Annotated in this window: 101 protein-coding genes, 1 tRNA gene and 1 pseudogene (2 of these 103 running past the window's edge); 42 read left to right on the forward strand and 61 right to left on the reverse strand. The window is 71.8% G+C overall.

Translation table 11 applies throughout. The annotated features are described in order from the left end of the window. The 3 genes from OG753_RS11175 to OG753_RS11185 all read left to right on the forward strand — a co-directional run. On the forward strand, positions 1-617 hold the 3' portion of the coding sequence (locus tag OG753_RS11175) for a siderophore-interacting protein (protein ID WP_405788300.1). Its footprint begins 223 nt before the window's first position; the window shows 617 of its 840 coding nt (coding positions 224-840); its start codon lies off the left edge, out of view; the stop codon is at positions 615-617. A 193-nt stretch (positions 618-810) separates the two neighbouring features. Continuing rightward, positions 811-2382: a serine hydrolase gene (locus OG753_RS11180; protein WP_405788302.1), complete on the forward strand. Its 1572-nt coding sequence runs from the start codon at positions 811-813 to the stop codon at positions 2380-2382. A gap of 19 nt (positions 2383-2401) precedes the next feature. After that, positions 2402-3373, forward strand: a complete 972-nt coding sequence (locus tag OG753_RS11185) for an RluA family pseudouridine synthase (RefSeq protein WP_327261663.1) — start codon at positions 2402-2404, stop codon at positions 3371-3373. On the opposite strand, the gene OG753_RS11190 is transcribed toward OG753_RS11185, so the two are convergent. The 13 genes from OG753_RS11190 to OG753_RS11250 all read right to left on the reverse strand — a co-directional run bounded on the left by OG753_RS11190 (position 3370) and on the right by OG753_RS11250 (position 16336). Next, positions 3370-4029: a helix-turn-helix domain-containing protein gene (locus OG753_RS11190; protein WP_327261664.1), complete on the reverse strand. Its 660-nt coding sequence runs from the start codon at positions 4027-4029 to the stop codon at positions 3370-3372. The genes OG753_RS11185 and OG753_RS11190 overlap by 4 nt on opposite strands. Before the next feature lie 91 nt (positions 4030-4120). After that, entirely contained in the window at positions 4121-6961 is a 2841-nt protein-coding gene (locus tag OG753_RS11195; protein WP_405788305.1) for a DEAD/DEAH box helicase, read from the reverse strand. Between the two features lie 46 nt (positions 6962-7007). After that, positions 7008-7907: a diacylglycerol kinase gene (locus OG753_RS11200; protein ID WP_327261666.1), complete on the reverse strand. Its 900-nt coding sequence runs from the start codon at positions 7905-7907 to the stop codon at positions 7008-7010. A 39-nt stretch (positions 7908-7946) separates the two neighbouring features. Then, complete coding sequence (tatC, locus tag OG753_RS11205; RefSeq protein ID WP_327261667.1) at positions 7947-8912, reverse strand: twin-arginine translocase subunit TatC; 966 nt, start codon at positions 8910-8912, stop codon at positions 7947-7949. 47 nt (positions 8913-8959) lie between these two features. Further along, positions 8960-9259 carry a Sec-independent protein translocase subunit TatA gene (tatA, locus tag OG753_RS11210; protein ID WP_327261668.1) on the reverse strand — a complete coding sequence of 100 codons (300 nt, stop codon included), beginning with the start codon at positions 9257-9259 and terminating at the stop codon, positions 8960-8962. A 169-nt stretch (positions 9260-9428) separates the two neighbouring features. Next, entirely contained in the window at positions 9429-9629 is a 201-nt protein-coding gene (locus tag OG753_RS11215) for a hypothetical protein (RefSeq protein ID WP_327261669.1), read from the reverse strand. A gap of 26 nt (positions 9630-9655) precedes the next feature. Continuing rightward, positions 9656-9883: a hypothetical protein gene (locus OG753_RS11220; protein ID WP_405788307.1), complete on the reverse strand. Its 228-nt coding sequence runs from the start codon at positions 9881-9883 to the stop codon at positions 9656-9658. A 15-nt stretch (positions 9884-9898) separates the two neighbouring features. Beyond that, positions 9899-10867, reverse strand: coding sequence for a WYL domain-containing protein (locus OG753_RS11225; RefSeq protein WP_327261671.1), 969 nt, complete (start codon positions 10865-10867; stop codon positions 9899-9901). Between the two features lie 91 nt (positions 10868-10958). Beyond that, the gene (locus OG753_RS11230) at positions 10959-11915 is read right to left on the reverse strand and encodes a WYL domain-containing protein (RefSeq protein ID WP_327261672.1); all 957 of its coding nucleotides are present in this window, start codon (positions 11913-11915) and stop codon (positions 10959-10961) included. A gap of 168 nt (positions 11916-12083) precedes the next feature. Then, on the reverse strand, positions 12084-12476 hold the full coding sequence (locus tag OG753_RS11235) for an FKBP-type peptidyl-prolyl cis-trans isomerase (protein ID WP_327261673.1): 393 nt from the start codon (positions 12474-12476) through the stop codon (positions 12084-12086). A gap of 28 nt (positions 12477-12504) precedes the next feature. Continuing rightward, positions 12505-13446 (reverse strand): FKBP-type peptidyl-prolyl cis-trans isomerase, encoded by a 942-nt coding sequence (locus OG753_RS11240; protein ID WP_327261674.1) that lies wholly within the window; start codon positions 13444-13446, stop codon positions 12505-12507. A 137-nt stretch (positions 13447-13583) separates the two neighbouring features. After that, complete coding sequence (gene pafA, locus OG753_RS11245) at positions 13584-14945, reverse strand: Pup--protein ligase (RefSeq protein WP_030016332.1); 1362 nt, start codon at positions 14943-14945, stop codon at positions 13584-13586. A gap of 128 nt (positions 14946-15073) precedes the next feature. Continuing rightward, the gene (locus OG753_RS11250) at positions 15074-16336 is read right to left on the reverse strand and encodes an MFS transporter (protein WP_405788309.1); all 1263 of its coding nucleotides are present in this window, start codon (positions 16334-16336) and stop codon (positions 15074-15076) included. 143 nt (positions 16337-16479) lie between these two features. Here OG753_RS11250 and OG753_RS11255 point away from each other — a divergent pair, with 143 nt between their 5' ends. Then, positions 16480-17478, forward strand: a complete 999-nt coding sequence (locus tag OG753_RS11255; protein WP_327261676.1) for a LacI family DNA-binding transcriptional regulator — start codon at positions 16480-16482, stop codon at positions 17476-17478. Positions 17479-17545: 67 nt separating this feature from the next. Here OG753_RS11255 and prcA read toward each other — a convergent pair whose 3' ends face one another. The 6 genes and pseudogenes from prcA to arc form a co-directional block, all read right to left on the reverse strand. Then, the gene (prcA, locus tag OG753_RS11260) at positions 17546-18310 is read right to left on the reverse strand and encodes a proteasome subunit alpha (RefSeq protein ID WP_030723373.1); all 765 of its coding nucleotides are present in this window, start codon (positions 18308-18310) and stop codon (positions 17546-17548) included. 73 nt (positions 18311-18383) lie between these two features. Beyond that, positions 18384-19223 carry a proteasome subunit beta gene (gene prcB, locus OG753_RS11265; RefSeq protein ID WP_327261677.1) on the reverse strand — a complete coding sequence of 280 codons (840 nt, stop codon included), beginning with the start codon at positions 19221-19223 and terminating at the stop codon, positions 18384-18386. Continuing rightward, positions 19175-19354, reverse strand: a pseudogene (locus OG753_RS11270) (endonuclease domain-containing protein); the annotation flags it as partial. The pseudogene OG753_RS11270 and the gene prcB, both read right to left, overlap by 49 nt. A gap of 145 nt (positions 19355-19499) precedes the next feature. After that, positions 19500-19712, reverse strand: a complete 213-nt coding sequence (locus OG753_RS11275; RefSeq protein ID WP_030016348.1) for a ubiquitin-like protein Pup — start codon at positions 19710-19712, stop codon at positions 19500-19502. A gap of 186 nt (positions 19713-19898) precedes the next feature. Beyond that, complete coding sequence (gene dop / locus OG753_RS11280) at positions 19899-21410, reverse strand: depupylase/deamidase Dop (RefSeq protein WP_327261678.1); 1512 nt, start codon at positions 21408-21410, stop codon at positions 19899-19901. A 275-nt stretch (positions 21411-21685) separates the two neighbouring features. Then, positions 21686-23452, reverse strand: coding sequence for a proteasome ATPase (arc, locus tag OG753_RS11285; protein WP_327261679.1), 1767 nt, complete (start codon positions 23450-23452; stop codon positions 21686-21688). A gap of 264 nt (positions 23453-23716) precedes the next feature. Between arc and OG753_RS11290 the strand changes: the two genes are divergently transcribed. Next, positions 23717-24037, forward strand: a complete 321-nt coding sequence (locus OG753_RS11290) for a ferredoxin (protein WP_030723362.1) — start codon at positions 23717-23719, stop codon at positions 24035-24037. A gap of 4 nt (positions 24038-24041) precedes the next feature. Here the strand turns inward: OG753_RS11290 and OG753_RS11295 are convergent, their stop codons facing one another. The 3 genes from OG753_RS11295 to OG753_RS11305 all read right to left on the reverse strand — a co-directional run bounded on the left by OG753_RS11295 (position 24042) and on the right by OG753_RS11305 (position 26884). Next, positions 24042-24656: a hypothetical protein gene (locus tag OG753_RS11295; protein ID WP_327261680.1), complete on the reverse strand. Its 615-nt coding sequence runs from the start codon at positions 24654-24656 to the stop codon at positions 24042-24044. Positions 24657-24835: 179 nt separating this feature from the next. Beyond that, positions 24836-25732 (reverse strand): tRNA (adenine-N1)-methyltransferase, encoded by an 897-nt coding sequence (locus OG753_RS11300; RefSeq protein WP_030016358.1) that lies wholly within the window; start codon positions 25730-25732, stop codon positions 24836-24838. Positions 25733-25750: 18 nt separating this feature from the next. Beyond that, positions 25751-26884 (reverse strand): site-2 protease family protein, encoded by a 1134-nt coding sequence (locus tag OG753_RS11305; RefSeq protein WP_405792605.1) that lies wholly within the window; start codon positions 26882-26884, stop codon positions 25751-25753. Positions 26885-27106: 222 nt separating this feature from the next. On the opposite strand from OG753_RS11305, the gene OG753_RS11310 reads away from it, so the two are divergent. Beyond that, complete coding sequence (locus OG753_RS11310; protein WP_383202022.1) at positions 27107-28027, forward strand: RecB family exonuclease; 921 nt, start codon at positions 27107-27109, stop codon at positions 28025-28027. 64 nt (positions 28028-28091) lie between these two features. Further along, positions 28092-28763 carry a response regulator transcription factor gene (locus OG753_RS11315; protein WP_327261683.1) on the forward strand — a complete coding sequence of 224 codons (672 nt, stop codon included), beginning with the start codon at positions 28092-28094 and terminating at the stop codon, positions 28761-28763. Positions 28764-28867: 104 nt separating this feature from the next. On the opposite strand, the gene OG753_RS11320 is transcribed toward OG753_RS11315, so the two are convergent. From OG753_RS11320 to metH, 4 genes are all read right to left on the reverse strand, one after another. Further along, positions 28868-30451 carry an ABC transporter substrate-binding protein gene (locus OG753_RS11320; RefSeq protein ID WP_327261684.1) on the reverse strand — a complete coding sequence of 528 codons (1584 nt, stop codon included), beginning with the start codon at positions 30449-30451 and terminating at the stop codon, positions 28868-28870. A 71-nt stretch (positions 30452-30522) separates the two neighbouring features. Continuing rightward, positions 30523-32127: an ABC transporter substrate-binding protein gene (locus tag OG753_RS11325; RefSeq protein ID WP_327261685.1), complete on the reverse strand. Its 1605-nt coding sequence runs from the start codon at positions 32125-32127 to the stop codon at positions 30523-30525. A gap of 531 nt (positions 32128-32658) precedes the next feature. Beyond that, on the reverse strand, positions 32659-33360 hold the full coding sequence (locus OG753_RS11330) for an HAD family phosphatase (protein WP_327261686.1): 702 nt from the start codon (positions 33358-33360) through the stop codon (positions 32659-32661). A gap of 113 nt (positions 33361-33473) precedes the next feature. Continuing rightward, a complete protein-coding gene (gene metH / locus OG753_RS11335; RefSeq protein WP_405788310.1) occupies positions 33474-36986 on the reverse strand; it encodes a methionine synthase in 3513 nt (1170 codons plus the stop codon). Positions 36987-37262: 276 nt separating this feature from the next. Between metH and OG753_RS11340 the strand changes: the two genes are divergently transcribed. The 5 genes from OG753_RS11340 to OG753_RS11360 all read left to right on the forward strand — a co-directional run bounded on the left by OG753_RS11340 (position 37263) and on the right by OG753_RS11360 (position 43506). Continuing rightward, positions 37263-38030, forward strand: coding sequence for an IclR family transcriptional regulator (locus tag OG753_RS11340; protein WP_327261688.1), 768 nt, complete (start codon positions 37263-37265; stop codon positions 38028-38030). A 313-nt stretch (positions 38031-38343) separates the two neighbouring features. Further along, a complete protein-coding gene (locus OG753_RS11345; protein WP_327261689.1) occupies positions 38344-39126 on the forward strand; it encodes an MIP/aquaporin family protein in 783 nt (260 codons plus the stop codon). An 81-nt stretch (positions 39127-39207) separates the two neighbouring features. Then, positions 39208-40734, forward strand: coding sequence for a glycerol kinase GlpK (gene glpK, locus OG753_RS11350; protein ID WP_383204530.1), 1527 nt, complete (start codon positions 39208-39210; stop codon positions 40732-40734). Between the two features lie 41 nt (positions 40735-40775). Next, positions 40776-42383, forward strand: coding sequence for a glycerol-3-phosphate dehydrogenase/oxidase (locus OG753_RS11355; protein ID WP_327261691.1), 1608 nt, complete (start codon positions 40776-40778; stop codon positions 42381-42383). Between the two features lie 127 nt (positions 42384-42510). After that, complete coding sequence (locus OG753_RS11360; protein ID WP_327261692.1) at positions 42511-43506, forward strand: PAC2 family protein; 996 nt, start codon at positions 42511-42513, stop codon at positions 43504-43506. A gap of 177 nt (positions 43507-43683) precedes the next feature. Here the strand turns inward: OG753_RS11360 and mshC are convergent, their stop codons facing one another. From mshC to OG753_RS11380, 4 genes are all read right to left on the reverse strand, one after another. Next, the gene (mshC, locus tag OG753_RS11365) at positions 43684-44913 is read right to left on the reverse strand and encodes a cysteine--1-D-myo-inosityl 2-amino-2-deoxy-alpha-D-glucopyranoside ligase (RefSeq protein WP_327261693.1); all 1230 of its coding nucleotides are present in this window, start codon (positions 44911-44913) and stop codon (positions 43684-43686) included. 110 nt (positions 44914-45023) lie between these two features. Further along, entirely contained in the window at positions 45024-45872 is an 849-nt protein-coding gene (locus OG753_RS11370) for an SCO1664 family protein (protein WP_327261694.1), read from the reverse strand. Beyond that, positions 45836-46426: a DUF3090 domain-containing protein gene (locus tag OG753_RS11375; RefSeq protein ID WP_327261695.1), complete on the reverse strand. Its 591-nt coding sequence runs from the start codon at positions 46424-46426 to the stop codon at positions 45836-45838. Before OG753_RS11375 ends, OG753_RS11370 begins: the two co-directional genes overlap by 37 nt. A gap of 77 nt (positions 46427-46503) precedes the next feature. After that, entirely contained in the window at positions 46504-47223 is a 720-nt protein-coding gene (locus OG753_RS11380) for a histidine phosphatase family protein (protein ID WP_327261696.1), read from the reverse strand. Positions 47224-47277: 54 nt separating this feature from the next. On the opposite strand from OG753_RS11380, the gene OG753_RS11385 reads away from it, so the two are divergent. Further along, complete coding sequence (locus tag OG753_RS11385) at positions 47278-48270, forward strand: magnesium and cobalt transport protein CorA (protein WP_405788313.1); 993 nt, start codon at positions 47278-47280, stop codon at positions 48268-48270. Here the strand turns inward: OG753_RS11385 and OG753_RS11390 are convergent. Next, a complete protein-coding gene (locus OG753_RS11390; protein ID WP_327261698.1) occupies positions 48248-49078 on the reverse strand; it encodes a ferritin-like domain-containing protein in 831 nt (276 codons plus the stop codon). The two genes, OG753_RS11385 and OG753_RS11390, sit on opposite strands and share 23 nt — an antisense overlap. A gap of 209 nt (positions 49079-49287) precedes the next feature. Continuing rightward, entirely contained in the window at positions 49288-50337 is a 1050-nt protein-coding gene (locus OG753_RS11395; RefSeq protein ID WP_327261699.1) for an LLM class F420-dependent oxidoreductase, read from the reverse strand. A gap of 101 nt (positions 50338-50438) precedes the next feature. On the opposite strand from OG753_RS11395, the gene OG753_RS11400 reads away from it, so the two are divergent. Both OG753_RS11400 and OG753_RS11405 read left to right on the forward strand, forming a co-directional pair. Further along, positions 50439-51422 (forward strand): aldo/keto reductase, encoded by a 984-nt coding sequence (locus OG753_RS11400; protein ID WP_405788314.1) that lies wholly within the window; start codon positions 50439-50441, stop codon positions 51420-51422. Beyond that, positions 51407-53584, forward strand: coding sequence for an ATP-dependent RecD-like DNA helicase (locus OG753_RS11405; protein WP_405792607.1), 2178 nt, complete (start codon positions 51407-51409; stop codon positions 53582-53584). Before OG753_RS11400 ends, OG753_RS11405 begins: the two co-directional genes overlap by 16 nt. Positions 53585-53648: 64 nt before the next feature. Here the strand turns inward: OG753_RS11405 and OG753_RS11410 are convergent, their stop codons facing one another. Continuing rightward, on the reverse strand, positions 53649-54305 hold the full coding sequence (locus tag OG753_RS11410) for a hypothetical protein (protein ID WP_405788315.1): 657 nt from the start codon (positions 54303-54305) through the stop codon (positions 53649-53651). Between the two features lie 47 nt (positions 54306-54352). Between OG753_RS11410 and OG753_RS11415 the strand changes: the two genes are divergently transcribed. Beyond that, the gene (locus OG753_RS11415) at positions 54353-54541 is read left to right on the forward strand and encodes a DUF5703 family protein (protein ID WP_327261703.1); all 189 of its coding nucleotides are present in this window, start codon (positions 54353-54355) and stop codon (positions 54539-54541) included. Positions 54542-54580: 39 nt separating this feature from the next. Here OG753_RS11415 and OG753_RS11420 read toward each other — a convergent pair whose 3' ends face one another. The 3 genes from OG753_RS11420 to OG753_RS11430 all read right to left on the reverse strand — a co-directional run bounded on the left by OG753_RS11420 (position 54581) and on the right by OG753_RS11430 (position 57261). Then, the gene (locus OG753_RS11420; RefSeq protein ID WP_405788316.1) at positions 54581-55369 is read right to left on the reverse strand and encodes a chaplin; all 789 of its coding nucleotides are present in this window, start codon (positions 55367-55369) and stop codon (positions 54581-54583) included. 202 nt (positions 55370-55571) lie between these two features. Next, positions 55572-55805 carry a chaplin ChpH gene (gene chpH / locus OG753_RS11425; RefSeq protein WP_033223906.1) on the reverse strand — a complete coding sequence of 78 codons (234 nt, stop codon included), beginning with the start codon at positions 55803-55805 and terminating at the stop codon, positions 55572-55574. A 130-nt stretch (positions 55806-55935) separates the two neighbouring features. Next, the gene (locus tag OG753_RS11430) at positions 55936-57261 is read right to left on the reverse strand and encodes a M20/M25/M40 family metallo-hydrolase (protein ID WP_030009121.1); all 1326 of its coding nucleotides are present in this window, start codon (positions 57259-57261) and stop codon (positions 55936-55938) included. Between the two features lie 165 nt (positions 57262-57426). Between OG753_RS11430 and OG753_RS11435 the strand changes: the two genes are divergently transcribed. Beyond that, positions 57427-57514, forward strand: a tRNA-Leu gene (locus tag OG753_RS11435). A 124-nt stretch (positions 57515-57638) separates the two neighbouring features. Here OG753_RS11435 and sigJ read toward each other — a convergent pair. Further along, on the reverse strand, positions 57639-58598 hold the full coding sequence (gene sigJ / locus OG753_RS11440; RefSeq protein ID WP_405788318.1) for an RNA polymerase sigma factor SigJ: 960 nt from the start codon (positions 58596-58598) through the stop codon (positions 57639-57641). Between the two features lie 300 nt (positions 58599-58898). Here sigJ and OG753_RS11445 point away from each other — a divergent pair, with 300 nt between their 5' ends. Beyond that, entirely contained in the window at positions 58899-60665 is a 1767-nt protein-coding gene (locus OG753_RS11445) for a SpoIIE family protein phosphatase (protein ID WP_327261706.1), read from the forward strand. 2 nt (positions 60666-60667) lie between these two features. On the opposite strand, the gene OG753_RS11450 is transcribed toward OG753_RS11445, so the two are convergent. The 4 genes from OG753_RS11450 to OG753_RS11465 form a co-directional block, all read right to left on the reverse strand. Further along, the gene (locus OG753_RS11450; protein WP_327261707.1) at positions 60668-62188 is read right to left on the reverse strand and encodes a hypothetical protein; all 1521 of its coding nucleotides are present in this window, start codon (positions 62186-62188) and stop codon (positions 60668-60670) included. Between the two features lie 139 nt (positions 62189-62327). Beyond that, positions 62328-63767, reverse strand: a complete 1440-nt coding sequence (locus OG753_RS11455) for an amino acid permease (protein ID WP_327266699.1) — start codon at positions 63765-63767, stop codon at positions 62328-62330. 220 nt (positions 63768-63987) lie between these two features. After that, the gene (locus tag OG753_RS11460) at positions 63988-65559 is read right to left on the reverse strand and encodes an APC family permease (RefSeq protein WP_327261708.1); all 1572 of its coding nucleotides are present in this window, start codon (positions 65557-65559) and stop codon (positions 63988-63990) included. Positions 65560-65686: 127 nt separating this feature from the next. Beyond that, positions 65687-66634, reverse strand: a complete 948-nt coding sequence (locus tag OG753_RS11465; protein ID WP_327261709.1) for a hypothetical protein — start codon at positions 66632-66634, stop codon at positions 65687-65689. A 275-nt stretch (positions 66635-66909) separates the two neighbouring features. On the opposite strand from OG753_RS11465, the gene OG753_RS11470 reads away from it, so the two are divergent. Further along, on the forward strand, positions 66910-67335 hold the full coding sequence (locus OG753_RS11470; protein WP_327261710.1) for an ASCH domain-containing protein: 426 nt from the start codon (positions 66910-66912) through the stop codon (positions 67333-67335). Positions 67336-67382: 47 nt separating this feature from the next. On the opposite strand, the gene OG753_RS11475 is transcribed toward OG753_RS11470, so the two are convergent. Continuing rightward, on the reverse strand, positions 67383-69038 hold the full coding sequence (locus OG753_RS11475; RefSeq protein WP_327261711.1) for an FAD-binding dehydrogenase: 1656 nt from the start codon (positions 69036-69038) through the stop codon (positions 67383-67385). Positions 69039-69114: 76 nt separating this feature from the next. Between OG753_RS11475 and OG753_RS11480 the strand changes: the two genes are divergently transcribed. From OG753_RS11480 to OG753_RS11520, 9 genes are all read left to right on the forward strand, one after another. After that, a complete protein-coding gene (locus tag OG753_RS11480; RefSeq protein WP_405788319.1) occupies positions 69115-69645 on the forward strand; it encodes an NUDIX domain-containing protein in 531 nt (176 codons plus the stop codon). Between the two features lie 9 nt (positions 69646-69654). Next, positions 69655-70053, forward strand: a complete 399-nt coding sequence (locus OG753_RS11485) for a DUF202 domain-containing protein (RefSeq protein ID WP_327261713.1) — start codon at positions 69655-69657, stop codon at positions 70051-70053. Then, positions 70050-70370: a DUF202 domain-containing protein gene (locus OG753_RS11490; RefSeq protein WP_327261714.1), complete on the forward strand. Its 321-nt coding sequence runs from the start codon at positions 70050-70052 to the stop codon at positions 70368-70370. The genes OG753_RS11485 and OG753_RS11490 overlap by 4 nt, the downstream gene beginning before the upstream one ends. Before the next feature lie 146 nt (positions 70371-70516). Then, a complete protein-coding gene (locus OG753_RS11495; RefSeq protein WP_327261715.1) occupies positions 70517-70813 on the forward strand; it encodes a hypothetical protein in 297 nt (98 codons plus the stop codon). 168 nt (positions 70814-70981) lie between these two features. After that, entirely contained in the window at positions 70982-71893 is a 912-nt protein-coding gene (locus OG753_RS11500) for an MBL fold metallo-hydrolase (protein WP_405788320.1), read from the forward strand. 133 nt (positions 71894-72026) lie between these two features. After that, entirely contained in the window at positions 72027-73067 is a 1041-nt protein-coding gene (locus OG753_RS11505; protein ID WP_327261717.1) for a phosphotransferase family protein, read from the forward strand. A 10-nt stretch (positions 73068-73077) separates the two neighbouring features. Further along, a complete protein-coding gene (locus tag OG753_RS11510; RefSeq protein ID WP_327261718.1) occupies positions 73078-74322 on the forward strand; it encodes an acyl-CoA dehydrogenase family protein in 1245 nt (414 codons plus the stop codon). Between the two features lie 189 nt (positions 74323-74511). Beyond that, entirely contained in the window at positions 74512-75711 is a 1200-nt protein-coding gene (locus tag OG753_RS11515; protein WP_327261719.1) for a S8 family serine peptidase, read from the forward strand. 113 nt (positions 75712-75824) lie between these two features. Further along, the gene (locus OG753_RS11520; RefSeq protein ID WP_327261720.1) at positions 75825-76355 is read left to right on the forward strand and encodes a hypothetical protein; all 531 of its coding nucleotides are present in this window, start codon (positions 75825-75827) and stop codon (positions 76353-76355) included. A gap of 43 nt (positions 76356-76398) precedes the next feature. Here OG753_RS11520 and OG753_RS11525 read toward each other — a convergent pair whose 3' ends face one another. The 3 genes from OG753_RS11525 to OG753_RS11535 form a co-directional block, all read right to left on the reverse strand. After that, positions 76399-77004 carry a TetR/AcrR family transcriptional regulator gene (locus tag OG753_RS11525; RefSeq protein ID WP_327261721.1) on the reverse strand — a complete coding sequence of 202 codons (606 nt, stop codon included), beginning with the start codon at positions 77002-77004 and terminating at the stop codon, positions 76399-76401. Between the two features lie 68 nt (positions 77005-77072). Continuing rightward, positions 77073-78893: an AMP-binding protein gene (locus OG753_RS11530; RefSeq protein WP_327261722.1), complete on the reverse strand. Its 1821-nt coding sequence runs from the start codon at positions 78891-78893 to the stop codon at positions 77073-77075. Further along, positions 78878-79642: an SDR family NAD(P)-dependent oxidoreductase gene (locus OG753_RS11535; RefSeq protein WP_327261723.1), complete on the reverse strand. Its 765-nt coding sequence runs from the start codon at positions 79640-79642 to the stop codon at positions 78878-78880. The genes OG753_RS11530 and OG753_RS11535 overlap by 16 nt, the downstream gene beginning before the upstream one ends. 94 nt (positions 79643-79736) lie before the next feature. On the opposite strand from OG753_RS11535, the gene OG753_RS11540 reads away from it, so the two are divergent. The 4 genes from OG753_RS11540 to OG753_RS11555 all read left to right on the forward strand — a co-directional run bounded on the left by OG753_RS11540 (position 79737) and on the right by OG753_RS11555 (position 83978). Next, positions 79737-81011, forward strand: a complete 1275-nt coding sequence (locus OG753_RS11540) for a DUF1343 domain-containing protein (RefSeq protein WP_327261724.1) — start codon at positions 79737-79739, stop codon at positions 81009-81011. A gap of 83 nt (positions 81012-81094) precedes the next feature. After that, complete coding sequence (locus OG753_RS11545) at positions 81095-82495, forward strand: serine-threonine protein kinase (RefSeq protein ID WP_327261725.1); 1401 nt, start codon at positions 81095-81097, stop codon at positions 82493-82495. 95 nt (positions 82496-82590) lie between these two features. Continuing rightward, positions 82591-83172: a hypothetical protein gene (locus tag OG753_RS11550; protein WP_327261726.1), complete on the forward strand. Its 582-nt coding sequence runs from the start codon at positions 82591-82593 to the stop codon at positions 83170-83172. A gap of 35 nt (positions 83173-83207) precedes the next feature. Next, on the forward strand, positions 83208-83978 hold the full coding sequence (locus OG753_RS11555) for a 3-keto-5-aminohexanoate cleavage protein (protein ID WP_405788321.1): 771 nt from the start codon (positions 83208-83210) through the stop codon (positions 83976-83978). Here the strand turns inward: OG753_RS11555 and soxR are convergent. Continuing rightward, positions 83959-84402, reverse strand: a complete 444-nt coding sequence (gene soxR, locus OG753_RS11560) for a redox-sensitive transcriptional activator SoxR (protein ID WP_327261728.1) — start codon at positions 84400-84402, stop codon at positions 83959-83961. The two genes, OG753_RS11555 and soxR, sit on opposite strands and share 20 nt — an antisense overlap. 180 nt (positions 84403-84582) lie before the next feature. Here soxR and OG753_RS11565 point away from each other — a divergent pair, with 180 nt between their 5' ends. Continuing rightward, positions 84583-85044 carry a MaoC family dehydratase gene (locus tag OG753_RS11565; RefSeq protein WP_327261729.1) on the forward strand — a complete coding sequence of 154 codons (462 nt, stop codon included), beginning with the start codon at positions 84583-84585 and terminating at the stop codon, positions 85042-85044. A 12-nt stretch (positions 85045-85056) separates the two neighbouring features. Here OG753_RS11565 and OG753_RS11570 read toward each other — a convergent pair whose 3' ends face one another. The 3 genes from OG753_RS11570 to OG753_RS11580 form a co-directional block, all read right to left on the reverse strand. Continuing rightward, a complete protein-coding gene (locus OG753_RS11570; RefSeq protein WP_327261730.1) occupies positions 85057-85692 on the reverse strand; it encodes a TetR/AcrR family transcriptional regulator in 636 nt (211 codons plus the stop codon). An 86-nt stretch (positions 85693-85778) separates the two neighbouring features. Then, positions 85779-86066, reverse strand: coding sequence for a YiaA/YiaB family inner membrane protein (locus tag OG753_RS11575; RefSeq protein ID WP_327261731.1), 288 nt, complete (start codon positions 86064-86066; stop codon positions 85779-85781). Between the two features lie 118 nt (positions 86067-86184). Then, entirely contained in the window at positions 86185-87336 is a 1152-nt protein-coding gene (locus tag OG753_RS11580; RefSeq protein WP_327261732.1) for an acyl-CoA dehydrogenase family protein, read from the reverse strand. 77 nt (positions 87337-87413) lie between these two features. Between OG753_RS11580 and OG753_RS11585 the strand changes: the two genes are divergently transcribed. Further along, complete coding sequence (locus OG753_RS11585; protein ID WP_405788324.1) at positions 87414-88058, forward strand: TetR/AcrR family transcriptional regulator; 645 nt, start codon at positions 87414-87416, stop codon at positions 88056-88058. A gap of 24 nt (positions 88059-88082) precedes the next feature. Here OG753_RS11585 and OG753_RS11590 read toward each other — a convergent pair whose 3' ends face one another. From OG753_RS11590 to OG753_RS11625, 8 genes are all read right to left on the reverse strand, one after another. Continuing rightward, on the reverse strand, positions 88083-89183 hold the full coding sequence (locus OG753_RS11590) for a Zn-dependent alcohol dehydrogenase (RefSeq protein WP_405792609.1): 1101 nt from the start codon (positions 89181-89183) through the stop codon (positions 88083-88085). 73 nt (positions 89184-89256) lie between these two features. Continuing rightward, positions 89257-90669: an aldehyde dehydrogenase family protein gene (locus OG753_RS11595; RefSeq protein ID WP_327261734.1), complete on the reverse strand. Its 1413-nt coding sequence runs from the start codon at positions 90667-90669 to the stop codon at positions 89257-89259. A 98-nt stretch (positions 90670-90767) separates the two neighbouring features. After that, positions 90768-92252 carry a CitMHS family transporter gene (locus OG753_RS11600; RefSeq protein WP_405788326.1) on the reverse strand — a complete coding sequence of 495 codons (1485 nt, stop codon included), beginning with the start codon at positions 92250-92252 and terminating at the stop codon, positions 90768-90770. Between the two features lie 73 nt (positions 92253-92325). Further along, entirely contained in the window at positions 92326-94524 is a 2199-nt protein-coding gene (locus OG753_RS11605; RefSeq protein ID WP_405788327.1) for a molybdopterin oxidoreductase family protein, read from the reverse strand. Positions 94525-94776: 252 nt separating this feature from the next. Further along, positions 94777-95397 carry a TetR family transcriptional regulator gene (locus OG753_RS11610; RefSeq protein WP_405792611.1) on the reverse strand — a complete coding sequence of 207 codons (621 nt, stop codon included), beginning with the start codon at positions 95395-95397 and terminating at the stop codon, positions 94777-94779. Positions 95398-95432: 35 nt separating this feature from the next. Beyond that, a complete protein-coding gene (locus OG753_RS11615) occupies positions 95433-96734 on the reverse strand; it encodes a hypothetical protein (RefSeq protein ID WP_405788328.1) in 1302 nt (433 codons plus the stop codon). Between the two features lie 550 nt (positions 96735-97284). After that, the gene (locus OG753_RS11620) at positions 97285-98331 is read right to left on the reverse strand and encodes a hypothetical protein (RefSeq protein WP_405788329.1); all 1047 of its coding nucleotides are present in this window, start codon (positions 98329-98331) and stop codon (positions 97285-97287) included. 38 nt (positions 98332-98369) lie between these two features. Then, the gene (locus OG753_RS11625; RefSeq protein ID WP_405788330.1) at positions 98370-100508 is read right to left on the reverse strand and encodes a right-handed parallel beta-helix repeat-containing protein; all 2139 of its coding nucleotides are present in this window, start codon (positions 100506-100508) and stop codon (positions 98370-98372) included. Between the two features lie 372 nt (positions 100509-100880). Between OG753_RS11625 and hmgA the strand changes: the two genes are divergently transcribed. Continuing rightward, the gene (hmgA, locus tag OG753_RS11630; protein WP_405788332.1) at positions 100881-102194 is read left to right on the forward strand and encodes a homogentisate 1,2-dioxygenase; all 1314 of its coding nucleotides are present in this window, start codon (positions 100881-100883) and stop codon (positions 102192-102194) included. A gap of 63 nt (positions 102195-102257) precedes the next feature. Further along, a complete protein-coding gene (locus OG753_RS11635) occupies positions 102258-103007 on the forward strand; it encodes a GntR family transcriptional regulator (RefSeq protein WP_405788334.1) in 750 nt (249 codons plus the stop codon). 134 nt (positions 103008-103141) lie between these two features. On the opposite strand, the gene OG753_RS11640 is transcribed toward OG753_RS11635, so the two are convergent. Next, positions 103142-103306 (reverse strand): hypothetical protein, encoded by a 165-nt coding sequence (locus tag OG753_RS11640; RefSeq protein ID WP_383193412.1) that lies wholly within the window; start codon positions 103304-103306, stop codon positions 103142-103144. A 145-nt stretch (positions 103307-103451) separates the two neighbouring features. Here OG753_RS11640 and OG753_RS11645 point away from each other — a divergent pair, with 145 nt between their 5' ends. Further along, complete coding sequence (locus OG753_RS11645; RefSeq protein ID WP_327266703.1) at positions 103452-104576, forward strand: type ISP restriction/modification enzyme; 1125 nt, start codon at positions 103452-103454, stop codon at positions 104574-104576. A gap of 39 nt (positions 104577-104615) precedes the next feature. On the opposite strand, the gene OG753_RS11650 is transcribed toward OG753_RS11645, so the two are convergent. Next, positions 104616-105368, reverse strand: coding sequence for a TetR/AcrR family transcriptional regulator (locus tag OG753_RS11650; protein WP_327261742.1), 753 nt, complete (start codon positions 105366-105368; stop codon positions 104616-104618). Positions 105369-105441: 73 nt separating this feature from the next. Between OG753_RS11650 and OG753_RS11655 the strand changes: the two genes are divergently transcribed. From OG753_RS11655 to OG753_RS11665, 3 genes are read left to right on the forward strand one after another with little or no spacing between them, the layout of a single operon-like run. Further along, positions 105442-106422: an ATP-binding cassette domain-containing protein gene (locus OG753_RS11655; RefSeq protein WP_405788336.1), complete on the forward strand. Its 981-nt coding sequence runs from the start codon at positions 105442-105444 to the stop codon at positions 106420-106422. 5 nt (positions 106423-106427) lie between these two features. Beyond that, positions 106428-107213 (forward strand): ABC transporter permease, encoded by a 786-nt coding sequence (locus tag OG753_RS11660; RefSeq protein WP_405792613.1) that lies wholly within the window; start codon positions 106428-106430, stop codon positions 107211-107213. 35 nt (positions 107214-107248) lie between these two features. Further along, positions 107249-108445 (forward strand): CaiB/BaiF CoA transferase family protein, encoded by a 1197-nt coding sequence (locus tag OG753_RS11665; protein ID WP_405788337.1) that lies wholly within the window; start codon positions 107249-107251, stop codon positions 108443-108445. Between the two features lie 48 nt (positions 108446-108493). On the opposite strand, the gene OG753_RS11670 is transcribed toward OG753_RS11665, so the two are convergent. Continuing rightward, complete coding sequence (locus tag OG753_RS11670) at positions 108494-108763, reverse strand: hypothetical protein (RefSeq protein WP_327261746.1); 270 nt, start codon at positions 108761-108763, stop codon at positions 108494-108496. A gap of 279 nt (positions 108764-109042) precedes the next feature. On the opposite strand from OG753_RS11670, the gene OG753_RS11675 reads away from it, so the two are divergent. Beyond that, entirely contained in the window at positions 109043-110854 is a 1812-nt protein-coding gene (locus OG753_RS11675; protein WP_405788338.1) for a protein kinase domain-containing protein, read from the forward strand. Here the strand turns inward: OG753_RS11675 and OG753_RS11680 are convergent. Then, positions 110824-111627: an SGNH/GDSL hydrolase family protein gene (locus OG753_RS11680; RefSeq protein WP_327266704.1), complete on the reverse strand. Its 804-nt coding sequence runs from the start codon at positions 111625-111627 to the stop codon at positions 110824-110826. The two genes, OG753_RS11675 and OG753_RS11680, sit on opposite strands and share 31 nt — an antisense overlap. Positions 111628-111833: 206 nt before the next feature. Here OG753_RS11680 and OG753_RS11685 point away from each other — a divergent pair, with 206 nt between their 5' ends. Beyond that, positions 111834-112445 carry the 5' portion of a DUF5925 domain-containing protein gene (locus tag OG753_RS11685; RefSeq protein WP_405788339.1) on the forward strand. 486 nt of this gene lie beyond the right edge of the window, so 612 of the gene's 1098 nt are visible here — the first part of the coding sequence; it begins with the start codon at positions 111834-111836; its stop codon lies off the right edge, out of view.

A 112445-nucleotide genomic window follows, 5' to 3' on the forward strand; every position in this document is an offset into this window, starting at 1 on the left:
AGTGGCCCCGCCAGCGCGCGTACACGGTACGGAGCTGGGACCCCACGCACCTGGAGCTGACCCTCGACTTCGTCGTCCACGGCGACGAGGGCCTCGCCGGCCCCTGGGCGGCGCGGGTCCAGCCCGGTGAGCTCGTACGCTTCCTCGGCCCGGGCGGCGCCTACGCCCCGGAGCCGACGGCCGGCTGGCACCTGCTGGTCGGCGACGAGTGCGCCCTGCCGGCGATCGCCGCCGCGATGGAGCGGATGCCGGCGGGCGCGCGGGTCCACGCCCTCGTGGAGATCGACGGCCCGGACGACGAGCTGAAGATCGCCACCCCGGACGGCATCGTCCCGATCTGGCTGCACCGCGGCGACCGCCCGGTCGGTGAGGCCCTGGTGGAGGCCGTCACCTCCCTGGAGTTCCCCTCCTCGGACGTCCACGCCTTCGTCCACGGCGAGGCCGGCTTCGTCAAGGAGCTCCGCCGCCACCTGCGCATGGAGCGCGGCGTCCCGCGCGAGCGCCTGTCGATCTCGGGCTACTGGCGCCTGGGCGAGACGGACGAGGGCTGGCGCGCGATCAAGCGCGACTGGAACGCCTCGGTCGAAGCCGAACAGGAACACCGCGCGGCAGCCTAAAGGTTTCGCCCCACCCCCGCCCACGCCTCGCCCAGCCCCTCCGGCACCCTTCCAACCCCGTCGGCACCCTCAGCCCCGCCGGCGTTTGAGGCGCACCCTCAGCCCCGCCGGCGTTTGAGGCGCGGGGGTCCGGGGGCGGCGCCCCCGGCAACGGCGCCGCGCGCTCCGCGCCCCCCGGCAGGACAATGGCCCCATGCGTACGCTCCCGATGCTCGGGGCAGCAGGGGCCGCGGTGCTGCTCACCGCGGCCGCGGCGATGCAGACGGCCGCGGCCACCGCCACCGCCACCGCCACCGCCGCACCCACCCCGCCCCCCGCCCCGAAGCCGCAGATCACGGACGCCGCCGTCGACAAGGCCGTCGCCCGCCTCGACCGCACCGTCGAGGACATGATGCGCCGCACCGGCGTCCCCGGCGTCTCCGTGGCCGTCGTCCACGACGACGAGGTCGTCCACATGAAGGGCTACGGGCTGCGCAGGACCGGCGAGAGCGCCGAGGTCGGCCCCGACACCGTCTTCCAGATCGCCTCGCTGTCCAAGCCCGTGTCCTCCACGGTCGTGGCCGGTACCCTCACCGACCCCCAGAAGTGGGACGACCGCACCGCCCTGCCCGGCTTCTCCCTGAAGGACCCCTGGGTCACCGACCACGTCACCACCGCCGACCTGTTCTCCCACCGCAGCGGCCTCCCCGACCACGCGGGCGACCTCCTCGAAGACCTCGGCTACGACCAGTCGTACATCCTCGACCACCTGCGCATGGAGCCCCTCGGCCCGTTCCGGGCGAGCTACGCCTACACCAACTTCGGCTTCACCGCGGCCGCCGAGGCCGTGGCCCGCGCCAAGGGCACCAGCTGGCAGAAGCTCGCCGCCGACACCCTCTTCAAGCCCGCCGGCATGACCCGTACGAGCACCGAGTTCTCCGCCTTCGCCGACTCCCCCGACCACGCCGCCACCCACGTGAAGAACCCGGACGGCACCTGGAGCCCCCGCTTCGTCCGCGACCCGGACGCCCAGGCCCCGGCCGGCGGCGTCAGCTCCACCGCCACCGACATGGCCCGCTGGCTGCGCCTGCAGCTGGCCGGCGGCACCCTCGACGGGAAGCGGATCGTCCCCGCCGACACCCTCGCCCGGACCCACGTGCCCGAGATCGTGACGCAGCCGACCAACGCCGTCGGCACCACCAGCTTCTACGGCCTCGGCTGGAACGTCAGCTACGACGGCGCCGGCCGCGTACGCCTGAGCCACTCCGGCGCCTTCGAGCTCGGCGCCAACACCAACGTCACCATGCTCCCCCTGGAGCAGCTCGGCATCGTCGTCCTGACCAATGGCGCCCCCGTCGGCCTCCCCGACGCCGTGGCCCTGGACTTCTTCGACTTCGCCGAGCACGGCAAGGTCACCACCGACTGGCTCGCGCTGGCCGCCTCCGCCTACGCCGCGGCGCTCGCACCCCAGGGCGCCTCGACGACCGACTACGCGAAGCCGCCCGCCGACGCGCGGCCGGCCCGGGACAGCGCCGCGTACACCGGGACCTACGACAACCCCTACTACGGCAAGGCCACCGTGACCGCCGACGACAACGGCGCGCTCACCCTCGCCCTCGGCCCGAAGCCCCTGCGCTTCCCGCTCACCCACTACGACGGCGACACCTTCAGCTTCGTGACCGCGGGCGAGAACGCGGTCGGCCGCACCGGGGTGATCTTCGCCGACGGCACCCTGCGCATCGAGTACCTCGACACCGAGCACCTGGGCACGTTCACCCGGCAGTAGCCGCATAGCCTGTCCCCCGATGAGACGCCGAGCCCAGCCACCCCCCTCGCCCCTCCCCCAGCGCGCCGGGATCGACCCGGTCCGGCTGCGGCTGCCGCCCGACCCCGAGGGTGCCTGGCCCGATCTCGGCGACTACCTCGCCGCGCGCTACGCCGGCACCCGCGGCGCCGGGTCGATGGCGCACCTGCTGGCCGCGGGCCGGGTGATAGGCCCCGACGGGCGGGTCCTGAACGCGCAGGACCCGTACGAGCCGGGCGCCTACCTGTGGTTCCACCGGGACATGGAGCCGGAGCCGCGGGTGCCCTTCCCGCTGTCCGTCGTCCATCGGGACGCGCACCTGCTGGTCGTGGACAAGCCGCACTTCCTGGCGACGACCCCTCGCGGCAGCCACATCACCGAGACCGCCCTGGCCCGGCTCCGCGCGGAGCTGGAGCTGCCGGAGCTCAGCCCGGCGCACCGGCTGGACCGGCTGACGGCGGGACTGGTGATGTTCAGCGTCCGGCCCGAGGACCGCGGCGCCTACCAGCTCCTCTTCCAGCGGCGCGAGGTGCACAAGGAGTACGAGGCGCTCGCGCCCCACGACCCGGAGACCGCCCTCACCCTGCCGCGCACGGTCCGCAGCCGGATCGAGAAGGCCCGCGGGGTCATCGCGGCGGTCGAGGTGCCCGGCGGCGAGCCCAATGCCGAGAGCCGGGTCGAACTGGTCGAGGAACGGGGAGGCCTGGGCCGCTACCGGCTGACCCCGCACACCGGCCGCACCCACCAGTTGCGGGTCCACATGAACGGCCTGGGCCTGCCCATCCTCGGCGACCCCGTGTATCCGCAGGTCACCGATCCGGCCCCGGACGACTACCGCCGGCCCCTGCAACTCCTGGCCCGGGTCCTGGCGTTCACCGACCCGGTCACCGGAGCCGCACACCGCTTCGAGAGCCGCCGCACCCTCCAGGCCTGGGACGACCGGCCGGGCTGGGAGGCCGGATCCGCCCGTTAGTCCCCGGCCGGGCCGACGCCCGCGATCCGCAGCGCCGCGTCGGCGGTGGCCTCCGCGAAGGCCGTCACCGGCCGCGCCGGATCCGTGCGGTGGATCAGCATGACGCCCTCGATGAGCCCGAAGACCAGGTCGCCCCGGAGCGTCAGCCCCGCCCCGTCCCCGGCCAGTTCGGCGCCGACGCGGGTTGCGGCGAGCAACACCCGGTAGGCGTGCTTGAGTTCCCCGCGCATCCGGCGGAACAGCGTGAAGCGCGAGCCTCCCACTTCGGGCAGCAGATAGAGCGCCCCCAGGTTGTACGGCCCCCCGCACAGCAGCAGTACGTCGGAGCGGCACAGCTCCCACAGCCGCCGCTCGGCGGGCCGCCCGCGGTCGGCGAGCAGCTGCCGGGCCAGCACCAGCGAGGGCGCCACCGTGGACTCCAGCAGTTCGGCGAGGAGTTCCTCCTTGCCGCCGAAGTAGTGGTACATCGTGGCCTGGCGCATCCCGGCCCGCTCGGCGACCGCCCGCGTGGTGGTCGCCGCATATCCCTGAAGCGTGAACAACTCGGCCGCCGCGCAAAGGAGTTCTTCGCGCGGCGGCCGGCCGCTCTCCGGTCTCAGCCGGTCGGCACGTGGCCGACCGACCCGTCTCGGACCTTCGTCCGTTCCCCCACTCATGACATCGATCGTCGCACAGCGCACGCCGATTCGATCATGGCAAGAGATGAGATCGGGCCGACCCCGCTCCTGGAGGAAGATCCAAGTCCGCCTAGCCGACCGAGCTGTAGGCCACTACACCCCGAAGCAGTGCGTCCACGGCCTTGCGGGCATTGCGCGCCACCGTGCTCCCGCTGTCACCGGAGGCCGCCGGAGCAGCCGCCGCGACCTGCCCGAGCACGTCGATGACCTGCTTGCACCAGCGCACGAAGTCACCGGCCGGCATCTCCGCCTCGCGCAGCACCTCGTCCAGGCTCTTGTCCGAGGCCCACTGGTACGCCGCCCACGCGAAGCCGAGATCCGGCTCGCGCTGGCCGACGCCCTCCGCCTGGTTGATGCGGTGCTCCTCCTCCAGGGCGTCGAGCCGGCCCCAGATGCGGACCATCTCGCCCAGCGCCTCCTTGGCCGCACCGCCCGGCACCTTCGGCGCGACCGCGTCGTCGGACTGCCGCGCCTCGAAGACCAGCGCCGAGACGCAGGCGGCCAGTTCGGCCGGGCTCAGGCCCTCCCACACCCCGGCCCGCAGGCATTCGGAGGCCAGCAGGTCGAGCTCCCCGTACAGCCGGGCGAGCCGCTTGCCGTGCACGGTGACCTCGTCCTCGCGCAGGTAGTCCAGCTCGGTCAGCAGCGCGTGGATCCGGTCGAAGGTGCGGGCGATGGTGTTCGTCCGGCCCTCGATCCGCCGCTCCAGCTGCTGCGTGTCCCGCTTGAGCCGGTGGTAGCGCTCCGCCCAGCGGGCGTGGTCCTCGCGCTCGTCGCAGCCGTGGCAGGGGTGCGCCCTCAGCTCGCTGCGCAGCCGGGCGATCTCGCGGTCGTCGGCGGCCGCGGCCCGGCCTCGGGTCCGGCGCTCCGGCGTGATGTGCCCGGCCTTGGTCCGCAGCTGGGAGGCGAGGTCCCGACGGGACTGCGGCGAGCGCGCGTTGAAGGTCTTGGGGATCCGCATCCGGTCGAGTGCCTCGACCGGGACCGGGAAGTCGATCGCGGCGAGCCGCTTGACCTGCCGCTCGGCGGTGAGCACCAGCGGGCGCGGGCCCTCGGCGTACTCGTACCCGCGGTGCCCGTTGACCCGCCCGGCCGGCACGCCCGGGTCCAGGACCAGCGCGAGCCCGGCGAACTTGCCCGTCGGCACGTGGATGATGTCGCCCGGCTTGAGCTTCTCCAGCGAACTGGCCGCCTGTACGCGGCGCTGCGCCGCTCCCTGCTTGGCCAGGTCCGTCTCACGGTCCTTGAGGTCGCGGCGCAGCTGCGCGTACTCCTCGAAGTTCCCCAGGTGGCAGGTCATGCCCTCCTGGTAGCCCTCCAGCCCCTCCTCGTTGCGCTGCACCTGCCGGGAGATCCCGACGACCGAGCGGTCGGCCTGGAACTGCGCGAAGGAGGTCTCGAGCAGCTCGCGCGAGCGGTGCCGCCCGAACTGGCTGACCAGGTTCACGGCCATGTTGTAGGAGGGCTTGAAGCTGGAGCGCAGCGGATACGTACGGGTACCCGCGAGCCCGGCGAGAGCCGCCGGGTCCATGCCGCGCTGCCAGAGCACCACCGCGTGGCCCTCGACGTCGATGCCGCGCCTCCCGGCCCGGCCGGTCAGCTGCGTGTACTCGCCGGGGGTGATGTCGGCGTGCTGCTCGCCGTTCCACTTGACCAGCTTCTCCAGGATCACCGTGCGCGCGGGCATGTTGATGCCCAGCGCGAGGGTCTCCGTGGCGAACACGGCCTTCACCAGGCCGCGTACGAAGAGTTCCTCCACGACCTCCTTGAAGGTGGGCAGCATGCCCGCGTGGTGCGCGGCGATGCCCCGCTCCAGCCCTTCGAGCCACTCGTAGTACCCCAGGACGTGCAGGTCCTCGGTGGGGATGGAGGCGGTGCGCGCCTCGACGATCTCGCGGACCTTGAGCCGCGCGGATTCGTCGTTGAGCCGCAGGCCCGCGAACAGGCACTGCTGGACCGCGGCCTCGCAGCCGGCCCGGCTGAAGATGAAGTTGATGGCGGGCAGCAGCCCGTCGTTGTCGAGGCGGGCGATGACCTCGGGGCGGGACGGGGTCCAGATCCGGCCGCGGGAGCGCCGCTCGCGCTCGCGGTCCGCCTCGCGGACCATCTTGCCGCGCCGCCGGTCCTTGGGACTGTAGGTCCGGCTGTTCTCCTCGCGCGCCATGCGCAGCAGGTCGGGGTTGACCTCGCGGCGCGCGGAGCCTCGGCCGCCGTGGTCGGACTCCTCCTCGAAGAGGTCGTGGATCCGCCGGCCGGCCATGACGTGCTGCCACAGCGGTACGGGCCGCTCCTCGGAGACGATCACCTCGGTGTCCCCGCGCACGGTGTCCAGCCAGTCGCCGAACTCCTCGGCGTTGGACACGGTGGCCGAGAGGGAGACCAGGGTCACCGACTCGGGAAGGTGGATGATCACTTCCTCCCAGACGGCCCCGCGGAACCGGTCGGAGAGGTAGTGGACCTCGTCCATCACGACGTAGCCGAGACCGCGCAGCGACTGGGAGCCCGCGTACAGCATGTTGCGGAGCACCTCGGTGGTCATCACGACCACCGGCGCATCGGAGTTGACGCTGTTGTCGCCCGTCAGCAGGCCCACTTTGTCGGCGCCGTAGCGCTTGACGAGGTCGGCGAACTTCTGGTTCGACAGCGCCTTGATCGGCGTCGTGTAGAAGCACTTGCGGCCCTGCTGGAGGGCCAGGTGCACGGCGAACTCGCCGACGATGGTCTTGCCCGAGCCGGTCGGGGCGGCGACGAGGACGCCTTTGCCGGCCTCCAGCGCCTTGCATGCCTCGACCTGATACGGGTCCAGGTCGAAGTCGTACATCTCGCGGAAGGGGGCCAGGGCAGAGGCCTCTTCGGCGGCGCGGATCCGGGCAGCGGCGTACCGCTCGGCGGGTGAGAGTTCTTCGGTCATCTTGCTGTCGAGCCTACCCGCCACCCCTGACAACAGTCGCGATCATTTAAGTGAGCAGCCGGACGGCCCGGGGGACGCACTCGGCGGTCACCGGCAGCAGCCCCAGGGGCTCGCCGTCCGCGTACGCGCTCAGGCCCGCCGCCTCCAGAGTGATCTTCCTGGCCCGGTGGACGGTCACCTTCGGGTGGCCGAGGTGGCGGCCCCTGTAGACCTGCGGGAACACCTTGAGCAGGGTGGCCCGGCTGCAGTCGCCGACCACCGTGATGTCGAAGAGCCCGTCGTCGGGGACGGCGTCCGCGCAGATCCGCATACCCCCGCCGTAGGAGGAGCCGTTGCCGACGGCGACCAGCGTGGCCTCGGTCTCGATCACCGGGCCGTCGTCGAGGGTGATCCGGTAGGGGAACGGCCGGAAGGCGGCCAGCTCCGCGATCATCGCCAGGTCGTACTTGAAGCGGCCGGCCGGCAGCCGCATCCGGTTGCCCCGGTCGTTGACCCGCGAGTCGAAGCCGGAGCACAGCACGGTCCCGAACCACTGCTCGCAGTCGGCGCCGCCCACCCGGCCGAGATCGATCTCCCGGATCCGGCCCTCCTTGAGGGCCTCGGCGGCCAGCCGCCCGGCCCGGGCCGGCTCCCGTACGGGCAGTCCCATGGCCCGCGCGAAGTCATTGCCGGTGCCCACCGCGACCACACCGAACGGCACCGGGGTTCCCGCCAGGGCCTGGAGCGCCAGGGAGACCATCCCGTCGCCGCCCACGGCGATCACCGCGCCGGTGCCCTCACGGACGGCGCCGGTCAGGCGGGCCAGCGCGTCGGGCGCGTCGGTGCCGACGACCGTCCGTACGGAGAAACCGGCTGCCCTGACGGCCGAAGCGGCCGGCTGCGCGGCATGCGCACCCCGGCCGCGTCCGGCGGTGGGATTGACGAAAAGGGTGACCTCGGGGCTCATCCAGCGGAATGTACGTCACCGGTCCCCGGAGGGCACCTGTCAGGTGGCGTCGTCGTAACCGTTGATCCGCTGGCGTCCGCCGTCGGCCTGTTCGGGCAGGGCCGCGGGGGCCGGGACCGTGTCCAGCTGCCCGATGGGCGCCGGGGTGAGGTCCAGCTCGGAGGCTTCGTCGTCGCTCAGTCCCGCGTCGGGGTCCTTGCGCCGGCGCCTGCGGTCGTTGAGGAGACACAGTCCGAGGGCCGCGAAGTACAGGGCCACGATCGGCAGGGCCAGCGCGAGCATGGTCGGCGGGTCACCGGTGGGGGTGGCGAAGGCGGCGAAGATCGTGATGCCGAGGACCATGCCCCGCCACCAGCCCGCCAGCCGCTTGCCGGTGAGCACACCGGTGAAGTTCAGGAGGATCAGCAGCAGCGGCAGCTCGAAGGCCAGGCCGAACACGATCACCATGCGGGTGACCAGGTCGAGGTAGTCGTCGACCGGCAGCAGGTTGCGCGCGTGGTCGGGGGTGAACTCGAGCATGATCATCGCGGTCTGCGGGAGGATCTTGTACGCGAGCACCGCGCCCGCCATGAAGAGGGGCGCTCCGACCGCGACGAAGCTGCGCGCGTACTTCTTCTCGTGGCTGTGCAGCCCGGGCGCGGCGAATGCCCACAGCTGGTAGAGCCACACCGGCGCGGAGAGCACCACGCCGGCCATCAGCGAGACCTTGAGGGCGATCGAGAACGCCGAGATGAGGCCGTTCACGGTCATGTCGGCGCAGGGGCGGCCGTTGCGCTGGGTCACCACACCGTTGGTGCAGCCGACGGAGTCGAGCATCGGCTTCAACAGGAAGTTGATGATGTCCCGGTAGAAGAAGGCGGCGAAGATCGTGATCACCAGGATCGCGATGACCGACTTCAGCAGGCGGTTCCGCAGCTCACGCAGGTGCTCGACGAGAGGCATACGCCCTTCGGCGTCCTTGGCCTGTCGTTCCTTCTTCTCCTGCTTGCGGGCAGAGTTGAGCAACCCACGTCCCTTGTCTCGTTGCAGATGACTGGCGTGTACGGCGGGTGTCAGCCCTGGGTGGTGCGGTTCGGCTCGCTCACCGGACGCGAGCTGCTGACGTCACCGGGCGCGGCCTGGATGGTGCGCGGGGCGACCGGCTGCTGCGCGGACTGGTCCGCGGCGGGAGCGGTCGTGGCGGCGTCCTCGCCGCCCTCGCCGTCCTTCTTCATGGCCTTGGCCTCGCTCTTGAGGATGCGGGCCGACTTGCCGAGGGAGCGGGCCATGTCGGGGAGCTTCTTGGCGCCGAACAGCAGGATGATGACCCCGAGAATGACGAAGATTTCCCAACCCCTGAGGTTGCCGAACATAGGTATCTTCCTTTTCTCCGAGGATCACAGCACACCGGACGGGCGCCTAGGACGGTCTCTACCGAGGATCGTAACCCCAGGGGGTTAACGCCCGGCAATCCCCGGGCGTCCCCGTCCTTGCGTCCTGACCGGTTCTTAATGCCCCGGTCACACGCATTGGTCCCGATTGTTACGGATGTACGCCGTGTCCCGCCCGGGCGAGGTCGACGGCGGCCCGCTCGAGATCGGCCGAGGCGTCCGTGATCCGGCGGCTGGCCTGCGCCACCTGCGCGGACAGCCTGCGCACCTCCCCGTACACGCGCACGGCCAGCACGGCGAGCACGGCCACTCCGAGGAAGCCCAGGGCAATTGCGAACATCGGCCACAGCATGGGGCGAGCCTAGGCCACCGGCCGGTTCAGATGCTGCGCAGGGTGCTCACGCCACCGCCGGTCAGCAGTTCCACGATGCGCTCACCGGCCGGTTTGCGTACGGCGGCACCACATTCAGGACACGTGAAGGAGTAGAAGGTGGCCCGCCGGCTGCCGCCGATGGCCAGCCGCAGGGCACCCGAGTCCAGCTCGAAACGGGCCCGGCAATCGGGACAAGATGCCTTGAAGGCGACGGGTCCGGACGTTGGCGACATCGACCGCGCTCCCCCTCAGACCTGTTCCCCGTACCCCGCGAGTGCGTCTCGAGCGGCGCTCCGCGCGCTCTCCGCCAGCTCTGCGGGGGCGACGATCCGCCCCTCGCGCCCGAGCCGCAGCGCGAGCCTCCGCAACGAGGCCGGGTCCGGGCTGCGCAGCGTGATCCGCAGGCCGCCCCCGGTCAGCTCCTCCGCGCTGTCGTGCGGGTAGTACTCGGCGACCCAGCGCCCGCCCGGCCCCACCTCGACCACGACCTCCGGGTCCTCGGCGGCCGGCTGGACCAGGCCCTCGGACAGGTCGCGCGGCTCGATGGCGGGCGGCTCGGCCCGCTCGTCCAGCAGCCGGATCTCAGCGACCCGGTCGAGGCGGAAGGTGCGCCGGGCCTCGGAGAGGTGGCACCAGCCCTCCATGTACGTGTGGCCCACGGCGAAGAGCCGGATCGGGTCGACCTTGCGCTCGGTGAGCTCGTCGCGCGCCGGGGAGTAGTAGCGCACCCACAGCCGTCGGCGCTCCGCGATGGCCCGGTCGACGTCCGCGAAGACCCCGCCCTCGGACTCGAAGGTCACCGACAGCCGGGAGCTGGCCCCGGCCACCTCGCCCGCGGCCGCCTCCAGCTTGGCCGTGGCGCGCAGCAGGGCGTCCCGGTCGCTCTCGCGCAGCCCGGGCAGGGTGGCCACCGCGCGCGCGGCCACCAGCAGCGCGGTCGCCTCGTCAGCGGCGAGGCGCAGCGGCTCCGCGGTGGACTCCCCCGAGGCATCGGGATTGCGCCACCAGATGCGCTCCCCGTCGGTGTCGATGTCGAGCAGGTCCCCGCCCCGGAAGCTCGTCCCGCACATGGGCAGCACGTCGAGGTCCGAGATCAGCTCGTCCTCGGTGATCCCGAAGGCGCGCGCGACGTCCGCGACGTGCGCACCGGGGCGCTCGCGCAGGTACGTCACCAGGGACAGCATCCGGCGGGTCTGGTCGATGGCGTTGGCAGCCATGCTGGTACGTCTCCCCCTCAGGGCACGTCTGTGGATGTCGCTGTTGTCGAACGGTGCGGCCGCGGATCGGCCGCCGGGCCCACGGACGCCGTCAGGCCCCGGCGACGGCCCGCAGCCGGTCCACGACGTCCGCCCGCAGGTCGGCGGGGCCGACCACGACGACGTCGGGCCCGAACTCCACCAGCCAGGCGTCCAGCCCGTGCCCGTACGGGATCTCCAGCTCGTCCCAGCCGTTCCCGCCCTCGCGCACCGCGGTGGCCTTGGCCCGCAGCGGGTAGCCCGCCCCGGCCCTCAGCCGGATCAGCGCGCTGCGGTCCGCGCTCTCCCCGGCCCAGCTCGCCACGGTCTCCCGTACGGTCACCACGTCCGGCACCTCGGCGGTGTACTTCGCGGCCCGGGAACGGACCTTGCCGGTGATCCGGGAGAGCCGGAACACCCGCTCCGCGCCGCGGTCCCGGTCGTAGCCGGCCAGGTACCAGTGGCCGCGCCAGCATTCCAGCGCCCAGGGCTCGACCTGACGGGCCTCGGGGCGGGCTGCGGTGGACTTGCGGTAGTCGAAGACCACCGGCCGACGGTCCCGGCAGGCCAGCATCAACGGCTCGAAGGCCGCCTCGTGGACCGGGATGCGCGGCTCGATCGCGCTGTGCTGACCCTCGTACGGGTCCTCCGCCTCGGGCATCCCGCCCGCGCGCAGCTTCTGCAGGGCCCCGCTGGCGGCCCCCGCCAGCCGTGCCTGCTGCCACACCTTGGCCGCCAGCCCCAGGGCGGCGGCCTCCTCGGCGTCCAGCGAGACGGGAGGCAGCCGGTTGCTGTCGCGGCGGGCCAAGTAGCCCGTCTCGCCGTCCAGGTTCTCCACCGTCTCGATGACGAGGCCGAGTTCGCGCAGATCGTCCTTGTCCCGCTCGAACATGCGGTTGAAGGACTCGTCGTTGCCGGCCTCCATGTAGGCCTCGATGGAACCGCGCAACTCGCGCTTGCTGAGCGGCCGGCGGGTCCCCAGCAGACACAGCGCCAGATTCATCAGCCGCTCGGCCTTGGCAATCGCCATCGACGCCCTTCCGCCCTTCTCCGCCTGCACATCCGTCGGACCGTCACACGGGCACGCCCGGATGGACGAGCCCGTGACCGCTGACCGTACCGCCCCGGCGCGTCCGGGCAAAAGCGAGGGGCCCCCGCCGGACGGCGGGGGCCCCTGCACCGATCGCGGATGTCCGGATCAGCCGACCTTGACCAGGTCGCAGACGAAGATCAGCGTCTCGCCCGGGGCGATCGCGCCGCCCGCGCCACGGTCGCCGTAGGCGAGGTGGGCGGGGATGACCAGCTTGCGGCGGCCGCCGACCTTCATGCCCTGGACGCCCTGGTCCCAGCCGGCGATGACCTGGCCGACACCGAGCTGGAACTGCAGCGCGGAACCGCGGTTCCAGGAGGCGTCGAACTCCTCACCGGTGGAGAAGGCCACGCCCACGTAGTGCACGGAGACGAGGTCGCCCTTCTTGGCCTCCGCGCCCTCACCGACCCATTCATCCTTGATCACGAGGTCCTTGGGGGCGTCGCCCTCGGGGAAGTCGATCTCGGGCTTCTGGAGGTCACTCACGGAACTTCTCCTCATACGTACGAAACGGTCAACCGGAACAGTCTTACATCACGGCGAGGATGTCGAGGCTGAAGACCAGCGTCGACTTCGCCGGGATGGTGCCCTGCTCCTTGTCGCCGAAGGCCATGTCCGGCGGGATGACCAGCAGGATGCGGCTGCCGACCTTCTTGCCGATCAGGCCTTCCTTCAGACCCTTGACCGAAAGCTCACCCAGCGGCCAGGTGACCGTCTGGTCACTGGTGTAGGTGCTCTCGAAGGACTTGTCGTCCTTCCAGGTCTTGCCGTTGAACTTGACGACGACGCTGTCGGTGTCCTTCACGACCGCGCCGTCACCCTCGAGGACGTAGTTCGAGACCAGCTTGGCCGGCTCGGCGGTGTCCTTCGGGACGGTCACGGAGACTTCCTTGCCGTCCGCGTTCGTGCCGACCTTGGGCAGGTCCTTGTTCTCCTGGGCGACTTCCTTGCCCGTGGCCGAGGCCGGGACGGTGGCGCCCTTGACGATGTCCACGACGAAGACCAGCGTGGCGTTCGGCTTGATCTTCTCGCCCGAACCCTGGGCGCCGTAGCCGAGCTCCGGCGGGATCACGAGCTCGACGCGGCTGCCGACCTTCTGACCCTCGAGGCCCTGGTCCCAGCCCTTGATGACGGCGCCGGCGCCGATGGTCAGGTCGAACGGCGCGGGCCGCCCGAAGCTCTGGTCGAACGGCTCCTTGCCGTCCCACACCTGACCGAGGTAGTTGACCTGCGCGATGTCGTTCTTCTTCAGCACCTGCCCGGTGCCCTCGCTGATGGTCACCACCTTCAGCTCCTTGGGCGGCGTGCCCTTCCCCTTCGACAGGGTGGGCGTCTCCCCGAACGCGGCACCCTTGGTGATCGCGGGAGCCCCGTTCTTCATCTGGGCGGAGTCGGAGCCGCTGTCGTCGCCACACGCTGCGGTCGTCAGCAGCAGGAGGGGTACGACAAGCAGGCCGGCAAGTCGGCGCACGGGTTCCTCAGATCTCAGACGGCAAAGCGGTCGCTCGCCACTCTAAGCCGTGCGCAGGGCCCCGTACGAGAGACGTACGGGGCCCTGGTGACGAGTGCGATGTCACACTGCGGCCACTCTGCGGCCGCTCTGCGGTCCTACATGCCGGCGATCAGCTTCTCCACCCGGTCGTCCACCGACCGGAACGGGTCCTTGCACAGCACCGTCCGCTGCGCCTGATCATTGAGCTTCAGGTGCACCCAGTCGACCGTGAAGTCCCGCCGCTGCTCCTGCGCCCGGCGGATGAAGTCGCCGCGCAGCCGCGCACGCGTCGTCTGCGGGGGCACCGACTTGCCCTCGAAGATCTTGAGGTCGTTGCAGATCCGTGCCGCCTGCCCCTTGCGCTCCAGCAGGTAGTACAGACCGCGCCGACGGTGGATGTCGTGATACGCGAGGTCTATCTGAGCCACCCGCGGATTCGACATGGTCATGTTGTGCTTGGCCCGGTACCGCTCGATCAGCTGGTACTTCATGACCCAGTCGATCTCGGTCCCGATCCGGTCCAGGTCCTCCGCGTCGATCGCGTCGAGCGTGCGACCCCACAGCTCCAGCACCTGGTCCACCACGCCGGTACGAATGCCCCGGCGCTCGGCGAAGTCCACCGCCTTGTCGTAGTACTCCCGCTGGATCTCCAGTGCGGAGGCCTCCCGGCCGCTCGCCAGGCGCACCTTGCGCTGACCCGTGATGTCGTGGCTGACCTCGCGGATCGCCCGGATCGGGTTCTCCAGGGTCAGGTCCCGCATCACCGTGCCCGCCTCGATCATGCGCAGCACCAGGTCGGTGGCCCCGACCTTGAGCAGCATGGTCGTCTCGGACATGTTCGAGTCACCGACGATGACGTGCAGCCTGCGGTAGCGCTCGGCGTCCGCGTGCGGCTCGTCCCGGGTGTTGATGATCGGCCGCGAGCGGGTCGTGGCAGAGCTGACGCCCTCCCAGATGTGCTCGGCCCGCTGGCTCACGCAGTAGACCGCACCCCGCGGCGTCTGCAGCACCTTGCCGGCGCCGCAGATCAGCTGCCGCGTGACAAGGAACGGAATGAGAATGTCCGCCAGGCGGGAGAATTCCCCGTGCCGGGCCACCAGGTAGTTCTCGTGGCAGCCGTACGAGTTGCCCGCCGAGTCGGTGTTGTTCTTGAAGAGATAGACGTCGCCCGCGATTCCCTCCTCGTGCAGGCGGCGTTCGGCGTCGACGAGCAGACCTTCGAGAATGCGCTCGCCTGCTTTGTCGTGTGTGACCAGCTCGGTCACGTTGTCGCATTCGGGAGTTGCATATTCCGGATGCGAACCCACGTCGAGGTACAGGCGGGCGCCGTTCCGCAGGAAGACATTGCTGCTGCGGCCCCATGACACAACACGGCGGAAGAGGTAGCGCGCCACTTCGTCAGGAGACAGTCGGCGCTGTCCCCTGAACGTGCACGTGACGCCGTACTCGTTCTCCAGCCCGAAAATGCGGCGGTCCATGACTGAACATTACGCCTTCTGCCCTCTTCTGAAACCGGGTTCGGGAGCGCCGTTTCGATCAGTTCCCGTCAGCGGGCCGAATGAGCGCCCCGATCACGGCCCGATCGGCCCATCCGGCGCACCACCGCTCAGCCCGTCGGCGAGACCTGTGACGGCACGTCACGGGAGCTTTCCGACGCACCGTCAGGCGAAGCCGCCACCGCGCGGCTGCGGCCGCCGGTTGCCAGCGCCCGCTGAGTGACCATCAGGACCAGCAGCGCCGAGAAGCCCGCCACGCTCGCCACGCCGAAGCCCGCCGCGGTACCGCCCAGCTCCACAGCCGGCCCCGCCGCCGCCGTCCCGATCGCCGCACCCACCCCGAAGAACGTCACCAGCCAGGAGAACGCCTCCGTCACCGTGCCCGCCGGAGCGTGCCGGTCCACGACGATGAACGCGCACGCCAGCGCCGGCGCCAGGAACACGCCCGACAGCGCCGCCAGCCCGGTCATGGACACCGGACCCGGAACCAGCATCAGCGGCAGATAGCAGACCGCCAGCAGGCCCACCAGCAGCCGCAGCCGCCGCTCCGGCGCACCCGCCCACTGCCGCGCACCGTAGAAGACGCCACCGATCAGCGCGCCCAGCCCCAGCGCCGCCATCAGCCAGCCGTACACCGCCTGACCGCCGTGCTCGTCCGCGTACGCCACGCCGGCCACCGTGATCGAACCCAGCGCCGTACCCACGAAGAAGAACGCGCCGAGCAGCGCCAGCAGCCCCCGCGAACGCAGCGCACCCAGCCAGTGCGCCTCGCGCGGCGCCGAGCGCCACTTCCGCGACGGCTCACTGACCACCACGGACAGCGCGCCCAGCACGCCGATCGCGTTCAGCGCCAGCAGCGCCCCGGCCGGGGACCACATCGCGACGAACAGCGTCACCAGCAGCGGACCGACCGTGAACATGACTTCCTGGGCCACCGCGTCCATCGCGTACGCGGCGTGCACCTTCTCCTCACGGCCGCCCAGCACACCCGGCCACAGGGCCCGCAGCCCGCCCTCCAGGGGGGGCGTGAAGAGCCCCGCGACCACCACCGCGGCGTACGCCGCCAGAGCCGACCCCGTGCCCGCGAGCGCCAGCCACACCATGCCGAGTGCCGAGACCACCGCGGCCGGCAGCTGGACCCTCGGCTGCCCGAACAGGTCCACGGCCCGGCCCAGCAGCGGCTGCCCCACGGCGTTCGCCAGCCCGTAGGCGGCGGCCAGCGCCCCCGCCAGGCTGTAGCTGCCGCCCTCGGCGCGCGTGAACAGCACGATCGCGATCGGCCCGGTGGCATTGGGCAGCCGGCCCACGAGCGTGCCCGCCAGCAGCCTCGCGGCGTGCCGGGTCCTCAGCAGCTCCGCGTATCCCGCGGCCATGTCCGCCCCCTTCTGCCCGGATCCAGCCGGGAGTACCAAGTAATACGTATAACTAGACGTGTCATACGTACCATGGCCGCAGTCCGCGGGTCCACCCCACGGACCCGGCGACACCGCCCGACCCTGCACTTCAGGAGCACCGTGTGACGAGACCCACCAGCCGCGACGTGGCCACCGCCGCCGGGGTCTCACAGGCCACCGTCTCCCTCGTCCTCGCCGGCAAGTGGCCCGGCCGCGTGTCCGAACGCACCGCCACCCTCGTCCGCGAAACCGCCACCCGCCTCGGCTACCGCCCCAACCTCGCCGCCCGCAACCTGCGCCTCGGCAGCACCCGCACCGCGCTCCTCGTCGTCCCCGCCCTCACCAACGAGTTCTTCGCCCGCGTCTACACCGGAGCCGCCCGCGTCGCCGCCGAACACGGCTTCGGCGTCGTCCTGTACCCCTCCCCCGACGGCACCGGCCCGGCCCGTGACCCCTTCGCCTCCGCCCGCGCCGCCCTCGACGGGGTCATCGCCTCCTCCATGGCCGCCGACGCCCTCGACGCCATCGGCGGCAACAGCCTCCCCCTCGTCATGCTCGACAGCGACCCCGCGGCCGGCACCGCCGCCGCCCACGTCAACCTCGCCATGGCCGACGGAATGCGCCAGATCACCGAGCACCTCCTCGCCCTCGGCCACCGCCGCTTCCTCCACCTCGCCTCCGCCGTGGACTCCTGGACCTTCGACACCCGCGCCGAAGCCCTCGGCGCCCTCCTGGGTCCCGGCACCGAGCTGCGCACCGTACGGTCCCCCCTCACCGTCGACGGCGCCCGTACGGCCATGGAGAGCGCCCTGGCGAGCCCCCGGGACCGCCCCACCGCGATCGTCTGCGACGACGACATCCTGGCCGCCGGCGCCTGCAAGGCCGCCCGTCGCCTGGGCCTGCGCATCCCCGAGGACCTCTCCATCACCGGCTTCGACGACCTCGCTCTCGCCACCGCCGTCGAACCCGAGCTCACCACCGTCCACCTCCCCGCCGAACGCGTCGGCGAACAGGGCATGACCGCACTCCTCGCCGTCCTCGAAGGCAGCACCTGGACCGCTCCCGACCTCCCCGTCCGGCTCGTCGTCCGCGACTCCTCCGGCCCCGCCCCCACCACCTGAGCCGGCCCCCGGACACGACGGAGCCCCGGCCCGCCGAAACGGCGGACCGGGGCTCATCGCACTGCGACTACTCGGCGTCGTCCTCCGGCGCCTCGTCGTTCGACACGGCATCGGCCTGCACCGCCGCCGTCACGTCCGCCTCCAGCAGCCGCGACAGCTGCCGGCCACGGATCCGCTTGAACTTGCGCTGCTGCGCACGCGTCCGGTCCAGCACCGCGACCTCCAGCCGCTCGGCCGGAATCGCCTTGTCGGCGCCGTTGGCCTGGCTGGACAGCGCCTGCACAGCCAGCTTCAGCGCCTCCGACAGGGTCATCCCGTCCTGGTGACGCTGGTCCAGGAAGGTACTGATCTGCTCGGCATTGCCGCCGACCGCGACCGAGCCGTGCTCGTCCACGATCGACCCGTCGTGCGGCAGCCGGTAGATCTGGTCGCCCGCGGCAGTCGCACCGACCTCCGCGACCACCAGCTCCACCTCGTACGGCTTCTCACCGGCCGAGGAGAAGATGGTGCCGAGCGTCTGCGCGTAGACGTTCGCCAGTCCACGGGCCGTCACATCGTCACGGTCGTAGGTGTATCCGCGCAGATCCGCGTACCGCACACCACCGATCCGCAGGTTCTCGTACTCGTTGTACTTGCCGGCGGCCGCGAAGCCGATCCGGTCGTAGATCTCGCTGAACTTGTGCAGCGCACGGGACGGGTTCTCGCCGACGAACACGATGCCGTCGGCATACTGCAGCACGACCAGGCTGCGACCGCGGGCGATGCCCTTGCGGGCGTATTCCGCCCGGTCGGCCATGGCCTGCTGGGGTGACACATAGAACGGAGTCGACACCGGCTGTCCGTCCCTTTCTTCTGGGCGGATGGGGGACCCCCCGGACGCGGTCCGGGGGAGGGGCGACGGATGGTCAGAGCAGGGCGGCGCGCGGGCCGTCGGGCTGCTCCAGCCGACGGTTGGTGACCGTACGGGCGAGCTCCTGCGACTCGTCGTCGGTCAGCCTGCGGAATCCCTCGTCCGTGATGACGGTGACGATCGGGTAGATGTGGCGGTACAGGTCCGGCCCACCGGTCGCCGAGTCGTCGTCGGCCGCGTCGTACAGCGCCTGGACGACCAGGGTGGTGGCCTGCTCCTCCGTCAGATCGGGGCGGAAGAGCTTCTTCATGGAGCCCCGGGCGAAGATCGAACCGGAGCCGGTGGCGGCGTACCCGTGCTCCTCGGAGCGGCCGCCGGTCACGTCGTAGGAGAAGATCCGGCCCTTCTCCTTGGCCTCGTCGTAGCCCGCGAACAGCGGCACGACGGCCAGGCCCTGCATGGCCATCCCCAGATTGCTCCGGATCATGGTCGAGAGGCGGTTCGCCTTGCCCTCCAGGGAGAGGGTCGCCCCCTCCACCTTCTCGAAGTGCTCCAGCTCCAGCTGGAACAGCTTCACCATCTCCACGGCCAGGCCGGCCGTACCGGCGATTCCGACGGCGGAGTACTCGTCGGCGGGGAAGACCTTCTCGATGTCCCGCTGCGCGATCATGTTCCCCATGGTCGCGCGCCGGTCACCGGCGAGGACGACGCCTCCGGGGAAGGTCGCGGCGACGATGGTCGTCCCGTGCGGCGCCTCGACGACACCCTCGGGCAGCTTGCGGTTGCCGGGCAGCATCTCGGGCGAGTGCGCCCCGAGAAAGTCCATGAAGGACGAGGACCCCGGCGTCAGGAAGGCTGCCGGTAGACGCCCTGTGCTACGAGTGTTGGGTTCCACAGGTTTCCTTCCACGTAAGCGGCTGCACGCCTCATGACGTCCGGCCGATCCTTGAACTGCGCCGGTGCCGCTTCGCAGCGGAAGCACCGTACGCCTCGGACCTTACCCGTCTGATGATCGTGATCCACCTGCTCTGCCGAACCCGTTCGGCGGAGGGGCGGACAGCGTCCTCAGCGGCATCCAGGCACCGCTCATGACCGGACGGTGCGGACACCTTGGCCGCACCGTCCGAACCGTCACTCCGCACCCGACCTTCGTTTCGAAGGTCAAGAGGCCTTACTGGCCACCCTTTTGAACGAAGCTTCGCACGAAGTCCTCGGCGTTCTCCTCGAGTACATCGTCAATCTCGTCAAGTACGGAGTCGACGTCGTCGGAGAGCTTCTCCTGGCGCTCCTTGAGGTCGGTCGATTCCTCGACCGCCGCCTCCTCGACCTCCTCGGTCGAGCGCGTCGCCTTCTGCTGTCCGCCGCCGGTGTCCTTGGTCGCCATGTCTACCTCACCCCGCTCGGTTCGCACGCTCACACAGAGAGACCCCGGATCGGGATCTCCCAAGATCAGACCCTACGTCGGACCCTACAAGGAGGGTCCGACATTCGTCCCCGTAGTTGTTCAAAAGCTCCGGCGCAACGTCCGGCTCTCTTCATGATTCCCGGCCCGGAGGCCTTTCAGCCGCGCTCACTGCCCCGAAAGCACCCGGACCAGGTCCTCCGCCGTGCGGCAGCGGTCCAGGAGCTCCTTGACGTGGTTGCGGGTCCCCCGCAGGGGTTCCAGCGTCGGGACCCGCTGGAGCGAATCGCGGCCCGGGAGGTCGAAGATCACCGAGTCCCAGGAGGCCGCGGCGACGTCGTCCGCGTACTGCTCCAGGCAGCGGCCGCGGAAGTACGCCCGGGTGTCCTCCGGAGGCTTGCTCTGAGCCCGCTCCACCGCGGGCTCCTCCACCAGCCGCTTCATCTTGCCGCGGGCCACCAGGCGGTTGTAGAGGCCCTTCTCGGGCCGTACGTCCGAGTACTGGAGGTCCACCAGGTGCAGCCGCGCCGCGTCCCACTCCAGCCCGTCCCGGCGCCGGTAGCCCTCCAGGATCTCCCGCTTGGCGATCCAGTCCAGCTCCCCCGACAGGCTCATCGGGTCGCTCTCCAGCCGGCCCAGGACGTCCTCCCAGCGGCCCAGCACGTCCTTGGTCTGCTCGTCGGCGTCGGCCCCGAAACGTTCGTCCACGTACTTCCGCGCCAGCTCGAAGTACTCCATCTGCAGCTGCACCGCGGTCAGTGTCCGGCCGCTGCGCAGCGTGATGAGGTGCTTCAGGTCGGGGTCGTGGGAGACCTGGTGCAGGGTGCGTACGGGCTGGTCGACGGCGAGGTCGACGCTGATGAACTGGTCCTCGATCATGGACAGCACCAGGGCCGTGGTGCCGAGCTTGAGGTAGGTGGAGATCTCGGAGAGGTTGGCGTCTCCGATGATCACGTGCAGCCGGCGGTACTTCTCGGCGTCCGAGTGCGGCTCGTCCCGGGTGTTGATGATGGGCCGCTTCAGGGTGGTCTCCAGGCCGACCTCGACCTCGAAGTAGTCCGCGCGCTGGCTGATCTGGAAGCCGTGTTCGCGGCCGTCCTGTCCGATGCCCACGCGTCCCGCGCCGGTCACGACCTGCCGGGAGACGAAGAAGGGGGTCAGGTGGCGCACGATCTCCGAGAAGGGGGTCTCCCGCTTCATCAGGTAGTTCTCGTGCGTGCCGTAGGAGGCGCCCTTGTTGTCGGTGTTGTTCTTGTAGAGGTGGATCGGCTGGGCGCCGGGCAGCTGGGCGGCGCGGACGGCCGCCTCGGCCATGATCCGCTCGCCGGCCTTGTCCCAGAGGACGGCGTCGAGCGGGTTGGTGATCTCGGGCGAGCTGTATTCGGGGTGTGCGTGGTCGACGTAGAGCCGTGCGCCGTTCGTGAGGATGACGTTGGCGAGGCCGATGTCCTCGTCGGTCAGCTGGCTGTTGTCGGCGGCCTCGCGGGCGAGGTCGAAGCCGCGGGCGTCCCGCAGCGGATTCTCCTCCTCGAAGTCCCAGCGGGCGCGTCGCGCCCGGTGCATCGCCGCCGCGTAGGCGTTGACGATCTGGGACGAGGTGAGCATGGCATTGGCGTTCGGGTGCCCCGGGACGGAGATCCCGTACTCCGTCTCGATCCCCATTACTCGCCGTACGGTCATGCGGCCCTCCTTGCCCGGCGGCGCTCCCCTTTCGGGAGCGGCGCTCAAGTACCGCTGGTGCTCCGGTGCGTGTGACTGTGCGGTGCCCGTCCCCGCACTGCGCGTCCGGCGGTACGGAAGAGCCTAGAACCACTGCGCGCTCGTGGGGAGATCATTTCCGTCATTGGATCCGCCTCGTCACCGGCTGAAAGCGGCCGGTAATGGGGTGGGGTGAAGCGGCGGGGTAAAGCAGTCGGCTGCGGATGCCCGGGGAGGGCATCCGCAGCCGCTCCGGGTCAGAGGTACTGACCGGTGTTCGCCACCGTGTCGATGGAGCGTCCGGTGTCCGCGCCCTGCTTTCCGGTGACGAGCGTGCGGATGAATACGATCCGCTCGCCCTTCTTTCCGGAGATCCGGGCCCAGTCGTCCGGGTTGGTGGTGTTGGGCAGGTCCTCGTTCTCCTTGAACTCGTCCACGCAGGCCTGGAGCAGGTGGGAGACCCGCAGGCCCTTCTGGTTGTGTTCGAGGAAGGCCTTGATCGCCATCTTCTTGGCACGGTCGACGATGTTCTGGATCATCGCGCCCGAGTTGAAGTCCTTGAAGTAGAGGACTTCCTTGTCGCCGTTGGCGTACGTGACCTCGAGGAAGCGGTTCTCCTCGGTTTCCGCGTACATCTGCTCGACGACGGTCTGGATCATGCTGTGGACGGTGCCGGGCCGCGAGTCCTGGTGTTCGGACAGGTCGTCCGTGTGCAGGGGCAGCGAGGCCTTGAGGTACTTCGCGAAGATGTCCTTCGCGGCCTCGGCGTCCGGACGCTCGATCTTGATCTTCACGTCGAGGCGGCCGGGCCGCAGGATGGCCGGGTCGATCATGTCCTCGCGGTTGGAGGCGCCGATGACGATGACGTTCTCCAGGCCTTCCACGCCGTCGATCTCGGCGAGCAGCTGGGGGACGATGGTGTTCTCCACGTCCGAGCTGACTCCGGATCCGCGGGTGCGGAAGAGGGATTCCATCTCGTCGAAGAAGACGATGACGGGGGTGCCCTCGCTCGCCTTCTCCCGGGCACGCTGGAAGACGAGGCGGATGTGCCGCTCGGTCTCGCCGACGTACTTGTTGAGGAGCTCGGGGCCCTTGATGTTCAGGAAGTAGGACTTCCCGGCGGGCTGGCCGGTCACCTCGGCGACCTTCTTGGCAAGGGAGTTGGCGACGGCCTTGGCGATGAGCGTCTTGCCGCAGCCGGGCGGGCCGTAGAGCAGGATGCCCTTCGGGGGCCGCAGTTCGTGTTCCTTGAAGAGGTCCGGGTAGAGGTACGGGAGCTCGACCGCGTCGCGGATCAGCTCGATCTGGTCGCCCAGACCGCCGATCTTGTCGTAGTCGATGTCCGGGACCTCTTCGAGGACGAGTTCTTCGACCTCGCTCTTGGGGACGACCTCGTAGACGTAGCCGGAGCGGGGTTCGAGCAGCAGGGCGTCGCCGGGGCGGATGGTGATGTCCAGGAGCGGCTCGGCGAGCCTCACCACCCTTTCCTCGTCGGTGTGCCCGACGACCAGGGCGCGCTCGCCGTCCTCGAGGATCTCCTTGAGGGTGACGATGTCCCCGGCCCGCTCGAATTCCATGGCCTCGACCACGTTGAGGGCCTCGTTGAGCATGACCTCCTGGCCGCGCCGGAGGTCTTCCGGGTCGACGCTGGGGCTGACGTTCACGCGGAGCTTTCGGCCTCCGGTGAAGATGTCGACGGTGCCGTCCTCATTCGCCTGCAGGAAGACACCGAAACCGGCCGGCGGCTGTGCGAGCCGGTCGACTTCTTCCTTGAGGGCCACGATCTGGTCGCGGGCCTCACGGAGGGTATTTGCGAGTCGTTCGTTCTGTGCGGATACGCCGGCCAGATTTGTCTGGAGCTCGACGATCCGCTCTTCGAGAATCCTCGTGTGTCGCGGAGAGTCGGCGAGCTTTCGTCGCAGGACGGCGATTTCCTGCTCGAGATAGGCAACCTGGCCGGCGGGGTCCTCGGACCCTCGCGCGGGCCGGATGCCGCGGTTGATGTCGTCGTCGTGGGCTGCCACGGTCCTCACCTCCTCCAAGGGGAGCTGGACGCTTCCTGACCCTACCTGGGCTGGTGGTGATTGAAACCCCTAGATCACAAAGACGGTAGAGGTGTGTCCGATCTTCACCCTTGCGTACTCCCTCACGCCAAGGAAATACCCACCCATCAAACTCGGGAAGCAGCCGGTTGTAAGGTCGAACTGTTCAACACCCGTCAGGGCCCGCGCGACTTGCTGCGGGTTTCGACCGGGATGGATCACTCAGCGCAGGGAACGGCAGGAGATATGACCGTGCAGCAGGAGGCTCCGACGGGCGGTGCCGGTGAGGCCGGCGAGCCGCTCGAGGTCTGGATCGATCAGGACCTGTGCACCGGGGACGGGATCTGCGTGCAGTACGCGCCTGAGGTGTTCGAGCTGGACATTGACGGTCTGGCGTACGTGAAGAGCCCGGAGGACGAGCTGCTCCAGGACGCGGGGGCAACCACTCCGGTTCCGCTCACGCTGCTCCAGGACGTGGTCGACTCGGCGAAGGAATGTCCCGGGGACTGCATTCACGTAAGGCGCGTTTCGGACAGGGTGGAAGTCTTCGGCCCCGACGCGGAGTGACGTTTCAAACACTCCTGGAGGCCGAGTCCGTCAGCTCCTGGCGGAATTTTCCGTCGTGCCAGCGCCACTTGGCGAGCTGCTTCGTGTCCGGGCTGTAGCGGGGCACATCGGGCGAGGAGTAGCCGACGAGGGACGCCGTGACGAGCCCGTCGCGCACGGTCAGCTCGGTGGCGGTCTGCCGCCGGGCGGCTTCGAGCAGGGTCGCCACGACGCGGGGGCGTGCGGTGTCGGCCGGCCCCTGGGTCAGGACGTAGATCGCGTGGGGCGGGGTGCCGGAGCCCGCTTGGCAGCGGACGGCGGCCACGGTCTCGGGGCGGCCGTCACCGTCGAGATCGCCCTGGGCGCTGATGGTGACGGTGTGCGGCGCGCCCTTGCAGTCGAGGGGGTACGTGACCCCCGCCGGGTCCGGGGCGGTGGCCTGCGGACCCTTGGCGGGGGGTTCCCCGGGGGCCGCTGCCGTGCCGGTGGCCGCGGGTGTGCCGGTGGCCGGCTGTACGAGCCCTCCGACGGCTATGACGGCGGCCATGGCGGTGGCCGTGGCGAGCCAGTGGACGGGCCTGGTGCGGCTGTGCGCCAGGGCTTCCGAGATCGGGGCCGACTCGGCGGGGCTGTGCGGCACGCGGGGTGTCTCCTGTGCGAAGGGTGACGGGGAGCCAGCATCGTGCCACACCTCACAGGGAGGTGGAACGGCTGGGTCCGGCCCCGGTGCACGGGACAACGAAAAGGCGCTGTGGAGCAGTTCCCGGGTGGGTCGGGGGAACTGCGCCACAGCGCCTTTGTGTTGTGTCTGCGGGGCGGTTACGCGGAGCGGTCGCTGCCGGGGCCGTCGTAGTCCTCGCCGTAGGCGCCCTTGGCGGGGCGGCGACGGCGCATCGGGGGCTCGACGCCGTCCGCGAGGCGGCGGGCGGTGACGAGGAAGCCGGTGTGGCCGATCATCCGGTGATCGGGGCGGACGGCGAGGCCTTCCACGTGCCAGTTGCGGATCATCGATTCCCACGGCTGCGGCTCGGCGAAGCAGCCGATCTCGCGGATGGACTCGACGGTCTTCGACAGCTGGGTGGTGGTGGCCACGTAGCAGCAGAGGATGCCGCCGGGGACCAGGGCCTTGGAGACGGCCTCCAGGCACTCCCAGGGGGCGAGCATGTCGAGGATCACTCGGTCGACGTCCGTGTCGGACAGGTTGTCCTGGAGGTCGCCGACGGTGAGCTGCCACGCGGGGTGGGGGCCGCCGAAGTAACGCTCGACGTTGGCGGTGGCGATCTCGGCGAAGTCCGCGCGGCGCTCGTAGCTGTGGAGCATGCCCTGGTCGCCGATGGCGCGCAGCAGGAAGCTGCTCAGGGAGCCGGAGCCCACTCCCGCCTCCACGACGCGTGCGCCGGGGAAGATGTCGGCGAAGGCCAGGATCTGGCCTGCGTCCTTGGGGTAGACCACGGCGGCGCCGCGGGGCATGGACAGGACATAGTCGGGGAGCAGGGGGCGCAGCGCGAGGTATGCGACGTTGCCCGTGGTGCGGACAACGCTGCCTTCGGGAGCACCGATCAGCTCGTCGTGCGGGAAGGAACCCTTGTGGGTGTGGAAATTCTTCCCGGCTTCGAGCGTGAACGTGTAGTGGCGGCCCTTGGGGTCGGTGAGCTGTACCTGGTCCCCGACCTCGAAGGGCCCGCGTCGGCGGGCGGCACCGGTCGGTTCGGACATGTGAACAGTGTATTGGCTTCAGGACTGGGGCCGTGCCATGGCCTTCACGAAGGCCTTTTCGACGTCGAGGGTGGACAGGACGCCGTAGATGGTGCCGCCGGGTTCGAGTACGAGGTACTCGGTGGCGGGGGTGGCGCGGAGGTGGTCGAGGAGTTCTTCGCCGGTGAGGTCCGCTGAAACCTTCATGCCGTCGGTGAGGTCCTGGGCGAGGGTGCTGACGGCGACCCAGGGGCGGCGGTGTTCGGGTACCGAGGCGATGGCGGTTTCGCGGACGATGGCGGTGGGGTCGCCGTGTCCGTCGACGACAACGAGGGCGCGGGCTCCTGCTTCGTTGGCGCGCCGAAGGGCCTCGGAGAGGGGGGTTGCGTTCTCGACGGGGATGGCGCGGCGGGTGAGGGTGCGGGCGCGCAGTTCCGGGAGGTGCTGGCGCAGCCGGGCCATGCGCAGGCTGTTGCCGGCCCCGGTCCAGATGATGGCGGCGAGGATGGCGGCGAGCAGGGCGTCCATGACGGTGTTCATGCCGCCGATCTCGCCGCTGCGGTTGCCGAGGGTCCCGGTCTGGGTGAGCAGCGGGAGACCGATGAGGACGGCGAGGGCGAGGCCGCGGCCGACCCAGGCTGCGGCGACGGTGCCGGCCATGGGCTTGCCGGTGATGCCCCAGATGACGGCGCGGAGCATGCGGCCGCCGTCGAGGGGGAGGCCGGGGAGCAGGTTGAAGGCGGCCACGAGCAGGTTGGAGATCATCAGGCCGGCGAGGAGGACGCCGGGGACGGTGGCCGGGTCGACGGCTTTCATGCCGAGGTAGAAGGCGCCGGCGAGGACGAGGGAGAGCAGGGGGCCGACGAAGGCAAGGACGAATTCGCGGCCGGGGGTCTCGGATTCCTTCTCGATCTCGGAGACTCCGCCGAAGAACTGGAGCTGGATGCGGCGCACGGGGAGCTTGAAGCGCAGGGCGGCGACGGTGTGCGCGAGTTCGTGGACCAGGACGGAGGCGTAGAAGGCCACGGCGAAGAAGAGGGACACGAGGTAGCGCACGGGTCCGAGGTCGGGCAGGACGCGGTCGAGCTGGTCGCCGAAGACCCAGGTGATGAGGGCGGCGACGAGGAACCAGCTGGGCGAGACGTAGACGGGTACGCCGAAGGGGCGGCCCATGAGGATTCCGCCGCCCGGTCCGGAGCGCCTGCCCGCGCGCTCGCCGGTTTCGTCGGTGTCTGCCACGGCTGTCCTTCGTTCGGTGCTGGTGTTTCCAGTGTGGTTCTTTACGCGTACGGGGTGGTGCTGTAGCGGGTTGTGATGCTCCGATCATGCAGTGCGAGGGTGCTTGGCGTCGATGGTATGCGCGTGCTGTCCGTGGCGGGTCGTAGGGTTTTGTGCATGACGACGAGCCCCGGTGCTGTGCCTGGCGCAGCCGATGCCGATGCGCGGAGCGCTGTGGCGCCCAGTTCGCTCTCCCCTTCGCGGGCGAGCGATTTCATGCAGTGCCCGCTGCTGTACCGGTTCCGGGTGATCGACAAGCTGCCGGAGAAGCCGAGCGCGGCGGCCACGCGCGGGACGCTGGTCCATGCCGTGCTGGAGCGGTTGTTCGATCATCCGGCGCAGGAGCGGACGGCGCCGCGGGCGAAGTCGCTGCTGCCGGGGCAGTGGGACCGGTTGCTGGAGTCGAAGCCGGAGCTGGCGGAGCTGTTTCCGGCGGGTGACGAGGGCGCGGGGCTGGCGCGCTGGCTGACGGAGGCCGAGGCGCTGGTCGAGCGGTGGTTCACGCTGGAGGACCCGACGCGGCTGGAGCCGGTGGAGCGGGAGTTCTTCGTGGAGACGGAGCTGGAGTCGGGGCTGCGGCTGCGCGGGATCATCGACCGGGTGGACGTGGCGCCGACGGGTGAGGTGCGGATCGTCGACTACAAGACGGGCAAGGCGCCGCGCCCGGAGTACGCCGAGGGCGCGCTGTTCCAGATGAAGTTCTACGCGCTGGTGGTGTGGCGGCTGAAGCAGGTGGTGCCGCGGCGGCTGCAGTTGGTGTATCTGGGCAGTGGCGACGTGTTGACGTACGACCCGGTGATCGCGGACCTGGAGCGGGTGGAGCGCAAGCTGCTCGCGTTGTGGGAGGCGATCCGGGAGGCGACGGAGACGGGTGAGTGGCGGCCGCGCCCGACGAAGCTGTGCGGCTGGTGTGATCATCAGGCGGTGTGTCCGGAGTTCGGCGGGACTCCCCCGCCCTATCCTCTGACGATCTCCCCCGGCCACCGCCGGGAGGTGCCCCCGCCGCGTCCGGAGGCGGAACGCCCGGCGGAGTCCTGATCTTGATGTCAGGGCAGAATGGACGGGCCCGCCGTAGCCGTCCGACGAATACGAGGTAGACCCCGTGGCGATCCGCGTCCTTCTGGTCGACGACCAGCCGCTGCTGCGCACCGGCTTCCGGATGATCCTGGAGGCCGAGGAGGACCTGGCGGTGGTCGGCGAGGCCGGGGACGGTCTGCAGGCGCTGGACCAGGTGCGGGCGCTGCAGCCCGACGTGGTGCTGATGGACATCCGGATGCCGCGGATGGACGGGGTGGAGGCGACCCGGCAGATCACCGGTCCGGAGCGCAACGGGCCGGCGAAGGTGCTGGTGCTGACCACGTTCGATCTGGACGAGTACGTGGTGGAGGCGCTGCGGGCGGGGGCGAGCGGGTTCCTGCTGAAGGACGCGCCGGCGAACGAGCTGGTGCAGGCGATCCGGGTGGTCGCCGCGGGTGAGGCGATGCTCGCGCCGAGCATCACGCGGCGGCTGCTGGACAAGTACGCGGGGCATCTGCCGTCGGGTGAGGAGAACCTTCCGAACACCCTGGGGACGCTGACGGAGCGCGAGGTCGAGGTGCTGAAGCTGGTGTCCCGCGGGCTGTCGAACGCGGAGATCGCGGCGGACCTGTTCGTGAGCGAGACGACGGTCAAGACGCATGTGGGTCACGTGCTGACGAAGCTGGGGCTGCGGGACCGGGTCCAGGCGGCCGTGTACGCGTACGAGAGCGGTCTGGTCCGCCCCGGGGCCCAGTAGGTCCGCCGGGGCGCGGATGCGCGAAGGGGCCGTACGTGTGCGCACGTACGGCCCCTTCGCGTGGTGCCGGGCTCTCCCTGGGGGCGGGCCCGGCACCGGTGGCATCAGCCCTTGCTGATCTCCCAGAAGCGGAAGACGGTCGAGGCGTCCAGGGACCACTGCAGGCCGTTCACGTTCTGGCGGGTGACGGCGTACTGCTTGCCCTGCCAGAGCGGGAGGATCGGCACCTCGTCGGCGACGATGTCCTGGAGGCGGTTGTAGTCCGTGTTGGCCGCGGTGCGGTCGGACTTCGCGGAGGTCGACGGGATGATGGTCCCGGTGATCTCCTTGTTGTCGTAGTTGTTGTTCAGCACGTTGCCCGGGCCGAAGAACGGCTGCGTGAAGTTGTCGGCGTCCGGGTAGTCGGGCACCCAGCCCTTCACGTACACGCCGTACTTGCCGGCCTGGATGTCCTTCTCGTACTGCTCGTACTCGACGGACTTGACGTCGGCCTCGAAGAGACCGCTGTCGTTGAGCTGCTTGGCGATGACCTCGAACTGCTGGTCCGTGGAGGGGCCGTAGCGGGACGGGGTGGAGTACAGGGTCAGCTTGACCTTGCCGTTGATGCCGGCGGCCTTGAGGACGGCCTTGGCCTTCTCGGGCTGCGGGCTGCCGCCGTAGCGGTCGAAGAAGGCGGTCGTGTGGCCGGCGATGCCGGTCGGCACGATCGAGTAGAGCGCGGTGGCGGTGCCCGCGTACACGTCCTTGACGAGGGCTTCGCGGTCCACGAGGTAGGCGATGGCCTTGCGGACGGGCAGCTTGCCGACGACGGGGTCGTTGACGTTGAACACCATGTGCTCGACCTCGGCGCCGGTGCCCTGGACGATGTCGACCTTGTTGTCGCCGGTCTTCGACGAGGCGAGGGCGGCGATGTCCTTGGCGGCGAGGCCGCGGAACGCGAAGTCCACGTCCCCGCTCTCCAGGACCGTCTTGAGGCCGGCCTGGTCGCCGTTGAAGAACTTCAGCGTGACGCCGGTGTTCTTGGCCTTGGCCTTGCCGGTGTAGGACTCGTTGACCGAGAAGGTGGCGCTCTTCTCGCCGAAGGAGTCCAGCTTGTAGACGCCGGAGCCGATCGCCTTGTTGTCGGTGCGCAGCTTGTCGGCCGGGTACTCGCTGTGGTCGACGATGGAGCCGGCGCCCGACGCGATCTTGCTGGGGAAGGTGGCGTCGGAGGTCTTGAGCCGGAAGATGACGGTCTCGTCGTTGGGGGCGTCGATGCCCGCGATCGACGAGAGCATCACGGCCGGGCCGTTCTCGTCGTTGATCTTCAGCGTGCGCTCGAAGGAGAACTTGACGTCCTTCGAGGTGAGGCTGTTGCCGTTGCTGAACTTCAGCCCGCTCTTCAGGGTGCACTTGTAGAGCTTGCTGTCACCGCCCTCGAAGCCGCAGGCCTGCGCGGCGTCGGGCTCGGGGGTGGTGCCGCCCTTGGGGAAGCTCAGCAGCGACTGGAAGACGTTGTTGAACAGCAGCCAGGAGCCGGGGTCGTAGCCCGATGCCGGGTCGACGGACTTCACCTTGTCGGATATGCCCATGACCACGCCCTTGCCGCTGCCGGCATTGGAGCCATCGGTCGAACCGCAACCGCTGAGCAGCGCGGCGGCGGTGGCTGCGCCGAGCGGGGCCGCCAGCCACTGGTTACGTCGATTCACGCGAACGTCCTTCACAGTCGAACTGTTTCGTTGCTCCGGCTCGCGACACCCGCTGCCGGTCGTTGCCTTTCTCAGCCGCTTACGCCGCGGCCGAGCTCCCACAGCTGGAGGTCGGAGATGGCGTTGACCGACCACTCCACTCCGGTGATCCCGTCGCGTGCGGCGACGTACTGCTTGCCCTGCCACAGGGGCAGGACGGGCACGTCCTCGGCGACGATGTCCTGTATCTCCGTGATCGCGGGGACGGCGACGGTACGGTCGACCGCCCGTCGCGATTCGGGGATGAGCTTGCCGCGGACCGTGTTGTTGGCGTACGGCGTGCCCAGGAAGTTGTCCTGCTCCAGGAACGGGGCGAGGAAGTTGTCTGCGTCCGGGTAGTCGGGGAACCAGCCGAGCCCGTAGGCGGCGTGGTCGCCCTGCTTCTGGGCGGGGCGGAAGTCCGCCCATGCGCTGCCCTGGACGGTGATGTCGAACAGCTGCGTGGAGTTCAGCTGGGCCTTGAGGGCCTCGAACTCGGCGGCCGTTCCGTCGCCGTAGTGGTCGCTGGTGTAGTGCAGCGTCAGCTTGACCGGGGTCTTGATCCCGGCCTCCTTCAGCAGGGCGGCGGCCTTGGGCGTGTTGGCGTCGCCGTACTTGTTGTAGAAGGAGTTGACGTGGCCCGTCACGGTGGTGGGAACCAGCGAGTAGAGCGGCTGCGCGGCCTTGCCGTAGACCTTGGAGATGAGCTGGCCGCGGTCGACGGCGGCCGCGAGGGCCTGGCGTACAGCCTTCTCCTTGACGACCGGCGCCTCGGTGTTGAAGCCGAGGTAGCGGATCTCCAGACCGGGCATCGGGACCAGCTTGACGCCCTTGGGCGGCTGGGCGCTGAAGTCGGCGATCTGGGCCGGCGACAGGGTGCGGGAGACCACGTGGATCTTCCCGTCGGTGAGCGCCTTGCCCATGGCCGGGGAGTCGGGGAACGTGCGCAGCTCGACGTTGTCGTTCTGCAGCTTGATGTCGCCCTTGTAGTGCGGGTTCTTGGTGAAGACGGCGCGGACCAGCCGGTTGCCCTTGACCTCGGCCTTCATCGTGTACGGGCCGGAGCCGTCCACGGCGAAGCCCTCGCGGAGCTTCTTGGCGTCGTAGTTCTTCTCGCTGACGATGCCGGCGGCGGGCGTGGAGAGCTTGAACGGGAAGGTCGCGTCCGGGGTCTTCAGGTGGAAGACGACGGTGTCGGTGCCCTTGACCTCGACGTTGCCGAGGGTGGAGAGCAGCGAGGAGGGGCCGTTCTCGTCCTTGATGGCGAGGACGCGGTCGATGGAGAACTTGACGTCCTTGGCGGTGAGCGGCTCCCCGTCGGCGAACTTCAGCCCGGGGCGCAGCGTGCAGCGGTAGCTCTCGTTGCCGGCGTCGGTGAAGCGGCAGGAGGAGGCCGCTTCGGGGACGGGCTGGCCGCCGCCGCGCGGGGTGTGCATCAGCGTCTGGACGGTCTGGCGCAGGACGTTCCAGGCGCCGGCGTCGTAGGCGTAGGCCGGGTCGAAGGGGGCGGGAGCGAAGTCTGCGGCCTCGAACCGATCGGTGGTTCCGACGACGATCGCTCCGGATCCCGCTCCTCCGCCGCTCACGCTGCCGCAGGCGGCCAGCGCGGGGGTGAGCAGTCCGGCCGCGGCCGTCAGCACCATGGTCTTGCGGTTCATGCTGGAAGTACTCCCTGTAACCGGCACTTGTTCAAAGCGGCGTAAAGGGCACTTCGCGGCGGTCGCCCGTTCAGGGCGGAACGATCGGGCCGGTGTAGTGACGATCGGTCCACGCGGACCCGGCACAGGGGTGTGCGCCGGGACGGCTGAGGTGCGGCGTAGTGTCCGCGTCGACAGTAGTGGTCCGGGACGGGATGGCTGGAACTGACCGGACTTGGGGCGTAATCGCACCGTGATCGGAGCGAACTGCCTGTTCACGCGCAGGGCCCCGCAGATTCGGTCAGGGGCTGATCAATCCGGACACAAGGGAAGGGCCAAGGGCCTCACGACAGGTCCGTCGGGGGGTTAGCGGGTGACCAACGTCACCCTGAGCAACCGCCCTGGAGAGGATGGAATTTCAGCCTCCGGGGCCTGCGACGGAAGATCCTTCCGTTGGACCTGAACACCGCCCCTGATCCGTTCGGTACGGAGCGTGCATACGGGATACCGGTGTGTGGCGGTGGACCGGTTCGGGCGAGTCGGTCGTCGCGCTCAGTTCATCGGGGCGATGAGCGAGCGCAGGAACGCCAGGTCCACGTCCTCCAGCGAGCGGACGACCGTACGCCCCGGGGCGGGCTCGATCACGCCCACCGAGGGGATGGCCACGACCCGGCAGCCGGCGGCCTCGGCGGCCGCCACACCCGTGCGCGTGTCCTCGATGACCGCGCACCGCGAGGGGTGCGCTCCCAGCGCCTGCGCGGCAAACAGGTACGGATCGGGGTGCGGCTTGGTACGGGCCACCTCGTCACCGGCGACCGTCATCGTGAAGCGGTCGCGGCCGAGGGTGAGCAGGACCTGGTCGATGACCCGGCGGTGGGAGGCCGACACGAGGGCGGTGGGCACGTTGTGCCGCGCCAGCTCGGCCAGCAGCCGCTCGGCGCCGGGCATCAGCGGCACGCGGTCGGCGATGCGGGCCTCGAAGCGCTCGTTGAGCAGCACGCTCAGCTCGGCGAGGCCGATGGCGGCACCGGTCGCCTCGATCAGGAAGGTCCCGCTGCGGCTCATCGGGCCGCCTACGACCACGTCGCGCCAGGCCTCGTCGAGCCGGTGCCCGAGCTCCTGGAAGATCTCCGCCTCGATCTCCCACCAGAAGCCCTCGGTGTCGACCAGAGTGCCGTCCATGTCGAGCAGCACCGCCTGCAGGGCAGAACCGTCGGCCGTACGGGCGACGGGGGCGGGAACGGTGCTCGTCATGCGCATGCCTCTCAGAAGGGACGAGAAGGCCGGTCACCTCTTCCGCGGGGCATACCACCCCGGGGAACAGGCGACCGGCCTGTATGGGACCGACAAGTGTACGTCGGTGGAGCTCAGCGTGCGTTGAAATACTTCGCTTCGGGGTGATGAATCACGATCGCGTCGGTGGACTGCTCCGGGTGGAGCTGGAACTCCTCCGACAGGTGGACGCCGATCCGCTCCGGCTCCAGGAGGGCGGCGATCTTGGCGCGGTCCTCCAGGTCGGGGCAGGCGCCGTAACCCAGCGAGAAGCGGGCGCCGCGGTACTTGAGGTCGAACATGTCCTCGACCTTCGACGGGTCCTCACCGGCGAATCCGAGCTCGGAACGCACCCGGGCGTGCCAGTACTCGGCCATCGCCTCGGCCAGCTGGACGGACAGGCCGTGCAGCTCCAGGTACTCGCGGTAGGAATCCGACTCGAACAGCTTGGCCGTGGCCTCGCCGATCTTCGAACCCACGGTGACCACCTGGAGGCCGACGACGTCGGTCTCGCCGGACTCCTCGGGGCGGAAGAAGTCGGCGAGGCACAGGCGGCGGCCGCGGCGCTGGCGCGGGAAGGTGAAGCGGGTCCGCTCGTTGCCCTCCTCGTCCAGGATGATCAGGTCCTCGCCCTTGGAGACACAGGGGAAGTACCCGTAGACGACCGCGGCCTCCAGCAGGTTCTCGGTGTGCAGCTTGTCCAGGAGGCCGCGCAGGCGCGGACGGCCCTCGGTCTCGACGAGCTCCTCGTACGTGGCCCCGCCCGCGCGGGCCTGCTTGAGGCCCCACTGGCCCTTGAAGAGGGCGCCCTCGTCGAGCCAGGAGGCGTAGTCCTTGAGCGGGATGCCCTTGACGACGCGGGTGCCCCAGAACGGCGGGGTGGGGACCGGGTTGTCGACGGCCACGTCGGAGCGGCCACCCGGCTCCTCGGCCTCCTCGACCTGCAGCACCGGCGTGTCGCGCTTGGCGACGCGGCGCTGCTTGAGCTCGGGCAGGGACGCGCCGGGAACACCGCGCTTCACGGCGATGAGGGCGTCCATGAGGCGCAGGCCCTCGAAGGCGTCGCGGGCGTAGCGGACTTCGCCCTCGTAGATTTCGTGGAGGTCCTGTTCGACGTAGGCGCGGGTGAGGGCGGCGCCGCCGAGGATGACGGGGTAGTCGGCGGCCAGCTTGCGCTGGTTGAGCTCCTCCAGGTTCTCCTTCATGATCACGGTCGATTTCACGAGGAGACCCGACATGCCGATGACGTCGGCCTTGTGCTCCTGCGCGGCTTCGAGGATCGCGGAGACCGGCTGCTTGATGCCGATGTTGACGACGTTGTAGCCGTTGTTGGTGAGGATGATGTCGACGAGGTTCTTGCCGATGTCGTGGACGTCACCGCGGACGGTCGCCAGCACGATCGTGCCCTTGCCCTCGTCGTCCGTCTTCTCCATGTGCGGCTCGAGAAAGGCCACGGCCGTCTTCATGACCTCGGCCGACTGCAGGACGAACGGAAGCTGCATCTGGCCGGAGCCGAACAGCTCACCGACGACCTTCATGCCCTCCAGGAGGGTGTCGTTGACGATGTCGAGGGCGGGGCGGGTCTGCAGGGCCTCGTCGAGGTCGGCCTCCAGGCCGTTCTTCTCACCGTCGATGATCCGCCGCTGGAGGCGCTCGTCCAGCGGCAGCGCGAGGAGTTCCTCGGCGCGGCCGGCCTTCATCGACTTGGTGTTGACGCCCTCGAAGAGGGCCATCAGCTTCTGCAGCGGGTCGTAGTCGCCCTCACGCCGGTCGTAGATCAGGTCGAGGGCAGTGGTGACCTGCTCCTCGTCGAACCGGGCGATCGGCAGGATCTTGCTCGCGTGGACGATCGCCGAATCCAGACCGGCCTTCACGCACTCGTCCAGGAACACGGAGTTCAGCAGCACGCGCGCCGCCGGGTTCAGGCCGAACGAGATGTTGGAGAGGCCGAGGGTGGTCTGGACGTCCGGGTGAAGCCGCTTGAGCTCACGGATCGCCTCGATCGTCGCGATGCCGTCGCCCCGGGACTCCTCCTGGCCGGTGCAGATCGTGAAGGTCAGGGTGTCGATGAGGATGTCCGACTCGCGGATCCCCCAGTTGGCGGTCAGGTCCTCGATGAGACGCTCGGCGATGGCGACCTTGTGCCCGACCGTCCGGGCCTGGCCCTCCTCGTCGATGGTCAGCGCGATCAGAGCGGCCCCGTGCTCCTGGGCGAGGCGGGTGACCAGCGCGAACCGCGACTCCGGACCGTCGCCGTCCTCGAAGTTCACCGAGTTGATCACCGCCCGGCCGCCGAGCTTCTCCAGACCCGCCCGGATGACCGGGACCTCGGTGGAGTCCAGCACGATCGGCAGGGTCGAAGCGGTCGCGAAACGGCCGGCGAGCTCCGCCATGTCCGCGACACCGTCACGGCCCACATAATCCACACACAGATCGAGCATGTGGGCGCCCTCACGGATCTGGTCCCGGGCCATCTCCACACAGTCGTCCCAGCGGGCCTCCAGCATCGCCTCACGGAACTTCTTCGACCCGTTCGCGTTCGTCCGCTCACCGATCGCCATGTACGACGTGTCCTGCCGGAACGGCACCGTCTGATACAGCGACGCCGCACCCGGCTCCGGCTGGGGGGTGCGCTCGGTGATGGCCGTGCCACGGACCCGCTCCACGACCTGCCGCAGGTGCTCCGGCGTCGTACCGCAGCAGCCACCGACCAGGGAGAGGCCGTACTCGCGGACGAAGGTCTCCTGGGCGTCGGCGAGTTCGGGGGCGGACAGCGGGTAGTGGGCGCCGTCCTTGGTCAGCACCGGCAGGCCGGCGTTCGGCATGCAGGACAGCGGGATGCGCGCGTTGCGCGCCAGGTAGCGCAGGTGCTCGCTCATCTCGGCGGGGCCGGTGGCGCAGTTGAGGCCGATCATGTCGATGCCGAGCGGCTCCAGCGCGGTCAGGGCCGCGCCGATCTCCGAACCCAGCAGCATCGTGCCGGTGGTCTCCACCGTCACCGAGCAGATCAGCGGGACGGTGATGCCCAGGGCCGCCATGGCGCGGTGCGCGCCGATGATCGAGGACTTGGTCTGCAGGAGGTCCTGGGTGGTCTCCACCAGCAGCGCGTCCGCGCCGCCGGAGATCAGGCCCTCGGCGTTGATCTGGTAGGCGTCACGGATCTGCCCGTAGGTGATGTGGCCCAGCGTCGGGAGCTTGGTGCCGGGGCCCATCGAACCCAGCACCCAGCGCTGCTGACCGGTGGAGGCCGTGAACTCGTCCGCGACCTCGCGGGCGATCCGGGCACCGGCCTCGGACAGCTCGAAGTTGCGTTCGGCGATGTCGTACTCCGCGAGCGCCGCGTAGTTCGTGCCGAAGGTGTTCGTCTCGACGCAGTCCACACCCACCGAGAAGTAGGCCTCGTGGACCGAACGCACGATGTCCGGGCGGGTGACGTTCAGGACCTCGTTGCAGCCCTCCAGCTGCTGGAAGTCCTCCATGGTCGGGTCCTGCGCCTGCAGCATCGTCCCCATGGCCCCGTCGGCGACGACCACACGCGTCGCGAGCGCCTCTCTGAGGGCATCGGCCCGGGTCTGGGTGTCAGCGGGCAGGTTGGGCAACGAAGCCATGGTTGTGCTCCCTGGGATGCGACGGCTGTCGGCTTTGCACCCCCTCTGCGTCAAGGGTGCACGCGGCCAGGGTAACCGTGAGGCACCGGACCCGGTGTGGGTGTCCCACGTGGCGGACTGCATTCTGTGGCGGGGAACTTGCCGGAGGTGTCCCGGCGATCGTACGGCGAACGGATCTCCGACGGTGCGCAAGGTCGGCATCGACCGATACTGTTCAGCATTGTCGAACCGCGTCAAGATGGTCAGTAATACCGAAGGTCTGCAGGAGGCTGCGCGATGGCACGGAACATCCAGTCGCTCGAACGAGCCGCTGCGATGCTGCGACTCCTGGCGGGCGGCGAGCGCCGGCTGGGACTCTCGGACGTGGCGTCCTCGCTGGGCCTGGCCAAGGGCACGGCCCACGGCATCCTGCGCACCCTGCAGGCCGAGGGCTTCGTGGAGCAGGACCCGGCCTCCGGCCGCTACCAGCTGGGCGCGGAGCTGCTGCGCCTGGGCAACAGCTACCTCGACGTGCACGAGCTGCGCGCCCGCGCCCTGGTCTGGACGGACGATCTGGCCCGGGCGAGCGGCGAGAGCGTGTACGTGGGCGTGCTGCACCAGAGCGGGGTGCTGATCATGCACCACGTGTTCCGGCCCGACGACAGCCGCCAGGTGCTGGAGGTGGGGGCCATGCAGCCGCTGCACTCCACCGCCCTGGGCAAGGTGCTGTCGGCCTACGACCCCGTGGCGCACACCCAGGCCCATGACGTGGACCGCGAGGCGTTCACCCCCCGTACGGTCACCGACGGCACCGCCTTCGAGGAGATCCTGGGCCTGACCCGGGCCCGCGGCTGGGCCTCCGACGTCGAGGAGACCTGGGAGGGCATCGCCTCGGTGGCGGCGCCGATCCACGACCGGCGCAGGATGCCGGTGGGCGCCGTGGCGGTCGCGGGCGCCGTGGAACGGGTCTGCGGCGAGTCGGGTGAACCCCGTGCGGCCCTCGTGGCGTCGGTGCGGGACTGTGCGCGTGCGGTTTCACGCGATCTCGGCGCAGGCCGGTTCTGAGCTTCCTTTAACAGGCTGTAGCCACTCCTGGGCCTCTTTCTGCCCACTTTTCGCCATATCCCGGCCATAGGTTGGCCGGTTTTGGCTGATCGCACCTAGTGGTAACGATCCGACACTTTGGCCTGGCCGACCCTTGACGCGTTCTTCACTTGGGCGGAAAACTGCCGTTCATCGGTCGGCATTGTCGAACACCTACCGGCAATACGCGCTAGGATGCGACAAGGCCACGGACCGGTGCAGCACTCACCGAGTGCGCGGAACCACCGGAGGGACCCGGTGTCCGCCCACCCCTGGACGTACAAAGGAGTCGCGGGTGTCCAGCTCCGACATCTTCATCGGCGAGACCATCGGTACCGCCCTGCTCACACTGCTCGGCGGTGGCGTCTGCGCCGCAGTGACACTCAAGAGCTCCAAGGCCCGCAATGCGGGCTGGCTCGCCATCACGTTCGGCTGGGGTTTCGCCGTACTGATCGCCGCCTACGTCTCCGCGCCGCTGTCCGGGGCGCACCTCAACCCGGCGGTCACCGTCGGCATCGCCGTCACGAACGGCGAGTGGGGCGACGTCCCGGTCTACTTCGCCGGCCAGCTGCTGGGCGCGATGCTCGGAGCGGTCCTGATGTGGATCACCTACTACGGGCAGTTCCGCGTCCACCTGGCGGACCCGGAGCACATCCGCGACGCCAAGCTCGGTCCCGAGGACCCGCACCCGCACGATGTGGCCGGTCCGGTGCTCGGCATCTTCTCCACGGGCCCCGAGATCCGTAACGTCGTGCAGAACCTCACGACCGAGATCATCGGTACCGCCGTTCTGATCCTGGCGATCCTGACCCAGGGTCTCCAGGACGGCGGCAAGGGCCTCGGTGTCATCGGCGTCCTGATCACCTCCTTCGTGGTCGTCGGCATCGGTCTCTCGCTCGGTGGCCCGACCGGCTACGCCATCAACCCGGTGCGCGACCTCGGTCCGCGTATCGTGCACGCCCTGCTGCCGCTGCCCAACAAGGGCGGCTCCGACTGGGGTTACTCCTGGATCCCGGTGGTCGGCCCGCTCGTCGGTGCCGCGCTCGCCGGTGGTCTCTACAACATCGCGTTCGCCTGATCAGCAGTACCGGCAAGATCGTAAGATCCGCACCGCCCTCCTGATTCCGCCTACTCACCAGACCTGCCAGGAGCAGCCACTATGACCACCAGCACCGGCCCCTTCATCGCCGCGATCGACCAGGGCACCACCTCCTCCCGCTGCATCGTCTTCGACCGCGACGGCCGCATCGTCGCCGTCGACCAGAAGGAGCACGAGCAGATCTTCCCGAAGCCGGGCTGGGTCGAGCACGACGCCACCGAGATCTGGACCAACGTCCAGGAGGTCGTCGCCGGAGCCATCGCCAAGGCCGAGATCACCGCCGCGGACGTCAAGGCCGTCGGCATCACCAACCAGCGCGAGACCACCGTCCTGTGGGACCGCCACACCGGCGAGCCGGTCCACAACGCGCTGGTCTGGCAGGACACCCGCACCGACGCCCTGTGCAAGGAGCTCGGCCGCAACGTCGGCCAGGACCGCTTCCGCCGCGAGACCGGCCTGCCGCTGGCGAGCTACTTCGCCGGCCCGAAGGCCCGCTGGCTGCTGGACAACGTCGAGGGCCTGCGCGAGCGCGCCGCGGCCGGCGACATCCTCTTCGGCACCATGGACTCCTGGGTCATCTGGAACCTCACCGGTGGCGCCCAGGGCGGTGTGCACGTCACCGACGTCACCAACGCGTCGCGCACCATGCTGATGAACCTGCACACCCTGGCGTGGGACGAGAAGATCGCGGAGTCCATGGAGGTGCCGCTCGACATCCTCCCCGAGATCAAGTCCTCCGCCGAGGTCTACGGCCACGTCAAGGACGGCGTCCTCGCCGGTGTCCCGGTCGCCTCGGCGCTCGGTGACCAGCAGGCCGCCCTCTTCGGCCAGACCTGTTTCGCCGAGGGCGAGGCCAAGTCCACGTACGGCACCGGAACGTTCATGCTGATGAACACCGGCGACAAGGTCATCAACTCCTACAGCGGCCTGCTGACCACGGTCGGCTACAAGATCGGCGACCAGGCGCCGGTCTACGCGCTGGAGGGCTCCATCGCCGTCACCGGCTCGCTCGTCCAGTGGATGCGCGACCAGATGGGCCTGATCAAGTCCGCGGCCGAGATCGAGACCCTCGCCTCCTCGGTCGAGGACAACGGCGGCGCCTACTTCGTGCCGGCCTTCTCCGGCCTGTTCGCCCCGTACTGGCGCTCCGACGCCCGCGGTGTGATCGCCGGCCTCACCCGGTACGTCACCAAGGCGCACATCGCCCGTGCCGTCCTGGAGGCCACCGCCTGGCAGACCCGCGAGATCACCGACGCCATGACCAAGGACTCGGGCGTCGAGCTCGCGGCCCTGAAGGTCGACGGCGGCATGACCTCCAACAACCTGCTGATGCAGACGCTCTCGGACTTCCTGGACGCCCCCGTGGTGCGCCCGATGGTCGCCGAGACCACCTGCCTCGGCGCCGCCTACGCCGCCGGCCTGGCCGTCGGCTTCTGGCCCGACACCGACGCCCTGCGCGCCAACTGGCGCCGCGCGGCGGAGTGGACCCCGCGGATGCCCGCCGAGCAGCGGGACCGCGAGTACAAGAGCTGGCTCAAGGCCGTGGAGCGTTCCATGGGCTGGGTCGACGACGAAGACGCCAGCTGACCGCACTCAGCTGAGTCAATCGACGAGGAGCTAAGAGAGATATGAGCAGCCTGCAGAGCGTTCCCGCACTGGGCACGCACCCGACCGCCGGTGCCAACGTCAGCCGCGCGCAGACCCGCGAGCAGCTGTCGAAGGCCACGTACGACCTGCTCGTCATCGGTGGTGGAATCCTGGGCACCTCCGTGGCGTGGCACGCCGCGCAGTCGGGCCTGCGGGTTGCCATGGTGGACGCCGGCGACTTCGCCGGCGCCACCTCCTCGGCCTCCTCCAAGCTCGTCCACGGTGGCCTGCGCTACCTGCAGACCGGCGCGGTCAAGCTGGTCGCGGAGAACCACCACGAGCGGCGGGTGCTGGCCAAGGACGTGGCCCCGCACCTGGTCAACCCGCTCACCTTCTACCTGCCGGTCTACAAGGGCGGTCCGGTGGGTGCGGCCAAGCTGGGCGCGGGCGTCTTCGCCTACTCCGCCCTCTCGGCCTTCGGCGACGGCATGGGCAAGGTCATATCCCCGGCCCGTGCCGTCGCCGACAACCCCGGCCTGAAGACCGACAACCTCAAGGCCGTCGCGGTCTACTACGACCACCAGATGAACGACTCCCGCGTCGCCGTCATGACGGTCCGCGCGGCCGTCGAGTCGGGCGCGGTCGTCCTGAACCACGCCGAGGTCACCGGGCTGCGCAAGACCCGCGGCCGGGTCACCGGCGCCGAGCTCAAGGACCGTCTCGACGGCACCGAGTTCGGGGTCGACGCACGCGTCGTGCTCAACGCCACCGGCCCGTGGGTGGACCACCTGCGGCGCATGGAGGACAAGCACTCCATGCCGTCGATCCGCCTCTCCAAGGGCGCGCACATCGTCATGAAGCGCAAGTCGCCGTGGAAGGCCGCCATGGCCACCCCGATCGACAAGTACCGCATCACCTTCGCCCTCCCGTGGGAGGACCAGCTGCTGCTCGGCACCACCGACGAGGTGTACGAGGGCGACCCGGCGGACGTGCGCGCCACCGAGTCCGACATCCAGCAGATCCTGGACGAGGCGGCCTTCTCGGTGAAGGACGCAGACCTGGACCGCTCGCTGATGACCTACGCCTTCGCCGGCCTGCGGGTGCTGCCCGGCGGCCCCGGCGGGGTCGAGAAGGCCAAGCGCGAGACGGTCGTCTCCGAGGGCGCCGGCGGCATGCTGTCGGTGGCCGGCGGCAAGTGGACGACGTACCGCCACATCGGCCGCGTCGTCATCGACAAGCTGGCGAAGCTCCCGGGCAGCCCGCTGACCGAGGACATGGAGCCGGTGAAGTCGCTGGTGCGCCGGATCGCCCTGCCCGGTGTCGCCAACCCGAACGCGGTCGCGCACCGGCTGCTGGTGGACCGGGAGCCCGGCACGCGGATGGACCCGCTGACCGCCCGCCACCTGGCTTCGCACTACGGCTCGCTGGCCTTCGACATCGCGCGCCTGGCGAACGAGGACCCGGCGCTGGCCGAGCGGATCCACCCGGACGGTCCGGAGATCTGGGCGCAGGTCGCCTACGCCCGTGACAACGAGTGGGCCGAGACGGTCGACGACGTGCTGCGCCGCCGTACGACGGTGACGATCCGCGGCCTGGACGACGACGCGGTGCGCACCCGTGTCGAGGAGATGCTGGCCGACAAGGCATAAGCGGTGTCGTGAGCGGGCAGAGGGGCGGTTCCGAGGGGAACCGCCCCTCTGTCGTGGGCTGTGGCCGGTGCCTCTTCAAGGCTTAGGCTGACCCACGTACGCAAGGGAACTTCGGAAGGAGACCTGGGTGATCGAGCTTGAGGGCGTGCCCGAGCTGATCGACCCGGTCATGGTGGCCGCGTTCGAGGGCTGGAACGACGCGGGTGACGCGGCCTCCGGTGCGGTCGCACACCTGGACCGGGAGTGGAAGGGCGAGGTCTTCGCGGCGCTCGACGCCGAGGACTACTACGACTTCCAGGTCAACCGGCCGACGGTGTGGCTGGACAACGGGGTACGGAAGATCACGTGGCCGACGACACGGCTCTCGGTGGTCCGGATCGGCGGTGCCAAGCCGCGTGACCTGGTGCTGGTCCGGGGCATCGAACCGTCCATGCGGTGGCGGTCGTTCTGCAACGAGATCCTCGGCTTCGCCCATGAACTGGGCGTGGAGATGGTCGTCATCCTGGGCGCGTTGCTGGGCGACACCCCGCACACCCGCCCGGTGCCGGTCAGCGGGGTGACCTCGGACGCCGATCTGGCGCGGACGATGGACCTGGAGGAGACGAAGTACGAGGGTCCGACGGGGATCGTGGGCATCCTGCAGGAGGCCTGCACCCACGCCGGGGTGCCGGCGGTGTCCCTGTGGGCGGCGGTGCCGCACTACGTCTCGCAGCCGCCGAACCCGAAGGCGACGCTGGCGCTGCTGAACCGCCTGGAGGATCTGATCGACATCCGGATCCCGCTGGGCGAACTCCCCGAGGACGCACGGGCGTGGCAGCTGGGCGTGGACCAACTGGCCGCCGAGGACAGCGAGGTGGCCGAGTACGTCCAGACGCTGGAGGAGGCCCGCGACACGGCCGACCTGCCGGAGGCCTCGGGCGACGCGATCGCCCGCGAGTTCGAGCGGTACCTTCGGCGGCGTGACCCCGCGGCGCCGTCGGCCGAGCCGGGCGACGGCTCGTACCTGCGGGACACGAGCGGGGGCCTCCCCCGCCCCCCGAAGCGCAAGCCGGACCCCGCCGGGGGCGAACCCCCGGCGGCCCCGCCGGAAGAGGACGGCCCCCCGGAGGCACCGGAGACGTAGCCCGCGCGGCGCCGCGGCGCGAGCGCCCCGGGCTGCGCCCGGCCTTGCGGGGCTGTATTTCAGCCCGTCCGGCGATTGAGGACCGGGTCCGGGCAGCGCCCGGCCCGTCCCCGTCCCGCGGAAAGGGAGATGCCCCCGGCCCGGTGGGCCAGGGGCATCAGTGTCGCTGCGGCCGGGTTAGAGGGCCACGCCCAGGAGGGCGTCCACCGTGCGCGAGACCAGGCCGGGGGCCGACTCGTCGTCGCCGTCCGTGGCGATCTGGTGCTCGACCCAGCGGTCCACGGCCGCCAGCGCGGCAGGGGCGTCCAGGTCGTTCGCCAGGGCCTCGCGGACCTCCTCGACCAGGGCGTCGGCCGGGATGCCGTCCGGGCGGGAGACGGCCGCGCGCCAGCGCTCCAGCCGGGCCACGGCCTCGGCGAGGATCTCGTCGGTCCACTCCCAGTCGGCCCGGTAGTGGTGCGAGAGCAGCGCCAGGCGGATGGCCGCCGGGTCCACCCCGGAGCGCCGCAGGGCCGATACGAAGACGAGATTGCCCTTCGACTTCGACATCTTCTCGCCGTGCAGCGCGACCATGCCGGCGTGCACGTACGCCTTGGCCATCGGGAACTCGCCGGTCAGCGCCTGGGCGTGCGAGGCGCCCATCTCGTGGTGCGGGAACGCCAGGTCGGAGCCGCCGCCCTGGATGTCGAAGCCCATGCCCAGGTGGTCGAGGGCGATCGCCACGCACTCGATGTGCCAGCCCGGCCGGCCGCGGCCCAGCGAGCCGCCGTCCCAGCTCGGCTCGCCCGGACGTGCGGCCATCCACAGCATCGGGTCCAGCGGGTTCTTCTTGCCGGCGCGGTCGGGGTCGCCGCCCCGCTCCGCCGAGAGCAGCCGCATGGCTTCGGCGTCGAGGTGGGAGACCCCGCCGAAGTGCGGGTCGGCCTCGACCGAGAAGTAGACGTCGCCGTCGAGCTCGTACGCGGCGCCGGCGTCGCGCAGCCGCTCGACCAGCGGCACGATTCCCGGTATGGCCTCGACGGCCCCGATGTAGTGCTGCGGCGGCAGCATCCGCAGGGCCGTCATGTCCTCGCGGAAGAGCGCGGTCTCGCGCTCCGCCAGCTCGGTCCAGTCCTGGCCGTCGCGCAGTGCCCGTTCCAGGAGCGGGTCGTCCACGTCCGTCACGTTCTGGACGTAGTGGACCTGCCGCTTGGTGTCGAGCCACACGCGTTGTACGAGGTCGAACGCGTTGTAGGTCGCCGCGTGACCGATGTGGGTCGCGTCGTACGGGGTGATGCCGCAGACGTAGATACGGGCGACGGGACCGGGGGCGAGGGTGATCGTCCCCCGGGTCGCGGAGTCGTGGATCTGGAGGTCGCGGCCCTTGCCAGGAAGGGCGGGGACCTCAGAAGCGGGCCAGGCATGCATGTCTCGAGCCTAACCGGACGGATGTTCCGGAAACGAACTGGACCTGCACTGTTGTCTTGATCGGCACTCTTGCGATCTGGCCGATTCTGTGCGTACGGCCGGTGGCTGGTTCAGACCGGTGGCCAGGGGATCGACGGCCACTGCCCGGACGGCCGGGGGTGGATCCCGGTGCGCAGCAGGTGCGCCACCCGGGCCCGTACGGCGGCCAGCTCGACCGGTGTGATCAGTTCCGCCAGCCGGGTGGCCAGCGGCGCTCCCCCGGCCAGCCCGGCGGCCAAGCCGGTCAGCACCTCGCGCGCCTCGTCGGTCAGCGGCTCGCCCGCCCAGCCCCACAGGAGGGTGCGCAGCTTGTCCTCGGTGTGGAAGGTCACCCCGTGGTCGATGCCGTAGAGCCGTCCGTCGGGCGCGGGCAGCAGGTGGCCGCCCTTGCGGTCACCGTTGTTGATCACGGCGTCCAGTACGGCCATCCGCCGCAGCCGGGGGTCGTCGGCGTGCACGAGCAGCGCGGTGCGGCCCTCACCGACCTCGGCGAGGGCGACGGGCTTCCAGCCCTCCCCCGCCTCCTCGCCGTCGACGAGCCCGAGGAGCCCGCCCAGCGGGGAGTCCTCGGCCGGCTGCTCCGCCTCGATCCACCGCTGGACCATGCCCTCGCCGTAGGGTCCGTCGCGCAGCACGGTGGCCGGTACCAGTCCCCAGCCGGTGGCCTCGGAGACGAGGTAGGCGGCGACCTCGCGCTGGGCGAGGTTCCCGTCGGGGAAGTCCCACAGCGGCCGCTCCCCCTTGACCGGCTTGTACACGCAGTCGGCGCTCAGGTCGCCGTGGGTGACGCTGCAGAGCAGGACGGCGTTGGACGCCTCGCGGATCCGGCCGACGACGGTGAGCTCGCCCTTGGCGAGCAGTTCCTCCAGCTCCCCCGTGTCCGTCACGCCTGGCGCCGGTAGCCGTTCTGGCGCGGGCACACGTGCCCCTCCGGGTCCAGCGGCAGGCTGCACAGCGGGCACGGCGGGCGGCCGGCGTTGACCACGTCCAGGGCCCGCTTGGCGAACGCCCGGGCCTGGGCGCCGGTGAGGCGGACCCGCAGCATCGGCGGGCCGTTCTCCTCGTCCTGGAGCAGCCGCTCCTCCGCGTCGGCGAGGTCCTCGTCGGAGTCGGCGTCGAGTTCCACGAGCGCCTGGGCCTCGACGATCATGCGCTGTTCCTCGCCGTCCCAGGCCAGGGCCATGGTGCCGACGCGGAACTCCTCGTCGACCGGGACGTCGAGCGGCGCCGTGTCGGCGGCCTCGGCGGGGGCGACGGCCGGGACCGGGGCATTGCCGCCGGTGCGCCGTACGACCTCGTCCAGCAGCTCGTCCATCCGCTCGGCCAGCGCCGCTACCTGGGTCTTCTCCAGGGAGACGCTGGTGACGCGGGGGCCGGCGGAGGCCTGCAGGAAGAACGTACGGCGTCCCGGCAGACCGACCGTGCCGGCCACGAAGCGGTCCGGGGGGTCGTAGAGGAACACCTGACGGGGCACGTCCAGTCTCCAAGTCTCGGCGGCAGGGGCAGGTCTGTGCCCTTGTGTTGGCCCGTCCACCCTACTGCGCCGCGCGATCAAGCCGCGCCCGCACCGCCTCCCACGACGGCGTTCCCGGCGTCTTCGGTGTCCTTGTCCGACGCGACGACCTCGGGTGCGGCCGGGCGCCGTACGAGCGAGCCGAAGTCCCCGGTGTCGCCGAGCCGGAACACGAACGGCCGGGTGGCGGTGTACCGGATGGCGGTCACCGAGCAGGGGTCGACGTGGATGCGCTGGAAGAGGTCCAGGTGCATGCCCAGGGCGTCCGCGACAAGGGACTTGATGATGTCGCCGTGCGAGCACATCAGGAAGACGGCGTCGCTGCCGTGCTCCTGCTCGATCCGGGTGTCCCAGTCCCGTACGGCGTCCACGGCGCGCGCCTGCATGGCGCGCATGGACTCGCCGCCGGGGAAGGCGGCCGCCGACGGGTGCTGCTGGACGATCTTCATCAGGGGTTCGTCGGAGAGCTCGGAGAGTTTGCGGCCGGACCAGTCACCGTAGTGGCATTCGCCGATCCGCTCGTCGGTGTGCAGTTCCAGCTCGGGCCGGGCCGCGAGCAGGGGCGCGAGGGTCTCCCGGCAGCGCTGGAGCGGACTGGTGACGGCGGCGGCCAGCGGCACCCCGGCCAGCCGGCCGGGCAGTGCGGCGGCCTGCTCGGCGCCGCGCTCGTCGAGGGCCACTCCGGGGGTCCATCCGGCGAGCAGCCCTGCGGTGTTGGCGGTGGACCGCCCGTGTCGTACGAGGATCAGCGTGGCCATGGGGTCAGCGTATGCGCTGTCGGGGGCGTGCGGGCTGGCCGTGGGCAGGGAAGAATGCCCCGCGTGATTGTGGACTGCGCGATTTACCGGGACGGCCGCCGCACCGAGGGGCCCGAGGATTTCTCGGACGCCCTGGACGAGGCCCGGGCGTCCGGTGACGCGTTCCTCTGGATCGGCATGCACGAGCCGACGGCGAAGGAATTCGACCATGTCCGCCAGGAGTTCGGCCTGCACCCGCTGGCGGTGGAGGACGCGCTGACCGCGCACCAGCGCCCGAAGCTGGAGGTGTACGACGATTCGCTGTTCGTCGTCCTCAAGCCGGTGCAGTACGCCGAGGACACCGACACGGTGACCGCGGGCGAGCTGATGGTCTTCATAGGGGACTCGTTCGTGGTCACGGTCCGGCACGGCGAGGGGGCCCCGCTGGCCGCCGTGCGGCACCGGCTGGAGCAGGAGCCGGACGTGCTGCGGCACGGCCCGACGGCGGTGCTGTACGCGGTGTCCGACGCGGTGGTCGACCACTACATCGAGGTGGCCGCCGAGCTCCAGGCGGACCTGGAGGAGCTGGAGGCCGACGTCTTCGCGCCGAACGCCTCGGACACGAAGAACACCGCCGCCCGGATCTACGGGTTCAAGCGGCAGGTACTGGAGTTCCGCCGGGCCACGAGCCCGCTGCTCCAGCCGATGGACCGGCTCGCCTTCGGGGAGGTCCCCTTCGTCCACGAGCACGCCCAGCCGTTCTTCCGCGACGTGGCCGACCACCTGACCAAGGCCAACGAGTACATCGAGGGCCTGGACCGGCTGCTGTCGGACGCGCTGTCGGCGCATCTCGCGCAGATGGGCCTGCGGCAGAACGACGACATGCGCAAGATCTCGGCGTGGGCGGCGATGGCGGCCGTCCCCACGATGGTGGCGGGGATCTACGGCATGAACTTCGACCACATGCCGGAGCTGGGGCACGTGTGGGGCTATCCGGCGGTACTGGTGGTCATGGCGGCCGCGTGCCTGGGCCTGCACCGGATGTTCAAGCGCCGGGGCTGGCTCTGAGTTCCCGCCCGCGCGGGGCGTGGCCGACCCTGGGCTCGGTGGCCGGCGGGCCGCCGAGGGCGTCCAGGCGTTCCGGCATCCGCAGGTTCACCATCCGGTGCCAGCCGCTGAACCGCTCGTAGGCGTACATCCCGTGGATTCCGGCGGTGAGCGCGGCCGCCTTCGGCGCGGGCCAGTGCAGCAGCCGTCCCATGTGGTCCATGACGGCGAGGCTCACGTCGCGGTAGACGGTGATCTCGGCGAGCGCGCTCTCGCGGAGCACCCGCTGGATGGTGCGGCCGTAGCCGGACCGGGCCAGACGCAGCAGTTCCTCGTGGCAGTAGGCGAGGTGGTTGTCCTCGTCGTGGCTGATCATGTGGATCGCCCTGCCCACCTCGGGGTGGTCGCCGAAGTACCTGACGAGCATGTCCATCTGGTCGGCGGCGCGCTGTTCGGTGACGCGGCTGTGCGCGAGGTAGACGACGATGTCCTCCTCGGTCAGCGCTTCCTCCCGGCGCAGCTTTTCGTGCGCGAGGCCGATGCCGCGCCGCTCCAGCAGCATCGTGTAGTCCGTCTCGGGGGGTACCGGGACGGACGGCAGGCCGCGTTTGCGCAGCAGGGCGTCGAAGATCCGGCCGTGCTTGTCCTCGTCGGCGCCGTGCCGGGTGATCTTCGGCGCGAGGTGGCGCATGCCGTCCGGCACGAGGGCCGCGATGCGGGCGTTCTCCCAGCCGCCCTGGGTCTCCCCGCTCGCGGCGATGGAGCAGAACAGCTGGAAGGAGTCGTCGTTGTCGACGATCTCCTGGAACAGGCTGCGGGCAGAGAGCATGGAACGAGTCAAACGCCGGTCGGCGGGGCGGGCAACCGAAAGGTCTCACTACTCGTCCGAATGAACGAAATCGGGGGGTGGACCGCCGCGCGTAACCCGGCGGGCGTCTGCGGCGTTGTTCGCTGTGTCGGCCGTGGCGGGGAAGACCCCCCGAGCCCCCACCACGGCCGCAGAACGTTCTGCCGGCGCGGACCGCGCCGGCACCCGGATCAGGCGAGGCCCGCGAGCTCCATGGCCTCGGTGCCGGCGCGCAGCGCGGCGATCCGCTCGTCCAGGGTGAATCCGGCCGGGGCGAGCGTGAGGGTGGTGACCCCGGCCTCCGCGTAGGCCCGCATTCCGTCCGCGATCCGGGCGACCGGGCCGAGCAGGGTCGTCGAGTCGATCAGCGAGTGCGGGACGGCCTCGGCCGCGCCGTTCTTGTCGCCCGCCAGGTACTTGTCCTGGATCTCGGCGGCTTCCTTCTCGTAGCCCATGCGCTGGGCCAGCTGGTTGTAGAAGTTCTGCTTCCGGCTGCCCATGCCGCCCACGTACAGGGCGGTGTAGGGGCGGAACATGTCCGCGAGCGCGTTCACGTCCTCGCCGAGGGCCAGCGGCACGGTCGGGCAGACGTCGAAGCCCTCCATGGTCAGCCCGGCCTTCTCGCGGCCCGCCCGGATGTGGGTGAGCGCGGTGGCCTCCAGGTGCTCGGCGGCCGGGAAGATCAGCAGCGCGCCGTCGGCGATCTCGCCGGTCTGCTCCAGGTTCTTGGGCCCGATGGCGGCGATGTAGAGCGGGATGTGCTCGCGCTCGGGGTGCACGGTCAGCTTGAGCGGCTTGCCGGGGCCGCCCGGCAGCGGCAGGGTCCAGTGCTGGCCCTCGTAGCTCAGCCGCTCGCGGGTCATGGCCTTGCGGACGATCTCCACGTACTCGCGGGTGCGGGCCAGCGGCTTGTCGAACTTGACGCCGTACCAGCCCTCGGAGACCTGCGGGCCGGAGACGCCGAGGCCGAGCCGGAAGCGGCCCTTGGTGAGCGAGTCGAGGGTGGCCGCGGTCATGGCGGTCATCGCGGGCTGGCGGGCCGGGATCTGGAGGATCGCCGAACCGACGTCGATGCGCTCGGTCTGGGCGGCGACCCAGGCGAGCACGGTCGGGGCGTCCGATCCGTAGGCCTCGGCGGCCCAGCAGACGTCGTAACCCAGGCGGTCGGCCTCCTGGGCGACGGCGAGGTTGTCGGCGTCCATGCCCGCGCCCCAGTAACCAAGATTGATGCCGAGCCGCATGTGTTCGTCCCCTTACCGGTTTACCGATCAGTAACGTTGGTGTGCGGGGACTGTAGCGCGCCAGGGTGCTCCGCGTCAGCGCCCCAGTAGTCTCAGCGCTCATGGAGCAGAGGCATCTCGGCCGCACCGGACTGCGCGTCTCCCGGATCGGCCTCGGCACCCTCACCTGGGGCCGCGACACCGGCGAGGAAGCCGCCGCCGAGCAGGTGAAGACCTTCTGGGAGGCCGGCGGCACGCTCGTCGACACCGCCGACGTGTACGCCGGCGGTGAGGCGGAGTACCTCCTCGGGCGACTGGTGGGCGGGCTCGTCCCGCGCCGGGACCTGGTGATCGCCACCAAGTCCGGCAGCGTGCCCGACCCCGACCGGAGGTTCGACGGCTCGCGCGGGCACCTGCTCGCCGCCCTCGACGCCTCGCTTGACCGGCTGGGCACCGACTACGTCGACCTGTGGCAGCTGCACGGCTTCGACCCGGCGACCCCGTTGGAGGAGACCCTGCAGGCGCTGGACCTGGCGGTGAGCAGTGGCCGGGCCCGGTACGCGGGTCTGGCGGGCTTCTGCGGCTGGCAGCTGGCCAAGGCGGGGACCTGGCAGCTCTCGGCCCCCGGCGTGCGCGCCCGGATCGCCTCGACCCAGATGGAGTACTCCCTGCTCCAGCGCGGGGTGGAGCGGGAGGTGCTGCCGGCCTCGCTGGACCTCGGGATCGGTCTGCTGCCCTCGTCGCCCCTGGGGCGCGGGGTGCTGACGGGCAAGTACCGCGACGGCACCCCGTCGGACTCCCGGGGGGCCTCGGAATCCCTGGCCGCCCTGGTCGACCCGTACCTCGACGAGGCCGCGGGCCGGATCGTGGACGCGGTGGTGACGGCGGCCCAGGGGCTGGCCGTGACCCCGCTGCACGTGGCCCTGGCGTGGATCAGGGACCGGCCCGGGGTGGTGGCGCCGATCGTCGGCGCGCGGACGTCGGCGCAGCTCGCGGCGGCACTGTCGGTGGAGGCCCTTAGTCTTCCGGAGGAGATCTGCCGGGCGCTGGACGATGTTTCGGTTCCGGTGCACCGCTACCCCGATCAGGACTGGAGCACGCTGTGAGTACGGACCCTCAGGCCGATACCGCTGCCGCGGAGGACCCGGCCACCCCGGAGGCCGAGCCGTCCGCAGCCGCCGAAGCGGAAGCGGCCCCCGAAGGCACGCCCGAGCCCGCGCCGGCCGAGCCCGCGCCGGCGGCGGATGCTTCGGCGGCGCCCGCGGCCGCCGAGCCCGCCGCGGGCGAAGCGGCTCCCGCCCTCAGCGAGGCGCAGGCCGAGCTGGCCGCGCAGAAGATCGAGCGGGAACGGATCGCGCGGCGCAAGGCCGAGCGGGAGGCACCCGTCGAGGCCGGGGCGAAGCTCAGCGGAAAGGCCGCCGACCTGCTGGCCGCCGTACGGGCCGTGGAGGGCGGCGCGAAGCCCCCCGCCGTGTACTTCGACGAGGCTCCGGCTGCGCCCCGCAGGGCAGCGCCCTCCGCACCCCCGGCCCCGCGCGCCGCAGCCCCGGCGACCGTGGCCGCGCCCGTGCCCTCCGCCGACACCGTCGAGGGCGTACGGGCCGTACTGGCCCGCGGGGGTGCCCCCGAGACCCTGGCCGGCCCCGCCGCGGCGGCCCTCGGCGAGGACGCCGCCGGGCAGCTCACCGAGAACCCCTGGCGGCTGCTGTCGGTCCCGGCCGTGCTCCCGGCCCAGGCCGACGGCTTCGCACGGGCCCTGCTGGGCTCCGAGGCCGGCCCCGGGGACGAGCGCCGCACCACCGTCCTGGTGGGCTGGCTGCTGGACCGGGCCGGACTGAAGGGGCACACCGCGCTGGAGGCCCCGGTGCTGGAGAAGGCGCTGGCCCAGTACGGCGTACCGGACCCCGCCGCAGCGCTGGAGCAGGCCATCGCCGAGGGCTCCGTACTGGTCTTCCACGAGCCCCTGGGGCCGCCGGTCGCCGAAGACTCCGAGGACGCGACGGACGCGGAGCAGCCGGTACGCGTGCTCGTGGGCCTGGAGGGCGCCGCCATGGCCGAGGAGAGCCTTGCCGACGGCCTGGCCCGGCTGGCCGCCGGTACGTTCGACGGGTCCGCGGACTGGGAGCCGGCCGCCGCGGCCGCGCCCGGCCCGTCCGCCGCCGAACTGATCCGCACGGTCGCGGGCCACGGCCTGACCGCCCACACCGGTGGCGAGGCCGCCCGTGCCGAGCCGTTCGCCCTGGCCGGGGCGGCGCGGGAGCTGGGCCTGCGCGTCTGCGTGGCCGCGCACGCCCCGGGCGGCCAGGACGCGGTGACCGTGGCGGGGCTGCTGTCCGGGGCCGAGGGGCCCGGGCGGGACGCGGACGGGCAGTTCGCGCTGGACCTGCTGGTGGTGCTGGACGCCCCGCAGCTGGACGTGGAGACCGCGGCCGCGCTGGTGGAGTCCGTACCGGACGGGGCCCGGCTGGTGCTGTCCGGGGACCCCGGGGTGCTCGGGTCCGCCGGGGCCGGGCGGGTGTTCGCCGATGTGCTGGCGGCCCGTACGTGCCCGCAGGTGGTCTCCCGCACCCCCGATCCGGGTCCCCTGGGCGAGCTCGTCTCCGGGGTCGGGATCGGGGAGCTGAACCAGGTCGACGCCCCCGGCAAGGAGGTCGTCATCGTCCCGGTGCAGGACGCCGGGGAGGCCGTGCACCGGACCGTGCAGCTGGTGGCCGAGTCGGTGCCGCGGGCCTTCGGGATCCCGGCGGACAGCGTGCAGGTGATCACCCCGGGCCATGGCGGCGCTGCGGGGACGCGGGCGCTGAACGCCGCGCTGAAGGAGCGGCTGAACCCCGGTCCGGGCCGGTTCGGGGGCTTCGACCCCGGCGACCGGGTCGTCCACGTGCCGTCCGCCGGGCGGGCCCTGCCGGCCCGGGTGGTCTCGGCCGACGCCGAGGGCCTGCACCTGGACCGCGCGGGCGCGCGGATCGTCGTGCCGAAGGACCTCGTCGAGGCCCAGGTGCGGCACGGCTGGGCGGTGACGGCACATCAGGCGGTGGGCGCGCGCTGGCCGGCGGTGGTCGTCGTACTGCCGGGTGACGCGGCGCAGGCACTGTCGCGGGACTGGGTCTACACGGCGTTCGGGCGGGGCGAGCGGCACCTGTCCGTGGTGCACGGGGTGGACCAGGCGCTGCCGCGCGCGGTGGCCGAGGTGTTCGCGAAGCCCCGTACGACGCGGCTGACGGGCCTGCTGACGGCGCTGGCGACGTCCGGCGAGCAGCCGGAGTGAAACCGGCCGTGGCCCCCGCCCGGGAGGGCGGGGGCCACGGTGTCCGGCACGGGTGGGGCCGCGATCAGGCCGGGGTCAGTCCCGGCTGTGCGGCCTCCTCGCCCTCCTCGTCGAACTCGTCGGCCTCCTCGTCGAAGACGGAGCTGACGTCGAAGCGGTGCAGCACGTCCTGCGGGTCGATGTGCCCGAAGGGCGAGCCCAGCCACTCCCCCGGTTCCGCCACTTCCTCCGAGGCCGCGATCCAGAGCGTGGCGTCGCCCTCCTCCAGCCCGAAGTCCTTGTGGCGGGAGGCGATCTCATCGGGCTCGTACTCCCCGAAGAGGACCCCCAGCGCGTCGGCGCTGCCGCCGTCGTGGACGAAGTCGGCGTCCTGGTCGTGCGCTGCGACCCGCTCGGCCTGGGCGATCAGCCGCGCCGGTTCGACCACGGCGTAGTCGCGGCGGATGAGCACGCTGAAGGCGGCGGGCTCGGCGGGGCCGGTGTAGGGGACTCCGTCCTCGGGCGTGGGGATCTCGAAGGGGGTGACCTCGTCGTAGCGGTCGTAGAGGAGTTCGTCGTACACCTCGGACGCGGCGGCGAGTTCGTTGAACGCGGCGTAGACGTCGGGGTCCTCGTCCCCGATCCTGCGCTCGACCGCGGCGAGGTGACGGTCGAGCGCGGCCTTGACCGCCTCGGCGGCGGCGCGTACCTCGGCAACAGTGGGAAGAGCGGCATCAGACATAGGGCAGACGCTATCCGTAGCAGGCCTCTGCCCGCACAATAGATGCGATGCCGGAATACGAATTTGTCGACGTGTACGTGCCCCGCGGTGTCCCTCGCAACGAGGCGACCCGCCTGCTGACCGACCATGCCGAGTACGGGAACTGGGAACTCGACCGGCTGAGCCTCTACCGGGACGGCAGCCGCCGTGTGCGACTGCGCCGCCGGATCATCCGTCAGGTCCGCGCGACCTGGTGACGCGGGCCCCGGGGGCGGGGCCCGCGCCGTGAACGTCCGTCAGGCGGCGTTGCGGGCACGGCGGTAGAGCACCGTGCCGGCGAGCAGCAGGCCACCCGCGAGCGGGAGGCCGGCGGTGAGGACGTCACCGGAGCCGGTGGCGGCGAGACCGCCCGTCTGACCCGGGGTGTTGCTCCCGGCCCCCGGGCCGGGGTGCGTGACCGGGGTGCCCGGAACGGTGCCGGGGGTACCGGGCGTACCGGGACCGCCCGGATTACCGGGAGTGCCCGGCCCACCCGGGTTACCGGGACCACCGGGGTTGCCCGGCCCACCGGGGTTACCGGGACCGCCCGGGTTGCCCGGGCCACCGGGGTTGCCGGGACCGTCCGGGTTACCGGGACCACCGGGGTTACCCGGTCCGCCAGGGTTACCGGGCCCACCCGGGTTACCGGGACCGCCGGGGTTACCGGGACCGCCGGGGTTACCCGGCCCGCCGGGGTTGCCCGGCCCGCCCGGGTTGCCGGGACCGCCGGGGTTGTCCGGGTGGTCGTCGCACGGTTCGTCGCCGCCGCCCGGGTGACCGGGGTGTCCGGGGTGGTTCGGCTTCGGCGGCTTGGGCGGCTTCGGCTTGCTGTGGCCCGATCCATTGGCGCAGTGGTTGCCGAAGGCAGGATTGAGGGCGCCCACCACCGTGATGGTGTTCCCGCAGGCGTTCACCGGTGCGTCCACGGGCGCCTGCACGTTGTTACCGGACAGCAGGCCCGGTGAGTTCGCGGCGTGCCCCGAGGCGCCGGAGTCCGCGTGTGCGTAGCCCCCGCCCATGGCGAGGACACCCCCCGCGGCAGCCATGGTGATCAGGGTCTTCCTGGTGACCTGTGCCGGTCGTCGCATCTGTACTCGTCCCCTGGTGTGTACGTTTCGGCCGTCGCTCGACGGCCCGGCCGTCCGGGCTCCCCCGCCCGGTACGCCGGAAGTGAGAGAAATCCGGGCCTGAAAGCCCGGTGGCCCCGGAGCGCTGGGATGCGCTCCGGGGCCCAAGACTTCAGACGCGTCAGGCGTTGACGCAGGTGTTGCCGAAGGCCGGGTTCAGCAGGCCGATGACGGAGACCGTGTTACCGCAGACGTTCACGGGAACGTGGACGGGAACCTGCAGCACGTTGCCGGACAGGACACCGGGCGAACCGATGGCCGCACCCTGCGCACCCGCATCGGCGTGGGCCAGACCCGCACCCGCGAGAACCAGGCCACCGGTGGCAGCCGCAGCGGCGACAACCTTCTTGATCATTGTTCCTCCTAGTAGGCAATTGCGGTCCCAGCCGCGGACCGCAACACCTGTAACGAGGAGGGATCACCGGGGCTACGAGCGTATGAGTGCATTCACTCTTCTCAGTGGAATGCGCACACCTTCCCGAATCTCAGGCGTTGTCGATGAATCGGTCGAGCACCCGCACACCGAACTTGAGTCCGTCGACCGGCACCCGCTCGTCCACGCCGTGGAACATCCCGGCGAAGTCCAGCTCCGGCGGCAGCTGCAGCGGCGCGAAGCCGAAGCAGCGGATGCCGAGGTCGTCGAAGGACTTGGCGTCCGTACCGCCCGAGAGCATGTACGGCACCGCCCGCGCGATCGGGTCCTCGGCCTTCAGGGCGCCCTGCATGGCGTCCACCAGCCTGCCGTCGAAGTCCGTCTCCAGCGCCTTGTCGCCGTGCACGTCCTCCCGCTTCACGCGCGGACCGAGGATCCGGTCCAGGTCGGCGAAGAACTCGTCCTCGTAGCCCGGCAGGAAGCGGCCGTCGACGTGGGCCGTCGCCTGGCCGGGGATGACGTTGACCTTGTAGCCGGCGCCGAGCATCGTCGGGGCTGCCGAGTTGCGCAGCGTCGCGCCGACCATCTTGGCGATGCCGCCGAGCTTGGCGAGCGTCGCGTCCATGTTGTCCGGGTCCAAGGGGGTCCCGAGCGCGTCCGAGAGCTCGTCCAGGAAGCTGCGCACCGTCTTGGTCACGCGGACCGGCCACTGGTGGCGGCCGAGCCTGCCGACGGCCTCGCAGAGCTCCGTGATGGCGTTGTCGCTGTTGGTCATGGAGCCGTGGCCCGCGGTGCCCTCCACCGTGAGCCGCATCCAGTGCATGCCCTTCTGCGCGGTCTCCACGAGGTAGAGGCGCAGGTTCTCGTTGACCGTGAAGGAGAAGCCGCCGACCTCTCCGATCGCCTCGGTGACGCCCTCGAACAGGCCCGGGTGCTTGTCGACGAGGTGCCGGGCCCCGTAGATGCCGCCCGCCTCCTCGTCGGCGAGGAAGGCCAGCACGATGTCCCGCGGGGGCTTGCGGCCGCTGCGCATTCGGTCGCGCACGACGGCCAGCGTCATCGCGTCCATGTCCTTCATGTCGACGGCGCCGCGGCCCCACACGCAACCGTCGGCGATCTCGCCCGCGAAGGGGTCGTAGGTCCAGTCGGCGGCGTTGGCCGGAACCACGTCGGTGTGCCCGTGGATCAGCAGCGCCGGCCGCGAGGGGTCCTCGCCCTCGATGCGCGCCACGGTCGAGGCGCGCCCCTTGTGCGATTCGAAGATCTGCGGCTCCAGCCCGACCTCGGCGAGCTTCTCGGCGACCCACTCCGCCGCCTTGCGCTCCCCGGGGCCCGAGTGGTCCCCGTAGTTGCTGGTGTCGATCCGGATGAGGTCCCGGCAGAGGTCGACCACCTCGTCCTCGCCGGAGACGGTCCTGCCCGTGCTCGACTCGCTCACGCTGCTTCCTCCCACTGATCAGTACCGGACCTCCATCCTCCCGCTCCGGACCGCTCTTCCCAAGGGCGATCCCCGGTCGTCGGGGGGTGTGATCGAGGACCCCGGAATGTTTGGTAATGTTTTCCACGTCGGAACGGCCCGCGAGGGACGCGAGACAGACACCTTGTCCGGGTGGCGGAATGGCAGACGCGCTAGCTTGAGGTGCTAGTGCCCTTTATCGGGCGTGGGGGTTCAAGTCCCCCCTCGGACACCATGGTCAGATGACCTGAAAGAGCCGGTCAGAGCGATGTGAAGTCGCTCTGACCGGCTCTTTCGTCTTCCCGCTCCCGCCTCCGGGCGCCGGTGCGGCTCACCGCCGCCCGGAGCGCGGCGCGCGGTCAGTCCCGTCCGGTCTCCGTCCACGGGCGGAGCTTCTCCGGGTTGCGGACCGCCCAGATGCGCGTGACGCGATCGCCGGTGAGCTCGAACGCCGCCACGGTCACGGTGACCCCGGTGTGCTGGGCGACCAGACCCGGGCGGCCGTTGACCGACCGTTCCAGGAGGGTCAGGCCGGGGGCCTTGTCCGCGATGTGGATCAGGTACTGGGCGATGCGCTCGCTGCCCTCGACCGGGCGCAGGGCCGCGCCGACCAGTCCGCCGCCGTCGGCGATCATCGCGGCGTCGGGTGCGAGGAGTCCGACGAGCGTCCTGATGTCCTTGGCCTCCCACGCCTCCTTGAAGTCCCGCACCAGACGGGCCTGTCCGGCCGCCGGGGCCGTCGGGATCCGGGCCGCGCCCACGCGCCTGCGGGCCGAGGTCGCGAGCTGCCGGCAGGCGGCCGGGGTCCGGCCGACGATCCGGGCGATCTCGGCGAAGGGGTAGCGGAAGACGTCGTGCAGGATGAACGCCACGCGTTCGGCCGGTGTCATCGCCTCCAGGACGACGAGGAAGGCCATGTTCACCGACTCGTCCAGGGTGACCCGGTCGGCGGGGTCGACCGGATCGGGGCTGCCGCCGCCGTCCGGGCCGCCGATCCACTCCGTGCGGTCGGGCAGCGGCTCGGGGATCCATTCGCCGACGTAGCGCTCGCGCCTGGCCCGCGCCGAGCCGAGCACGTCCAGGCAGATGCGGCCGGCCACCGTCGTCAGCCAGGCACCGGGTGACTCGATGGCCTCCTGCTGCTGGCGCGACATCGCGTACCAGCGCGCGTACGTCTCCTGCACGGCGTCCTCGGCCTCGGCCAGCGAACCGAGCAGCCGGTAGGCGAGGTTGGTGAGGTGCCCCCGCTCGCCGGCGATGACGCTCGGGTCCGGCACGGTCCGCTCACCCCCCGCGGTGGACGAGGTACTCGTGCTCACGACCGCTCCCCCCGATCCGTCCCCCGGCGCACCGCCCCCGGTGCGCGGGCCCGCTCCGGCGGACCACCGCGACCTTATCGATCTTCGTCGCGAGGCAGAAGGGCGGCCCTGCCCGTGGCCACGCCGGTGCCGGGGAAGCCGCGCGTGCCGATCCCGCCCGACGCCGGCCGGCAGACTTCCGCCCGCCTGTCCCGACCGGCGCAACAGAGCAGGTCAGAGCGACGCCATACCGCTCTGACCTGCTCTGTTGTTATGTTGGGATCGCATCGGAGGGGCAGACCGGCCGAGGGAGGTCCCGTGATGTGGGCTGAGGGTGCCGGCCCGCGACCGCTGTTCGGTGAGGACGCGGACGAGGTGATCGCCGCCGCCCTGGCGGGCGACGCGTCCGATGTCGACCGGCTGGTGCGCGAGTACCGGCTGCTGCGCCAGATCGTCGACGGGGCCCGGGCGGGGATCGCGGTCCTGGACACGGAACTGCGCTACCTCTACGTCGGCCCGCACATGACGGTGATGAACGGCCTGCCCGCCGAGGCACTGCTGGGGCGGACGCTGGGCGAGGTGCTGCCGGACGTCGAGCGCCCCGACGAGGTGCTGCAGCAGGTGCTGCGGGACGGGCGGCCGAGGGAGCTGGTCCTGGAGGGCCGCACCCTGGCCGACTCGCCGTACGAATCGCGGGTGTGGCGGGGGACCTATCACCGGCTGGAGGAGGACGGTCGGGTGCTGGGAGTGGCCGGGATCGGCCTGGAGGTCAGCGCCCCGAGGGAGCGGCAGCGGGAGCTGTCGCGCACCAACCGGCGCCTGCTCCTGCTGGACACCGCCGCCGTGCGGGTCGGCACCACCCTCGATGTGGACGCCACCTGCCGTGAGCTGACCGAGTTCCTGGTTCCGGGACTGGCCGACGCCGCGAGCGTGGAGCTCATCCCGCGGGAGGGCGGGGGCGAGGAGCTGCCGGACAGCGGGTCCCTGCGGCTGCGGCGGGTGGCGGTGACCTCGGTACGGGAACTCTCCGCGCGGGTGCGGGCGCTCGGCGCGGCCGGGGAGTACGTGGACCACCAGCCCGGTTCGGCCGTCCGGCAGTGTCTGGAGAGCGGCGAGCCGTGGCTGGGCAACTTCTCCTCCGACGAGGCCTTCAGCCGGGCGGCGCCCAGCGCGGACCGGGTCGCGGCCTACCGGGAGGCGGGCATCCACTCGGGGGTGGTGGTCCCGCTCATCGCCCAGGACCGGCCGATCGGCACGCTCACCCTGGTGCGTGCCGGGGACTCCCCGCCCTTCGGGCGCGAGGACGTCGTCGTGGCCCGGACGCTGGCCGAGCGGGCGGCCACCAGCCTCGCCAAGGCCGCGCGGTTCGCCCGGGAGCAGGCAATGGCCCTCGAACTCCAGCAGGCACTGCTGTCCGAGCCGACCTTCCCGCACGACGACCTCGAGGTGGCCTCCCGCTACCTGCCCTCCGGCAGCGGGGTCCTGGTGGGCGGGGACTGGTTCGACTGCCTGGCCCTGCCCGGCGGCCGGACCCTGCTGGTGATGGGCGACGTCATGGGGCACGGGGTCGAGGCGGCGGTCGCCATGAGCCACTACCGCTCCCTGATCCGAGCGCTGGCCGCGTCCGGGCACCCGCCGGCGGACATCCTGCGCGAGGCGGACCGCGTCGTCTTCGCGGGCGGTCTGGACCGGGTCGCGACCTGCCTGCTCGTCCTGGTCGACCGGGCCGCCGGGACCTGCGTGCACGCGAGCGCCGGGCACCTGCCGCCGATGGTCATCGGGCGCGGGGAAGGCCCGTTCCTGGCGCCGGTGCCGGTCGGTCCGCCCCTGGGCACCGGCTTCGGCCGGTACGAGGCCGCCTCCTTCGCGCTCCGGCCGGGGTGCGTCCTGATGCTGTTCACGGACGGCCTGGTCGAGCGCCGGGACGAGGACATCGACGCCTCGCTGCGCCGCCTCACCGGCATTCCGCTGCCCGTGGACGGGGCCCTGACCGAGGTCATCGACACCGTCCTGGAGGCGCTGCGGATCCACGACGCCGAGGACGACGTCACCGTCCTCGCAGCCCGCACCGTCGGACGACGGGCCTGACGTCAGGCGACGGGCGGTGCGGGAGGGGCTTGTGTGCGGTCGGTGGTCGGCAGATTGCGCGGCTCCGGGACGCGGGCGGGGTGCCCGTCGAGCAGGGCCGTACCGAGTTCGCTGGCGAGCAGCCGGTGCGTGCCGTGCCAGGTCGGGGTCTGCACCGCGTGGCTGCGGCGCAGGGCGGCCCGGTCGAGGGCCTGGAGGACGGCGTACAGCAGGAAGCCGAAGACGAGGACGACGACGATGACGGCGTACACGGGGGCATAGGCGAGGTCGAACATCGAACGCCGCTCGTCGACCTCGGTGGCGTTGATGCCGAGGAAGGTGAAGAGCAGGCCCAGGGTCGCCGTCACGGTGGTGACGAAGGTGACGGCGGCCACCGTCCGTACCCGGCGCCGCTCGGCCGTGCGCTGCTCGGCCGAGCCCACGGAGGTCAGCTCGGCGGTGGTGGCGTTGCCCAGGCGCTGGAGGGTCTGGCTGACGGCCGCGGCGCGTTCGGTGAGGCCCATGGCCTCGTAGAGGGTGGCGTGGAAGGCGGAGGGGCGCAGCGAGGGGATGAGGGTCGCCAGGTCGGCGGGGATCTCGACGCTGTAGCCGAGTTCCAGCTCCAGGTATCCCTGGGCGTGGGTGATGCGTTCCAGGAGGGTGCGCCGCTCGTGGAGGCGGGCCTCGCCGTCGGCGCGGGTGCGGAAGCGGCGTACGTACGTCTCGGCCAGCACGCGGATCTCGCGCAGCCGGGCGGCGGAGGCGACGGCTTGGACGGCGGAGAGGAAGGCCGCGTTCTCCACGTAGTCCTGGTGGCCTGTCAGCAGGCTGACGTAGGGGCCGAGGGCGCCGAAGGTGGTGGGTCGGCGGTTGAGTTCGTCGGGGGCCTGCAGGGAGCCGAGTTCGGGGCGTACGGGCAGGTCCGCGCGGTAGATGATGCGCTGGGCGGTGTCGGCGGAGGGGACGTCGGCGGCGGTGGGCGAGGCCCGGAAGACGATCTGGTGCCGTTCGGGGAGCAGTCCCGCGGGCACGGTGCCGATCCGTACGGCGGCCAGCTGTTCGGGGTCGGCGCCGCCGAAGGTGACCTCGGCGTAGTACAGGTCCTCCAGGAGCGGGATGCAGTCCAGGAGGGGCGCGTCGAGGTCGAGGGTGAGGGCGAGCAGGATCTGCCCGGAGGGGGCCGTGAACTGCCAGAGCGTGGCGGCCGTGGGTGCGGCGCGGCCGGTGGCATCCCAGCGGCGGGCCGCGAAGGCGGCCGGGTCCAGTCGCTCGCGGTGCAGCACCCGGGGCAGTTGGTCGGCGTGCCGGTCGTACGCGGCGGCGAGGCGCCCCAGGTTGAGCAGTGCGGAGGGGCGCAGCGAGGTGATCTCGTCGTCGCCGTCGTTCGCGAGGTCGGGGGCGTAGGTCCAGGAGGTGGCGTACACGGTGGTCAGCCGGGTGCCGTTGCGGGAGATGTACGGGTCGAAGGGCGGTGCGGGCGGTGCCGGTTGTGCCGGGTCGGGCGCGGCCGGGCCCGGGTCAGGGGGTGGGCCGGCGGGTGGCATGGGTCCCCTTCCGTAGTGACTCCATGCGGCTCAGCCTGATCACCCGGTACGGGGGTGTCAAGGAGGCCCGGGGGCCGTACGGTTCGAGGCCCCCGCCCGGACGGGGGTCCGGTGCGGGGGCCTCGTGGCGGCGCGGGGATCAGCGGCGGGCGGCGGCGATCTCGGCCACGCGGCCGCGGACCAGGTACCAGCCGCCGACCAGGGCGGCGCCGATGACCGGGACGAACAGGACCGTGGTGCGGCCGACTCCGCCGTCGCACCACATCAGGACCAGGACCGTGAGGAGGAAGGCGAGGGTCACGAGCTGGGTGTACGGGGCCCAGGGCAGACGGTAGGACGGGCGCTCGACCATGCCCTGCTGGGCGCGGCGCCAGAAGAAGAGGGAGCAGAGCATGACCATGCCCCAGGTGCCGAGGATGCCGAGCGAGGCGAAGTTGAGGACGATCTCGAAGGCGTCCGCGGGCATGAAGTAGTTCAGGCCGACGCCTGCGACGCCGAAGGCGGCGGTGAACAGGACGCCGCCGTAGGGGACCTTGCCCTTGTTCATGACGCCGGTGAACTTCGGGGCGGAGCCGGACAGGGACATCGACCGCAGGATGCGGCCGGTGGAGTAGAGGCCGGAGTTCAGGCTGGAGAGGGCTGCCGTCAGGACGACGAGGTTCATGATCCCCGCGGCGCCGGGGACGCCGAGCTTGTCGAAGACGGTGACGAAGGGGCTCTGGCCGGAGGTGTAGGCGGTGTAGGGCAGGAGGAGGGCGAGGAGGACGACCGAGCCGACGTAGAAGAGGCCCACGCGCCACATGATCGAGTTGATCGCCTTCGGCATGATCTTCTCGGGGTTCTCGGTCTCGCCGGCGGCGACTCCGCAGAGCTCGACGGAGGCGTACGCGAAGACCACGCCCTGGATCACCAGGAGCATCGGGAGGACGCCGGAGGGGAAGATGCCGCCGTTGTCGGTGATGTTGGCCAGGCCCGGGGTGCTGCCGCCGAGGTCGTGGCTGGTGGCGACGAGCCAGATGCCGACGATCAGGAAGACGACGAGGGCGGCGACCTTGACGAGGGAGAACCAGAACTCCATCTCGCCGAAGTACTTCACCGAGATCAGGTTGGCGGTGAGCACGATGGCGAGGGCGATGAAGGCGAGGATCCACTGGGGGACGTCGGTGAACAGCGACCAGAAGTGGGCGTAGGTCGCGGCGGCCGTGATGTCGGCGACGGTGGTCGTGGACCAGTTCAGGAAGTACAGCCAGCCTGCCGTGTAGGCCCCCTTCTCACCCATGAACTCGCGGGCGTAGGAGACGAAGGCGCCGGAGGACGGGCGGTAGAGGACGAGCTCGCCGAGCGCCCGGACGACGAAGAAGGCGAAGACTCCGCACACCGCGTAGGCGATCGCGAGGGAGGGCCCTGCGCCGGCGAGGCGGCCGCCGGCTCCGAGGAACAGGCCGGTGCCTATCGCCCCGCCGATCGCGATCATGTTGATGTGGCGGGACTTGAGGTCCTTGCTGTAGCCCTCGTCACCGGCGTCGACATGGCGGGTCGGCGCCGGGGCGGGGGCCTCGGTCAAGGTGCGGTCACTCAGGTCACTCATGTAGGACTTCGCCTTCGTGGGTGGGACAAGGCAGGCCCCGACCGCCGCGCAGGGGAGCTGGGTGGTGTCCCCTGTGCTGCGATCCGGGTGGTTTGGTCGCAACAGGAGACCATGAGGCTCCGCTCCCCTCCAAAAGCACCCCCTGAACGCCGAAGCCCCCGACGACCATGGAAACGGGTGTCGGGGGCTTCGTGGGGGGCGGAAAGCGAGGTCAGTCGCCAGGGGTGCCCTCTGCCGCCTGGTCGAGGCGGAAGGCCTCGTTCCCGAGGCCGATACGGGCGTGCACCTCGGGGCGGCTGCGGCGCAGCACGGCTCCGTAGACCAGGCCGATCACGACGGCGGCGCCGATGATGCCGGGCAGCACCCAGCTGAGCGCGGAGCCCTTCTCGGCGCCGACCAGGACGCCGAAGTCCTTGACCGTGTAGACGGCGATGGCGAGCAGGGCGAGACCGGCGGTGCCGGCCGCGACGAGCCGCCAGACCTGGGCGCCGGCGGTGCCGCGGCGGACGAAGAAGGCGATGACGGCGAAGGAGGCGGCGGCCATGAGCAGGGTCACACCGAGGGCGCCGACACTGCCCATCCACGTGAACAGGTGGAGCACGGGGGTGGTGGGGTCGGGCAGCTGCACCTTGAGGGAGGGGTCGGCAGGGGCCTTGTCCTCGGAGAGCGCGAAGGCGATCACGACGAGGGCGGCGACGCCGGTCTGCAGCAGGGAGCCGGTGGCGGGGGCGCCGGTGCCGGCGTTGGTCCGGCCGAAGGCGGCCGGGAGCAGGCCCTCGCGGCCCATGGCGAAGGCGTAGCGGGCGACCACGTTGTGGAAGCTGAGCATGGCCGCGAACATGCCGGTCACGAAGAGGACGTGCAGGACGTCGGTGAAGGTGGTGCCGAGGCGGGCCTCGGTGAGCTGGAAGAGCAGGGTGGGGCCGGCTTCGCCGGCGGTCTTGACCACCTCGGAGGGGCCGGTGGCGACGGTGAGGGCCCAGGCGCTGACGGCGAAGAAGAGGGCGACGAATCCGACGGCGAGGAACATCACACGGGAGACGACGATGTGCGGCTTGCTGGTCTCCTCGGCGTAGACCGGGGACTGCTCGAAGCCGACGAAGGCGGCGATGCAGAAGCACAGGGCGGTGCCGAAGCCGGCTCCGCCGAGGGTCTCGGGGTTGAAGGCGTGGAGCGAGAGGCCTTCGGCGGCCGGCTCGGCGATGGCGGCGACGTCGAAGACGACGACGAGGACGCATTCGACGAGGAGGAGGACCCCGAGGACCTTGGCGTTGAGGTCGATCTTGAGCCAGCCGAGTGCGCCGGTGGCGGCGACGGCGAGCAGGGCCGGTATCCACCAGGCCAGTTCGATGTCGAGGTAGGTGGCGAAGATGCCCGACATCTCGAAGCCGAGGATGCCGAAGACGCCGACCTGCATGGCGCTGTACGCGACGAGGGCGACGAGGGAGGCGGCCGCGCCGGCGGTGGGGCCGAGGCCGCGGGCTATGTAGGCGTAGAAGGCGCCGGCGTTGTGGACGTGGCGGCTCATCTCGGCGTAGCCGACGCTGAAGAGCGCGAGGACGGCGCCGAGGATGACGAAGAGCAGGGGCTGGCCGACGATGCCCATGACCCCGAAGGTCGTGGGCATGACACCGGCGACGACCATCAGGGGCGCGCTGGCGGCGAGGACCGACAGGAGCAGGCCTGCGGTGCCGAGGCGGTCGGCGCGCAGGGCCCGGTCCTGGCCCTTGTACGTACGGATTTCGGCCGGGTCTTGAAGCGTGGAGGATCTGCCCGTCGGCATGGCGGCGTCCTTTCGGGGGGCACGGTTCGTTCGGGGCTCGGGGGTTCGGGGGCGCGGTGGTTCTGGGAGCTACCGGGACTTCGGGGGGGGCGGAGGTGAGCTTCGATGGGGCGTCGCTGCCGGGCGGTCAGGCGGTGCCGAGTGCGACGCCGCGGGCGGCGAGGAAGGCCTTCTGCGGGTCCCGGTCCGGATAGGACCAGGGGGCGCGGGTGGCGTGGCTGCCGATGCGGTGGAAGAGGGCGGCGGCCTCGGCGGGACGGCCCTCGCAGAGTTTGGCGTGGGCCAGGAAGTTGAGGTCGACCCGGTTGCGGGGGTGGTCGTCGCGCTCCCACTCCAGCCACCAGTCGAAGGCGGAGCGCAGCACCTGGCGGGCCCGGCGGCCGGCCCAGTGGGCGGCGGCCGCCTCGGGCGAGTGGCCGTTCCTGGCGGCGAGGACCCGGTAGCGCTCGGCGTGCGCGACGACGGGCAGGACGGCGAGCGGGGAGTCGGCCGGGGACTCCTCGGCGGCCCAGGACGCGAAGTCGTAGACCTCGTGGAGCGGGTCCTGGCCCAGGGCGAGGGCGCGTTCGGCCAGTTTCGCGACCATCAGGTGATGGGCGTGGTGGTGCTCGCGGTGGCGGGCCCGGACCTGGTCGAAGTGGCGGCTGAATTCCTCCTCGCTGCCGAACGTGCGGGAGAGGAGCAGCAGCCCGAGCCAGGGAGTGGGGTCGGCCGGGAGCAGGACGGCGGCCCGGCGGCAGGCCTCCTCGGCCGCGGCCGGGGTGCCCTTCTGGCGCAGGGCGGTGAAAACGGCGGCGCAGGCGAGGAGGGTGGCGGCGTCGGCGCTCTCCGGTTCGGCGAGCAGCCACTCGCGGGCCCAGGCGCCGGCGGCCGGGGTCTGCGCGAGGACGACGACCCGGTGACCGCGGCGGTCCCAGTCGTCGCCGGTGCCGACGAGGAGGGCGCGGGCCCGGGCCCACCGGCCCTGGGTGAACTGGGAACGCACGTCGACGAGTTCGGCGTCGCAGAGGGCCGGGTCGAAGAGCTGGGCGTCCCGCTTGCGGGCGCGGCCGAGGGGCGGCGGAGGCGGGGACATCCGCGGGTTTCCCTCCAGGACACGGGTGGACGAGGGTCAGCGGTGGCCGGTTCCCGCGCACAGGGCGCATGCGAGAAAATCGGCCGGGTGGGTGGGGCGGGTCGGGGGATCGCGACGGTGAGCGCGCCGGTGATCACGCACAGCAAAGCGGTAGGCCCAGCTCCGCGTCAAGGTCCAGTCCACTGCGTGGCGGGTTTCAACTGCTGTGACGGTGGTGCGAGTTGGGATGGACTGGCCGGTTCTGGGGCGTCCGTGCGGTCTCGTAGGGTGACCGCATGACTGCTTGTGATGATCTTCCCCCGTACCTGCTGGGGTTCCCCGGTCCGCTGCGCGACCAGCTCGTCGCGGCCGTGCTGAGCGGGGCCAAGACCAGCACCACCGGCCTGCTCGCGGAGTACGAGGCCGAGGAGGAGCCGCTGCCGGAGCCGGGTGCCCGCTCGCTGCTGGTCGACTCCGGGGAGCGCGGGGTGGCGGTGGTGGAGGTGACCTCCGTGGAGGTGCTGCGACTGGGGGACGTCGGGCTGCCGCATGCGCTCGACGAGGGTGAGGGATTCACATCGGTGGCCGAATGGCGTACGGCACACGAGGAGTTCTGGCACAGCGACCCGGTGCGCGGGGCGATCGGTGACCCGGGGTTCACGGTCGACGACGACACCCTCGTCGTCGCGGAGCGCTTCCGGGTCACCGAACGGCTGGTCTGACGGCCTCCGTCAGGCCCCGGGGCACCCGTCAGGCCCCGGGGCACCCGTCAGCCGACGGCCGCAGCGGCGGCGCGGCCCGCCGCCCGGCCCGAGAAGATGCACCCGCCGAGGAAGGTGCCCTCCAGGGCCCGGTAGCCGTGCACCCCGCCGCCGCCGAATCCGGCCGCCTCGCCGGCCGCGTAGACGCCCGGCAGCGGCTCGCCGGCCGCGGTCAGGACGCGCGAGGACAGGTCGGTCTCCAGGCCGCCCAGGGACTTGCGGGTCAGGATCGAGAGCCGTACCGCGATCAGCGGTCCCGCCTTGGGGTCCAGGATCCGGTGCGGGGCGGCCGTACGGATCAGCTTGTCGCCAAGGTACCTGCGGGCGCCGTGGATGGCCGTCACCTGAAGGTCCTTGGTGAAGGGGTTGGCGATCTCCCGGTCGCGTGCCACGATCTCGCCCCGCACGGCGGCCTCGTCGAGCAGGTCCTCCTTGGTGACCGCGTTCATCCCGCGGACCAGGGCGGACAGGTCCCGCTCGACGACGAAGTCGGCCCCGTTGTCCATGAAGGCCTTGACCGGGCCGGGTACGGCCTGGCGCGCGCGGGTGAAGACGTCACGGATCGACTTGCCGGTGAGGTCCGGGTTCTGCTCGGAGCCGGAGAGGGCGAACTCCTTGCCGATGATGCGCTGGTTGAGCACGAACCAGGTGTGGTCGTGGCCGGTCTTCATGATGTGGTCGAGGGTGCCGAGGGTGTCGAAGCCGGGGAAGAGCGGCACGGGCAGCCGCTTGCCCGTCGCGTCCAGCCACAGCGGGGAGGGGCCGGGCAGGATGCGGATGCCGTGCCGGGCCCAGATCGGGTCCCAGTTCTGGATGCCCTCGGTGTAGTGCCACATCCGGTCCTTGTTGATGTGGCTGGCGCCCGCCCGCTCGGCGATGCCGAGCATCAGACCGTCCACGTGGGCCGGGACCCCGGAGAGCATCCGCTGCGGCGGGGTGCCCAGCCGGTCGGGCCACTGCGCGCGCACGAGGTCGTGGTTGCCGCCGATGCCGCCGCTGGTGACGATCACGGCCTGGGCCCGCAGGGAGAAGGTCCCGGCGGCCTCGCGGCTGCTGGCGGAGCCCCGTACGGCGTCGGAGGGCTCCAGGATCTCGCCCGTGACGGTGTCCACCGCGCCGGCCGTGCCGGACAGCCCGGTGACGCGGTGGCGGAACGCGAAGCGGACCAGGCCGCGGGCGGCGCCGGCCCGGACCCGCCGCTCGAAGGGCTCCACCAGGCCGGGGCCGGTGCCCCAGGTGATGTGGAAGCGGGGGACGGAGTTCCCGTGTCCGTTGGCGTCATAGCCGCCGCGCTCCGCCCAGCCGACCACCGGGAAGAAGCGGACGCCCTGCGCGTGCAGCCAGGATCGCTTCTCGCCGGCCGCGAAGTCGACGTAGGCCTCGGCCCAGCGGCGCGGCCAGGCGTCCTCCTCGCGGTCGAATCCGGCGGTGCCCAGCCAGTCCTGGAGGGCGAGGGCGTGACTGTCCTTGATCCGCATCCGGCGCTGTTCGGGCGAGTCCACGAAGAACAGCCCGCCGAAGGACCAGTGGGCCTGGCCGCCGATCGACTGCTCGGGCTCCTGGTCGAGCAGGATGACCTTGCGGCCCGCGTCGACGAGCTCGGCGGTGGCCACGAGCCCCGCGAGCCCGGCTCCGATCACGATCACGTCTGCGTCGTACGTCATGCGGTTACCCGTCCTCCGTCGATGGTGGGGCAGATCCTTGGCTACGGAGCGGTAACCAGTCAACAGCGGTGGTTGGATGACCTGTGTGAGTGCCGCTGATGAAGTACTGGACGTGGTGGACCGGGACGACCGGGTGACGGGGCAGGCCCCGCGGGGCGAGGTGTACGCGCGGGGGCTGATCCACCGCTGCGTGTTCGTCCAGGCCAGGGACCCGCAGGGGCGGATCTTCGTGCACCGGCGGACCGCCTCGAAGCTGGTCTTCCCCTCGTACTACGACATGTTCGTGGGCGGGGTGCTGGGCGCCGGCGAGGGCTACGCCGAGGCCGCACTGCGCGAGGCCGAGGAGGAGCTGGGGGTGCGGGGGCTGGCGCAGCCGACGCCCCTGTTCAAGTTCCTGTACGAGGGTCCGGGCGGGGCCTGGTGGTCGTACGTGCACGAGGTGCGGTGCGAGCTGCCGGTCGCCCCGCAGGTGTCCGAGGTCGACTGGCACACCTACCTCACCCAGGAGGAGCTGGACCGGCGGGTGGACGACGGCGATTGGGCCTGGGTGCCGGACGGGCTGGAGGCCTACCGGCGGCTGCGCGCGCATCGGGAGCCGCGCTTGTAGATTTGTCGGGTGATCGACTTCGTCAAGGACGTGCGCCTCTGGTTCGCACCCTCGCGGCTGAGGGACGAGGGCGAGACCCCCGACTACCGCTTCTCGCTGGCCAACGAACGGACCTTCCTCGCCTGGATCCGGACCGCACTGGCCCTGGTCGGCGGCGGCTTCGCCGTCGACCAGTTCCTGCCCGACCTGCGCTGGGGGGTGCGGGTCGGGATGGCCTTCGCGCTGCTGGCGGTGGGCGCGGCCTGTGCGCTGCGGGCGGTGAACCACTGGGTGCGGTGCGAGCGGGCCATGCGGCGGGGCGAGGACCTGCCGCTGTCGCGGTTCCCGGTGGTGCTGAGCCTGGGCGTGGGCCTGGTGGCGGTGGCCATGGTGGTGGTCGTGCTGCTCGGCTGGACGACGGGACGATGAGCGTCGCGGGCCGCCCGGACCGCGACGCCGGGCTGCAGCCCGAGCGGACCCGGCTCGCGTGGCGGCGTACGACGCTGGCCTCCTCGGTGGTGGCGGTGCTGGCGCTGCGGCAGGTGCTGCGCGGGTCCGGCGCGACCGTGGAGCTGGCCGGGGTGGCGGCCATCGCGGTGATCTGGCTGGCGTTCCTGTGGGTGGCCCATCGGCGGATCCGGGCACTGGCGGTGGCCCGGCCGCGGGTGCTGGCACCGCGGGCGGCCCTGGCGGTGGTGGCGTGCACGGTGACGCTGGCGCTGTTGGCGATGACGGTGATCGTCTGAACGGTCGGCCGGGGCCCCTGATGCGGGCCCTTGATGCGGCCCCTGGCCCGAGCCCACGGCCCGGGCCGCCGGTGTGATGATCGCGCTTCGCCGCGCCATCGCGACACAACGGGCGATACCCGACAATCCCCACTAACCTCGGCGCCATGACGACCCTGCACCACGAACACCCCACGCACCAGCACACGCACGGCGCGGACTGCGGGCACCAGGCGGTCCCGCACGGCGACCACGTCGACTACGCGCACGACGGCCATCTGCACCGGGAGCACTCGGGGCACTGGGACGAGTGCGAGCCCAGCGGGCACAGCACCCACGACGGACACACGCACGCGCACGGCGCGGACTGCGGGCACGAAGCGGTCCGGCACGGCGACCACGTGGACTACCTGCACGACGGGCACCGGCACGCGGCGCACGACGGACACTACGACGACCACTGACGGCCACTGACGTCCACTGACGGCCACTGACGGCCACCGACGTCCGCCGGCTCCGGCCGGCGCCCGCTTGCGCCCGCCGACGACCACCGGCCGACCCGCCCTCCCCCCGGGTCCGGGACGGCTGACAGGATGCCGACCATCCGTCACAGCGACCCGGGGAGAGCGCAGATGTCCGCCGAAGAGCCGTACCTCGTCCAGCCGGCGCCGGGGGTGCACGCCTACGTCCAGCCGGACGGCGGCTGGTGCCTCAACAACGCCGGATTCGTCACCGACGGGGGCCGGACCCTCCTCGTGGACACCGCCGCCACCGAGCGGCGGGCCCTGGCCCTGCGCGAGGCGATCGCGGCGGCCGGGGCGCCGCTCCCCCGCACCGTGGTCAACACCCACCACCACGGCGACCACACGTACGGCAACGGCGTCTTCGCCCCCGAGGCGCTGATCCTCGGCCACGACAACGCACGGTCCGAGCAGCTCGCCGCCGGACACCAGCTGGAGATGATCTGGCCCGCCACGGACTTCGGCGCGATCGGCATCGTCCCGCCGGACCTCACCTACAGCGACCGGGCGACCGTGCACGTCGGCGAGACGGAGGTGCAGGTCATCCACCCGGGCGTCGCGCACACCACCGGGGACTCGGTCGTGTGGCTACCCGCGCAGCGGGTGGTCCTCACCGGCGACCTGATCTTCGCCGGGGGGACGCCGTTCCTCGCGATGGGGTCCCTCGCCGGATCGCTGCGGGCGCTGGAGCTGCTGCGCTCGCTGGACGCGGAGACCGTCGTACCGGGCCACGGGCCCCTGACCGACCCCTCGGCCTACGACTCCACCGAGCGCTATCTGCGGTACGTGTCCGAGCTCGCCCGGGAGGGGCGCGCGAAGGGGCTGACCCCGCTCGAGGTGGCCCGGCAGGCCGATCTCGGCGAGTTCGCCGCCTGGCGGGAGAGCGAGCGGCTGGTGGCGAACGTGCACCGGGCGTACGCGGAACTGGCCGGGGAGCCGGAGGGCGCGCCCCTGGACATCCTGGCGGTCCTGACCGATATGACGGTGATGAACGGCGGCACGCCCATCCTCTGTCACGCCTGAGGGGCCGGGCGGAACGTTTTCCTTCCGCCCGCGCCCTGGACGACATACCGACTGGTCGGCATGATGGGCGGTGCGACGGCGCTCCGACGCACCGTCGCTCCTGCATTCCTCGACTCGCACGGAGGTGCGCACCATGACCTCAGCCCCGGCCGACCCGCGCGGCCTGGATCTGGAGCGACTGCGCGGTCATCTCGACCGGGCCCGGCCGGGACTCGTGGCCGGTGCGCTGCGCGGCCGGCTGATCGAGGGCGGCCGGTCGAACCTGACGTACGAGGTCACGGACGGGACCGCCCGCTGGGTGGTCCGCCGGCCGCCGCTGGGCCACGTACTGGCCACCGCGCACGACATGCGGCGCGAGCACCGGGTGATCGAGGCGCTGCACGGCACGGCCGTGCCGGTGCCCGAGCCGCTGCTCCTGTGCGAGGACGAGGCCGTTCTCGGGGCGCCGTTCTACGTCATGGAGTACGTGGACGGGGTGCCGTACCGGACGGCCGAGCAGCTCGCCGCGATCGGCCCGGAGCGCACCCGGCGTGCCGTGCTGGGCCTGGTGGACACCCTGGTCGAGCTGCACGCCGTGGACCCGGAGGCGGTGGGCCTGGGTGACTTCGGCCGGCCCGACGGCTTCCTCGACCGGCAGCTGCGCCGCTGGGGCAAGCAGCTCGCGGCCTCCCGGGGGCGGGAGCTCGCCGGGATCGACGAGCTGCACGGCGCGCTCGGGCGCAGGCTGCCCGCCTCCCCCGCCCCGACCGTGGTGCACGGGGACTTCCGGCTGGACAACGTCCTGATCGGCGGCCCGGACGACTCCATCCGGGCGGTGCTGGACTGGGAGATGTCCACGCTCGGGGATCCGCTGACCGACCTCGGGCTGCTCGTGATGTACAGCTCGGACCTGGGCCTGACCGGTTCCCCGGTCAGTACGACGAGCGGCGCGCCGGGCCATCCGGCGCCGGCCGAGCTCGTCGAGCGCTACGCCGCCCGTTCGGGCCGGGACACGGGGGCCATCGCCTGGTACACGGCCTTCGCCTGGTTCAAGCTCGCCGTGATCCTCGAAGGCATCCACTACCGCTACACGCTGGGGCAGACCGTCGGGGCGGGTTTCGACCGGATCGGCGAGCTGGTCCCGGTCTTCATCGAACACGGACTGACCACTCTCCAGGACCTCCAGGAAGGCTGAGGCACTCACCATGGATTTCGCATTCGACGCCCGGACCGAGGAACTCCGCGAGCGGCTGCTCGCGTTCATGGAGGAGTACGTCTACCCGGCGGAGCCCGTCGCCGCCGAGCAGCGCGCACGGCTGGCCTCGCCCTGGGACACCCCGGCCGTCTTCGGTGAGCTGAAGGCCGAGGCGCGCCGTCAGGGGCTGTGGAACCTCTTCTTCGTGGACCAGCACGGCCTGCCGGACGGTGCGTGCGGGGCGGGGCTGACCAACCTCCAGTACGCGCCGCTCGCCGAGATCACCGGCCGCAGCCCGCACCTGGCGCCGATGGCCACCAACTGCGCGGCCCCCGACACCGGGAACATGGAGCTGCTCGCCCAGTTCGGCAGCGAGGAGCAGAAGAAGCAGTGGCTGGAGCCGCTGCTGGCCGGCGAGATCCGGTCCGCCTTCGCGATGACCGAGCCCGAGGTGGCCTCCTCGGACGCGACGAACGTCGAGACGCGGATCGAGCGCGACGGTGACGAGTACGTGGTCACCGGCCGCAAGTGGTTCATCTCCGGGGCGATGAACCCGGATTGCAGGATCTTCATCGTGATGGGCAAGACCGACCCGGAGGGCGCCGATCCGCGCCGCCAGCAGTCGATGATCCTGGTGCCGCGCGACGCCCCGGGTGTCGAGGTGCGCCGGGCGATGACGGTGTACGGGTACGAGGACCACGACCACGGCGGCCACGCCGAGGTGGTCTTCGACGGGGCCCGGGTCCCGGCGGCGAACCTGATCGGCGAGGAGGGCACCGGCTTCGCCATCGCCCAGGCCCGGCTCGGACCGGGCCGCATCCACCACTGCATGCGGCTGATCGGGATGGCCGAGCGGGCCATCGAGCTCATGTGCCGGCGCGCGGTGGAACGTACGGCCTTCGGCAAGCCGCTGGCCGCCCAGGGCGTCGTGCAGAACTGGATCGCGGACGCCCGGGTGACGGTGGAGCAGCTGCGGCTGCTGGTGCTGAAGACGGCCTGGCTGATGGACACGGCCGGCAACCGGGGAGCCCACACCGAGATCCAGGCCATCAAGATCGCGACCCCGCGGGCGGTGGTGCGGATCCTCGACGACGCGGTGCAGCTGCACGGTGCGGGCGGGGTGAGCCAGGACTTCCCGCTGGCCGAGCTGTGGGCGGCCGCGCGGACCCTGCGACTGGCCGACGGGCCGGACGAGGTGCATCAGCGATCTCTGGCACGGCGGGAGTTGAAGGGGTACGCGGCTGGTCGTCCCTGAACGTGTGGGAATCGTGCGGGAGTTCGTATGAACCCGTGTACGAGGTGAAGGCGGTGCGGGGGACCCTTTAAGAAACCTTGTTGAATAACCCCATAACCCCAAAGCGTTCTTGATTTGCGCCTGTCAATCGGAACAGGGTTCTCCAGAAGGTCTGACGCCCCACACGTCAACACGAGGAGAACCCTTCAGATGGCAACTCACAAGCGCTCGCGCCGATTTCGGTACGCGGCAGTCGGCACGGGAGCGGCCGCGGCAGCAGCCGTGACCCTGCTCGCCACCCCCTTTGCGGGGGCCGCGGCACCGGCCGAAGGCACCGTGTACGGCCTCGGTGCGCCCGGCGCGATCAGCGGTAGTTACGTCGTCATACTCGACGCATCCGCGAACAAGGAACAGCTCGCCCGCAAGTACGGGGGCGAGCTGAAGCGCTCCTACGGCTCCGGGGTCAACGGCTTTTCGGCCTCGGGACTGAGCGAGACCGAGGCGAAGCGGCTCGCCGCGGACCCGGCCGTCGGCAAGGTCGTGCAGAACAAGAAGTTCACCATCAACGCCACCCAGCCCAACCCGCCCTCCTGGGGTCTGGACCGGATCGACCAGACCGCGCAGGCGGGCGACAAGAAGTACAACTACCCCGACGGCGGCGGCGAGGGCGTGACCGCGTACGTCATCGACACCGGTGTGCGCACCACCCACGAGGACTTCGGCGGCCGTGCGACGTCGGGCTTCGACGCGGTGGACAACGACGAGAGCGCCGACGATGGCAACGGCCACGGCACGCACGTGGCCGGCACCATCGCGGGGACCGCGCACGGCGTCGCCAAGAAGGCGAAGGTCGTCGCGGTGCGGGTGCTGGACGACAACGGCTCCGGCACCACCGAGCAGGTGGTCGCCGGGATCGACTGGGTCACGCAGAACCACTCGGGGCCCTCGGTCGCCAACATGAGCCTGGGCGGCGGGGTCGACGAGGCCCTCGACGAGGCGGTGCGCCGGGCCATCACCTCGGGCGTCACCTTCGCCGTGGCGGCGGGCAACGAGTCGTCCGACGCCGGTCAGGGCTCGCCCTCCCGGGTGACCGAGGCCCTCACGGTGGCATCGAGCACGATCGACGACGCGCAGTCCTCGTTCTCCAACTTCGGCTCCGTGGTGGACCTGTACGCGCCGGGCTCGGACATCACGTCCACCTGGAACGACAGTGACACCGGGACGAAGACCATCTCCGGCACCTCGATGGCGGCCCCGCACGTGGCCGGAGCCGCGGCCGTCTACCTGGGCGCACACCCGTCCGCGACGCCGGCCGAGGCGGCCACGGCGCTGACCGGGGCGGCCACGTCCGGGGCGGTCACCAACCCGTCGGCGGGCACGGCGAACAAGCTGCTGAAGGTGGCCCCGTAACGGCTGGCCACCCGAGCGTCCCCAGGGGCCCTCACTCGGTACGGACCTGGGGGATCCGTACCGGGAGGGGGCCCCGTTCGCACGGCGGCCGGCCCTGCACCTAATCTCTCGCCATGAACATGCCTGGTTTGCGGCTGCTGCCCGCCGCCCTGCTGGTCGGAGCGTCGCTCAGCGGCTGCTCCCTGGTCTTTCCCGAAACCTGCGAAGGCACCGAAGCCGCCTTGGCCGAGCTCGACAAGGTATCGGCCCTGACCCTGCGCCCGGCGCGGGCCACACCCGTCGGCGGCGAGGCGGGAACCGCGCCGCACTGCACCGAAGACACCGGGGGCGCCTGGCTGACCGCCCAGCGGACGTACGCGTACGACGGGAGCCGCGAGGAGGTACTGGACTACTTCGGCCGGGAGGCACCCGCGGCGGGATGGCGCCCGGTGGAGAGCCTCGACTCGGAACGGACCCGTGACTTCGTCGTCTTCTGCTTCGAGTCCAAGAAGCATCCGAGCCTCACGCTCTATTTCGACTCCCCCGACGACCTCCGCGAGTTCTACGGAATAGACCCGGGCCCGGCCCCGGCCGTGCCCGGGTCCCGGATCTGGTTCTCGGTGTCCGTCGAGGCGATGCCCGACGGCTCCCGGATCGACTGCTGAGGCAACCGGGACGCCCGGGCCGGGGCCGGTCCGCAGAACGCGTCTAGGGACGCAGCGCGCGCAGCAGCAGGTCGGCGAGGTGATCGGCGACCTCCTGAGGGGTGAGCGGGCCGTCCGCCCGGTACCAGGTGGAGAGGTGGTGGACGGACCCGAAGTGGTAGTCCACCACCAGGTCGGCGGGGGTCGCGTCGGAGAACACTCCCGTGCGCTGCCCCTCCTCCACCAGCGCCCGGAAGCGCTCGTGGTAGCGCCGGCGCTCCGCCCGCACCTGCTTGAACTTCTCCGGGCTGAGCTGGTGCATCGACCGGAAGAAGATCATCGCGTCGTCGAGGTTCTCGATGGTGGTGACGACCACGTCGGCGGCCGCGGCGCGCAGCCGCTCCTCGACGGGCGCGTCGGAGTCGGCCACCGCGTCCAGGCGCTGCTGCTGGAGCCGCAGCATCCGCGCGTACACCTCGTGCAGCAGATCGTCCTTGGACCCGAAGTAGTGGTAGAGCGCACCCTTGGTGACACCGGCCGCCTCGACGATCTCCTGGACCGAGGTGCGGTCGTAGCCGCGCTCGGCGAAGAGCCGGGTGGCGACGGCCAGCAGCCGCTGCGGTACCGGGGCCTCGTGCGTGCCTGCGGGTTCCGTGGTCCTGGCCGCCATGGCGCTGACCTTCCCTTCCTCGTTCCTGCCTGGTCACAGCGACCAGCTGTACGACCGTCCGACTGTTTTCAGCCTCGATCGCGCAGTTCCCGTCGCAGGATCTTGCCACTGGTCGTCTTCGGAAGGACAGGCAGGATCTCGACCTCGCGCGGGTATTTGTACGCGGCGATGCGCGCGGCGCAGTGGGCGGAGAGCTCCTCCGGCTCCACCGAGGTGCCGGGGCGCAGGCTCACGTACGCCTTCACGCTCTCCCCCCGGTACGCGTCCGGGACGCCGACCACGGCGGCCTCGCGGACTGCGGGGTGGGTGTAGAGCACGTCCTCGACCTCCCGCGGCCAGACCTTGAAGCCCGAGGCGTTGATCATGTCCTTCTTGCGGTCGACGACATAGAGCCAGCCGTCCGGGTCCATGAACCCGACGTCCCCGGTGCGCAGTTCGCCGTCCGGGAAGGCCTTGGCGGACTCCGCGGGCAGGCCCCAGTAGCCGGGCACCACCTGGGGGCCGCGGACGGCTATCTCACCGGTCTGACCGAAGGGGACCTCGGCGCCCCGGTCGTCGAGGATGCGCACGACGGTGTCGGCGCCGGGCAGGCCCACGGAGAGGGTGCCGGAGGCGGGGTCGACGGGGGCTTCGAGGTGCACGGGCACGGTGGCGCAGGGCGCGGTGCACTCGGTGAGGCCGTAGCCGTTGCGGAGGTAGAAGCCGAAGGCGGTGCGCAGGCGCTCGACGAGCGCGGGCGGGAGCGGGGCGCCGCCGGAGGAGATCACCCGGAACGAGGCGAAGTGGTCGGGGGTGACGCCGGGGTGGGCGGCGAGGGCCATGAAGGCGGTGGCCGGGCCGACGGTGTAGGCGGGGCGGTGTTCGAGGAAGGCGTCGAGGACGGCGCCCGCGTCGAAGCGGTGGGCGAGGACCAGAGTGCCGGCGTTGGTGAAGCAGGCGGCGAGCTCGCAGACCATGCCGGTGATGTGGAACAGGGGCGCGAGGGCGAAGTAGCCGGCACCCTCGGGCAGGGGGTGGGAGGTGACCTGCCGGGTGGCGTTGTACGTGAGCGCGCCGTGCGGGTTCATCGCGCCCTTGGGGGTGCCACTGGTGCCGGAGGTGTAGCTGATCAGGGCGGTGTCGGCGGCGGTGAGGTGCGGATCGTCCGGCGCCGGTCGCCCGCCGCGGGCCACGGAGAGGAGGTCGGCGGGGGCGGGGCCGGCGGGATCCGGGGAGGGACCGGGGCCCGGCGCGCCCGCCTGGGCGGGCACGAACGGCCGGGCGGGGGCCGGGACAGGGCCCGGCTCCGGCACCGGCACCGGCACCGGGCCGAAGACGCGCGGGTCGTTGCGCGTCTGGAAGTCCAGGTCGGAGGCGGTCAGCACGGTCCGCACGGCGCTGTCCCGCACGGTCTCGCACAGGTACGCCGTCCACGCACGGCCGTCGCAGACCAGCGCGGCGGCCCCCGAGTCGCGGAGTATGTGCCCGACCTCGCCGGACTTGTACATGGGGTTGAGCGGGACGACGACGGCCCCGGCCTTCCAGGCCGCGAGGACGGCGAGCACGAAGTGCGGGGTGTTCTGCAGCATGACCGCGACCCGGTCCCCGCGGCGGATGCCCTGCGCCGCGAGGTGACCGGCGACGGAGCCGGAGAGCGCGTCGGCCTCCGCGTAGCCGATCCGGCCGTCGAAGTAGGCCAGCGCGGTGCGCCCGGGGGCGCGGGCGACGGCCTCGCGGAAGGCGTGCAGGACGGTGGGCGGCGGGGAGACGGGCGCCCGCTGGACCGCGGCGAGCAGCCCGACCCAGGGCTTGGCCCCGTACCGCGAGTCGTGCGGGGCCCCGGAAGCGTGCGGGGCCCCGGAGGCGTGCGCGGCCCCGGAAGCGTGGGAGGGGGTCAACGCGTCTCCCATTTCTGCTGGAGGTGGTTCATGCCGCTCAGCCAGCGGTCCGGCTCGGTGGCGCGGGCGGCGTAGAAGTCGGCGACCTCGGGGTGCGGCAGGATCAAGAATCGGCCCTTCTCCATGCCGTCGAACAGCGCGTCCGCGACCGCTTCCGGCTCGATCGCGGTCGGCGCGAGGACGAGTTCGCCCGCCGAGCCCGCGGCGGTCAGCATGTCGGTGCGCACCCCCTGCGGGCAGATGGCGTGGACCTCGACACCGCGGTGGCGGTAGGTCAGCGAGAGCCATTCGGCGAAGGCGAGCGCACCGTGCTTGGTGACACTGTACGGGGCCGCTCCGATCATGGTCAGCAGCCCGGCGGCCGAGACGGTGGACACGAAGCGGCCGCTCCCCCGCTCCAGCCAGTCCGGCAGCAGCAGTCTGGCGGCGCGGACGTGGGCCATGACGTTGGTGTCCCAGGCCGCCTCCCAGACGGACTCGTCCGCGAAGGCGTCGCCGCCCGAGGCGAGGCCGGCGTTGGCGCAGTAGACGTCGACCGTCCCGCCGAGCGCCTCGCGGGCCTCGGCCACGATCGCCGAGGCGTCGCCCGGCACCGGGACCGCCCGGTCGCCGATGGCGGCCGCGACGGCGGCGGCCCTGTCCGGGTCGAGGTCGTTGACCACCACCGTGGCGCCCTCGGCCGCGAAGCGGTGGGCGAGGGCGGCGCCGATGCCGCCGCCCGCGCCGGTGACGACGACTCGCTGGTCCTGGTATGCGTTCACGGGTCCACCTCTCGTACGGCCGGATGCCGGATCGCGGGCAGACTAACCGGTCGGTATGTCAGGAGGAAAGGGGCGCGACGCCTAGCGTGGCCGGATGACGCTGTCGCGACGCGGGGTGCTGGGGCTGGCGGGGGCCATCGGATCGGCGGGCGCCCTGGGAGCGGCCGGCCCCGGCGGGGCCACCAAGCCCGGGGCGGGCGGGGTCACCGCAGCGGCCGACCGGGTCCGCACCGGTTTCGAACGGCTCGCCGCCGACGGGTACGCCGCACTGGCCGGACAGAAGGTCGGGGTGGTCACCAACCCCACCGGGATCACCGCCGATTCCCGGCACCTGGTCGACGTACTGCATGCCGACGAACGGGTCGACCTGGTCGCGGTGTTCGGGCCCGAGCACGGTTTCCGCGGGACGGCGCAGGCGGGCGACTCCGAGGGGGCCTCCCGGGACCCGGCGACCGGACTGCCGGTGTACGACACGTACGACAGGAGCGGGCAGAAGCTCGCGGACGTGTTCACGGCGGCCGGGGTCGACACCGTCGTCTTCGACATCCAGGATGTCGGGGCGCGCTTCTACACCTACATCTGGACCCTCTACGACTGCATGCGCGCGGCCGCGCTCGCCGACAAGGCGGTGGTGGTGCTGGACCGGCCCAATCCGGTGGGCGGCCGGCGAGCCGCGGGGCCCGTACTGGAGCGGCCGTACGCGAGCTTCGTCGGCCGGGAGCCGATCGCCCTGGCGCACGGGATGACGGCGGCCGAACTGGCCCGGCTCTTCAACGGCGAGTTCCTGACGGACCGGCCGGCCCGGCTGCGGACGGTGGCGATGTCCGGGTGGCGGCGGGAGTCGTTCTTCGACGGGACCGGGCTGCCCTGGGTGCCGCCGAGCCCGAACATGCCGACACCGGCCACGGCCCTCGCGTACGCGGGCACCTGCCTGTTCGAGGGGACCAACCTCTCCGAGGGGCGCGGGACCACCACGCCCTTCGAGGTGGTGGGCGCGGAGGGCATCGACCGGCGGTGGGCGGAGGCGGCGAACGCACTGGGGCTGCCCGGGGTGTGGTTCCGGGAGGCGTACTTCACCCCGACGTTCTCCAAGCACGTGGGGAAGGTGTGCGGCGGGGTCCGGCTCATCGTGCACGACCGGGAGGCCTTCGATCCGGTTCGGGCCGGTATCGGGCTGCTGATCACGGCTCGGCGGGTGTGGAGCGGCTTCGGCTGGCGCGCGGACCACTGGATCGACAGACTGACCGGCTCGGACCGGGTGCGGACGCTGGTGGACGCGGGTGCGGACGTGGACGAGGTCGCGGGCGACTGGGCGGCCGGGCTCGCGCGCTTCGGGGCGGTGCGCGCGGGGTACCTGCTCTACCCGTGAGCCGACCGCGTCAGGGGGCTGGCCGGGCGGGCGCCGCAGCAGGATGCTGACGGCACCGGAGGCACGGCGTGGAGGGGGACGTCATGGCGGACATCGGTGTCGGATTCGGAATCGGGGACGGGATCAGGGCCGGGGCCCGCGTCGGGCTCGGGGCCGGCGTGGGCGGCGGAGCGGGGATCGGGGTCGGGCCGTACGCCGAGCTGACCTTCGACTCCGAGGGGGACGTGGACCGGGTCACGCAGGGAGCCGTGGCGCGGATGGAGGCCACGGACCTGCTGGTCTTCGCGCACGGCTGGAACAGCGACCGTTCGACGGCGACGCGGCTCTACGACCGGTTCTTCGCCCCCTTCCCGGGGCTGGTGGGGTCGGGGGTGCGCCTGGGATACGTGGGTGTCGTCTGGCCCGCGATGCGGTTCTCCGACGAGCCGATACCGGACTTCGACGCACCCGGCGCCCTCGCGGCACCGGGTGAGGGCATCGCTCCGGACCCCTACGCCCTGGACCCCCACACCCGACGGGCGCTCGGGCAGTTCTGGCCGGAGCGGCGGGCGGAGCTGGACCGGGTGGCGGAACTGCTGCAGGAGCGGCCGGACTCGGCGGCCGCGTTCATCGAGTTCGGCGCCCTCGTGCGCGAGCTGGCCGGGGTGGACGCGGTACCCGCGGCGGTCGCTCCGGAGGTCCCCGCGATCTTCACGGACGACGTGCTGGAGGTGTGCCGGGCCCTGTCCGTGGCCCTGCTCCGGGCGGGCGCCCCGGCCTCGGCGGACGCCGACGGTCAGGGCCTGACGGCCGACGGGCCGGGTTTCACGGCCGGCAGCGGGCTGCGCGGGTTGTGGGGCGGCGCCAAGGAGCTCCTGCGGCAGGCGACGTACTACAAGATGAAGAAACGGGCGGGTGTGGTCGGCGAACGCGGCCTCGGCCCGGTGCTCGCACAGCTGGCGGCCGTCCGTCCCGCCCTGCGCTTCCATCTGGTGGGGCACAGCTTCGGGGCGCGGGTGGTGTCCTTCTCGCTGCGCGCGGTGCCGGACCGGGCCCGCTACGTGAAGTCCGTGACCCTGCTCCAGGGCGCCTTCTCCCACTACGCGTTCGCCGACCGGCTGCCGCACGACAAGGCCAACGGCGGCGCCCTGCGCGGTCTCCAGCGCAGGGTCGACGGGCCGGTCGTCGCATGCCACTCCCCGCACGACTCCGCACTCAAGGTCTTCTACCCGCTGGCGTCCCGGATGGCAGGGGATTCGGCCGGTCTGCTGGGATTCGACGAGCGGTGGGGCGCGATCGGTCACGACGGGGTCCGGGCCGTCCCGGGTGCGCCCCGGCTGAGCCTCGACACCGCCCTGCGCGAGGGGGTGCCGACGGCCGGTTGCGTCAGCGTGGACGCGGGCTCCGTGGTGCGGCGCGGCGGTGCCCCGTCGGGGGCGCACAGCGACATCTGCCACGAGGAGCTGGCCCGGCTGGTGGTGGCGGCGGGGCGCATGGGGCGCTGACTTCTGGCCATGTGCCACCCGCACGCCTCGACCGCCCCCGCATGCGCCCGCCTCCGACCGGGCATGTTGGGCACATCGGCGGAGGTGATGGTGTGATGGCGGGATTCCGGAGTCTGGCCTACCAGGTGCGCGACGCGCGCAATGACCGGGCCTTGCGGCGCCACTCGCTGCGCCGCTGCCTGGAGCGGTTCGCGCCGTACGGGCACCGGGCCACGTGGTGGCACCTGTGCGACCGGCACGGGATCGCTCCCGAGGACCGGGGGGCCGATCCGCTGCGGCTGGTCGCCGCACTGGAGGAGCTGGAGGACGCGCGGGCGGTCTGGCTGGAGTACGAGCGGCAGTTCGCGGAACGGCGCCGGCGGGAGAAGCACCACGGTCTGCGCCGCCCGGAGTGGGCGTGGGGCGGGAGCGGGGACGCCGTGGTGCGCTGCGCGGATCCGGGGGTGCGGCCGGAGGGGACGCTGGGCGAGGTGCTGCGGAGGCTGGTGCGGGCGCTGGAGTCGGAGCCGGGGACGGGGTGCCCGGTCTGCGGGGACACCGAACTGCACTGGCCGGAGGTGGCTCCGCTCGGGCCGTGGGCGGGGGCGCTGGCCTGGGACGGGCCGGTGTGCGCGGGCTGCGGGATCGTGGTGCCCAGACCGGCCCTGGCGGACATCCCCACCGGGGAAGCGGCGTGAGGCCGTCGTCGCGGCCCGCTTCGGTGCCGGCGGCGGTGGCGTCACAGGCAGCGGCGCCGGTGGCGGTGGCGGTGTCGGTGTCGGTGTCGCTGAACGGCTCGCGGGACGCGGGCGACGGCCCGGCCGTGCCGATGTCGCCCGGGGCTCTGGCGGAGTCGGCCCTGGCGGCCGTCGCGGCCGGGGCCGGCGAGGTGCTGGTGCACCCGCGGACGCCGTGCGGGCGGGAGAGCCTCTCGCCGCGGGTGGTCGGACCGGTACTGGAGGTGCTGCGGCGCACGGGGGTCGGCGTAGCGCTTTCGGTGTCGGTGGGCATTGCGGCCGAGCCCGATCCCGCGGGGCGGCTGGAGCGGGTGGCTTCGTGGACCGTGCTGCCGGACCGGGCGGTGGTGGACTTCGGGCAGCCGGGGGCCGGCGAGCTCGCCCGGGCCCTGCTGGCGCGGGGGGTGGCGGTGGACGCGGTGGTGCCCATGGGCGGCCCGGCCGGGCCGGAACCGCTGGCCCGGTTCCTGGCCTGGCCGGTGCACGAGCCCGGGCGGGTCCGGCTCTCGGCCGAGCTCGCGGCGGCCGATCCGGCCCTGGTGGCGGGGTTGCGCGGGCTGCCGCCGGTGCCGGTGCTGCTGTACGGGCGGGACACGGCCGCCTGGCCGGTGCTGCGGCTGGCCGCGCGGTGCGGCACCGGTGTGCGGACCGGCGTAGGGGACGTGACGCAGCTGCCCGGCGGGCGCCCGGCGCGGTCGAACGCCGAACTGGTGGCGGCGGCCCGCGACATGGTCGCGGAGGCGGCGGCTACAGCCGCGAGCCGGTGAGCCGCTCGCCGAAGACGTCGTCCGGGTTGGACAGTGCGCAGGTCTCCATGGACAGACAGCCGCAGCCGATGCAGTCCGTCAGGTGGTCGCGCAGCCGGCCGAGGCGGGTGATGCGCTCGTCGAGCTCGGCGCGCCAGGCCTCGGAGAGGCGGGCCCAGTCCTCGCGGTTGGGGGTGCGCTCCTCGGGTAGCTGGGCGAGTGCCTCGCGGATGCTGGCCAGCGGGATGCCCACGCGCTGGGCGGCACGGACGAAGGCCACGCGGCGCAGCGCGTCGCGGGTGTAGCGGCGCTGGTTGCCGGAGGTGCGACGGCTGCTGATCAGGCCCTTGGACTCGTAGAAGTGGAGCGCCGAGACGGCCGCGCCGCTACGGGCGGACAGCTGACCGACGGTGAGTTCGTGGATTTTCTCGGGAATCTGCGGCACCCCGCCGAGCGTAGTCGGAGGTCCGTTGACATACGCATACGGCCCCCAGCATGCTGAGCAAGCGCTTATTCGTCCGCGAGTCGCCTGCGTGGGTCACGCGCGGGCCATCCGAGCGGACATCCGAGCGGACATCCGAGCGGGACATCCGAGCGGGACATCCGCCAGAGACAGGAGCAGGGCATGGCCGAGCCGAGGGTCTTCACGTCCGCCGAGGAGCTGCACGCCGGAATCGGCGAACCGCTCGGCCCCAGCGGGTGGCTGGAGGTGGACCAGAAGCGGATCGACCTCTTCGCGGACGCCACCGGCGATCACCAGTGGATCCACGTGGACCCGGAGCGCGCGGCGGACGGACCCTTCGGTTCCACCATCGCGCACGGCTACCTGACCCTGTCCCTGCTGCCCATCCTGGTGCCGCAGATCATGCGGGTCGAGGGCATGCGGATGGGCCTCAACTACGGGACGAACAAGGTGCGTTTCCCGGCCCCGGTGCCGGTCGGTTCGATGCTGCGCGCCACCGCTGTGATCACGGAGGTCACGGAGGCGGGCGGCGGCGTACAGGTCACGGCCACGGTCACGGTCGAGCGCGAGGGCGGCGACAAGCCGGTGTGCGTGGCGGAATCGGTGTCGCGCTACTACTTCTGACGCGAGCCTGAACTACTTCTGAGGGGCCGGGCGCGCGGCCACCATGCGGAGCACGAGGTCGGAGTAGAGCCCGCCGACCTCGTCGGGGGTGCGCTGCCCGGCCACGCTGAACCAGCGGGCCACATCGATGCACAGCGACAGCACGGCGAGCGTGGTGCCCGGCACGTCGGGGACGTCGAACTCTCCCGCGGCCACTCCGTCGGCGAGGATGCGGCGCACGGCGGCGTCGCTCCGCCGGCGCAGCGCCACGATCTCGGAGCGGTGCTCCGGAGCGAGGGCGTCGAGCTCGTACTGGACCACGCGCGCGGTGGTGTGATGGGCCGCGTGCCACCGTACGAAGGACCGCACCGCGGCGTCGAGCCGGTCGGCTGCGGAGCCGGGACCGTCGGCGGCGATGGTCAGGATCTCCAGCGCCTTGTCGTGGCCGATCCGGCTGATCCGGTGGAGCAGCTCTTCCTTGGTCTTGTAGTGGATGTAGAGCGCGGCCGGGCTCATACCGGCACGGCCCGCGATGTCACGTGTGGTGGTGGCGTGGTAGCCGCGCTCGGCGAAGGCGTCGACGGCGGCGACGAGCAGCCGCCGTGCGGCGTCGGGGGTGACCTCGGACCACGGCCGGTAGCCGTCGACCGTATCCTCCGCGCTGTCCATCGCTCGCTCACCTCTTCGCCATGTGGAAGTGAACACCTTACCGGAGGGTGAGCAAGCGCTTAGCGTTGCCGAGCGAGCCGGGCCGGCTACTTCGGCGAGAAGGGGTCGTACTCGGCCATGATCTTCTCCATCCTGGCCTGGTCCACCCGGCTGACGATCTGGGTGACCTCCTGGCGGTCGCGGATCACCTTGGCGAGGGTGAAGGCCGAGGTGGTGAGGTACAGGACCGCGATGCCGAGGAAGGCTCGCACCCAGCCGTTCGTCTCGAGGTTGTAGATCCCCACGGCCACGGCGCCCATGGCGATACCGAAGGAGGCGACGGCCTGGCCGTAGTACGCCCCCGTGCTCTGCTGCTTGACCGGTGTCTCGTTCATGGGTCGAGCATCGGTCGGACCGCGCGGGAACACATCCGCACACGTACTCATGCGGGTACTCAACCGGCACCTGCACCCGGCGGAGCGGGGCGGGGGCGGGGGCGGGGGCGAACCGGGTTCAGAAGGCGGAAATCCCGGTACGGGCACGGCCGATGAGCAGCTTCTGGATCTGGCTGGTGCCCTCGTACAAGGTCATCACGCGGGCGTCGCGCAGCAGCTTGCCCGCCGGGTACTCGTCGATGTAGCCGTACCCGCCGTGCACCTGGAGGGCGTTGCTCGCGGCGCGCACGGCGGCCTCGGAGGCGAAGAGCTTGGCGGTGGAGGACTCGGTGGCGAAGGGCTGCCCGCGGTCGATGAGGTCGGCCACCCGCCAGGTCAGCAGCCGGGCCGCGTCCACATCGACGGAGATGTCGGCGATGAGCTCCTGGACCAGCTGGTGGTGGGCTATCGGCTTGCCGAACTGCTCGCGCTGGGCGGCGTACGAGAGCGCCGCGTCCAGGGCCGCCTGGGCGATGCCGACACAGCCGGCGGCGACCGACATCCGGCCCTTGGCGAGGGCGGACATGGCGACGGAGAAGCCCTTGCCCTCGGGGCCGAGCATCGCGGAGGCGGGCACGCGGACGCCGTCGAGGACGAGTTCGGCGGTGGCCTGGCCGCGGAGGCCGAGCTTGCCGTGGATCTCGCGGCGGGTCAGCCCGGGTGTGCCGGTGGGGACGAGGAAGGCCGAGACCCCGCGGTGGCCGGGCTCGTCGCCGGTGCGGGCGAAGAGCAGCACCACATCGGCCCAGGTGCCGTTGGTGATGAACATCTTGCTGCCGTCGAGGACGTACGCGTCCCCCTCGCGCACGGCGCGGGTGGTGAGGCTGCCGGCGTCGGAGCCGGTGCCGGGCTCGGTCAGACCGAAGCAGCCCAGCGCGTCGCCGGAGCACAGGCGGGGCAGCCAGGAGCGCTTCTGCTCCTCGGTACCCCAGGCCGCGATGGTCTTGGCGACCAGGCCGAGGGAGACGGAGACGATGCCGCGCACGGCGGAGTCGCCGCGGCCGAGCTCCTCGGTGACCAGGACGTAGGAGAGGTGGTCGCCGCCGGAGCCGCCGTACTCCTCGGGCACGGTGAGGCCGAGGAAGCCGAGCGCGCCCAACTTCTTCACGATGGCCCGGTCCACGCTCTCGGCGCGGTCCCACTCGGCGGCGTACGGGACGACCTCGCGCTCGGTGAACTCACGGGCGAGCCGGCGCACAGCCGTCTGCTCCTCGCTCAGCTCCAGATTCACCGGGTACCTCCGGGGCGCGACCGGGACCTTTAACTAGCACCGGTAGTTTATGGCGGGCAGGCCCTACTATGTGGCGCATGGCCAGACCGCGCAAGCCCCTTCTCAGCCGGGACCGCATCATCGAGGCGGCCGGCGCCCTGGTGGACGCGGAGGGGCTGGAGGCGGTGTCGACGCGGCGGCTCGCGGCCGCGCTCGGGGTCAGCGGGCCCTCCCTCTACAACCACTTCCGCACCAAGGACGAGATCCTGGAGGCGGTGGCGGACTCGGTGAGCGCACGGGTCGACCTGTCGATGTTCGACGGTGGCGGCGCGGACTGGCGGGCGGCCCTGCACGCGTGGGCGCACTCGTACCGGGACGCCCTGGCGGACCACCCGAACATCGTGCCGGTGCTGGCGCGCGGACCGGGCCGCCGGCCGGCCGGGCTGCGGCTGGCGGACGCGGTGTTCGGAGCCATGACGGCGGCCGGCTGGCCCGCGGCGCAGGCGACCCGGATCGGCGCGCTGATGCGGTACTTCATCCTGGGCTCGGCGGTGGCCTCCTTCGCCCGGGGTTTCGTGGACGACCGAACCGCATACGACCCGGCGGACTACCCCCACCTCGGCCAGGCCCACCTCCTCGCGGAACGCGGGCGCGAGGTGGACGAGGGCGCCTTCGAAACGGGCCTCACGGCGCTGCTGGACGGACTGGCCCTGCAGTACGAGGCCTTGAGGGAGACGGCGTGACGCGGGCGCCCGCATCCCGTGGGGCTACCACTGTGTCCGCTCGGGCTCGAAGACGACGAGGGAGCGGCCTCCCTTGCCTGCCAGCATGGCGTCGAAGGCGGCCGGGATGCCGTCGAGGGTGATGCGGTCGGTGACCAGTGCGCCGAGGTCGAGGCGGCCCGCGCGGACATGCTCGGCGATCACCGGGAGGTCGCGGGCGGGGTCGCTGTTGCCGTAGACGCAGCCGGTGAGCGTGCGGGCGAAGTGGAAGATCTCCAGGGCGTGGAAGGTGACCTGCTGCTCCTTGCCGCCGATCCCGACGACCGTGGTGCGGCCGCCGCGTCGGGTCGACTCCCAGGCGCCCCGGATGGTCTCCGCCCGGCCGACGCACTCGACGGCGACGTCCGCACCCCGGCCGCCGGTCAGCGCACGGATCTGCTGGGCGGTGGTGTCGGAGGCCAGGACGAACTCGGTGGCCCCGGCCGCGCGGGCCAGCTCCTCCTTGGCCGGGGACACGTCGACGGCGATGACCGGACCTGCCTGCGCGATCCGGGCGGCCTGGAGGGCGGCCAGGCCGACACCGCCGACGCCGAAGACGGCCACCGACTCGCCCGGGCGGACCTGGGCACTGTGGTGGACGGCCCCGTAGCCGGTGAGGACGGCGCAGCCGAGCAGGGCGGCCTCCGCAAGCGGGATCCCGGCCGGGGCGGGCAGCACGCAATTGGCCGCGACCACGGTCTCCTCGGCGAAGGCGGCCACATTCAGCCCGGGGTGCAGCGCGGTGCCCTGCGCGTCGTGCGCGTGGACCGCGCCCACCCCGGCGAGTGCGGTGGCGCAGAGCCAGACCTCGCCGATGGTGCAGTGGTGGCACGCTCCGCAGGACGGGGCCCAGTTGAGCACCACGCCGTCACCGGGGGCGACGTGGGTGACGCCTTCCCCCACCGCGAGGACCGTGCCCGCGCCCTCGTGGCCGAGGACGGCGGGTACGGGGACCCGCATGGTGCCGTTCGTGAGGGAGAGGTCGGAGTGGCACACCCCGGCTGCGGTGAGCCGCACCCGGACCTGCCCGGGGCCGGGATCCGGCAGCACGATGTCCCGTATCTCCAACGGGGCTCCGACGGCGGGCAGGACGGCGGCGCGGACCATGGTCGTCATCTCGTCTTTCGGTCTTCGGGGCGGGCTCGGCGGGCTGGCTGGCGGGCTGGCGGGCGGGCTGGGATCAGAACTGCAGGGACTTGGTCTGGAGGTACTCCGCCAGTCCGTGCGGGCCCAGCTCGCGGCCGACACCCGACTGCTTGTAGCCGCCGAAGGGCGCGAGCACGTTGAAGCGGCCGCCGTTGATGTCCACCTGCCCGGTGTCCATCCGGCGCGCGAAGGCCACGGCCGTCGCCTCGTCGGCGGCCCAGACGGCGCCGCCCAGGCCGTAGACGGTGCCGTTGGCGATGCGCAGGGCCTCGCCCTCGTCCTCGTAGCGCAGGATCGACAGGACCGGGCCGAAGATCTCCTCCTGCGCGATGGTCATGTCGGGCGTGACGTCGGCGAAGACCGTCGGCGCCACGAAGTACCCCTGCTCGTGCGGCGCGTCGGGCCCGCCCGCGACCAGGCGCGCGCCTTCCTCCACACCCTTGGCGATGAATCCGCGGACGCGTTCGTGCTGCTTGGCGTTGACGACGGGGCCGACGCGGGTGCCCGCCTCGCGCGGGTCGCCGGTGGGGTAGTCGGCGACGGCGGCGGCCGCGAGCGAGACCGCCTCCTCGTACTGGTCCCGGTGGACGAGCATCCGGGTGAGCGCGTTGCAGCTCTGGCCGGTGTTGTTCATGACGTGCCCGACGCCGGCCGCAACGGCCTTGGCCAGGTCGGCCCCGGGCAGGATGACGTTGGCCGACTTGCCGCCCAGTTCGAGGGCGACCCGCTTCACGGCGGCGCCGGCCGTGGCGCCGATCTGCTTGCCGACCGCGGTCGAGCCGGTGAAGGAGACGAGGTCGACCCCCTCGTGCGCGGCCAGGGCCTGCCCGGCCACCGGGCCGGTGCCGGTCACCAGGTTGAAGACTCCGGCCGGGATGCCCGCCTCGTGCACGGCTTCGGCGAAGAGCTGTGCGGTCAGCGGGGTGTCCTCGGCCGGCTTGAGGACGAGGGTGCAGCCGGCGGCGAGAGCGGGCGCCACCTTTGCAACGACCTGGTGCAGGGGATAGTTCCAGGGCGTGATGGCCGCGACCACGCCGACCGGCTCCAGCAGCACGGTGGAGTTCCCGATCCGCTCCTCGAAGGCGTACGAGGAGGCGAGTTCGGCGTAGGAGCCGGCCACCGCGATCGGCGATCCGACGTGGACCGCCTTCGAGAAGCCGAGCGGGGACCCGAGCTCGGCGGTGATGGTGTCGGTCAGCTCGCCCTTGCGTGCCAGCAGTGCGTCGCGGAGCGCGCCGATCAGCGCGCCCCGCTCGGCCGGAGGCGTACTCGCCCAGCCGGGGAGGGCCGCACGGGCCGCCCGTACGGCCGCGTCCACGTCCTCTCCGGTACCGGCCGGGACCTGGGCGATGACCTGGCCGTCGGCCGGGTTCACGACCTCGATCAGCTCGCTTCCGGCGGCGGGCCGCCACGCGCCGTCGATGTACATCCCGTCGTGGGCCTTCATGGCATTCCTCCCGAGCACGCACGAGCGCGTAGATACGACCTCGCCAACACCCTACAAACTAGCGTCGGTAGTTTTTGCTGACCAGGGGGCGCAGGAGGTCAGATGATGCCGAAAAGCATCCCCGCCCCGAGGACCACGAGAGAGGTCAGGGCCGCCCATTTCACGGTGAACCGGGTGTGGTCGCCGAACTCGACCTTGGCCATGCCGACGAGGACGTAGACGGCCGGAACCAGCGGGCTCGACATGTGCAGCGCCTGGCCGACGAGCGAGGCGCGGGCGATCTCGAGCGGGGAGACCCCGTGGGCGGCGCCCGCCTCGGCGAGGACGGGCAGGACACCGAAGTAGAAGCCGTCGTTGGACATGAAGTAGGTGAGCGGCAGGCTGAGCAGGCCGGTGACCAGCGCCATGTGCGGGCCCATGCCCTCCGGGATGGCTCCGACGAGCCAGTCGGCCATGTGCTTGACCATGCCGGTGCCGGTGAGGACCCCGGTGAAGACGGCGGCGGCGAAGACCATGCCGGCGACGTTCAGGACGTTGTCGGCGTGGGCGGCGATCCGGGCCTTCTGGTCGGGCATGTGCGGGAAATTGACGGTGAGGGCGAGGGCGGCGCCGAGCAGGAAGAGTACGGGGATGGGCAGCAGCTCCATGATCATCGCGGTGAGCAGGGCGACGGTCAGGCCGGCGTTGAACCAGTACAGGCGGGGCCGCAGGGTGGGGCGGTGCGGATCCAGGCCCTGGAAGCCCTCCTCGGGGGTCTCGTCCGGGCCGGCGCCCTGACCGCCTCGGGGGGCGGCGGCGGAGGCGGGTCCGGGGGCGGTGGCGGAGGCGGCGGTGGAGGCGGGGGCGGAGGCGGAGGATCCGGTGGAGCCCTCGACGGGGGTGGACGTGCCCGCGGCGGCGGTACCGGGAGCGGCCGCCACCAGCTCCTCCTCGGCGGTCTCCTGCTCCACGCTGCCGGGCAGCGCCAGCATCCCGACGCGGCGGCGCTCCTTCACTCCGAGGACGTACGCCAGGACGAACACGAACAGCAGACCCACCGCGAGGGCCGGGATCATCGGGACGAAGATATCGGCGGCGTCGAGCTTGAGGGCGGTGGCGGCGCGGGCGGTCGGGCCGCCCCAGGGGAGGGTGTTCATGACACCGTTGGCCGTGGCCGCGACGCCCGTCATGACCACCAGGCTCAGGCCGAGCCTCTTGTAGAGCGGGTACATGGCCGAGACGGTGATCATGAAGGTGGTCGATCCGTCGCCGTCGAGCGAGACGATCGCGGCGAGGACGGCCGTACCGACCACCACCCGCATCGGGTCCGCCTTGCAGAAGCGCAGGATGCCGCGGACGATCGGGTCGAAGAGGCCGACGTCGATCATCACGCCGAAGTAGACGATGGCGAACATCAGCATGGCGGCGGTCGGAGCGAGCTTGCCGACGCCGTCGATGACGTAGTCGCCGAGGTGCGCGCCCTTCCCTGCGAACACGCAGAAGAGTGCGGGGATGAGGACGAGCGCCGCTATGGGCGACATTTTCTTCATCATGATCAGGACCAGGAAGGTCGCGATCATGGCAAAGCCGAGGAAGGTCAGCATGTGGGGAAGGTAGGTGCCCCCCTCTGGCGCCAACAAGACCTCTACGCGTGAGCAATACGAGCAAAACTGCAGCTCAGGGCAGGGGTGTGAGCTCGACGGGGAAGCCGTTGAGCACCGCCGTGCCGGAGAGCCGGTCCAGCCGGGAGCCGTCGAGCAGCTGGTTGACGTTGACGCCGGGCACCGCGGCGGCGACCGACAGCCGCGAGCCGGAGCGGTTGTGACCCCAGCCGTGCGGGAGGCTCACCACACCTCTGCGGACGGCGTCGGTGACCTCGACCGGCACCTCCAGGCTCCCGCCGTCGGCGGTGATCCTGGCCCGGCCTCCGTCGACGAGGCCCAGCCGGTCCGCGTCCTGCGGATGGACCTGAAGGGTGCAGCGGTTGGAACCTCCGGTGAGGGCCGGGACGTTGTGCAACCAGCTGTTGTTGGACCGCAGATGGCGGCGGCCCACGAGCACCAGGGCGGCGGGGCGGTCGGCGAGCGCCGCGCGCAGCCTGGGGAGTTCGGCCGCGATCGGGTCCGGGAGCAGCTCGATCCTGCCGCTGCGGGTCTTCAGCACGCCCGGGAGCCGGGGCCGCAGCGGGCCGAGGTCGATGCCGTGCGGCGCCTGCCGCAGATCGTCGAGGGTCAGGTCGTAGGGGCCCGTGCGCAGCATCAGGTCGAGCCGCCGCTCGGGTCCGGTGCGGCCGGTGAGCAGGCTGCTCAGCTGCTGCGGGTCACCGCCGTGCAGGGGTGAGTGGGGGTCGGCAACCGCCCGGGCCAGGCTGTCGGCGACGACGCGCTCGTCGACGGCCTCGGGCGGTGCCCCGTGCAGTCCGGAAGCGGCGAGGATCAGGCGCGCGTGGATCTCGCACTCGTCCATGAGCCCCTCCTCCGGCGGGAGGGCCGCGGGCGAGTAGCGGGCCTGGTTGCGCACGGCGAACCCGTTGAAGGCGAAGTCGAAGTGGGCGCTGCGGGAGGGCGGCGGCGGCGGCAGGACGACGTGCGCGTGCCGTGAGGTCTCGTTCAGGTACGGGTCGACCGAGACCATGAAGTCGAGGCCGGCCAGTGCTCGGTCCAGCCGGTCGCCGTCGGGTGCGGACAGGACCGGGTTGGCGGCGATGGCGAGCAGTACCCGGATCCGCCCGTCACCCGGGGTCTCGATCTCCTCGGCGAGCGCGGCCATGGGCAACTCGCCCTTGACCTCGGGGTGGCCGGCCACCCGGCTCGACCAGCGGCCCAGGGCGAACCCTTTGCCCGGGCCCGCGGGCCGGGGCGCGGGAGCCGTCGCGGAGAGCGGGAAGAGGGCCCCGCCCGGCCGGTCGAGGTTGCCGGTCAGGACGTTCAGTACGTCGACCAGCCAGCTCGCGAGCGTGCCGAACTCGACGGTGCAGCTGCCGATCCGCGCATAGACGGCGGCGGTGGGCGCGGCCGCGAGCTCGCGGGCGAGGGTGCGGATCTCGGCGGCCGTGAGGTCGCATGCGGGTGCGACGGCCTCAGGAGTGAAACTCCCGAGCGCGGCGCCGAGTTCCCCGATGCCCTCGCTGTGTTCCTCGAGCGTGCCGGGGGCCGCGAGCTTCTCCTCGATCAGGGTGTGCGCGAGGGCGGCGAGCAGCAGCGCGTCGCTGCCGGGCCTCGGCGCGAGGTGGCGGTCGGCGAGCGCGGCGGTGCGCGTACGGCGCGGGTCGACGACGACGAGGGTGCCGCCGCGGGCCCGCAGGGCCTTGAGCCGGCCCGGGAAGTCGGGGGCGGTGCACAGGGAGCCGTTGGATTCGACCGGGTTGGCGCCCAGGAGCAGCAGGAAGTCGGTCCGGTCGAGGTCGGGGACGGGGATGGCGAAGGGGTCGCCGAAGAGCAGTCCGCTGGACACGTGCTTGGGCATCTGGTCGAGGGTGCTGGCGGTGAAGAGGTTGCGGGTGCCGAGCGCTTTGAGGAGCAGGGGCGGGTAGAGGGCGCCGGCCATGGTGTGGACGTTCGGGTTGCCGAGGACGACGCCGACCGACTGGGGACCGTACTCCCGGACGACGGCGGGGACGGCGGCGGCGATGGCGTCGAACGCCTCCTCCCAGGTGGCTTCCCGCAGTCGGCCGTCGCGGCGGACGAGGGGGCTGCGCAACCGGTCGGGGTCCGAGTCGAGCGCTCCGAACGCGGCCCCCTTGGGGCAGATGAAGCCGCGGCTGAAGACGTCCTCGCGGTCACCGCGGGCGCCGGTGACCGCGCCGTCCGCGACGGTGAGGGTGAGGCCGCAGGTGGCTTCGCAGAGGGGACAGATGCGCAGGGCGGTGCGGGACATGAGCCCTCCAGGGGCGGCGGTCTGCGGCACGGGCACGCGGGCTGCATCGAGCATACCGACCGGTACGCATGGATGGGAGGGGTGTGCGGGACCGAGTGGGTACGAGCAGGCGCGGCACCGCCCGGCTGCGGTTGCGGCTGCGGAACCGGCCGCGGGACGGAGGCCGGGGCGGGAACTGGGACCGAGACCGGGGCCGGGGCGGGAACCGGGATCGAGACCGGGAGCGCGACCCGGGATCGGGACGAGTGGGGATCAGCCCAGCACGCGGGCGAGGTACGCGTGCATCATCGCGCGGGTCTCGGCGACGATGCCGGGATCCCCGGCCGGATCGGCGCGGAAGGCGAGTTGTATCAGCGCGTCGGTGGCCTCGACGGCGACGAGCACGGCCCGTTCGAGGGTGGCGTCGGGGGTCAGGCCCAGGTGCGCGGAGAGCAGCTCGGTCAGACGGTCGGCAACCTGGTGGTTGGGGTCCGCCTCGGGCCCCTCGGACGGCGGCGCGGGCACACCGAAGTCGACGAGGGCGAAGCCGGGAACGCTGCGCTTCATGGCCAGGTATTCGTCGAGTACCGCGTCCACGACGGGCCGCCAGTCGGTGGCCGGGAGGTCGGCGAGCCGGTCCGCGATGCCGTCGACGTAGCGGTCCAGGTTGCGGTGGGCGAGGGCGATGGCCATGGCCCGCTTGTTGCCGAAGAAGCGGTAGACCGAGCCGATCGGCACGCCGGCGCGCAGGGCCACGGCGCGGGTGCTGAGGTTCTCGTACCCCGTCTCGTCCAGCAGGTCGGCGCAGGCGTCGAGGATCCGGGCGAGCCGGTCGGCGCTGCGCTGCTGGATCGGCGTACGGCGCAGGGAGTGGGCGGGAGGCACGGGGTCCATCATGCCGCTCCTCCCTTCTCGGTTCGGTGGGGGCCTCAGTTCAGCAGAAGACTGAGCCCTCCGACTGTGTAAGTGATCATCAGCGCCAGCAGCGGCAGCTGCCCGGCCACCGCTCTGGCGGGCGGGAAGAGGCGTACGGAACGGTCGTGGGCGGCGACGACGCCGAGCACGTGACCGGTGACGACGGCGATGACCTGGAGGGCCGCGAGGCCGCCGGGACCCAGTGGTGGCACGGGTTCCGGGGCGTTGTCAGTGCCGAGTGCCATGCTTACTGTGCGTGGTCCTTCGACTACCAGGAGGGAGAAGTAGTGGGCGATGAGATAGCCGAGCGCGATCGGTACGAGTGAGTGCGCGAAGGCGGTCAGGGGGCCTGGGTGCGGGCCGCTGACGAGGCGGGTGGCCGCCGCGCAGAGGCAGTAGAGGGTGGCGACAAGGGCGATGGAAGCGAGCAGTCCGAGTGTGGCCGTGGGGGTGCGGCCCAGGGGGGAGGTCTGGAGGACGTTGATCCACGAGGGGTTGTCGGAGAAGCCGTCGTAGGCGGTGGACCCGAGGAGGACGCAGACGGTGGCGACGAGTCCGGGCCGCTCGGGTGTCGCGTCGAGTCCGTGGAAGGGGTTACGGAGAACGAGGCGGCCGTCGCTGCGACGGCCGAGGGGGGAGAGCCGGGCCAGGAGGTCGGAGTACGCCTCGAAGGCGTCGCCGTCGTCGAACCAGCGCTCGCCGAAGCGGGCGGCGAGCAGCAGTTGGGCGGTGGCGTAGGTGGTGATGGCGATCAGGAGGGTGGTGGTGGATGCGGGATCGGGAGCGACGAGTTCGAGCCATGTGAAGCCGAACAGGCCGGCGGCGGCCGGCCACTGGCCGAGCCGGGCGGGGAGGGGGCGGCCGGGGCCGCGGCGACGCAGGGCCCGGGAGAGCAGGCGGTGCAGGGTGCGGAGCGGGTTGAGCAGGCGCCAGACGGGGCCGAGGAGGAGGGAGGCGGGGACGAGTCCGACCCAGAGGAGGACGTAGACGGCACCGGGAGCGGGGTTGTGCGCGGGGTCGTCGGGACCGAGGAGGAGGTGGAGCAGGACGGCGAGCGCGGCGGCGAGCCCCAGCCCGCGCAGGGCGGTCCGGGTGGCGGGCGCGTCGGCCACCCGCTGGAGGGCGGCGGGCAGGGCGAGGCCCGAGCGCTCTCCACGGAAGCGGGAGGTGGACCAGAGCAGGCCGAGTGCGAGAAAGGAGACGAACAGTGCGGCGAAGGCACCGGCGAAGGCGTAGAAGGGAGAGATCGGCAGATCGTGCTGGGACCCGATCCCGTGCGCGAGCGAGGTGAGCGGATCGGCCGGGTGAAGGACCACGCCCTGGCCGTGGCCAGCATCGCCGGCGCCCGGGGCGGAGCCCGGCCCGAGGGGGCTCACCATCGGCCCGCCCGGGGCGGTGTCCAGCCGACGCCGCGGCGAGGCATCCCGGACTCGGGCCCGAGTCCGGGCGGCCGGGCCGGGGCGACGCGCGGGACCGCCGCCACCGGGAGACCGGGCCGGGGCGCGGGCCCGGGTACGGGTACGGGTACGGGTACGGATACGGGTACGGGACGCTGCGCGGAACCGGGCGCGGGTCGGCGCACAGGCCGGACCACGGGCCCCGACTCGGGCGCGGGCGCGGGTGCGGGCACAGACCCGGGTGCGGGCACAGGCCCGCATGCGGAGCCGGGACCTGACCCGTGCCCCGGCCGGGGCGCGGGCTCGCGGGCAGGCCTCGACGCGGACCCGGACACAGGCCGGGGCACGGGTTCGTGCGCAGGCCGGGACGCAGACCCGGGCACGGGCCGGGGCACGGGCTCCCGTTCAGGCCGATGTGCCGGGACGGGGGCAGGCCGGTATGCCGGAGCGGGGGTGGGGCTGGGGCGGGTCATCGGACGAGGAGTTGGGTCAGGACGAGGCTGGACTCGTGGGTCTCGACCTCGAAGAGGCCCGTGCGGTCGGCCGTCAGGATCAGGGTGGCCTCCTGGCCTGCCGGCAGGGCGAGTTCCTTGTCGTAGCCGTGAACGTGCAGCGTGTCCGCGCGGTCGCTGGTGACGCGCAGGGCCACACGCTCTCCGCGCCGCAGCTCGGTGCGGGCGGGGGCAGGGCTGACCTTGCCGTCCCGGACGGTGATGGTGATCGTCCGGTCGGCCTGCTCCGGTGCCGCGCTCTGGCTCGGTGCACCACCGTGGCCGTGTCCGCCGGGCTGGCCGGCGGCGGAAGCGGTGAGCTGGGCCGTGCCCTCGACCGGCTTGCCGGAGACCGCCCAGGCGGTGTGGTCGTCCGCGTAGAGACGGACAGTCAGGGTGTGCGCGCCCTCGGGTACCTGCGCCGCGGGCAGGTGGAACCAGGGGCCGTACAGCCGGGCCAGCTTCCGTCCGTCGAGCTCCAAGTGGGCGTGGCCCGCGCCCGGAAGGGCGGCGCCGCCGGTGCTGTCGGGGGTGAAGCGGTAGTTCTTCACCCCCAGTTGGAGGTTCCAGCCGTCCTCGGAGTCGGGGCGGACGGTCAGCTGGACCTCCGGCGCGCCCTGGGCCGGGACCTCGCGGAGCCGGTGGCCGACGGCGTCGGTCGCGGTGAGCAGGGTGCCCACGTCACCCGAGGCCTGCTCGTGGCTGGTGCCGGGCTTGTGGTGGGTGGTGGCCCGCCCGCCGCAGCCCGTCACCGCCCCGCCCGCCAGGAGCAGGGCGAGGGCGAGGAGGGCCGCGGCGCGGGCGGTCCGGCCGAGCCTGCGGGCCGCGCGGGGCGGCGTACCGCAAGCGTCGCACCGGCTGTCCTCGTAGGACCGGTCGCTCTCGTAGGACCGACTGCCCTCGTGGGACAGGTCGTCCTCTCCGGGCCGGTTGGCGAAGCAGGGCCGGTTGGCGAAGCAGGGCCGGTTGTCATCGGCGAGCCGGTCGTCGTCGGCCGGTCGGTCGTCGTCGGGCCTTGGGGTCACGGCTGGCCTCCTCGGGCCGGGGCGGGCCTGGGCCGGGGTCACGGCGTGGGGTCCTGGGCCGCCGGGGGCTCGGGGGCCGCCGCGCGCAGGGTCGGGGCGGGGCCTGCCGGGACCGGGGCGCGGTCGCCCGCGGGGTCCTCGCCCGGGCCGGCCGGGCGGGCCGGGGTGCCGGGGCGGGCCGAGGCCACCACCGCCCACAGGACCCAGACCACGGCGACCAGGGCCCGTACCCAGGCGGGGCTCAGGGGGGTCCAGGGGATCATCAGGACGGCCTTGTCGAAGGCGTCCAGCAGGGTGAGCCCGGCCAGCAGCAGTGTCAGGCGGGCCAGCCAGGGGCGGTCGGCGCGCAGGACCAGGCCGGCGCCGGTCCACCACAGGCCGAGCAGGAGGAGGGCGAGCGCCGGGACGAAGGTGGCGGTCAGGGGCATGGTGGAGCCGGCCACGTCCAGGGCCAGGCCCGCGAGCCCGGCAAGGGTGGCGGCCGTGCCCAGACGGGAGCCGCGCAGGCGGCGCCACCACAGGACTCCGCCGACCAGGAGCAGTACCGCCGCCACGGCGAGCGCGAGCTGGGTCTCCACCCGCTCCAGGCCGCGCGAGCCGTACCAGTCGCAGCCGGCCGGGAGTTTGCGCGCCTGGACGTTGTAGTCGGCGCAGACGAGGAGCTGGACCAGCTTGACCGGTTCACCGACCAGGCGGGCGGACGCCCCGGAGACGGCGCCGCGGCGCTCACCGCACTGCGGGACCGTGCCCGGGGTGGAGCCGTCGGGTCCGTCCTGCCAGCAGTTGCCGCGCCCCTGGCCGTCCCACCACACGTCCATGCCGTTGGGGCGGGCGGCACCGGACTTGTCCTTGCCCATGACGTTTCCGGCGTAGCGGTTGTGGTGGGAGGTGTCCGTCTGCTTCGACCACGCCTCTTCGCCGCGGATGAAGGCGGGCACCGCGCTGAGGAAGAAGCCCGCGCGCTGGTGGCCGTACACCCAGTTGCCCTCGTAGAGGTTCCAGTTGCCGCCCGCGGTGATGATTCCGGTGCCCGGCGGCATGGAGATCTGCGGGCAGACGACGCCGCGTTCGTAGCCGCGCTCGATCGGCGGCTTGGCGCAGGTGCCGTCGGCGACGTGGCGGTAGTAGTCCTGGTTGTTGTCGTGGATCAGGTTCCGCTCGAACTTGGCGTGGTTCTGCGGGAGTCCGGGGTGTCCGGGGAAGGCGCTGTCCATCGAGGCGCCGCCCATGTTCTGGTCGAACTCGTTGTCGTGCACCCACACCGAGTCGCCCGCGGTGCCGGAGTACCCGACCATGTTGTGGTGGCTGCGGCAGCCGGTGATCTCGATGGAGTAGCGGGGGACCTCGTAGCCGCGGCCGTCGTTGATGTTCGAGGCGCTGCCCGGATAGATGCCGGAGTCGCCGTTCCCGTACGACTCGCAGTTCTTGTAGAGCCCGTGGTCGCTGGCGAAGGTCAGGAAGCCGTACTCGTCGTTCCAGCGGGTCAGCACGTCGTCGATGACGAAACCGTCGCCCGCGAGCACGTACAGCGAGTTGAAGGTGGTGCGCTGGGCGGTGAAGTTGCGGAAGTAGATGCCGTTGGACTTGTCGGCGCGGATGGCGTTCAGCTTCTGGTACTTGGCGTCGACGACCACGTCGAGGCGGGACGCGCCCGTGCCCTCGATCTGCAGGTTCGTCTTGCCGAGGATCGCGACGAGGTTCTGGTTGTGCCGGCACTGCACCTGCTGCTCGTAGGACAGGATCTGGTAGCCGAGCGAGGACTCGGGGGCCTTGAGCGCCGCGCACTCCCCCGTCGGCTTGGGCAGCGAGGGCTCCTCCTCGTAGAGGCCGGGGAGGATCGCGATGTTCATGCCGGGCCGGTCGACGGCGTCGACGGCCTCCTGCAGGTGCCGGTAGCCGCTCTTCTCGCACCGCTCGTAGAGGGCGAGGTTGCGCTGCCTGAGCTCTTCGGGGAAGGCGGATATCCGGCGCTCGAAGGCGGGCCGGTCGGTCTTGCAGACGATCAGGTCGGGCTCCGCCGTGCGGTACTCGGGTACCGATCCGGAGCCGTCGGGAAGGGTGATCGGGCGCTCCTCGTGCGCGCTCGCGGCGGGCGCGGCGACGAGGAGTGACAGGAGGGCGAGGAGGGCGGCGAGGAGCGCCGCCGGCACGGCAGGGAACCTGCGGGTCCACGACATGCGCGTGAGAGTAGAGCAATGTTCATCTTTTGGGATCCCCCTCGACCGAATCCGTATTCCCGCCCGTCGGCGTGCCCGCTCTCACCGCCCGGCCTTTCCCGACTTTCCCGCCCATCCGGCACCCATCAGGCACCCATCCGGCACCCACCTGCCGATCACCTGCCGCTCACCTGCCGCCCGTCCGGCACCCACCTGCCGATCACCTGCCGCTCACCTGCCGCCCGTCCGGCGCCCATCTGTCGCTCGTCCGCCACCCGCCCGCCGCCCTTCCGCGGCCCGTCGGCCCGGCCTGCCCCCGGTTCACCGTTGACGTGCGGGCCGCGGAATCCTACTGTCGACCATAGGATTCCTTCGACGGAGCGGGAGCAGCACATGAGCGAGCAGGCCAGGAAGACGGCAGAGGCACTGGAGTACCTCACCGGCTTCGGCAACGAGCACAGCTCGGAGGCCGTCCCCGGCGCGCTGCCGATCGGCCGGAACTCGCCGCAGCGCGCCCCCCTGGGCCTCTACGCCGAGCAGCTCAGCGGCAGCGCCTTCACCGAGCCCCGCACCCACAACCGCCGCTCGTGGCTCTACCGGATCCGCCCCTCGGCCGCCCACCCGCCCTTCACCCGGGTCGACAACGGGGCCCTGCGCTCCGCGCCCTTCACCGAGGCCGTCCCGGACCCCAACCGGCTCCGCTGGAACCCGCTGCCCGCCCCGGCTCCCGGCACCGATTTCCTCTCCGGCCTGTGGACCCTCGGCGGCAACGGCGACGCCGCCCAGCGCGCCGGCATGGCCATCCACCTCTACGCCGCCAACGCCGACATGACCGACCGGGTGTTCAGCGACTCCGACGGCGAGCTGCTGATCGTCCCCGAGCGCGGCGGGCTGCTCCTGCGCACCGAGCTGGGTCTGCTCGCCGCCCGCCCGGGCGACATGGCCCTCATCCCCCGCGGCGTCCGCTTCCGCGTCGAGCTGCTGGACGCCGACGCCCGCGGCTATGTCTGCGAGAACTACGGCCAGCCCTTCGAGCTGCCGAACCTGGGCCCGATCGGCGCCAACGGCCTCGCCGCCGCGCGGGACTTCCAGGCCCCCGTGGCCGCGTACGAGGACGTCGAGCGCCCGACCGAGGTGATCAACAAGTTCTGCGGCAACCTCTGGTCGGCGACCTACGACCACTCCCCGCTCGACGTCGTCGCCTGGCACGGCAGCAACGTCCCGTACGTCTACGACATGCGCCGCTTCAACGTCCTGGGCTCGATCAGCTACGACCACCCCGACCCGTCGATCTTCACGGTCCTGACCTCGCCCTCCGACACCCCGGGCCTGGCGGGCGTCGACTTCGTGGTCTTCGCCCCGCGCTGGCTGGTCGGCGAGGACACCTTCCGCCCGCCGTACTTCCACCGCAACGTGATGAGCGAGTACATGGGTCTCATCGAGGGTGCCTACGACGCCAAGGCCGAGGGCTTCGTCCCCGGCGGCGGCTCGCTGCACAACATGATGTCCGCACACGGTCCCGACCACGAGACCTTCGACCGGGCGAGCGCCGCCGAGCTGAAGCCGCAGAAGATCGACGACGGCCTGGCCTTCATGTTCGAGACCCGCTGGCCGATCACCGCCACCGCGCAGGCGGCCGGCGCGGATCACCTCCAGCGCGGCTACGACGACGTGTGGCAGGGTCTGCAGCGCCACTTCCGCGCCTGACCTGCACTGCATACCCTGCATGCGCCGCACGTCCCCCCTGTCCAGCCGTTCGGAGATCCAGCCGTGACCGCCTTCGCCCCCGACTCGCTGGTACTGAACCGGAAGCTGCCGCTCTGGTACCAGGTGTCGCAGTCACTGCGCGCCTCGATACTGGGGCGCACCCCCGACGCGTCGCTGCGCCTGCCCACCGAGGAGCAGCTCGCCGAGCACTACGGGGTGAGCGTGCTGACCATGCGCCAGGCGCTCAAGGAGCTGGAGGGCGAGGGCCTGATCAGCCGGCACCGGAGGCGCGGCACCTTCATCGAGCCGGGTGCGGTGCGCAGCGCCCCGGTCCGGCTGCTGGGCTCGGTCGACGCGATCGTGGCCCAGCAGTCGGGCGATCGCACGACGATCCTCGGCCACGGCCGGACGGCTGTGGCCGGGGAGCTGCTGGAGCACTTCCCGGGCACGCCCGAGGTGGTCACGTACCGCCGCCTGCGCCACGACCGGGAGAGCGGCGAGCCGACGAACTGGGCGGAGAACGCGGTCCTGCCGGAGTTCGCCGAGGCCGTGGACCTCGCCGATCTCGAGCGCTGGCCGATGACGAAGGTCCTGCGGGACATCGTCGGCGTCCGCATCAGCCGGATCACGGACACGGTGGAGGCGCGGCTCGCGGACCCGGAGACGGCCGAGCTGCTCCAGGTCCCGCTGCTGAGCCCGATCCTGCACTACACCGGCGTCACGTACGACGAGGACGGCCGGGTGGTGGACGTGGCCCGGATCCGCTACCGCGGCGACAGGTTCTCCTTCACGGTGACGGTCGACGCGCACTGACCCGCGCGCACCGACCCGCGCACGCTCCCCCGCGCGCACCGATCCGCGCGCACCGATCCACGCACGCTCCCGCGCGCGCACCGATCCGCGCTCACCGACGGCCCACGTGTCCGACGCCGTGCTGCACCGCCCGGCTACTTCTCGTCGTCCTCCCTGGTGCGCTCGCCCTCCGCCTGCGACGGCGTGGTGCGCATCGTGTGGGGGTGTTGCTGCTGCTTGCGCTGGGCCTCGTCCATGTCCTCGTCGAGGCGCTCGCCCTCGGCCTGCGACGGGGTCGTGTATTCGTCGTACTGGCTCATGACCGCCTCCTGAGCCTCCTCGGTCGATACCGTACGTATGCGTACATAAGGAGCGTAGCTCTTCGGCCTGGACGCAGCCCGGCCATCGGATCCCGTCGCTACCATCGGCGGCGTGAGCGAAGACGTACCGCTGCTTGAGGATCTGATGCCCTGGGCCGTGGGCGGCCTGCGCCTGGGCCGGGACTGGGTGTCCGCACCCGATCCGGCGTCCCTGCGCGCCCGCTGGGCGGCCCTGACCGGCTCCGAAGGGGCCGAGCGGGAGCGCCTGTTCCGCCCGAGCCGCAGCCGCAGGCCCGACGCCGGGGCGGCCGCCCTGCCCGGGCAGCGCTCGGCGGCCACGGCGCGCTTCGCCGACGCCCCCGGCCCCTGCCCCGACCCCGTACGGGTGCTCCGCGAGCCCTTCGACGAGCAGTGGCTGCTGCCCGACCAGCGGCTCATCGACGTCGCCCGCCCCGAGCTCTGGCGGGTCCGGGACGAGCACCAGCTGTTCCTCGCCCTGACCCCGGATCCGCTGGTCACCGCGCACCTCCCGGCCGGCCGCCTCGGCCGGATCCGGCCCCTGCACCGGCGCCCCGGCGGCACCGAGCCGAACCTCGCCCCCGGCCTGCTTCCCCTGCTGGGCGCGCGCCACGGCGGCTGGGTCACCCCCGAGGACGTCCTGTGCTGGGTCCTCGCGGCGGGCCGCCCGGGCCCGCGCGGGTACGAGGTCCCGCTCGCCGCCGAGCCCGCGCGGTGGCGGGCCGGGCTGGAGCTGGGGCACCGGGTGCTGACCGTGCAGCTGCGGGGTGCCCGCGGCGGTGAGGCGCCCCGCCTGCCCGGCGGCCGGCGCCCGTACGTCCGCTCGGCGGTCACGGGCTGGCCGCGCGAGCTCGCGTACGACGCCGAGGGCGAGACGCTGAGCCTCGGGAGCGGGACCGTGTCCCCCGTGCCGGCCGGGGCCTGGGAGTACGAGGCCCAGGGCGTGCGGGTGCTTCCGGCCTGGTTCGCCGCCCGCAGCGCGCACCGCGGCCCGGAAGCCGACGGCCTGGCGGCGCTCGGGCCCGCGGAGTGGCCGCAGAGCTGGACCTCGGAGCTCCTGGCCCTGGTGACCACGCTGGCGCTGCTGGCCGAACTGGCGCCGGAGCGAGCCGCGTTCGAGCCCGGGCCGGCGCTGACGGCCGAGGAGCTGCGCGCGGTCGGGGTGCTGCCGCCACCGGCCTGGGCCCGCCGCCCGGCCTCGGTGCTGGACCACCAGGAGGAGGGCCCGGGCGGGCAGTTCGCGCTCCTCTGAGCAGACGGGACGGGGAGCGGGCCTACGCCCGCCGGGACCTCATCCCCCCTGCTCCCCCTGCTCGTCCCGGACCCCCCAGGCCCCCAGCAGCCGGACCATCGAGCGGTCGAAGACCTCGGCCATGTCGAGTCCGGCGCCCGGGACCGGGCCGCCGCCGGAGAGGGCCGCGGCCAGTCGCGGGTACTCCCCGGTGGCCAGGCGGGAGCCGAGCCATGCCGTCCGTACCCGCTGCTCCTCGGCCTCGCTCCAGGGCAGCGACCGAGCCCGTTCGGCCAGCGCCAGCTCGCCCGCCACGTAGGTCGCCACGCTGCCGTTGACGGCGGCGACGAGCTCCAGCTTCTCGGCGTCCGGCACATCGAGCGGAGCCAGGCAGTCCATGCAGTACTCCAGGTAGCGCAGGGCGTTGGGACCGAAGCCGTAGACCGGGCTGAGCAGGCGCGGCAGCCACGGGTGGCGGTGCATCAGCGCCCGCGTCCGGCGGGCCAGCGCGAGCAGGTCGGCCCGCCAGTCGCCGGTCGGGGGCGGGAGCTCGTACTCCCCGCTGACCGCGTCGACCATCAGCTCGTACAGGTCCTCCTTGCGCGGCACGTAGTTGTAGAGGGACATCGTGCCCGCGCCGATCCCGGCGGCCACGCGACGCATGGAGACGGCGTCGATCCCCTCCTCGTCGGCAATCCGCACCGCCTCGGACGCGATCGACTCGCGGCTGTGCGCGGGCCTCGGTCCGCGGCCGGCCCGCTGGGGGCGGGACCAGATCACTTCGGGTTCAGCGGGTCGCCCGCCGGCTGTCATGGCTCAGATCACCTCGTCGTCTCGCCACCATCTTAGTTACGTACGGCGTACGCAGTGAGGTACGGTGGCGCGCATGACTACTACGTACGCTGTACTTAGTGAGGGGCTGGAGAAGACCTACGGAAAGGTCCACGCCCTGCGCGGCCTCGACCTCGCCGTCCCCGAGGGCACGGTCTGCGGCCTCCTCGGCCCCAACGGAGCGGGCAAGACCACCGCCGTGCGGGTCCTCACCACGCTCACCGCACCCACCGCCGGCCGCGCCCTCGTCGCCGGTCACGACGTGACCCGGGATCCCGCGGCCGTGCGCCGCGCCATCGGTGTCACCGGCCAGTACGCCTCCGTCGACGGGGACCTGACCGGCCGGGAGAACCTCCGGCTCTTCGCCCGGCTGGCCGGGCTGCGCGGCCCCGCCGGCCGGGCCCGCGCGGACGAACTGCTGGAGCGCTTCGGGCTCACCGGGGCCGCCGACCGGGTGAGCTCCACCTGGTCCGGCGGCATGCGGCGGCGCCTGGACCTGGCCGCCGGGCTGATCACGTGCCCCCGGGTGCTGTTCCTCGACGAGCCCACCACCGGCCTGGACCCGGCGGCCCGCGAGCAGATCTGGACGACGGTCCGGGCACTCGCCGAGGACGGCACCACGGTGCTGCTCACCACCCAGTACCTGGAGGAGGCCGACCGGATCGCCGACGAGATCGTGGTGGTCGACGGCGGACGGGTCGCCGCCACCGGCACCCCGGCCGCCCTCAAGGCCCGGATCGGCGCGCACGCCGAGGTCACCGTCCCCGCGCACGGGGCCCTCGCGCGCGCCGCCGCCGTACTGGACCAGCTCACCGGCCGCCTGCCGGTGCTCGACGAAGCGCGGCTGACCGTCGGCGTCACCGTCCCGGACGGAGGGCTCACCCTGCCGCGGATCATCCGGGAACTCGACACGGCCGGAGTACCGGTCACGGACGCGAGCCTGCGCCCGCCCACCCTGGACGAGGTGTTCCTGCGCCTCACCCAGGTCCCCCGGGCCCCCCAGTCCCCTCCCGCCGCCGAGGAGTACGCCGCATGAGCAGCATGAGCACCCTGATGTCCGACGGCGGAGCCGTCCTCACCCGCCAGCTGCAGAAGGCCCGGCACGCCCCGGCGCTGCTGATCCTCACCCAGACCATGCCGATCACCATGCTGCTGTTCTTCGGCTACGTCTTCGGCAGCGCGCTCGCCATGCCGGGCGCCGAGTACCGGGAGTTCCTGGTCCCCGGGCTGCTGGCCGCCACCGCCGCGAACGGTCTGATGACCGGCCTGTTCACGGCCGCGCAGGACGCCCACCGCGGGGTGATGGACCGTTTCCGTACGCTGCCGATGAGCCGCACCGCCGTACCGCTCGGGCAGACGGCCGCCGATCTGCTGACCACCGGCGTGTCGATGGTGCCGCTGATGCTGGTGGGACTGGCGATGGGCTGGCGCATCGAGAACGGGCTGCCCGGCGCGCTGGGGGCCCTGGGCGTACTGCTGCTGTTCCGCTTCGCCACCGCATGGGTGGGCACCTACCTGGGCCTGCTGAGCAGGAGCGAGGAGGCGGCCGGCCAGCTCGGCGGCGCCACCTTCGTCCTGCCGATGCTGTCCAGCGCGTACCTGCCGACCGCGGGACTGCCCGGATGGCTGCGGACGGTCGCCGAGTGGAACCCGATCAGCGCCGTCGCCACGGCCGTGCGCGAGCTGTGCGGGAACGCCGGGGGCGAGACCGCGGCGGGCGCCGCCTGGCCCGCCGCGCATCCCGTGGCCGGGGCGCTGCTGTGGTCGGGGCTGCTGCTCGCGCTCTTCGTCCCGCTGGCCACGCGCAGGTTCGCGCGCGGCCGGTAGTGACAGCAGCCCGTCCGACCCGGTAGGCAGGGCCCATGGCTACCGAACCGCTCCCCCTGGACGGCATCACCGTCGTCGCCGTCGAACAGGCCGTCTCGGCCCCCTTCGCCACCCGCCAGCTCGCCGACCTCGGCGCCAGGGTGATCAAGGTCGAGCGCCCCGACGGCGGCGACTTCGCCCGCGCCTACGACACGGCCGCGCACGGCCTCGCCTCGCACTTCGTCTGGGCCAACCGCGGCAAGGAGTCGATCGCGCTCGACCTGAAGGACCCGCGCGGCCGCGAGGTCCTGCACGGGCTGCTCGCCGGCGCCGACGTCTTCGTGCAGAACCTCGCACAGGGAGCCGCCGCCCGGCTCGGACTCGACTCGGCCGCGCTGTGCGCGCGTTACCCGCGGCTGGTCGCCGTGGACGTCTCCGGCTACGGCGCCGAGGGTCCGTACGCCCACAAACGCGCCTACGACATGCTCGTGCAGTGCGAGGCGGGTCTGGTGTCGGTGACCGGCACCCCGGACCAGCCGGTCAAGGCGGGTATCCCGGCGGCCGACATCGCCGCGGCCATGTACGCCTTCTCGGGAATCCTGGCCGCCCTGCTGCGCCGCGGGGTCACCGGGCGCGGGGGCAGGGTGGAGGTCTCCATGCTCGACGCGCTCGCCGAGTGGATGGGCCACCCGCTGCACCACACGATGCACGGCGGGGAGCAGCCCGTGCGCACCGGTCTCGCGCACGCGGTGATCGCGCCCTACGACGCCTATCCGACGGCCGACGGGGACCGGGTGCTGCTGTCGGTGCAGAACGACCGCGAATGGCGGCGGCTGGCACAACAGGTCTTGGAACAGCCGGAGTTGGCGGACGATCCGGCGTACGCGACGAACGCGGCGCGCACCGTGAACCGGGAGAAGACCGACGCGGTGGTGGCCGAGGCACTGGTCCGGTTCGGTGCGGACGAGGCGATCGGGCGGCTGGAGGCGGCGGGTATCGCCTGTGCGCGGCTGAACTCCGTGACCCAGCTGGCCGGGCATCCGCAGCTCGCGGCCCGGGACCGCTGGCGGGAGGTGGAATCGCCGGCCGGTCCGCTGCGGGCCCTGCTGCCGCCGATCGGGCTGCCGGGCGGCGCGGCACCGCACATGGGTGCGGTGCCCGCGCTGGGCGAGCACACCGATCCGCTGCTGCGCGCCCTGGGGATGGCGGACGCACAGATCTCGCAACTGCGCCGGGACGGTGTGATCGGGTAGGGCCGGGGAGCCGTTGACCCGAGGGCCGACGGCTGCGGTACGGGACGGTTACGAGCGGCGGCTGCCGAAGAGCGTGCGACGCAGACGGCGCAGCGGCGCGAAGAGCGAGACGCGCGCGCTCCGGCTCCGCAGGCGGTGCGTGTGGTCGCGGGAGGTGAGCTCGCGCATCAGCAGCGTCGCCTCGGCGGCCTCCCGGTGCGGGACGGCAGGACCGCCAAGCACAGAGAGGTGGCGGTCGAGGCGCGAGCTGGTCGCACTGCTGCCGCAGGTGATGGCAGGCACGCGAGGCGGCCTGCTGCGCATTGCTATCTGTTCCATGTTCTCTCCCCACCCGTACGAGGGCACCCGGCCCGGGCAGGTTAACCCTAACGCCCCCGCGTCGCCCCCGGGTATCCCGGTGGTGTGAATTACCCCTGTGGCGACGGGGAGTTGACGATTACTCAGCGGAGTCGGCGATTACTCTCCGCACAGACGTCACGCTGTGAAAGGCCACTGCGCGAGTCCCGTCACGACAGGGGCCACTTGGCCCACACTGCGCTAACTTGGAGTGATCGCCCGGTGACACGCGGGCGCACGGGAACACACTCGGGGGCGCGCGTGAGTGAGCAATCGAACTCCGATCGTGTCATCTCGGGCCGCTACCGGCTGCTCGAACCGATCGGCCGCGGCGGGATGGGCATCGTGTGGCGGGCCCGGGACGAGGTGCTCGCCCGCGACGTCGCCGTCAAGGAGGTGCGGGCGCCGGCGGGGCTCGAGCCCGCCGAACTGGAGCGGCTGTACCGGCGGCTGGAGCGGGAGGCCTGGGCCGCGGCCAGGGTCTCGCACCGCGGCGTCGTCACCGTCTACGACGTGGCCTCCGAGGGCGGGCGGCCCTGGATCGTGATGGAGCTGGTGCGCGGGCTCTCGCTGGCCGACGTACTGGAGGCGGAGGGGCCGATGACCCCTCAGCGGGCCGCCCACGTAGGGGAACAGGTGCTCGCCGCGCTGCGCGCCGCGCACGACTCGGGAGTGCTGCACCGGGACGTGAAGCCGGGGAACGTACTGATCGCCAACGACGGCCGGGTGGTCCTGGGCGACTTCGGCATCGCCAGCCTGGAGGGCTCCTCGGCGATCACCATGACGGGCGAGGTGATCGGCTCCCCCGAATTCCTGGCGCCGGAGCGGGCGTTGGGTCGCGATCCGGGACCCGCCTCGGACCTGTGGTCGCTCGGGATCATGCTCTACGCCGCGGTCGAGGGGGTCTCGCCGTTCCGGCAGGCCACCCCGCTGGACACCCTGCGGGCCGTGGTCGACGCGGAACCGCCGCCGCCGCGCCGGGCCGGGGCGCTGGAGCCGGTACTGGACGGCCTGCTGCGCAAGGACCCGGCCGAGCGGCTGCCCGCTGCGGAGGCGGCCCGGATGCTACGGGTGGTGGGCGCGGGCGGGAACGTACGGGCATCCGGCGGGCCGGTGTCGGGGCCTGCGTCCGGGCCGGACGCGCCGACGGTCGTCGCGCACCACGGGCAGGGCACGGACACGCCGCGCGAGCCGTACGGTGCGCAGCCGGCGCACCCGGCTCCGTACGGGACACCGCCGCCCGGGGCCGCGCGCGGCGGGAACGCCGGGCTGGTGCTGACGATCGGGATCGTGCTGATGCTGCTGGCCCTGGTCGCGGTGGGGTGGCTGCTGCTCAAGGACCGCGGGACCACCGGTGACAACGGTGGCAGCGGCGGCGCGCCGACGGGCTCGGCGACCACCGCCCGGACCGTCACCACGACTCCTTCGACGGCTCCGTCGGCCCCGGTGTCGGCATCCGCCTCGGGCACGGGCGGCGCGGGGCAGCACGTCTCGGTGTACGTGGACTCCGTGCGCTCCTCCTACACGGGCAGTTGCCCGCCGCCCGCCGAGCACGCGCCCGCCTTCACCGCCACCGTCGAGGTGGAGCGCACCCCGGTCGTGCTGGAGTACCGCTGGGCCACGCGCAGCGGGCGGACCTCCGGCCCCGGCTGGCAGTCCGTCACGTACGAGGAGGGCGGGCCGAGGAGCCGGCGGCTGGAGCACACGGAGCTCACGCACGAGGCGGACACCGTCTTCGAGGACGCGGTCCGGCTGGAGGTGCGGGGGCCGGCAGAGGTTGCCACCCAGTGGGTGGCAACCTCGGTGACCTGCCGGAAGGCGACCCCGACGAGCGGGGCCCCCTCCCCCGGACCGAGTCCGTCACCGCTCTCGCCGACGCCGAGTGCTCCGGCGAGTCCGGCCGGCCCGGCGACCGCAGAGCCGGACCGGACGGACCGGGCGGACGGAACGGACGGGACGGACGCGATGGACGGAACGGACGGGATGGACGGCACGAACGGCTCGGACCGGAGCGAGGGGTCGGGCCGGTCGGGCCGGGCGGATCAGGCGGCGTTCGTGAAGACCGGCAGGTAGCCGCCGGACTGTCCGGCCGCGGTCGGGTGGTACGACTCGCCGATGTTCAGCCAGTTGACGCTGTGCAGCCACGCACTGCCGGAGCAGATCTCGTGGCCCGTGAAGGCGCCGGCGACCGAGGCGTAGGTGAAGCCGTGGTCGGCGGCGCGTTTGGCGATGGCGGCGTTCAGGTAATCTGCGGCGCCGTTGATGGCGGCCCGCTCGCCCTCGGTGAGGCCGGCGGTGCAGGTGCCGTTCAGCTTGTAGAAGCGGGGATAGCCGAGGACGACGACGTGCGCGCCGGGCGAGCGGCTGTCGATGGCGTTGTAGACCTGGTCGAGCCGGCCGGGGAGGGTGGAGTCCACGTAGGCCTTGGCCTGGTTCACGCGGCTGACGCAGGTGGACTCGGACTGGAGCACACAGGTGGTCATGACGTCGGAGAAGCCCGCGTCGTTGCCCCCGATGGTGATGCTGACGAGGTCGGTTCCGGAGTTGAGCGGGGCGAGCTGATTGGCGAGGACGTCACCCGTACGAGCGCCCGAGCAGGCGGTGAAGGAGAAGGTCTGGGGGGAATGGGCGGCGGCCCACAGGGCCGGGTAGGCGCGGCTGGTGCGCTTGCAGTTGCCGCTCCCGCCGTCGTAGTTGCCGGCGCCGACGCCGGAGGAGTACGAGTCGCCGAGGGCGACGTAGCCGAAGTCGGCCTGGGCGGCGGCGGCCTGGCCGGCTCCGAACAGGGCGGCACCCGCGGCGAGTAAGAGGGAGGAGGTCAGGGCAGCGAAGCGCGACAGTCTCATGCTCATGTGTGCGGCTCCTTGTGGGGGTTACTCCTGAGTCCGTGGTACAAGCAGCCGAGGTCCGCTGGAAGTGTCCATGCCAAGAATGTTCAGGGCAGAGTTGCGGCGCGAATCTTCACTCCGAACGCGTTTGAAGAGGGAACTTGGGCACCCGATCCAGCGAAACACGGGTGCACGAGGGCACCGTGTGCCGGATCATGGGCGCCATGTCAGCCAACCCGCATGACGCGCTGCCGATCCGGCTCAACGTCGACGACAGCGATTCGCCGTCGGATGTCGTCGACGCGCTGTTCCTCGGCCGGTTCGCGTCCGGTGAGCAGCCGTACTCGCACAGCGTGTCGATCGAGCGGGTCAAGGCGGAGGCGACCCTCCTCCCGCCGGAGGCAACGGTGTTGCGCTCGGCGCGCGACAGCGACCGCAGCGCCACCCTGGCCGAGGGCGAGGGCTGGACCATGCTCGTCTCGCGCTGGAGCCGGGGCGCGGACGTCACCGTGACGGCGGTCAGCGACGAACTCGCGGCCGGTGTGCTCGGCAAGGCCACCGAGGGGGTGCAGGACGAGCCCGAACCGCAGCCCGAGAACGTCACGATGGGGTTCTGGTACGTCTCCCCGCGGCGCGGCCCGTACCGGACGACGCGCCAGATCGCGGCCGGTACCTGGCCGGAGGTGCGGCCGAACTACACCGCGCCCGTGGCCGGGGCGATGGACCGGCTGATGAAGGTCACCCCGGACGACATCGCGGGCCGGCTGCTGCTGTTGCACGGCCCGCCGGGCACGGGCAAGACCTCCGCCCTGCGCACGCTCGCACGGTCCTGGCGG

This window comes from Streptomyces sp. NBC_00029 (genome assembly GCF_045160505.1).
GTDB lineage: Bacteria > Actinomycetota > Actinomycetes > Streptomycetales > Streptomycetaceae > Streptomyces.

Excerpts from the sequence above, each read along its gene's own strand:
- OG753_RS11180 (WP_405788302.1), top strand. The coding sequence starts at position 811 with ATGCGTACGCTCCCGATGCTCGGGGCAGCAGGGGCCGCGGTGCTGCTC.
- OG753_RS11185 (WP_327261663.1), top strand. The coding sequence starts at position 2,402 with ATGAGACGCCGAGCCCAGCCACCCCCCTCGCCCCTCCCCCAGCGCGCC.
- OG753_RS11190 (WP_327261664.1), bottom strand. The coding sequence starts at position 4,029 with ATGAGTGGGGGAACGGACGAAGGTCCGAGACGGGTCGGTCGGCCACGT.
- OG753_RS11195 (WP_405788305.1), bottom strand. The coding sequence starts at position 6,961 with ATGACCGAAGAACTCTCACCCGCCGAGCGGTACGCCGCTGCCCGGATC.
- OG753_RS11200 (WP_327261666.1), bottom strand. The coding sequence starts at position 7,907 with ATGAGCCCCGAGGTCACCCTTTTCGTCAATCCCACCGCCGGACGCGGC.
- tatA (WP_327261668.1), bottom strand. The coding sequence starts at position 9,259 with ATGTTCGGCAACCTCAGGGGTTGGGAAATCTTCGTCATTCTCGGGGTC.
- OG753_RS11215 (WP_327261669.1), bottom strand. The coding sequence starts at position 9,629 with ATGCTGTGGCCGATGTTCGCAATTGCCCTGGGCTTCCTCGGAGTGGCC.
- OG753_RS11220 (WP_405788307.1), bottom strand. The coding sequence starts at position 9,883 with ATGTCGCCAACGTCCGGACCCGTCGCCTTCAAGGCATCTTGTCCCGAT.
- OG753_RS11225 (WP_327261671.1), bottom strand. The coding sequence starts at position 10,867 with ATGGCTGCCAACGCCATCGACCAGACCCGCCGGATGCTGTCCCTGGTG.
- OG753_RS11230 (WP_327261672.1), bottom strand. The coding sequence starts at position 11,915 with ATGGCGATTGCCAAGGCCGAGCGGCTGATGAATCTGGCGCTGTGTCTG.
- OG753_RS11235 (WP_327261673.1), bottom strand. The coding sequence starts at position 12,476 with ATGAGGAGAAGTTCCGTGAGTGACCTCCAGAAGCCCGAGATCGACTTC.
- pafA (WP_030016332.1), bottom strand. The coding sequence starts at position 14,945 with ATGGACCGCCGCATTTTCGGGCTGGAGAACGAGTACGGCGTCACGTGC.
- OG753_RS11250 (WP_405788309.1), bottom strand. The coding sequence starts at position 16,336 with ATGGCCGCGGGATACGCGGAGCTGCTGAGGACCCGGCACGCCGCGAGG.
- OG753_RS11275 (WP_030016348.1), bottom strand. The coding sequence starts at position 19,712 with ATGGCGACCAAGGACACCGGCGGCGGACAGCAGAAGGCGACGCGCTCG.
- dop (WP_327261678.1), bottom strand. The coding sequence starts at position 21,410 with ATGACCGTACGGCGAGTAATGGGGATCGAGACGGAGTACGGGATCTCC.
- OG753_RS11290 (WP_030723362.1), top strand. The coding sequence starts at position 23,717 with ATGACCGTGCAGCAGGAGGCTCCGACGGGCGGTGCCGGTGAGGCCGGC.
- OG753_RS11300 (WP_030016358.1), bottom strand. The coding sequence starts at position 25,732 with ATGTCCGAACCGACCGGTGCCGCCCGCCGACGCGGGCCCTTCGAGGTC.
- OG753_RS11305 (WP_405792605.1), bottom strand. The coding sequence starts at position 26,884 with ATGGGCCGCCCCTTCGGCGTACCCGTCTACGTCTCGCCCAGCTGGTTC.
- OG753_RS11310 (WP_383202022.1), top strand. The coding sequence starts at position 27,107 with ATGACGACGAGCCCCGGTGCTGTGCCTGGCGCAGCCGATGCCGATGCG.
- OG753_RS11325 (WP_327261685.1), bottom strand. The coding sequence starts at position 32,127 with ATGAACCGCAAGACCATGGTGCTGACGGCCGCGGCCGGACTGCTCACC.
- OG753_RS11330 (WP_327261686.1), bottom strand. The coding sequence starts at position 33,360 with ATGACGAGCACCGTTCCCGCCCCCGTCGCCCGTACGGCCGACGGTTCT.
- metH (WP_405788310.1), bottom strand. The coding sequence starts at position 36,986 with ATGGCTTCGTTGCCCAACCTGCCCGCTGACACCCAGACCCGGGCCGAT.
- OG753_RS11340 (WP_327261688.1), top strand. The coding sequence starts at position 37,263 with ATGGCACGGAACATCCAGTCGCTCGAACGAGCCGCTGCGATGCTGCGA.
- glpK (WP_383204530.1), top strand. The coding sequence starts at position 39,208 with ATGACCACCAGCACCGGCCCCTTCATCGCCGCGATCGACCAGGGCACC.
- OG753_RS11355 (WP_327261691.1), top strand. The coding sequence starts at position 40,776 with ATGAGCAGCCTGCAGAGCGTTCCCGCACTGGGCACGCACCCGACCGCC.
- mshC (WP_327261693.1), bottom strand. The coding sequence starts at position 44,913 with ATGCATGCCTGGCCCGCTTCTGAGGTCCCCGCCCTTCCTGGCAAGGGC.
- OG753_RS11380 (WP_327261696.1), bottom strand. The coding sequence starts at position 47,223 with ATGGCCACGCTGATCCTCGTACGACACGGGCGGTCCACCGCCAACACC.
- OG753_RS11385 (WP_405788313.1), top strand. The coding sequence starts at position 47,278 with ATGCCCCGCGTGATTGTGGACTGCGCGATTTACCGGGACGGCCGCCGC.
- OG753_RS11390 (WP_327261698.1), bottom strand. The coding sequence starts at position 49,078 with ATGCTCTCTGCCCGCAGCCTGTTCCAGGAGATCGTCGACAACGACGAC.
- OG753_RS11395 (WP_327261699.1), bottom strand. The coding sequence starts at position 50,337 with ATGCGGCTCGGCATCAATCTTGGTTACTGGGGCGCGGGCATGGACGCC.
- OG753_RS11400 (WP_405788314.1), top strand. The coding sequence starts at position 50,439 with ATGGAGCAGAGGCATCTCGGCCGCACCGGACTGCGCGTCTCCCGGATC.
- OG753_RS11410 (WP_405788315.1), bottom strand. The coding sequence starts at position 54,305 with ATGTCTGATGCCGCTCTTCCCACTGTTGCCGAGGTACGCGCCGCCGCC.
- OG753_RS11415 (WP_327261703.1), top strand. The coding sequence starts at position 54,353 with ATGCCGGAATACGAATTTGTCGACGTGTACGTGCCCCGCGGTGTCCCT.
- OG753_RS11420 (WP_405788316.1), bottom strand. The coding sequence starts at position 55,369 with ATGGCTGCCGCGGGGGGTGTCCTCGCCATGGGCGGGGGCTACGCACAC.
- chpH (WP_033223906.1), bottom strand. The coding sequence starts at position 55,805 with ATGATCAAGAAGGTTGTCGCCGCTGCGGCTGCCACCGGTGGCCTGGTT.
- OG753_RS11445 (WP_327261706.1), top strand. The coding sequence starts at position 58,899 with ATGTGGGCTGAGGGTGCCGGCCCGCGACCGCTGTTCGGTGAGGACGCG.
- OG753_RS11450 (WP_327261707.1), bottom strand. The coding sequence starts at position 62,188 with ATGCCACCCGCCGGCCCACCCCCTGACCCGGGCCCGGCCGCGCCCGAC.
- OG753_RS11460 (WP_327261708.1), bottom strand. The coding sequence starts at position 65,559 with ATGCCGACGGGCAGATCCTCCACGCTTCAAGACCCGGCCGAAATCCGT.
- OG753_RS11465 (WP_327261709.1), bottom strand. The coding sequence starts at position 66,634 with ATGTCCCCGCCTCCGCCGCCCCTCGGCCGCGCCCGCAAGCGGGACGCC.
- OG753_RS11470 (WP_327261710.1), top strand. The coding sequence starts at position 66,910 with ATGACTGCTTGTGATGATCTTCCCCCGTACCTGCTGGGGTTCCCCGGT.
- OG753_RS11475 (WP_327261711.1), bottom strand. The coding sequence starts at position 69,038 with ATGACGTACGACGCAGACGTGATCGTGATCGGAGCCGGGCTCGCGGGG.
- OG753_RS11480 (WP_405788319.1), top strand. The coding sequence starts at position 69,115 with ATGACCTGTGTGAGTGCCGCTGATGAAGTACTGGACGTGGTGGACCGG.
- OG753_RS11490 (WP_327261714.1), top strand. The coding sequence starts at position 70,050 with ATGAGCGTCGCGGGCCGCCCGGACCGCGACGCCGGGCTGCAGCCCGAG.
- OG753_RS11495 (WP_327261715.1), top strand. The coding sequence starts at position 70,517 with ATGACGACCCTGCACCACGAACACCCCACGCACCAGCACACGCACGGC.
- OG753_RS11500 (WP_405788320.1), top strand. The coding sequence starts at position 70,982 with ATGTCCGCCGAAGAGCCGTACCTCGTCCAGCCGGCGCCGGGGGTGCAC.
- OG753_RS11505 (WP_327261717.1), top strand. The coding sequence starts at position 72,027 with ATGACCTCAGCCCCGGCCGACCCGCGCGGCCTGGATCTGGAGCGACTG.
- OG753_RS11510 (WP_327261718.1), top strand. The coding sequence starts at position 73,078 with ATGGATTTCGCATTCGACGCCCGGACCGAGGAACTCCGCGAGCGGCTG.
- OG753_RS11515 (WP_327261719.1), top strand. The coding sequence starts at position 74,512 with ATGGCAACTCACAAGCGCTCGCGCCGATTTCGGTACGCGGCAGTCGGC.
- OG753_RS11520 (WP_327261720.1), top strand. The coding sequence starts at position 75,825 with ATGAACATGCCTGGTTTGCGGCTGCTGCCCGCCGCCCTGCTGGTCGGA.
- OG753_RS11525 (WP_327261721.1), bottom strand. The coding sequence starts at position 77,004 with ATGGCGGCCAGGACCACGGAACCCGCAGGCACGCACGAGGCCCCGGTA.
- OG753_RS11530 (WP_327261722.1), bottom strand. The coding sequence starts at position 78,893 with ATGGGAGACGCGTTGACCCCCTCCCACGCTTCCGGGGCCGCGCACGCC.
- OG753_RS11540 (WP_327261724.1), top strand. The coding sequence starts at position 79,737 with ATGACGCTGTCGCGACGCGGGGTGCTGGGGCTGGCGGGGGCCATCGGA.
- OG753_RS11545 (WP_327261725.1), top strand. The coding sequence starts at position 81,095 with ATGGCGGACATCGGTGTCGGATTCGGAATCGGGGACGGGATCAGGGCC.
- OG753_RS11550 (WP_327261726.1), top strand. The coding sequence starts at position 82,591 with ATGGCGGGATTCCGGAGTCTGGCCTACCAGGTGCGCGACGCGCGCAAT.
- OG753_RS11565 (WP_327261729.1), top strand. The coding sequence starts at position 84,583 with ATGGCCGAGCCGAGGGTCTTCACGTCCGCCGAGGAGCTGCACGCCGGA.
- OG753_RS11570 (WP_327261730.1), bottom strand. The coding sequence starts at position 85,692 with ATGGACAGCGCGGAGGATACGGTCGACGGCTACCGGCCGTGGTCCGAG.
- OG753_RS11575 (WP_327261731.1), bottom strand. The coding sequence starts at position 86,066 with ATGAACGAGACACCGGTCAAGCAGCAGAGCACGGGGGCGTACTACGGC.
- OG753_RS11585 (WP_405788324.1), top strand. The coding sequence starts at position 87,414 with ATGGCCAGACCGCGCAAGCCCCTTCTCAGCCGGGACCGCATCATCGAG.
- OG753_RS11590 (WP_405792609.1), bottom strand. The coding sequence starts at position 89,183 with ATGGTCCGCGCCGCCGTCCTGCCCGCCGTCGGAGCCCCGTTGGAGATA.
- OG753_RS11595 (WP_327261734.1), bottom strand. The coding sequence starts at position 90,669 with ATGAAGGCCCACGACGGGATGTACATCGACGGCGCGTGGCGGCCCGCC.
- OG753_RS11600 (WP_405788326.1), bottom strand. The coding sequence starts at position 92,252 with ATGCTGACCTTCCTCGGCTTTGCCATGATCGCGACCTTCCTGGTCCTG.
- OG753_RS11605 (WP_405788327.1), bottom strand. The coding sequence starts at position 94,524 with ATGTCCCGCACCGCCCTGCGCATCTGTCCCCTCTGCGAAGCCACCTGC.
- OG753_RS11610 (WP_405792611.1), bottom strand. The coding sequence starts at position 95,397 with ATGGACCCCGTGCCTCCCGCCCACTCCCTGCGCCGTACGCCGATCCAG.
- OG753_RS11625 (WP_405788330.1), bottom strand. The coding sequence starts at position 100,508 with ATGTCGTGGACCCGCAGGTTCCCTGCCGTGCCGGCGGCGCTCCTCGCC.
- hmgA (WP_405788332.1), top strand. The coding sequence starts at position 100,881 with ATGAGCGAGCAGGCCAGGAAGACGGCAGAGGCACTGGAGTACCTCACC.
- OG753_RS11640 (WP_383193412.1), bottom strand. The coding sequence starts at position 103,306 with ATGAGCCAGTACGACGAATACACGACCCCGTCGCAGGCCGAGGGCGAG.
- OG753_RS11645 (WP_327266703.1), top strand. The coding sequence starts at position 103,452 with ATGCCCTGGGCCGTGGGCGGCCTGCGCCTGGGCCGGGACTGGGTGTCC.
- OG753_RS11650 (WP_327261742.1), bottom strand. The coding sequence starts at position 105,368 with ATGACAGCCGGCGGGCGACCCGCTGAACCCGAAGTGATCTGGTCCCGC.
- OG753_RS11655 (WP_405788336.1), top strand. The coding sequence starts at position 105,442 with ATGACTACTACGTACGCTGTACTTAGTGAGGGGCTGGAGAAGACCTAC.
- OG753_RS11660 (WP_405792613.1), top strand. The coding sequence starts at position 106,428 with ATGAGCACCCTGATGTCCGACGGCGGAGCCGTCCTCACCCGCCAGCTG.
- OG753_RS11665 (WP_405788337.1), top strand. The coding sequence starts at position 107,249 with ATGGCTACCGAACCGCTCCCCCTGGACGGCATCACCGTCGTCGCCGTC.
- OG753_RS11670 (WP_327261746.1), bottom strand. The coding sequence starts at position 108,763 with ATGGAACAGATAGCAATGCGCAGCAGGCCGCCTCGCGTGCCTGCCATC.
- OG753_RS11680 (WP_327266704.1), bottom strand. The coding sequence starts at position 111,627 with ATGAGACTGTCGCGCTTCGCTGCCCTGACCTCCTCCCTCTTACTCGCC.